The sequence below is a fragment of the Xanthobacter agilis genome (assembly GCF_021730435.1).
In the GTDB taxonomy this organism is placed as follows: domain Bacteria; phylum Pseudomonadota; class Alphaproteobacteria; order Rhizobiales; family Xanthobacteraceae; genus Xanthobacter; species Xanthobacter agilis.
In genome coordinates, this window is the sequence record NZ_JABWGX010000008.1 from 53708 (window position 1) to 166453 (window position 112746).

100 protein-coding genes, 1 tRNA gene and 3 pseudogenes (2 of these 104 only partly in view) are annotated in these 112746 nt (G+C 67.0%); 44 read left to right on the plus strand and 60 right to left on the minus strand.

All coding sequences use genetic code 11. The features are described 5' to 3' along the window. The 3 genes from HUW53_RS07710 to HUW53_RS07720 form a co-directional block, all read left to right on the plus strand. On the plus strand, positions 1-115 hold the end of the coding sequence (locus HUW53_RS07710) for an XdhC family protein (RefSeq protein WP_237345172.1). The gene continues 209 nt to the left of window position 1, outside the view; the window shows 115 of its 324 coding nt (coding positions 210-324); its start codon lies off the left edge, out of view; the stop codon is at positions 113-115. A 121-nt stretch (positions 116-236) separates the two neighbouring features. Next, positions 237-947, plus strand: coding sequence for an XdhC family protein (locus tag HUW53_RS07715; RefSeq protein WP_237345173.1), 711 nt, complete (start codon positions 237-239; stop codon positions 945-947). Continuing rightward, a complete protein-coding gene (locus tag HUW53_RS07720; RefSeq protein WP_237345174.1) occupies positions 944-2578 on the plus strand; it encodes an NTP transferase domain-containing protein in 1635 nt (544 codons plus the stop codon). The genes HUW53_RS07715 and HUW53_RS07720 overlap by 4 nt, the downstream gene beginning before the upstream one ends. 106 nt (positions 2579-2684) lie before the next feature. Here the strand turns inward: HUW53_RS07720 and HUW53_RS07725 are convergent, their stop codons facing one another. Both HUW53_RS07725 and HUW53_RS07730 read right to left on the minus strand, forming a co-directional pair. Further along, the gene (locus HUW53_RS07725) at positions 2685-4682 is read right to left on the minus strand and encodes a methyl-accepting chemotaxis protein (RefSeq protein ID WP_237345175.1); all 1998 of its coding nucleotides are present in this window, start codon (positions 4680-4682) and stop codon (positions 2685-2687) included. A gap of 106 nt (positions 4683-4788) precedes the next feature. Continuing rightward, positions 4789-5259 (minus strand): DUF488 domain-containing protein, encoded by a 471-nt coding sequence (locus tag HUW53_RS07730; protein WP_237345176.1) that lies wholly within the window; start codon positions 5257-5259, stop codon positions 4789-4791. Between the two features lie 237 nt (positions 5260-5496). On the opposite strand from HUW53_RS07730, the gene HUW53_RS07735 reads away from it, so the two are divergent. Beyond that, positions 5497-6627, plus strand: coding sequence for a zinc-binding metallopeptidase family protein (locus HUW53_RS07735; protein WP_237345177.1), 1131 nt, complete (start codon positions 5497-5499; stop codon positions 6625-6627). Between the two features lie 125 nt (positions 6628-6752). On the opposite strand, the gene topA is transcribed toward HUW53_RS07735, so the two are convergent. Beyond that, a complete protein-coding gene (gene topA, locus HUW53_RS07740; protein WP_237345178.1) occupies positions 6753-9470 on the minus strand; it encodes a type I DNA topoisomerase in 2718 nt (905 codons plus the stop codon). 378 nt (positions 9471-9848) lie between these two features. Here topA and HUW53_RS07745 point away from each other — a divergent pair, with 378 nt between their 5' ends. Continuing rightward, positions 9849-10094 (plus strand): hypothetical protein, encoded by a 246-nt coding sequence (locus tag HUW53_RS07745; RefSeq protein ID WP_237345179.1) that lies wholly within the window; start codon positions 9849-9851, stop codon positions 10092-10094. A gap of 14 nt (positions 10095-10108) precedes the next feature. On the opposite strand, the gene dprA is transcribed toward HUW53_RS07745, so the two are convergent. From dprA to HUW53_RS07765, 4 genes are read right to left on the minus strand one after another with little or no spacing between them, the layout of a single operon-like run. Beyond that, positions 10109-11290 (minus strand): DNA-processing protein DprA, encoded by a 1182-nt coding sequence (gene dprA, locus HUW53_RS07750; protein ID WP_237345180.1) that lies wholly within the window; start codon positions 11288-11290, stop codon positions 10109-10111. A 14-nt stretch (positions 11291-11304) separates the two neighbouring features. Beyond that, positions 11305-11913 carry a glycerol-3-phosphate 1-O-acyltransferase PlsY gene (gene plsY / locus HUW53_RS07755; RefSeq protein ID WP_237345181.1) on the minus strand — a complete coding sequence of 203 codons (609 nt, stop codon included), beginning with the start codon at positions 11911-11913 and terminating at the stop codon, positions 11305-11307. A 39-nt stretch (positions 11914-11952) separates the two neighbouring features. Beyond that, positions 11953-13269 (minus strand): dihydroorotase, encoded by a 1317-nt coding sequence (locus HUW53_RS07760; protein ID WP_237345182.1) that lies wholly within the window; start codon positions 13267-13269, stop codon positions 11953-11955. Beyond that, positions 13262-14209 carry an aspartate carbamoyltransferase catalytic subunit gene (locus HUW53_RS07765; protein WP_237345183.1) on the minus strand — a complete coding sequence of 316 codons (948 nt, stop codon included), beginning with the start codon at positions 14207-14209 and terminating at the stop codon, positions 13262-13264. Before HUW53_RS07765 ends, HUW53_RS07760 begins: the two co-directional genes overlap by 8 nt. A 221-nt stretch (positions 14210-14430) precedes the next feature. Here HUW53_RS07765 and HUW53_RS07770 point away from each other — a divergent pair, with 221 nt between their 5' ends. After that, a complete protein-coding gene (locus HUW53_RS07770) occupies positions 14431-14883 on the plus strand; it encodes a hypothetical protein (RefSeq protein ID WP_237345184.1) in 453 nt (150 codons plus the stop codon). A 78-nt stretch (positions 14884-14961) separates the two neighbouring features. On the opposite strand, the gene HUW53_RS07775 is transcribed toward HUW53_RS07770, so the two are convergent. Then, entirely contained in the window at positions 14962-15900 is a 939-nt protein-coding gene (locus tag HUW53_RS07775; protein WP_237345185.1) for an AEC family transporter, read from the minus strand. 279 nt (positions 15901-16179) lie between these two features. On the opposite strand from HUW53_RS07775, the gene HUW53_RS07780 reads away from it, so the two are divergent. After that, a complete protein-coding gene (locus tag HUW53_RS07780) occupies positions 16180-17658 on the plus strand; it encodes a methyl-accepting chemotaxis protein (RefSeq protein ID WP_237345186.1) in 1479 nt (492 codons plus the stop codon). 72 nt (positions 17659-17730) lie between these two features. Here HUW53_RS07780 and ruvX read toward each other — a convergent pair whose 3' ends face one another. Next, entirely contained in the window at positions 17731-18267 is a 537-nt protein-coding gene (gene ruvX / locus HUW53_RS07785; protein WP_237345187.1) for a Holliday junction resolvase RuvX, read from the minus strand. Positions 18268-18431: 164 nt separating this feature from the next. Here ruvX and HUW53_RS07790 point away from each other — a divergent pair, with 164 nt between their 5' ends. The 5 genes from HUW53_RS07790 (at position 18432) to HUW53_RS07810 (ending at position 23336) form a co-directional block, all read left to right on the plus strand. After that, the gene (locus tag HUW53_RS07790; protein ID WP_237345188.1) at positions 18432-19148 is read left to right on the plus strand and encodes a metal-dependent hydrolase; all 717 of its coding nucleotides are present in this window, start codon (positions 18432-18434) and stop codon (positions 19146-19148) included. A gap of 82 nt (positions 19149-19230) precedes the next feature. After that, on the plus strand, positions 19231-21075 hold the full coding sequence (gene recQ, locus HUW53_RS07795) for a DNA helicase RecQ (protein WP_237345189.1): 1845 nt from the start codon (positions 19231-19233) through the stop codon (positions 21073-21075). Between the two features lie 214 nt (positions 21076-21289). Next, entirely contained in the window at positions 21290-21577 is a 288-nt protein-coding gene (gene gatC, locus HUW53_RS07800) for an Asp-tRNA(Asn)/Glu-tRNA(Gln) amidotransferase subunit GatC (protein ID WP_237345190.1), read from the plus strand. Next, positions 21574-23058, plus strand: coding sequence for an Asp-tRNA(Asn)/Glu-tRNA(Gln) amidotransferase subunit GatA (gene gatA, locus HUW53_RS07805; protein ID WP_237345191.1), 1485 nt, complete (start codon positions 21574-21576; stop codon positions 23056-23058). The genes gatC and gatA overlap by 4 nt, the downstream gene beginning before the upstream one ends. Continuing rightward, positions 23046-23336, plus strand: a complete 291-nt coding sequence (locus HUW53_RS07810; protein ID WP_237345192.1) for a chorismate mutase — start codon at positions 23046-23048, stop codon at positions 23334-23336. The genes gatA and HUW53_RS07810 overlap by 13 nt, the downstream gene beginning before the upstream one ends. 401 nt (positions 23337-23737) lie before the next feature. On the opposite strand, the gene HUW53_RS07815 is transcribed toward HUW53_RS07810, so the two are convergent. The 12 genes from HUW53_RS07815 to HUW53_RS07870 form a co-directional block, all read right to left on the minus strand. Then, positions 23738-24685, minus strand: coding sequence for a YncE family protein (locus HUW53_RS07815; protein ID WP_237345193.1), 948 nt, complete (start codon positions 24683-24685; stop codon positions 23738-23740). Further along, complete coding sequence (locus HUW53_RS07820) at positions 24682-25254, minus strand: SRPBCC family protein (protein ID WP_237345194.1); 573 nt, start codon at positions 25252-25254, stop codon at positions 24682-24684. The genes HUW53_RS07815 and HUW53_RS07820 overlap by 4 nt, the downstream gene beginning before the upstream one ends. After that, entirely contained in the window at positions 25251-26249 is a 999-nt protein-coding gene (locus HUW53_RS07825; protein WP_237345195.1) for a VWA domain-containing protein, read from the minus strand. Before HUW53_RS07825 ends, HUW53_RS07820 begins: the two co-directional genes overlap by 4 nt. Next, positions 26246-26851 carry a hypothetical protein gene (locus HUW53_RS07830; RefSeq protein ID WP_237345196.1) on the minus strand — a complete coding sequence of 202 codons (606 nt, stop codon included), beginning with the start codon at positions 26849-26851 and terminating at the stop codon, positions 26246-26248. The genes HUW53_RS07825 and HUW53_RS07830 overlap by 4 nt, the downstream gene beginning before the upstream one ends. Further along, positions 26848-27915 (minus strand): vWA domain-containing protein, encoded by a 1068-nt coding sequence (locus HUW53_RS07835; RefSeq protein WP_237345197.1) that lies wholly within the window; start codon positions 27913-27915, stop codon positions 26848-26850. The genes HUW53_RS07830 and HUW53_RS07835 overlap by 4 nt, the downstream gene beginning before the upstream one ends. After that, positions 27912-28865 carry a nonribosomal peptide synthetase MxaA gene (locus HUW53_RS07840; protein WP_237345198.1) on the minus strand — a complete coding sequence of 318 codons (954 nt, stop codon included), beginning with the start codon at positions 28863-28865 and terminating at the stop codon, positions 27912-27914. Before HUW53_RS07840 ends, HUW53_RS07835 begins: the two co-directional genes overlap by 4 nt. Next, the gene (locus HUW53_RS07845; RefSeq protein WP_237345199.1) at positions 28834-29712 is read right to left on the minus strand and encodes a DUF58 domain-containing protein; all 879 of its coding nucleotides are present in this window, start codon (positions 29710-29712) and stop codon (positions 28834-28836) included. The genes HUW53_RS07840 and HUW53_RS07845 overlap by 32 nt, the downstream gene beginning before the upstream one ends. Then, a complete protein-coding gene (locus HUW53_RS07850) occupies positions 29709-30740 on the minus strand; it encodes an AAA family ATPase (protein WP_237345200.1) in 1032 nt (343 codons plus the stop codon). Before HUW53_RS07850 ends, HUW53_RS07845 begins: the two co-directional genes overlap by 4 nt. Before the next feature lie 181 nt (positions 30741-30921). Further along, the gene (locus HUW53_RS07855) at positions 30922-31227 is read right to left on the minus strand and encodes a methanol dehydrogenase [cytochrome c] subunit (protein WP_237345280.1); all 306 of its coding nucleotides are present in this window, start codon (positions 31225-31227) and stop codon (positions 30922-30924) included. Between the two features lie 14 nt (positions 31228-31241). Further along, positions 31242-31871: a cytochrome c(L), periplasmic gene (gene moxG, locus HUW53_RS07860; RefSeq protein ID WP_237345201.1), complete on the minus strand. Its 630-nt coding sequence runs from the start codon at positions 31869-31871 to the stop codon at positions 31242-31244. A gap of 44 nt (positions 31872-31915) precedes the next feature. Then, entirely contained in the window at positions 31916-32848 is a 933-nt protein-coding gene (gene moxJ, locus HUW53_RS07865; protein WP_237345202.1) for a methanol oxidation system protein MoxJ, read from the minus strand. A 116-nt stretch (positions 32849-32964) separates the two neighbouring features. Next, entirely contained in the window at positions 32965-34848 is a 1884-nt protein-coding gene (locus tag HUW53_RS07870) for a methanol/ethanol family PQQ-dependent dehydrogenase (protein ID WP_237345203.1), read from the minus strand. A 507-nt stretch (positions 34849-35355) separates the two neighbouring features. On the opposite strand from HUW53_RS07870, the gene HUW53_RS07875 reads away from it, so the two are divergent. From HUW53_RS07875 to cysG, 11 genes are all read left to right on the plus strand, one after another. Next, positions 35356-36909, plus strand: a complete 1554-nt coding sequence (locus HUW53_RS07875) for an ATP-binding protein (RefSeq protein WP_237345204.1) — start codon at positions 35356-35358, stop codon at positions 36907-36909. Then, positions 36906-37550, plus strand: coding sequence for a response regulator (locus tag HUW53_RS07880; RefSeq protein WP_237345205.1), 645 nt, complete (start codon positions 36906-36908; stop codon positions 37548-37550). Before HUW53_RS07875 ends, HUW53_RS07880 begins: the two co-directional genes overlap by 4 nt. A 214-nt stretch (positions 37551-37764) precedes the next feature. Continuing rightward, positions 37765-41847: a bifunctional nitrate reductase/sulfite reductase flavoprotein subunit alpha gene (locus tag HUW53_RS07885; RefSeq protein WP_237345206.1), complete on the plus strand. Its 4083-nt coding sequence runs from the start codon at positions 37765-37767 to the stop codon at positions 41845-41847. A 59-nt stretch (positions 41848-41906) separates the two neighbouring features. After that, the gene (locus HUW53_RS07890; RefSeq protein WP_237345207.1) at positions 41907-42497 is read left to right on the plus strand and encodes an ANTAR domain-containing response regulator; all 591 of its coding nucleotides are present in this window, start codon (positions 41907-41909) and stop codon (positions 42495-42497) included. A 2-nt stretch (positions 42498-42499) separates the two neighbouring features. Next, a complete protein-coding gene (locus HUW53_RS07895; protein WP_237345208.1) occupies positions 42500-43750 on the plus strand; it encodes a CmpA/NrtA family ABC transporter substrate-binding protein in 1251 nt (416 codons plus the stop codon). Positions 43751-44071: 321 nt separating this feature from the next. Then, positions 44072-45406, plus strand: coding sequence for a CmpA/NrtA family ABC transporter substrate-binding protein (locus tag HUW53_RS07900; RefSeq protein ID WP_237345281.1), 1335 nt, complete (start codon positions 44072-44074; stop codon positions 45404-45406). Positions 45407-45430: 24 nt separating this feature from the next. Next, positions 45431-46513 (plus strand): ABC transporter permease, encoded by a 1083-nt coding sequence (locus tag HUW53_RS07905; protein ID WP_237345209.1) that lies wholly within the window; start codon positions 45431-45433, stop codon positions 46511-46513. Positions 46514-46523: 10 nt separating this feature from the next. Further along, positions 46524-48299, plus strand: coding sequence for an ABC transporter ATP-binding protein (locus tag HUW53_RS07910; RefSeq protein WP_237345210.1), 1776 nt, complete (start codon positions 46524-46526; stop codon positions 48297-48299). A 5-nt stretch (positions 48300-48304) separates the two neighbouring features. Continuing rightward, the gene (gene nirB / locus HUW53_RS07915; protein ID WP_237345211.1) at positions 48305-50761 is read left to right on the plus strand and encodes a nitrite reductase large subunit NirB; all 2457 of its coding nucleotides are present in this window, start codon (positions 48305-48307) and stop codon (positions 50759-50761) included. Between the two features lie 10 nt (positions 50762-50771). Next, the gene (nirD, locus tag HUW53_RS07920) at positions 50772-51164 is read left to right on the plus strand and encodes a nitrite reductase small subunit NirD (protein WP_237345212.1); all 393 of its coding nucleotides are present in this window, start codon (positions 50772-50774) and stop codon (positions 51162-51164) included. A 9-nt stretch (positions 51165-51173) separates the two neighbouring features. Next, complete coding sequence (cysG, locus tag HUW53_RS07925) at positions 51174-52619, plus strand: siroheme synthase CysG (RefSeq protein WP_237345213.1); 1446 nt, start codon at positions 51174-51176, stop codon at positions 52617-52619. Here the strand turns inward: cysG and HUW53_RS07930 are convergent. The 10 genes from HUW53_RS07930 to HUW53_RS07975 all read right to left on the minus strand — a co-directional run bounded on the left by HUW53_RS07930 (position 52604) and on the right by HUW53_RS07975 (position 64254). Beyond that, entirely contained in the window at positions 52604-53650 is a 1047-nt protein-coding gene (locus HUW53_RS07930) for an aminotransferase class III-fold pyridoxal phosphate-dependent enzyme (RefSeq protein ID WP_237345214.1), read from the minus strand. The two genes, cysG and HUW53_RS07930, sit on opposite strands and share 16 nt — an antisense overlap. A gap of 137 nt (positions 53651-53787) precedes the next feature. Then, positions 53788-54846 carry a CobW family GTP-binding protein gene (locus HUW53_RS07935; protein WP_237345215.1) on the minus strand — a complete coding sequence of 353 codons (1059 nt, stop codon included), beginning with the start codon at positions 54844-54846 and terminating at the stop codon, positions 53788-53790. Between the two features lie 101 nt (positions 54847-54947). After that, positions 54948-55934, minus strand: a complete 987-nt coding sequence (locus HUW53_RS07940; protein ID WP_237345216.1) for a metal ABC transporter substrate-binding protein — start codon at positions 55932-55934, stop codon at positions 54948-54950. A 12-nt stretch (positions 55935-55946) separates the two neighbouring features. Next, the gene (locus HUW53_RS07945; RefSeq protein ID WP_237345217.1) at positions 55947-56819 is read right to left on the minus strand and encodes a metal ABC transporter permease; all 873 of its coding nucleotides are present in this window, start codon (positions 56817-56819) and stop codon (positions 55947-55949) included. Between the two features lie 160 nt (positions 56820-56979). Further along, the gene (locus HUW53_RS07950) at positions 56980-57720 is read right to left on the minus strand and encodes a metal ABC transporter ATP-binding protein (protein WP_237345218.1); all 741 of its coding nucleotides are present in this window, start codon (positions 57718-57720) and stop codon (positions 56980-56982) included. A 400-nt stretch (positions 57721-58120) separates the two neighbouring features. After that, positions 58121-58990, minus strand: coding sequence for a formyltetrahydrofolate deformylase (gene purU, locus HUW53_RS07955; protein ID WP_237345219.1), 870 nt, complete (start codon positions 58988-58990; stop codon positions 58121-58123). A 167-nt stretch (positions 58991-59157) separates the two neighbouring features. Beyond that, complete coding sequence (locus tag HUW53_RS07960; protein ID WP_237345220.1) at positions 59158-59766, minus strand: sarcosine oxidase subunit gamma; 609 nt, start codon at positions 59764-59766, stop codon at positions 59158-59160. Next, positions 59759-62719 carry a sarcosine oxidase subunit alpha family protein gene (locus HUW53_RS07965; RefSeq protein WP_237345221.1) on the minus strand — a complete coding sequence of 987 codons (2961 nt, stop codon included), beginning with the start codon at positions 62717-62719 and terminating at the stop codon, positions 59759-59761. Before HUW53_RS07965 ends, HUW53_RS07960 begins: the two co-directional genes overlap by 8 nt. Next, positions 62716-62994, minus strand: a complete 279-nt coding sequence (locus tag HUW53_RS07970) for a sarcosine oxidase subunit delta (RefSeq protein WP_237345222.1) — start codon at positions 62992-62994, stop codon at positions 62716-62718. The genes HUW53_RS07965 and HUW53_RS07970 overlap by 4 nt, the downstream gene beginning before the upstream one ends. Positions 62995-62997: 3 nt before the next feature. Beyond that, complete coding sequence (locus HUW53_RS07975; protein ID WP_237345223.1) at positions 62998-64254, minus strand: sarcosine oxidase subunit beta family protein; 1257 nt, start codon at positions 64252-64254, stop codon at positions 62998-63000. A 124-nt stretch (positions 64255-64378) separates the two neighbouring features. On the opposite strand from HUW53_RS07975, the gene HUW53_RS07980 reads away from it, so the two are divergent. Continuing rightward, positions 64379-65344: a LysR family transcriptional regulator gene (locus HUW53_RS07980; protein ID WP_237345282.1), complete on the plus strand. Its 966-nt coding sequence runs from the start codon at positions 64379-64381 to the stop codon at positions 65342-65344. 79 nt (positions 65345-65423) lie between these two features. Here HUW53_RS07980 and HUW53_RS07985 read toward each other — a convergent pair whose 3' ends face one another. The 7 genes from HUW53_RS07985 to HUW53_RS08015 form a co-directional block, all read right to left on the minus strand. Continuing rightward, positions 65424-65624, minus strand: a complete 201-nt coding sequence (locus HUW53_RS07985; RefSeq protein WP_237345224.1) for a hypothetical protein — start codon at positions 65622-65624, stop codon at positions 65424-65426. A gap of 114 nt (positions 65625-65738) precedes the next feature. Next, positions 65739-67217 (minus strand): ammonium transporter, encoded by a 1479-nt coding sequence (locus HUW53_RS07990; protein WP_237345225.1) that lies wholly within the window; start codon positions 67215-67217, stop codon positions 65739-65741. A gap of 473 nt (positions 67218-67690) precedes the next feature. Then, a complete protein-coding gene (glnT, locus tag HUW53_RS07995) occupies positions 67691-69052 on the minus strand; it encodes a type III glutamate--ammonia ligase (RefSeq protein WP_237345226.1) in 1362 nt (453 codons plus the stop codon). 146 nt (positions 69053-69198) lie between these two features. Beyond that, complete coding sequence (locus HUW53_RS08000; RefSeq protein WP_237345227.1) at positions 69199-70554, minus strand: FMN-binding glutamate synthase family protein; 1356 nt, start codon at positions 70552-70554, stop codon at positions 69199-69201. Positions 70555-70566: 12 nt separating this feature from the next. Beyond that, positions 70567-71277 (minus strand): protein glxC, encoded by a 711-nt coding sequence (locus HUW53_RS08005; protein ID WP_237345228.1) that lies wholly within the window; start codon positions 71275-71277, stop codon positions 70567-70569. After that, positions 71274-72173 (minus strand): class II glutamine amidotransferase, encoded by a 900-nt coding sequence (locus HUW53_RS08010; protein ID WP_237345229.1) that lies wholly within the window; start codon positions 72171-72173, stop codon positions 71274-71276. The genes HUW53_RS08005 and HUW53_RS08010 overlap by 4 nt, the downstream gene beginning before the upstream one ends. A 167-nt stretch (positions 72174-72340) precedes the next feature. Then, positions 72341-73000, minus strand: coding sequence for a helix-turn-helix domain-containing protein (locus HUW53_RS08015; protein WP_237345230.1), 660 nt, complete (start codon positions 72998-73000; stop codon positions 72341-72343). A 252-nt stretch (positions 73001-73252) separates the two neighbouring features. On the opposite strand from HUW53_RS08015, the gene HUW53_RS08020 reads away from it, so the two are divergent. Both HUW53_RS08020 and HUW53_RS08025 read left to right on the plus strand, forming a co-directional pair. Continuing rightward, a tRNA-Phe gene (locus HUW53_RS08020) sits at positions 73253-73328 on the plus strand. A 182-nt stretch (positions 73329-73510) separates the two neighbouring features. Then, on the plus strand, positions 73511-73747 hold the full coding sequence (locus HUW53_RS08025) for a hypothetical protein (RefSeq protein ID WP_237345231.1): 237 nt from the start codon (positions 73511-73513) through the stop codon (positions 73745-73747). A 187-nt stretch (positions 73748-73934) separates the two neighbouring features. On the opposite strand, the gene HUW53_RS08030 is transcribed toward HUW53_RS08025, so the two are convergent. Together HUW53_RS08030 and HUW53_RS08035 are read right to left on the minus strand one after the other, a co-directional pair. Then, positions 73935-74477 carry a hypothetical protein gene (locus HUW53_RS08030; protein ID WP_237345232.1) on the minus strand — a complete coding sequence of 181 codons (543 nt, stop codon included), beginning with the start codon at positions 74475-74477 and terminating at the stop codon, positions 73935-73937. Beyond that, positions 74450-74740, minus strand: a complete 291-nt coding sequence (locus HUW53_RS08035) for a hypothetical protein (protein WP_237345233.1) — start codon at positions 74738-74740, stop codon at positions 74450-74452. Before HUW53_RS08035 ends, HUW53_RS08030 begins: the two co-directional genes overlap by 28 nt. Before the next feature lie 201 nt (positions 74741-74941). Between HUW53_RS08035 and HUW53_RS08040 the strand changes: the two genes are divergently transcribed. After that, complete coding sequence (locus tag HUW53_RS08040) at positions 74942-75103, plus strand: hypothetical protein (RefSeq protein ID WP_237345234.1); 162 nt, start codon at positions 74942-74944, stop codon at positions 75101-75103. Between the two features lie 22 nt (positions 75104-75125). Here the strand turns inward: HUW53_RS08040 and HUW53_RS08045 are convergent, their stop codons facing one another. The 5 genes from HUW53_RS08045 to HUW53_RS08065 form a co-directional block, all read right to left on the minus strand. Further along, a complete protein-coding gene (locus HUW53_RS08045; protein WP_237345235.1) occupies positions 75126-75593 on the minus strand; it encodes a hypothetical protein in 468 nt (155 codons plus the stop codon). A 159-nt stretch (positions 75594-75752) separates the two neighbouring features. After that, positions 75753-75980 (minus strand): hypothetical protein, encoded by a 228-nt coding sequence (locus tag HUW53_RS08050; RefSeq protein ID WP_237345236.1) that lies wholly within the window; start codon positions 75978-75980, stop codon positions 75753-75755. A 68-nt stretch (positions 75981-76048) separates the two neighbouring features. Next, positions 76049-76837, minus strand: coding sequence for an ABC transporter ATP-binding protein (locus tag HUW53_RS08055; RefSeq protein WP_237345237.1), 789 nt, complete (start codon positions 76835-76837; stop codon positions 76049-76051). A gap of 29 nt (positions 76838-76866) precedes the next feature. Beyond that, positions 76867-77718, minus strand: a complete 852-nt coding sequence (locus HUW53_RS08060) for an ABC transporter permease (RefSeq protein WP_237345238.1) — start codon at positions 77716-77718, stop codon at positions 76867-76869. Positions 77719-77822: 104 nt separating this feature from the next. Then, the gene (locus tag HUW53_RS08065) at positions 77823-78899 is read right to left on the minus strand and encodes an ABC transporter substrate-binding protein (RefSeq protein WP_237345239.1); all 1077 of its coding nucleotides are present in this window, start codon (positions 78897-78899) and stop codon (positions 77823-77825) included. 209 nt (positions 78900-79108) lie between these two features. On the opposite strand from HUW53_RS08065, the gene HUW53_RS08070 reads away from it, so the two are divergent. After that, positions 79109-79981 (plus strand): transporter substrate-binding domain-containing protein, encoded by an 873-nt coding sequence (locus tag HUW53_RS08070; protein ID WP_237345240.1) that lies wholly within the window; start codon positions 79109-79111, stop codon positions 79979-79981. Then, on the plus strand, positions 79978-81090 hold the full coding sequence (locus HUW53_RS08075) for a cytochrome-c peroxidase (RefSeq protein WP_237345241.1): 1113 nt from the start codon (positions 79978-79980) through the stop codon (positions 81088-81090). The genes HUW53_RS08070 and HUW53_RS08075 overlap by 4 nt, the downstream gene beginning before the upstream one ends. A gap of 581 nt (positions 81091-81671) precedes the next feature. On the opposite strand, the gene HUW53_RS08080 is transcribed toward HUW53_RS08075, so the two are convergent. The 3 genes from HUW53_RS08080 to HUW53_RS08090 all read right to left on the minus strand — a co-directional run bounded on the left by HUW53_RS08080 (position 81672) and on the right by HUW53_RS08090 (position 82639). Then, the gene (locus HUW53_RS08080) at positions 81672-81878 is read right to left on the minus strand and encodes a hypothetical protein (RefSeq protein WP_237345242.1); all 207 of its coding nucleotides are present in this window, start codon (positions 81876-81878) and stop codon (positions 81672-81674) included. A 164-nt stretch (positions 81879-82042) separates the two neighbouring features. Continuing rightward, positions 82043-82252, minus strand: a complete 210-nt coding sequence (locus HUW53_RS08085) for a cold-shock protein (RefSeq protein WP_237345243.1) — start codon at positions 82250-82252, stop codon at positions 82043-82045. A gap of 180 nt (positions 82253-82432) precedes the next feature. Next, on the minus strand, positions 82433-82639 hold the full coding sequence (locus tag HUW53_RS08090; protein ID WP_237345287.1) for a hypothetical protein: 207 nt from the start codon (positions 82637-82639) through the stop codon (positions 82433-82435). A gap of 144 nt (positions 82640-82783) precedes the next feature. On the opposite strand from HUW53_RS08090, the gene HUW53_RS08095 reads away from it, so the two are divergent. Then, complete coding sequence (locus HUW53_RS08095; protein ID WP_237345244.1) at positions 82784-83155, plus strand: hypothetical protein; 372 nt, start codon at positions 82784-82786, stop codon at positions 83153-83155. Between the two features lie 54 nt (positions 83156-83209). Here the strand turns inward: HUW53_RS08095 and rpsU are convergent, their stop codons facing one another. After that, the gene (rpsU, locus tag HUW53_RS08100; protein ID WP_237345245.1) at positions 83210-83464 is read right to left on the minus strand and encodes a 30S ribosomal protein S21; all 255 of its coding nucleotides are present in this window, start codon (positions 83462-83464) and stop codon (positions 83210-83212) included. Between the two features lie 138 nt (positions 83465-83602). Beyond that, positions 83603-84409 carry a transglutaminase-like domain-containing protein gene (locus HUW53_RS08105; protein ID WP_237345246.1) on the minus strand — a complete coding sequence of 269 codons (807 nt, stop codon included), beginning with the start codon at positions 84407-84409 and terminating at the stop codon, positions 83603-83605. A 74-nt stretch (positions 84410-84483) separates the two neighbouring features. Here HUW53_RS08105 and HUW53_RS08110 point away from each other — a divergent pair, with 74 nt between their 5' ends. Both HUW53_RS08110 and HUW53_RS08115 read left to right on the plus strand, forming a co-directional pair. Beyond that, the gene (locus HUW53_RS08110) at positions 84484-85302 is read left to right on the plus strand and encodes an N-formylglutamate amidohydrolase (RefSeq protein WP_237345247.1); all 819 of its coding nucleotides are present in this window, start codon (positions 84484-84486) and stop codon (positions 85300-85302) included. A gap of 168 nt (positions 85303-85470) precedes the next feature. Beyond that, positions 85471-86832 (plus strand): O-linked N-acetylglucosamine transferase, SPINDLY family protein, encoded by a 1362-nt coding sequence (locus HUW53_RS08115; protein ID WP_237345248.1) that lies wholly within the window; start codon positions 85471-85473, stop codon positions 86830-86832. Positions 86833-86844: 12 nt separating this feature from the next. Here HUW53_RS08115 and HUW53_RS08120 read toward each other — a convergent pair whose 3' ends face one another. From HUW53_RS08120 to HUW53_RS08130, 3 genes are all read right to left on the minus strand, one after another. Next, on the minus strand, positions 86845-88224 hold the full coding sequence (locus tag HUW53_RS08120) for a tetratricopeptide repeat protein (RefSeq protein ID WP_237345249.1): 1380 nt from the start codon (positions 88222-88224) through the stop codon (positions 86845-86847). 25 nt (positions 88225-88249) lie between these two features. Continuing rightward, complete coding sequence (locus HUW53_RS08125; protein WP_237345250.1) at positions 88250-90076, minus strand: sulfotransferase family protein; 1827 nt, start codon at positions 90074-90076, stop codon at positions 88250-88252. A gap of 119 nt (positions 90077-90195) precedes the next feature. After that, positions 90196-97761 (minus strand): hypothetical protein, encoded by a 7566-nt coding sequence (locus HUW53_RS08130; RefSeq protein WP_237345251.1) that lies wholly within the window; start codon positions 97759-97761, stop codon positions 90196-90198. A 381-nt stretch (positions 97762-98142) separates the two neighbouring features. Between HUW53_RS08130 and HUW53_RS08135 the strand changes: the two genes are divergently transcribed. Together HUW53_RS08135 and HUW53_RS08140 are read left to right on the plus strand one after the other, a co-directional pair. Next, entirely contained in the window at positions 98143-100500 is a 2358-nt protein-coding gene (locus HUW53_RS08135; protein WP_237345252.1) for an Orn/Lys/Arg family decarboxylase, read from the plus strand. A gap of 20 nt (positions 100501-100520) precedes the next feature. Continuing rightward, positions 100521-101105, plus strand: a complete 585-nt coding sequence (locus tag HUW53_RS08140) for a GNAT family N-acetyltransferase (RefSeq protein WP_237345253.1) — start codon at positions 100521-100523, stop codon at positions 101103-101105. Between the two features lie 386 nt (positions 101106-101491). Here HUW53_RS08140 and HUW53_RS08145 read toward each other — a convergent pair whose 3' ends face one another. Beyond that, the gene (locus tag HUW53_RS08145) at positions 101492-101977 is read right to left on the minus strand and encodes an Rrf2 family transcriptional regulator (protein WP_237345254.1); all 486 of its coding nucleotides are present in this window, start codon (positions 101975-101977) and stop codon (positions 101492-101494) included. 103 nt (positions 101978-102080) lie between these two features. On the opposite strand from HUW53_RS08145, the gene HUW53_RS08150 reads away from it, so the two are divergent. The 7 genes and pseudogenes from HUW53_RS08150 (at position 102081) to HUW53_RS08175 (ending at position 105877) form a co-directional block, all read left to right on the plus strand. Then, complete coding sequence (locus tag HUW53_RS08150) at positions 102081-102548, plus strand: carboxymuconolactone decarboxylase family protein (protein ID WP_237345283.1); 468 nt, start codon at positions 102081-102083, stop codon at positions 102546-102548. Positions 102549-102608: 60 nt separating this feature from the next. Beyond that, a pseudogene (locus tag HUW53_RS22045) lies at positions 102609-102746 on the plus strand (MerR family DNA-binding transcriptional regulator); the annotation flags it as partial. Positions 102747-102791: 45 nt separating this feature from the next. Beyond that, positions 102792-103067, plus strand: coding sequence for a MerR family transcriptional regulator (locus tag HUW53_RS22050; protein ID WP_370877788.1), 276 nt, complete (start codon positions 102792-102794; stop codon positions 103065-103067). After that, the gene (locus tag HUW53_RS08160; protein WP_237345256.1) at positions 102991-104178 is read left to right on the plus strand and encodes an MFS transporter; all 1188 of its coding nucleotides are present in this window, start codon (positions 102991-102993) and stop codon (positions 104176-104178) included. Before HUW53_RS22050 ends, HUW53_RS08160 begins: the two co-directional genes overlap by 77 nt. A gap of 192 nt (positions 104179-104370) precedes the next feature. Continuing rightward, positions 104371-104970: a TetR/AcrR family transcriptional regulator gene (locus HUW53_RS08165; protein ID WP_237345257.1), complete on the plus strand. Its 600-nt coding sequence runs from the start codon at positions 104371-104373 to the stop codon at positions 104968-104970. Positions 104971-104980: 10 nt separating this feature from the next. Further along, positions 104981-105265, plus strand: a complete 285-nt coding sequence (locus HUW53_RS08170; RefSeq protein WP_237345258.1) for a YciI family protein — start codon at positions 104981-104983, stop codon at positions 105263-105265. A 3-nt stretch (positions 105266-105268) separates the two neighbouring features. After that, the gene (locus HUW53_RS08175) at positions 105269-105877 is read left to right on the plus strand and encodes a DNA-3-methyladenine glycosylase I (protein ID WP_237345259.1); all 609 of its coding nucleotides are present in this window, start codon (positions 105269-105271) and stop codon (positions 105875-105877) included. A 19-nt stretch (positions 105878-105896) separates the two neighbouring features. On the opposite strand, the gene HUW53_RS08180 is transcribed toward HUW53_RS08175, so the two are convergent. From HUW53_RS08180 to HUW53_RS08190, 3 genes are read right to left on the minus strand one after another with little or no spacing between them, the layout of a single operon-like run. Further along, positions 105897-106328 carry a ribbon-helix-helix domain-containing protein gene (locus HUW53_RS08180; RefSeq protein WP_237345260.1) on the minus strand — a complete coding sequence of 144 codons (432 nt, stop codon included), beginning with the start codon at positions 106326-106328 and terminating at the stop codon, positions 105897-105899. An 8-nt stretch (positions 106329-106336) separates the two neighbouring features. Continuing rightward, entirely contained in the window at positions 106337-106525 is a 189-nt protein-coding gene (locus tag HUW53_RS08185) for a hypothetical protein (RefSeq protein ID WP_237345261.1), read from the minus strand. 4 nt (positions 106526-106529) lie between these two features. Continuing rightward, complete coding sequence (locus tag HUW53_RS08190; protein ID WP_237345262.1) at positions 106530-107495, minus strand: SDR family NAD(P)-dependent oxidoreductase; 966 nt, start codon at positions 107493-107495, stop codon at positions 106530-106532. 122 nt (positions 107496-107617) lie between these two features. On the opposite strand from HUW53_RS08190, the gene HUW53_RS08195 reads away from it, so the two are divergent. Further along, positions 107618-108529 (plus strand): AraC family transcriptional regulator, encoded by a 912-nt coding sequence (locus HUW53_RS08195; RefSeq protein WP_237345263.1) that lies wholly within the window; start codon positions 107618-107620, stop codon positions 108527-108529. Positions 108530-108597: 68 nt separating this feature from the next. Here the strand turns inward: HUW53_RS08195 and gstA are convergent, their stop codons facing one another. Continuing rightward, positions 108598-109215 (minus strand): glutathione transferase GstA, encoded by a 618-nt coding sequence (gene gstA / locus HUW53_RS08200; RefSeq protein WP_237345284.1) that lies wholly within the window; start codon positions 109213-109215, stop codon positions 108598-108600. 101 nt (positions 109216-109316) lie between these two features. On the opposite strand from gstA, the gene HUW53_RS08205 reads away from it, so the two are divergent. Then, a complete protein-coding gene (locus HUW53_RS08205; protein WP_237345264.1) occupies positions 109317-110195 on the plus strand; it encodes a LysR family transcriptional regulator in 879 nt (292 codons plus the stop codon). 39 nt (positions 110196-110234) lie between these two features. On the opposite strand, the pseudogene HUW53_RS08210 reads toward HUW53_RS08205, so the two are convergent. Next, positions 110235-111416: pseudogene (locus tag HUW53_RS08210) on the minus strand (MFS transporter); the annotation flags it as partial. Positions 111417-111439: 23 nt separating this feature from the next. After that, positions 111440-112198, minus strand: a pseudogene (locus tag HUW53_RS08215) (IS5 family transposase). Between the two features lie 309 nt (positions 112199-112507). On the opposite strand from HUW53_RS08215, the gene HUW53_RS08225 reads away from it, so the two are divergent. Next, positions 112508-112746, plus strand: the 5' portion of a protein-coding gene (locus tag HUW53_RS08225; protein WP_237345266.1) for an Acg family FMN-binding oxidoreductase. It continues 853 nt past the right edge of the window; only the first 239 of its 1092 coding nucleotides appear in the window; its start codon is at positions 112508-112510; its stop codon lies off the right edge, out of view.

Genomic DNA, 112746 nt, shown 5'->3' on the forward strand with positions numbered 1-112746 from the left:
GATCGCCTCCGGCGTGCCGAAGCGGATCGACTTCGGTGTCGCCGACGCGGCGGCCTGGACGGTGGGGCTGTCCTGCGGCGGACGTATCTCTGTCTATGTGGAGCCCGTGGCTTGACAATCTGACGTTCCACATCCGCGATTAGCGTTATATCCCACGGGGAAGAAGACTCTTGCGGCGGCTCGGCCGCCGTGCGATCCAGATCCTCAGGCGGCGGCTGGCCGCGAAGGTTTTTGTGATGCGTCTCGATCTGCTTGCCGCCCTCAATGCCGAACGCGCCGCGCGCCGGGCTTGCGTGGTGGTGACGGATCTGGCGAGCGGCGCGCAGCGGTTGGTGCGCGCGGCGGAGCTGGACGCGGAACGGGCTCAGGACCCGCTGGCGCCGGCCATGCGGTCCGCGCTGGCCGAGGGGCGCAGCACGCTGGTGGCGGATGGCTCTTTCCTGGCCGTGGACGTGCCGCCGCCGCGTCTGCTGCTCATCGGCGCGGTGCATATTTCCCAGGCGCTGGCGCCCATGGCGCGGATCGCCGGCTTTGACACGACAATCCTGGACCCGCGCACCGCCTTCGCCACGCCGCAGCGCTTTCCCGATGTGCCGGTGATCGCCGAATGGCCGGACATCGCCCTGCCGTCCTATGGCCTTGATCCGTTCACGGCAGTCGCGGCGCTGACCCACGACCCCAAGGTGGACGACCCGGCGCTGGAAGCCGCGGTGGCCGCGGGCTGCTTCTATATCGGCGCGCTGGGTTCGCGGCGGACCCATGCGGCGCGGCTTGAGCGGCTGGCGGCGCGGGGCTTTTCGGCGGAAGCGCTGGCCGACATTCACGCGCCCATCGGGCTCGCCATCGGCGCGGCCAGCCCGCCTGAGATCGCGGTGGCGGTGCTGGCGGAGATCATCGCCGCTCTGCGCCGGCCCGCCCTGGCGCGGCTGAAGGGAGCGGCAGCGTGAAGTTCGGTTCCCTGCCCCTGGACGGCGCGGAAGGAGCCATCGCCGCCCATGCGGTCCGGCTCGAGGGGATGGTCATCAAGAAGGGCACGCGACTCGGCGCGGACGAGATCGCTGCGCTGCGCGCGGCGGGCTATCGCGATGTGGTGGCGGCGCAGCTGGAGGAGGGCGATCTGGTCGAGGACGCGGCGGCCATGATTCTCGCCGATGCCGTCGCCGGTGCCCAGGTACGGGTCGACCGGCCCTTCACCGGCCGCTCCAACCTCTACGCCGCATGCGCGGGCGTGCTGCGGGCGCCGCGCGCGGCCATCGATGCCTTCAACGGGGTGGACGAAGCCATCACCCTGGCGACGCCGCCGGATCTGCGGGCGGTGGCGGAAGGGGAGCTGATCGGCACGGTGAAGGTCATTCCCTATGCGGTGCCGGAGCATCTGGTGGCGAAGGCCGCGGCGCTGGCGCCGGGGCTCTTGTCGGTGACGCCATTCCGGCTGCGGCGGGTGGCGGTGGTGTTCACGCTGCTGCCGGGCCTGTCGGACAAGGTCACGGCCAAGACGCTGGCGGTGACGCAGGCCCGGCTCGTGCCCACCGGCGCGCAGATCTGCCACTCGGCCTCCTGCGCCCACGAGGTCGGTCCGCTGCGGAACCTGTTACGGGATGTGGTTGCGGAGGGCGCGGAGCTGGTCATCGTGTTCGGCGCGTCGGCCATCGTCGATCGGCGCGATGTGGTGCCCTCCGCATTGGTGGAGGCGGGGGGGCAGGTGATCCGGCTCGGCATGCCGGTGGACCCCGGCAATCTGCTGCTGCTCGGGCGGCTGGGCGATGTGCCGGTTCTGGGCGCTCCGGGCTGCGCCCGCAGCCCCAAGGAGAACGGCTTCGACTGGGTCTTGACGCGCCTTCTGGCCGGCATCGAGGTGACCTCGGCCGATATCGCCCGCCTCGGCGCTGGCGGGCTGCTGGCGGACATCCCCTCCCGGCCGTCTCCGCGTGGCGCAGCGGAAGGGGGGCGGGCCGGTGGCTTCGCTGCGGTGGTGCTGGCGGCCGGGCGCAGCTCTCGCATGGGCGGCGGCGTCAACAAGCTGCTGGCGCGGGTTGGAGGCGTGCCCGTCATCCGCCGGGTGGTGGAGGCGGTGCTGGGCTCGCGGGCGCGCCCGGTGCTGGTGGTGACCGGGCATGACAGCGACCGTGTGGCGGAGGCCCTGGAGGGGCTACCGGTGCAACTGGTGCACAATGCGGATTACGGAAGCGGCATGGCTTCATCGCTGGCGGCCGGCATTGCGGCGGTCCCGGAGGACGCAAGCGGCGCCCTGGTTGTGCTCGGTGACATGCCGCTGATGCGGGCAACCCTGCTCGATCGCATCCAGGACGCCTATGCGCCCGAGGAGGGACGCTTCGTCGTGCTCCCGGTGTCGGGGGCGGCGCGGGGCCATCCGGTGCTGTGGTCGCGGCGCTATTTTCCGGAACTGATGGCGCTCAAGGGCGACGTGGGCGCCCGTCACCTCTTGGTGCAACACCGTGAGGCGGTGGCGGAGATCGATGCCGACGGTGAAGGGGCGTTCCTGGACGTTGATACGCCTGAAGCGTTGGCGCGGGCGCTGGCCCTCGCCGCGCCACGCACGGAGGATGCCGGCGGCTAGAGCGAAAGCCGGTTGCACTGGCTCGCGTCGTCCACACTCCGTTAGGGGGTTTCGCATTTTCTTCAGCGAACCCGAATCCGCGTCGTTTGAAAAGGCTCTCGCGGCCTCAGGCGCTGCGGATGGCCGCGAGGAAATGCTCCACCCGCTGGCGCAGGTCCCGCGCTTCCCGCGACAGGTGGGACGCGGCCTCGAGCACCTGTCCGGCATCCCGGCCGGTGGCGGTGGCGCCCTGGCGCACATCCACGATATTGCCGCTGACCTCGGCCGTGCCGGCCGCCGCCTGCTGAACGCTGCGGGCGATCTCCTGGGTTGCGGCGCCCTGCTGGGTCACGGCGTCGGAAATGGCTCCGGAGATGGTGTTGATCTCCTCGATCACCGCGCCGATCTCATGAATTGCGCTCACCGCCGCCTTCGATGCCTCCTGGATCGCCCGGATCTGGGCCGAGATGTCCTCGGTGGCGCTGGCGGTTTGACCGGCGAGGGACTTTACCTCCTCCGCGACCACCGCGAACCCCTTGCCGGCTGTTCCGGCGCGCGCCGCCTCGATCGTCGCGTTGAGGGCCAGAAGGTTGGTCTGGTCGGCGATGGCGTTGATGAGGCTGACGATTTCCGAAATTCGTGAGCTCACTGCCACAAGGCTCTGAACCGTGCCGTCGGTGTCCCGCGCGGCGGTGGCGGCGCGCTCCGCGACCGCCCGCGAGGTGTTCATGCGGCTGGAAATCTCGCCGATGGAGGTGGCAAGCTGCTCGGATGCGGCGGCGACGCTGCGCACGTTGGCGGAGGCCTGTTCGGCCGCGGCAGCGGCCCCCTGGGCGTTGCGGGCGCCGGTATCGGCGGTGCCAGTCAGGGAGCGCGCCGTCGTCTCCAGCGTCTGGGCGGCGGTGGCGACGAGATCGAGCACACCGGTGATGTCGCGGTTGAAGGCCGCGACTAGGCCGTCGACGGTTTCGGCGCGCCGGCACTGGGCCTGCGCCGCCGCGTGTGCCTCGGCCTCCAGTTCCGCGCGGGCCGTGGCGTGTTGCTTGAAGACCTGCATGGCCTGCGCCATGGCGCCGATCTCGTCGCGCCGCGCGAGGTCGGGGACGGCGATGGACAGATCGCCTTGGGCGAGGCCGTTCATGGCCGTGGTCATGCGCGCCAGCGGGCGGCCGATGGCGCGATGCAGCAACTGGCTGAGCAGCACCGCACAGGCCAGAGCTGCCACCAGCGTGCCCGCGATCGCCACCATGCGCAGTTCATATAGGCCAGCGAAGGCTTTCTGCGGGTCGATCGCCACCGCCAGGTGCCAGTCAGCGCCCTCCAGCTCCTTCAGCGGCACGAAGGCGACCAGCATCTCGTGTCCCCCGATGCTGGCGCTGGTGATCTGGGTGGAGATGGGCGGCGCCTTGCCCGAGAACAGGTCGGAGAGGCTTTTGCCGACCCATTGATCCTGCGGATGCACTTGGATCGCGCCCTTGTCGTCCACCAGGAAAGCGAAGCCCATGCCGCCGAAATCCACAGCGGCGAGATGGGTTTGCAGGGCCGAGACGAAGAAATCGCCGCCGATGACGCCGACCAGGCCATCCTTGGTGCGCGCCGGTGTGGCGACGGTGATGACCAGCCGGCCGGTGGTGGCATCCTTGTAGGGCGGCGTCAGGACAACTTTGCCCGCGCGTTCGGCGGCCTGATACCAGGGGCGCGCGCGGGGGTCGTAGCCAGCCGGCATCGGCTCGGCCGGAACATGGAGGAACACCCCATCGGGGCGGCCGATGTACACCTCCTTGAACGCCCGCAGCAGCTCCCGATTGTCGATGAGGGAGGCGGCGGCGCCGGGATCGGCCGTGATCGCGTCCGCCACCTCCTCGATCAGCATCACCCGTGCCGCGAACCAGTTGGCGACCGAGGTCGCGGCCAGGGCGCCGGCGGTGTCGAGCTTGGCTTCCACCTCCCGGGTCAGCAGCGCCTGCTGGTGCCTGTCGATGAAGAAGGAGAAGGCGAAGAAGGCGAGCATTACGGCAAGGGAGACGGCCAGGATGATGCCGCGCAGCATCCGCTTGCCACCCGCTTCAGCCCCACTCCGCCGCTCACCCAAAGCCGTGATTGGGGAGATGGATAAAGCCGTCATGCTGGTCGCTTTCGTCGGCGTGGAAAATACGCTTCCACTGACCTATGACGCTACCTCGCAACCAAGACCGCCATGTGAAGCCGGCGGCGCCTTGCCGTCGGCGGGGCTAGAAGGGAGCCGCCACCAGATGGCGGGCGGGAAGGTCCAGCCGCTCGCACAGCCACTGGGCGAGGCGCAGGCGATGGCAGCCCTCCACATGGCGCTCGTAGCACAGCAGGCACAGCCGCCGCCCGCGCGCCAGGTCCGCCAGCTCCTCAAGGGCGGCCTGGGCCGGAGCGGTCGCAAGATGGGCGTCGTAGATGCGCATCAGCGTGTCGTGATCGCCGGAGCGGGCGGCCAGGCGACCGTCCTTCGGCGTGCCCAGAGCCTTGAGATGGACATAGGCGATGCCGTGCTCGGCGATGCCGGCGGCCAGCGCCGTCTTGGAAAACCCCGGCCGGCGTGAGGCCGCCACCGCGCGCACGTCCACCACCAGATCGACCCCGGCACCAGTCAGGGCGTCCTGGAAGGCGAAGGGCGTGGTCTGCTCATAGCCGATGGTGAAGAGCGCGGTGGGGGTGGTGGCGGGACGGGTCATCCGTGAATGATGGCGCCTTGCGGCCGCCCCGTCACCACAAATGCGGAGCGTGGTCCTGCCGCGTTGCACAAGAGTTGGAGCGTCGCCGTGTGAGATGTGGTGTGTGGGCGGTCCCTGAACAACGATGACGGGCGAGCCATGAAAGATGGTGTGCGGGCGCCTGTGGAATGGAATTTCAGATGCAAGTGGGCGATATTGGCGCAATCTTTGTTCCGGCGAAGGCGAAGGTGCAGGACGATGCGGCTGTTTCGATGCGAGGTCTGCGGCCAGCTTCTCTATTTCGAAAACCGGCGCTGCGAAAAGTGCGGCCATGCCCTCGGTTACCTGCCTGAACGTAACAACCTGATGGAGTTGGAGCCCGAGGGCGACGCCTTCCGCGCGGTGGGGGTCGAGAAGCGGCGCTTCCGTTTCTGCGCCAACGCCGCCTATGATGTCTGCAACTGGCTGGTGCCGGCCGAGCAGGAGGGCGAATACTGCCTCGCCTGCCGCCATAATCGCACCGTGCCGGACTTGACCCATCCACATTATTTGAAGAAGTGGCAGCGCATCGAGGTGGCCAAACACCGCCTTATCTATTCGCTGTTGCAGCTCAACCTGCCTCTGGAGAGCAATGAGGACCGCGAAGGGGGCCTGTGCTTCGATTTTCTCGCGGACCCGTCCGAGCAGGATGCGCCGAAGATCATGACAGGCCATGATGAAGGGCTCATCACCATAGCCCTGGCAGAGGCCGACGACGCGGAGCGGGAGCAGCGCCGCAATGATCTGGGCGAGCTGTATCGCACCCTGCTCGGGCACTTCCGGCACGAGGTGGGGCATTATTATTGGAACTGCTTGGTGCGGGATGCGGGGCGCGTTTCGGCGTTCCGCGCGGTGTTCGGTGACGAAAGCGCCGATTATGGGGAGGCCCTCAAAGCCTATTACAAGGCTGGTCCCTCTGCCGATTGGCAGGTTAACCACGTTTCGGCTTATGCCACCTCCCATCCGTGGGAGGACTTCGCCGAGACATTCAAGCACTACATCCACATCGTTGATACGCTGGAGATGGTCGGGGCGTTCGGCATGCGGGTGGCGCCGCGGCTCGATCGCAGCGGCGATCTCAAGTCTCAGGTGGATTTCAACCCGTACCGAGCCTACGACATTCAGGACATGGTGGGGGCGTGGCTACCCATCGCGTTCGCGCTCAACAGCCTCAACCGCTGCATGGGCATGGCGGATGCCTACCCCTTCATCCTGAGCCCCGGTGTGATCGTCAAGCTCGGCTTCGTGCACCATCTGGTGCACCGCGCCGCGCCCGCCGATCCGGTGCGCGCGGCGGTTGCAGAGCGCCGGGAGGCGGGAGCGCCGCCGACTGCCGCCGCTGTCGGGTGACGGCCCGCAACGGAAACCTCAACGGGCGGACCGTGGCGCGGCCGCCGCCCCGTTGGGACGTCCCTTGGGGAGCCTCCCTTGGGGAACCTCCCTTGGGGGACGCCCCTTTGGCGATGGTCGGGGCCTCAATCGGTGGCCGAGGCGCTTTTCGTCTTCTTCGCCGGGGCCTTGGCGGTGGTCGCCTTTTTCGTAGCGGGCTTCTTCGCGGCCGGCTTCTTGGCTGTCGACGTCTTGGTCGTCGCGCCGTCGAACGGAGCGGCCTCGCCGTCGTCCCCTGCCGATGCCTTGGCCTTGGCGCCCGCCTTCGCGGTGGTCTTGCGCGGGGCCTTGGCCGGCGTGGTCGCGGCCTTGGCGTCGATGAGCCCCACCGCGTCCGCGAGGGTCAGCGCTTCCGGGTCCATGGACTTGGGCAGGGTGGCGTTCACCTTGCCGTGGTTCACATAGGGGCCGAAGCGGCCGGCGCGCACGGTGATCGGCCCGCCCAGGGTGGGATGGTCGCCGAGACCGCGGCCGGCCGGGGTGGCGCCGCGCGGGCCGCGACCCTTGGTCTGCTTCTCGGCGATCAGCGTTACAGCGCGGTTGAGGCCGATGTTGAGCACATCGTCCCCGGTCTCCAGGTTCGCATAGGTGCGCCCGTGCTGCACATAAGGCCCATAGCGGCCGATGCCGGCCAGGATGGGGTCGCCGTCCTCCGGATGCTTGCCGACCTCGCGCGGCAGCGCCAGGAGCTTCAGGGCGGTGTCGAGATCCACATCGGCGGCCGCCAGGCCCTTGGGCAGCGACGAGCGCTTGGGCTTCTCGCCGTCCTTGCCCTCGCCGAGCTGGAGGTAGGTGCCGAAGCGGCCCGCGCGCACGGTCACTTCTTCCCCGCTCTCCGGGTCGAGCCCGATCACGCGCTTGCCGTCGCCCTCCGGGGAGCCGTCCCCGGTGAGGGGCTGGGTGTGGCGGCATTCAGGATAGTTCGAGCAGCCGATGAAGGCGCCGAACTTGCCCATCTTCAGCGACAGACGCCCGGCTCCGCAGGTGGGGCACAGGCGGGGATCCGAGCCGTCCGCCTTGGGCGGGAAGATGTGGGCGGTGAGCATCTCGTCGAGGGCATCGAGCACCTGCGAGACGCGCAGCTCCTTGGTGGCGCCGATGGCGGCGTGGAAATCCTTCCAGAAGTCACGCAGCACCTGCTTCCAGTCGAGCTGCGCCGCGGAGACCTCGTCCAGCTTTTCTTCCAGGTCGGCGGTGAAATCGTATTCCACATAGCGCTTGAAGAAGCTCTCGAGGAATGCGGTGACGAGCCGGCCCTTGTCCTCCGGCAGCAGCTTCTTCTTTTCGAGCTTCACATATTCGCGGTCGCGCAGCACCGCGAGCACGGCGGCGTAGGTGGAGGGGCGGCCGATGCCGAGCTCCTCCATGCGCTTCACGAGCGAGGCTTCCGAATAGCGCGGCGGCGGCTCGGTGAAGTGCTGGGCGGTTTCGATCCCGCGCTTGTCGAGGCCTTCGCCGGCGCTCATGGCGGGCAGGCGGCGGCCCTCCTCGTCCTCGTCGTCATCGTCCTTGCCCTCGCGATAGAGGGCCAGGAAGCCATCGAACTTCACCACCGTGCCGGTGGCGGACAGGTCGAGGGTGCGGCCTCCCGCTTTCGCCTCGATGTCGGCGGTGGTGCGCTCCAGCTCCGCCGATTCCATCTGGCTGGCGATGGTGCGGGTCCAGATGAGTTCGTAGAGCTTGGCCTGCTCGCCGTCGAGATGGCGCGCCGCCTCGCGGGGATGCCGGCCGGGATCGGTGGGGCGGATGGCCTCGTGGGCTTCCTGGGCGTTCTTGGCCTTCACCGTGTATTTGCGCGGCACGCCGGGCAGATAGCGGGCGCCGAACTGCTTGCCGATGGCGCCGCGGGTGGCGGCGATGGCTTCCGGCGCCATGTCCACGCCGTCGGTTCGCATATAGGTGATGAGACCCACTGTTTCGCCGCCCACGTCCACGCCCTCATAAAGGCGCTGGGCGATCTGCATGGTGCGCGCCGGGGCCAGGCCGAGCTTGCGGCTCGCCTCCTGCTGCAGGGTCGAGGTGGTGAAGGGGGGCTGCGGATGCCGTTTCACCGGCTTGGCTTCCACCGAGCGCACCCGGAACGCCGCGCTCTCCAGCGCCGTGCGGAAGGCCTGGGCCTCCTCGGCCGAGCCCACGGAGAGGCGGGTGATCTTCTTGCCGTCGGCACCGGCCAGGCGCGCCTCGAACTCCTCCGCGCGGGGCGTGGCGAGACGGGCGACGATGGACCAATACTCCCGCGCGACGAAGGTCTCGATCTCTCGTTCCCGCTCGCAGACCAGACGCAGCGCCACCGACTGCACCCGGCCGGCGGAACGGGCGCCGGGCAGCTTGCGCCACAGCACCGGCGAGAGCGTGAACCCCACCAGATAATCAAGGGCGCGACGGGCGAGGTAGGCATCCACCAGCGCGACGTCGATGGCGCGCGGCGCCTTCATGGCGTCGAGCACGGCCTGCTTGGTGATGGCGTTGAAGACGACGCGCTCCACCTTCTGGTGCTTCAGCGCTTTCTTTTGTCGCAGTACCTCCAGCACATGCCAGGAGATGGCCTCGCCCTCGCGATCCGGGTCGGTGGCGAGGATGAGCGCGTCCGCCCCCTTCACCGCGCTCGCGATCTCGTTGAGCCGTTTCTGCGCCTTGGGGTCCACTTCCCAAAGCATGTGGAAGTCGGCGTCGGGGTCCACGGACCCGTCCTTCGAGGGCAGGTCCCGCACATGGCCATAGGAGGCGATGACCTCATAGCCCGGACCCAGATATTTGTTGATCGTCTTCGCTTTGGCCGGCGATTCGACGATGACGACCTGCATGACCTAACGTCTCTCTCTGGTCCGTGGCCCCATTGCGCGGACCTTCGGAGAGCGCCGACGCGAGCCGTTCCCCCACGGGCGGCGGCCGATGCCGCAAGCCCGTCGCGGGTGTCGTCTCGTTGCGCCGGTAGCTCCCCCCAAGCTGGAACCCTCGGTCGACCGCGCTCGTTTCACAGCGGAAACGGCACCTTGGGCCGGCAAGGTTTCCAAAAGGCGGCTGCAAGATGGGCACGCCGGCGGCACCTGTCAAATGCCAAGGTCCGTGGCGCGCCCTCCGGCTTCCCTTGCAGAATACAACCGGTGGTATGTTTTAATATGAAAATCAATCTTTAAGACGTATTTGCCAACCATTTGAATGGTCGTCGACGGGATCGCTCCATGAACAAGACAGCAGGCGACAGGACCTCTGGGGATGTCATGTCCGGGCCACAGCCGCCCGAGCTGCAGATGGACGACCCCGCATCGGTGGCCGCCTATATTGCGGTGTTGAGCGAGGAGCTGTCGCGGCTGGCGCGCGGCAGCGGGCTTGTCACACTCTCTTATATCCTCGACATGGCGCGCCTCGAAGCCCGCGCCGTGGTCACGGTGAAGGCGGGGGGTGGGGATGGCGCGACGACGCCCTGAGCCGCCGGGGGCGCTCAGCGCAGCGCCACAAGCGCGGGGCCGGGCCGGTCGAGCCGTCCGGCGAGGTCGAGTTCCAGGAGCACGATCTGAACCTCCGCGACCGCGCAGCCCGATAGCCGCACCAGATCGTCGATGGCCGTCGGGGCGGGGCCGAGCAGCTCGATGATGCGGGCGCGGGCGTCGGCGGCGGGTTCGGCCGGCTCCGGGCCGTGGTCCGCCGGCGGCTGTTCCGCCTCCAGCCTGCTTTCGGGCGGGCGGCCGAGGAGGGGCGCCAGCACCTCGATGATGTCGGCGGCATCGGTGACCAGGGTCGCGCCCTGCTTCAGCAGGCGGTTGGTGCCGCCCGCCCGCGGATCCAGCGGAGAGCCGGGCACGGCGAACACCTCGCGCCCCTGCTCGGCGGCGAGGCGTGCGGTGATCAGGGAGCCGGAGCGCTCGGCCGCCTCCACCACCACCACGCCCAGCGCCATGCCCGAGACCAGGCGATTGCGGCGCGGAAAGTCGCGGGCGCGCGGTTCCCAGGTGAGGGGCATTTCGGAGACGATGGCGCCCTTGTCCGCCACGCTCTCGATGAGTTTCATGTTTTCCGGTGGATAGGGCCGGGCGAGGCCGCCGGCGAACACGCCGACCGTGCCGGTCTCAAGGCTCGCCTCATGGGCGGCGGCGTCGATGCCGCGCGCGAGGCCCGACACCACCACCCAGCCGTCGGCGCCCAGCTCGCGCGCGATCTTCTGGGCGAAGGTGCGCCCGGCGGCCGAGGCGTTGCGGGCGCCCACGATGCCCACCATGGGCCCGCGCAGCACCTCGCCCCGCCCGCGCACCGCGAGCAGGGGCGGAGCGTCGTCGAGGTTGCGCAGGGCAAACGGATAGTCCTGTTCCCCGAGCGCCACCAGGCGGGCCTTGCCACGGGCGAGCGCCGCCATCTCGGCTTCGGCCTCGGCACGGGTGGGGGTCTGGGGCGGCAGCAGGCGCCCGCCGCGCCGGGCGAGGGTGGGTAGCGCCTCCAGCGCCGCCGCTGCGCCGCCGAACTGGTTGATGAGGGTGCGGAAGGTGCGGGGGCCGACGTTTTCCGTGCGAATGAGGCGGAGCCAGTCGAGGCGCTGTTCCGGGCTCAGCAGCTCACCCTTGCCGGGGCCTGCCTTCTGCGGGCTTGCCGTGTTCTGGCCCTTGGTGCCTGTGGTGCGCTTGGCGGCCATGGTCGCGCCGCCCCTCAGCTCTTCGCGCCGATCTTGCCCTCGGTTCCGTTGGTCAGGCGCTGGATGTTCTGGCGATGCTTGATCCACAACAGCAAGGTCAGCACCCCGAGCAGCATCGCCATCTGGTCGTCGCCCTTCCACATCACGAGCAGCACGCTCGCCAGCGACGCGCAGAGCGCGGACAGGGACGAATAGCGGCTGAAATAGGCAACAATCAGCCAGACCAGCGCGAACACGGCGGCGATCGGCCAAGCGAGCCCCAGCGTGATTCCGAGAAAGGTCGCGACCCCCTTGCCGCCCCTGAACCTCAGCCACACCGGGAAGATATGGCCGAGGAACGCGCCCAGAGCCGCGGCGAGCGCGGCGGTTTCCCCACCCAGAGAATCGGCAACCATGACCGCCACCGTGCCCTTGAGGGCGTCGCCCAGCAGCGTGAGGACGGCGAGATCCTTGCGGCCGGTGCGCAGCACGTTGGTGGCGCCGATGTTGCCGGATCCGATGGTTCGGATGTCCTTGGTGCCCGCGCGGCGGGTCAGCAGCAGGCCGAAGGGGATGGACCCCAGGAGATAGCCGAACACCAGCGCCAGCGGGTGCAGGAGGGACGGCGGAAGATCAGCGAGCATGGCGGACCCGAAGGCGGGAGGTCAAATCAGTCGCGGCGGTTAAACGTATTCGTAGACCACCTCGCCGGCAACGATGGTGCGCTGGACCCGTCCGGTCAGCCGCGCCTCGTCGAACGGCGTGTTGCGCGAGCGCGACTTGAGCTGTCCCGGCTCCAGCACGAACGGCAGGTCGGGATCGAACACGATCACGTCGGCCGGGGCGCCCGGCTTCAGCGTGCCGGCGTCGAGGCCGAGGATCTGCGCCGGGCGCGTGGAGAGCGTCGCCAGCAGGCTCACGATGTCCACCGCATCGGAATGCACGAGGCGCAAGGCGGCCGGCAGCAGGGTCTCAAGGCCGATGGCGCCGGGCTCCGCCTCGGAGAACGGCAGGCGCTTGCCTTCCACGTCCTGGGGCACATGGTCGGACACCATCACGTCCACGAGGCCGGAGGACACGGCGCGAATGAGCGCCTGCCGGTCCTCCTCGGCGCGTAATGGCGGCTGCAGCCGGAAATAGGTGCGGTAGCCGGAGACGTCGAGCTCGTTGAAGGACAAATGGTTGATCGAGACCGAGGCGGTCACCGGCAGCCCGGCTTCCTTCGCCCGCTCCAGCACCTCCAGCGATTCGGCGCAGGTGAGGGCGGCGGCGTGGTAGCGCCCGCGCACCCCCGCCACGAGCCGCAGATCCCGTTCGAGGATGATGGTTTCTGCCGCCTTGGGAATGCCGGCGAGGCCGAGCCGGGACGCGAACTCCCCCTCGTTCATGGCGCCATTGGAAAGGGTGGCGTCCTCGGTGTGGTGGACGATGAGGGCGTCGAAGTCGCGGGCGTAGGTGAGGGCGCGCCGCAGTATCAGGGCGTTCATGATGGACTTGTGGGCATCGGTGAAGGCGACGGCCCCGGCGGCCTTCAGCAGGCCCACCTCCGTCATCTCCTCGCCCTTCAGGCCGCGGGTGATGGCGGCCATGGGATGCACGCGCACCACGGCCGTGTCACGGGCGCGGCGCAAGATGAAATCGACGATGGCCGGGTCGTCCACCACCGGGTCGGTGTCCGGCTGGCACACCAGGGTGGTGACGCCGCCCGCCGCCGCCGCATGGCTGGCGGACGCCAAGGTTTCCAGATGCTCGAAGCCGGGTTCGCCGACGAAGGCACGCATGTCCACCAGGCCGGGGGCGACCACGGAACCGGCGCAATCCACCACCTCCGCGCCCTCGGGAATGCCGGCGGCGGCGAGGCCGAACGCGGCGTCCTTGATGACACCCTCGGCGAGATAGAGGTCGCCCGTGAAGTCCGCCCCGCGGGACGGATCGATGATGCGGGCGTTGGCAAGGAGGAGCGGGCGCGGCTCACGCGCGAAGGAGCGGGCGTCACGCATTGGGAAGCTTCCGGGCCAGAGTGTCGAGCACCGCCATGCGCACGGCGACGCCCATCTCCACCTGCTCGCGGATCAGCGAGCGGGGGCTGTCGGCGACCGCCGAATCGATCTCGACGCCGCGGTTCATGGGGCCGGGGTGCATCACCAGCGCGTCCTTGGCGGCGATGCGCAGCTTGGCCTCGTCGAGGCCAAAATAGTGGAAGTATTCCCGCACCGATGGCACGAACGAGCCGCTCATGCGCTCGCGCTGGAGGCGCAGCATCATCACGATGTCCGCCCCTTCGAGCCCCGCTTCCATGGAGCGGTAGACCTCGACCCCGAACTGGTCGATGCCGGCCGGCAGCAAAGTGGAGGGCGCCACCACCCGCACCCGCGCTCCGAGGGTGGAGAGCAGGAGGATGTTGGAACGCGCCACCCGCGAGTGGAGTACGTCGCCGCAGATGGCGACGGTCAGCCCCTCGATCCGCCCCTTGTTGCGGCGGATGGTGAGGGCGTCCAGCAGGGCCTGGGTGGGATGCTCGTGGGCGCCGTCGCCGGCATTGACCACGCAGCAGTCCACTTTGCGGGCCAGCAGCGCCACCGCGCCCGAGGCGTGGTGCCGCACCACCAATATATCGGGGTGCATGGCGTTGAGCGTGATCGCGGTATCCACCAGCGTCTCGCCCTTTTTCACGGAGGACGAGCCCACCGACATGTTCATCACGTCCGCCCCGAGTCGCTTTCCGGCGATCTCGAAGGAGGACTGTGTGCGGGTGGAGGCCTCGAAGAACAGGTTGATCTGGGTACGCCCACGCAAGGTAGAGCGTTTCTTCTCGATCTGCCGGTTGAGTTCGACGAACTCCTCGGCAAGGTCGAGCAGGGACAGGATCTCGCTGGCGGTGAGGCCTTCGATGCCGAGCAGGTCTCGGCCGGAGAGGGTGAAGGCGGGAGCGGATGACATGGCAGGCGCGAGGCATATCCGCAGCAGGCCCGCCCGGCAAGCCGAAGCCGCATCTTTGCGCGGCTTTGGCGGGGGATTGGCGGATGTGGCGTCGCGCGATCTCGCGGCCGTGTAGATCGGGTGCAATGTTCCGGCCCTAAGGTGCGGGCCTGTGTCTTTGAGAATCGGCGGCGGCGTGAAGGCGCCGCCGGTTGCGCAGTTGGAGGCAACGGAGTTCTGTCATGACGTCCAGGATCGGAGCAGGGGGCCGGGCGGCGGCTCTGGCGTTGCTGGCCGGCGGGGTCCTTGCCCTCGCCCCGATGGCTTGCGCCACGGATCTCTACGGGGTGCAGCCGACGGTGAAGGCCCCGCCGGTGGCGCGCGTCCCCCCGCCTCCGCCTCCGCAGCAGCAGGGGGGCGGCTGGTATCAGGGATGCTGGAATTGCATGCCGCCCGCGCCCTCAACCGGTGCGCCGGGCGTGGCGCTCGGCATCGGCAATGCGCCGGTGGTGGTGGGTGCGGTGCCCCCGCCCATCTATTACGGCCAGCCGCCGCGGGTCTATCTCTACCCGGTGCCGGAGGTCTACGTGCAGGGGCCGGTGGGGCCGATTGCGGCGCCTGCGCCGGTCAATCCGCGCAGTTGCTGGGTCAGCACCGGTCCGGGCAGCGCTGGCTACTGGGTCTCTCCCTGCTGAAGGGGTGTTCCGCGGGCCGTTCGCGCCGCGACCCATTGGGCGCCACGGCGCGGCGGTTCCGGCGCGCCGCATCCGGCGTCAGCCCGCGAAGGCGGACGCCACCGCCACGACCAGGGGCAGGGTGAAGGCCGCGGCGATGATCTGCAGGGTGAGGATTTCCGCCAGCAGCGTCGCGTTGCCGCCCATCTGGCGCGCCAGCATGTAGCCCGCCGGCGCCGACGGAACCCCCGCGATCAGGGCCACGACCACCAGTTCCGCGCCTGAGAGCCCCACCAATAGGCCGATGCTGATGGCGATCGCCGGCTTCACCAGGAGCTTGGTCGCCAGCGAGGCCACCACCAGTGGTTTCAGGCGCGCCATGGTGTGGAGCGCCAGTCCGCCGCCCACCACCAGCAGGCCCACGGCGAGGGACGCCCGGCCCAGGATATCGCCGAATTCCAACACCACGCGCGGCACGGGAATGTGCAGCACGTTCAGCGCGGCGCCGACCAGGCAGGCGGAAATGTAAGGATTGCGCGCAAGCTGCCCGAGGATGTAGCGCCGCGTGGGTGGCTCGCGCCCGGAGAAGGCGGCCAGCACCAGGACCGCGCTCACGTTCACTACCGGGATCAGCGTGACCAGCGCCAGCGCCGCGATGGTGATGCCTTCGGCGCCGAACAGCCCACCCGCCACCGCGAGCACCACATAAGTGTTCCACCGCACCGCGCCTTGGTAGAACGAGGTGAAGTCCGGGCCATCCGCCGCGAATGCGCGCCGCACCGGCCGGTTCAGCGCGACCAGCAGCGCCGATAGCAGCAGCACCGTTGCGATCAATGTGCCCGCCACGGCGAAGATGTTGACCTTGGAGAGGTCCGCCTTGACGGCCGAAACCACCAGCAGCGCCGGAAACAGCACGAAATAGGTGAGCTTTTCCAGCGCCACCCAATGGACGGCGTCGGTCAGCAGGAGCCGGCGCAGCAGGACGCCGAGGGCGATGACGAGGAAGACGGGAACGAGCGCGCTGAGGATGGTCGCCATGATCACGCTGAAGGGTGATGAGCCCGCCCATCGTTACCTATGGTCACGTTGGCGGGTCGGGAAGGTCGTTGTTCACGGCACCCTTTCGCGGCCGCCACGCCCTCGCAAGCCATTTGTTGCATTCCCCAACGCTCATCATTCTGTCACGGCCATTGCTGCTCCAGCTTCAGACAAGCTCAACTTTTTAGCCTATGGGGAAAGGGGGAAACCGGAGAGGGCCTTAAGGCGCTTTCGTCTCGCCCGCGTTGGTATTTCGCGCCGTGCTGCGGAAGGGTTATCATGTCTGTCGTTGCATTCAGCCGAGCCGCGCGAAAAGACGCGGCCGCGCAGGCTACCCAGGTTCTCGACAATTTGCCGGTCGCGGTGCTCTTGTGCGATCCGGCCTCTTTCACCGTCATTTATGCCAATGCGCGGTCGCTGGAGCTGCTGGAGAGCCTCGCGCACCTGTTGCCGGTACCGCCGCGGAGCATCGTCGGCGCGCCCCTCGACATGCTGTTCGCGAATCATTCAGCTCGTCCGCGCGACCTCATGGCCGATCCGGCGAAGCTGCCGCTGCGCCTCGTCCTGCGGCTCGGCGACGAAACGATTGAGCTGAAGGCCAATGTCGTCCGCGATCGCAAGGGCAACTATGCTCAGACCGAGATCACCTGGGACGTGGTGAGCGAGGAGGCGCGCAACGCCCGGCGCACGGAGGTGCTCTTCCACATGCTGGAAGACGTGCCGATCAACGTGATGACCTGCTCGCTGGACGACTTCCGCATCGATTATGCCAACCGGGCCAGCCGCGAGACCCTGAAACGCCTGGAGCAACACCTGCCGGTGAAAGCGTCCGAGGTGATCGGCGCCTCCATCGACGTATTCCATAAGCAGCCGCACATGCAGCACCGGTTGCTGAAGGACTCCGCCAATCTGCCCCATTCGGCATTGATCCACATTGGCCCCGAGGTGCTCGACCTGCGCATGGCGGCGATCCACGGCGACGACGGGAGCTATCTCCGGCCGATGGTCACCTGGTCGGTTGCCACCGACCGGATCAAGCTGGCGGATCAGGTCACCGAAGTGGTCGGTGCCATGACCGCGTCGTCCAAGGAGATGGAGCACTCGTCCGACCGGCTGCTGGAGCTGACGGAAAACAGCGAGCGGACCTCGGCGTCGGTCTCGTCGGCGGCGGTGGAGATGTCGGCCTCCTTCGATGAAATCAGCCGCCAGATCAGCGACATGACCGGCCTCTCCGGCGACGTGGCGCAGATGGCGACGGGCGCCGACCACACCGTGGCGGGGCTGTCCGCGAGCATGGAGCGCATCGGCCAGGTCACGGCCCTGATCGAAAAGATCGCCGGGCAGACCAACCTGTTGGCGCTCAACGCCACCATTGAGGCGGCGCGGGTCGGCGAATATGGGCGCGGCTTCGCGGTGGTTGCCCAGGAAGTGAAGACCTTGGCCGTGCAGACCGCCAGCGCCATTCAGGATATTCGCCAGCTCGTGAGTTCCGTGCAGCAGGAAAGCCAGACCGCAGCGCGGGCGGTGTCGGACATTTCCGCCAAGGTGCGGCAGTTGAGCGAGGCGTTCGCGCTGATCTCAGCAGGCGTCGAGGAGCAGGCCACCACCAATCGCTCCGTGAGCCAGATGATCTCCGGCGTGTCGGATGCGGCGAGCGAGACGCGGGACGCCGCCATGGCGGTGCGCCGGGTGGCCGGAAGCTTGGGCGGCTTCGCGGAGACGCTCAATAATGAAGTGGCGTCCCTGCTGAAGAAATAAGCCAGCCCCTGTCCCGAAACGAGACGCGGGCTGGACAGGCGTGGAACAACCGGGGCACGGACGGTGTCCGAATCAGGCTTCTGGTGAAAATCCGCGTTCGTTCTCCGCATGCGACCGGCGATCGAGGAAATCGAGCGCCCCTTGCAGGATGAAGGCGGCGGCGTGCTGGTCCACCACCTGCGCCCGCTTGGCGCGGCTCACGTCGGCGGAGATCAGCGCCCGTTCGACGGCGGCGGTGGACAGGCGCTCATCCCAAAGGGCGATGGGCAGGCTGGTGAGCTTCGCGAAATTGCGGGCGAAGGCGCGGGTGGCCTGCGCGCGCGGGCCTTCCGTTCCATCCATGTTGAGCGGCAAGCCGAGCACGAAGGCGATCGCTCGCCGCTCGCCCGCGAGCGCGAGCACCCGCTGCGCATCCGCCGTGAACTTGGTGCGCCACACCGTCTCCACCACCGTGGCAAGGCGACGATCGGGATCGCAGGTGGCAACGCCGATGGTCTTGGTGCCGAGGTCGAGCCCGAGGATGGAGCCGCGGGGCGGCAGCCGATCGGCAAGGTCGGCCAGGGGACCGATGGGGGCGCTCGCGGCGGGGGAGGCGGAAGGTTCACTCATGGTCTCTGGCTAGCACGGGGCGGCGCGCGCAGCCATGGCGCCGGGGCGCGCGAGAGGGCCGTTGCGTGGGACCGAGCCTTCCCGGATACTCCCCGTCCATTCGTCATGGCCGGCGCGGCGCCGGCCCCATTTGTTCAAGAGGCGCAGCCAAAGGGCGCAATTCCATGAAGATCACCTGGTTCGGCCACGCGGCTTTCCGGCTCGATTTCGCGGGCAAGGGCGTGCTCATCGATCCCTTCTACACCGGCAATCCGAGCTTCAATTTCGGCGTGGAGAACGCCACGCGCGGGGCGACGCACATTCTGCTGACCCATGGTCATTCGGACCATATCGGCGACACCATTTCCATCGTCGAGGACGCGGCGGATGCCGGCACCGAGATCCCCGTGGTGACCAATCCCGAGGTGTGCGCCTTCCTCGCCGCCAACGGCTGCGGCGGCACCAACGTGATGATGAACACCGGCGGCACCGTGGACCTGGGCGGATTCACCGTAACCATGGCGCGGGCGGACCATTCCTCGGGCGGACCCGGATCGCCGTCCGAATATCTGGGCAATCCCACCGGCCTGATCGTGAAGGCGCCCGGCGAGCCCACCGTGTGGCACATGGGCGACACCGACATCTATTCGGACATGGCCCTGATGTGCGAGATCCATCAGCCGAAGGTGGTTATCCTGCCCATCGGCGACCGCTTCACCATGGGGCCGGAGGTCGCCGCGCTGGCGGTGAAGCGCTTCCTGCCGGGGGTCGAAGTGGTGGTGCCCTGCCATTACGGCACCTTCCCCATCCTGGTGCAGGACCCCTCGGCGTTCGTGGCGGCGCTGGAAAACCACCCGGTGAAGGTGGTGGTGCCGGCGAGCGGCGATACCTTCGAGGTCTGAGCGCGATCCGCCGGCCGTCCGTGAATGGAGGGCCGGCGCCCGCGCCCATTGCGCGACTCGGCGCGGGGCCTATAACTCGGCCATGGCCAAGTCTCAGAAGTCTTCGCCCGACGCGACGCCGCCCGAGCCGCTCCACGTCCTGCGTCAGGTGTTCGGCTACGACGCCTTTCGCGGACCCCAGCGGGAGATCGTGGAACACGTCGTGTCCGGTGGTGATGCGCTGGTGCTGATGCCCACCGGCGGCGGCAAATCCCTGTGCTATCAGGTGCCTGCGCTGGTGCGGCCGGGTACGGGCATCGTCGTTTCGCCCCTGATCGCGCTGATGCACGACCAGGTTCAGGCGTTGCGCCAGCTTGGCGTGAGGGCGGCGGCGCTCAACTCCACCCTTGCGCCCGCCGAGGCGCGGCAGGTGGAACGCGATCTGGCCAATGGCGAGCTGGACCTCGTCTATGTGGCGCCCGAGCGGCTCTTGACCGACTCGTTCCTGAACCTGTTGGCCGGCGCCCACATCGCGCTGTTCGCCATCGACGAGGCCCATTGCGTGTCCCAATGGGGGCACGATTTCCGGCCCGAATACCGGCAACTGACGGTTCTGCATGAGCGGTTTCCCGGCGTGCCGCGCGTTGCGCTCACCGCCACCGCCGATGTGCCGACCCGGCGGGAGATCGTGGAACGGCTGGCGCTGGAAGAGGGGCGGGTGTTCCTGTCCTCCTTCGACCGGCCGAACATTCGCTATCGCATCGTGCCCAAGAGCAATCCGAAGGCCCAGCTCCACACCTTCCTGAAGGAGCACGAGGGCGAGGCCGGTGTCATCTATTGCATGAGCCGCGCCAAGGTGGAGGCCACCGCCGAGATGCTGGCGACCCAGGGCCTCAACGCCTTGCCCTACCATGCGGGCCTCGACGCGGCCACGCGCGCCCGCCACCAGGATCGATTCCTCAAAGAGGAAGGCGTGGTGATGGTGGCCACGGTGGCGTTCGGCATGGGCATCGACAAGCCGGATGTGCGGTTCGTGGTGCATCTCGATCTGCCGAAAAGCATCGAGGCCTATTACCAGGAGACCGGCCGCGCCGGCCGCGACGGCCTGCCGTCCGAGGCGCTGCTGCTCTACGGCGTCGAGGATGTGGCCAAGCTCATTCAGTTCGTCTCGTCCTCCGATGCGCCCGAGGCGCGCAAGTTCGTGGAACGGCAGAAGCTCGACGCGCTGCTGGGCCTCGCGGAGACCGCGCAATGCCGGCGGCAGGTGCTGCTCGCCTATTTCGGGGAGACGCTGGCCGAGCCCTGCGGCAATTGCGACACCTGCCTTGATCCGCCCAAGACCTTCGACGGCACGCAGGCGGCGCAGAAGCTTCTCTCCTGCGTCTATCGCACCGGCGAGCGGTTCGGCGCGGGCCACGTCATCGATGTGCTGCTCGGTCAGGCGAATGAGAAGGTGCTGAAGTTCGGCCACGACCAGATCAGCACTTTCGGCATCGGCAAGGAATTCCCGCGCGACGAATGGCGGGCCATCGTGCGGCAGCTGGTGGCCATGGACCTTTTGGCGGTGGACGTGGAGGGGCACGGCGCCCTGACCCTCACCGGAAAATGCCGGCCGGTGCTGCGCGGTGCCGAACGGGTGGAGCTGAAGGCGGACGTGCGCGCCAAGGCGGCTCGCGCCGCCCGCGCCACCGCCGGACAACGTCCGCCGCGGGCGGCGCTGTCCGATCCCGGCGATGAAAGCCTGTTCCAGCGTCTGAAGACGCTGCGGCTGGAGCTGGCACGGGCCCAGGGGGTGCCGCCTTATGTCATTTTCCACGACACGACGCTGATGGAGATTGCCCGCGCGCGCCCCCATTCAATGGGGGATTTCGGCGCCATTTCCGGGGTCGGCGAGGCCAAGCTCTCGCGCTATGGCGCGCAATTCCTCCAGGTGGTGCGGGAGGGGTGAGATCATTCCGCCGACAGCCGTGAGGCGATGGGCGCTTTCGCGCGTGACGAGGGCTCCCAAGGCCTCGCGGACGAGGGCGGATGTCTCGTTTCAGGCCGGTCAGTGCCTGGGGATCATGCCGTAATGGACAGCCCGAATGGACGGCTCATGCGTAGAGTCGTTGCGTGTGCGCCGGCCCCCTTGCTATAGCGGCCTCAGCTTTTGGGAGCGTTACATGTCCGTCGATCAGGCGACCGTCCGCCGGGTGGCCCATCTTGCGCGCATCGCGGTGCGCGACGAGGAGCTTGGCCACCTTCAGAATGAACTCAACGCCATGCTTGATTTCGTGGAGCAACTGGCGGATCTCGACGTGTCCGGCGTGGAGCCGCTGACCGGCGTGGTGCCCATGCAACTCCCCATGCGCGAGGACGTGGTCACCGACGGCAATTGTCCCGACAAGGTGCTCGCCAACGCGCCCGATACCGAAGGCGGCTTCTTCACCGTGCCGAAGGTGGTGGAATGACCAATCTGACCCAGCTCACCCTGACCGAGGCCCGCGAAGGGCTGGCGGAGGGCGAATTCACCTCCGTCGAGCTGACCGAGGCCTATCTCCAGGCGATGGGCGAAGCCCGCCATCTCAACGCTTATGTGCTCGAGACGCCCGAGATCGCCCTCAAGATGGCCAAGGAGAGCGACGCGCGCATCGCCTCCGGCGATACCGGCCCGCTCGAAGGCATCCCGCTCGGCATCAAGGACATGTTCTGCACCGAGGGCGTGCGCACCACCGCGTGCTCCAAGATCCTCGAAAATTTCGTGCCGCAGTATGAGTCCACCGTCACCGCCAATCTCTGGCGCGACGGGGCGGTGATGCTGGGCAAGCTGAACAATGACGAGTTCGCCATGGGCTCGTCCAATGAAACCTCGGCCTTCGGCCCCGTGGTGTCGCCGTGGCGGCGCGACGGCGATCAGGCGCCGCTGGTGCCCGGCGGCTCGTCCGGCGGCTCGGCGGCGGCGGTGGCCGGCTTCCTGTGCGCGGGGGCGACCGGCACCGACACCGGCGGCTCCATCCGCCAGCCGGCGGCCTTCACCGGCACCGTGGGCATCAAGCCCACCTATGGGCGCTGCTCGCGCTGGGGCATCGTGGCCTTCGCCTCCTCGCTCGATCAGGCCGGCCCGTTCGCCCGATCGGTGAACGACGCGGCGCTGCTGCTGCGCTCCATGGCCGGCTACGACCCCAAGGATTCCACCAGCGTCGATCGTCCGGTGCCGGACTATCAGCAGGCGGTGGGCGCCTCGGTGAAGGGCAAGAAGATCGGCATTCCGCGCGAATACCGCATGGACGGCATGTCGGACGAGATCGACGCCCTGTGGCAGGAAGGTGCCCGGTGGCTGGAGGAGGCCGGCGCCGAGGTGGTCGACATCTCCCTGCCCCACACCAAATATGCGCTGCCGGCCTATTACATCGTGGCGCCGGCGGAAGCCTCCTCCAACCTCGCCCGCTATGACGGCGTGCGCTACGGCGTGCGCGTGCCCGGCAAGGACGTGGTGGAGATGTACGAGAATACCCGTGCCGCGGGCTTCGGCCCGGAGGTGCGGCGCCGCATCATGATCGGCACCTATGTGCTCTCGGCCGGCTATTACGACGCTTATTACCTGCGCGCGCAGAAGGTGCGGACCCTCATCAAGCGCGACTTCGACCTCGCGTTTGCGGCCGGCGTGGACGCGGTGCTCACCCCGGCGACGCCTTCGCCCGCCTTCGGCATCGGCGAGAAGCTGAAGGCCGATCCGGTGGAGATGTACCTGAACGACGTCTTCACCGTGACGGTGAACATGGCCGGCCTGCCGGGCATCTCCGTACCCGCCGGGCTCTCGGCGGATGGCCTGCCGTTGGGCCTCCAGCTCATCGGCCGCCCGTTCGAGGAGACCACTTTGTTCTCGCTCGCCGAAGTTATCGAGGAGGCGGCTGGCCGCTTCCCCGTGGAGGAGCTGTGGTGGCGGGGCTGAACGCGGCCCCGCCGGCCCTCAAGGCGGCGCGGGCGCGCATCGACGAGATCGATGCGCGCCTCATCGCGCTTCTGGTCGAGCGCTTCGGCGTGGTGGAGGGCGTGGTGGATATCAAGCGCGCCGCGGGCATTCCCGCGCTGCTCCAGGACCGGATCGACGAGGTGCTGGAGCGGGTGGAAAGCCTGGGCCGGGCGGAGGGCTTGCCTGAGGGGGTGGCGACCGCGCTCTGGCGGGTGCTGATCGCCGAAACCATCGAATACGAGAATCGCCACCTTTAGAGCCTGTTCAAGTGAATGGATTCCGGCCCGCGTGAAGAAAATACGTCCATGCAAAAGCTTGGCGCGGATGTCGTGAGCCGCGACGAACGGAAAACGTTCAAGAACCTTCTCAAGTCATGTGGCGCCCCATCGCATCGCGGGCGCACCCGGCCCTGAACCCCAGCGCTGGATATTACCACCTGGGCTTGCGTGCCGCGCGGAGAGGGGTGGCGATTTGTGCGCTGCAACATTGCGAATCCATCCTGTATCGTCCGTGCGCATGCATGTGGGCAAGCATCACGTGGACAAGCATCAGGACGGAGCGCGGCGGATGCAGACGGTGGTCACAATCATGCTGATCGGCGCCGTCATGATGGTGGCGATCGCGGCGCTCGACCGGCCACAGAGCTGACGACGACGCCTCAGGGCAGGAGAGTCAGGCTGCGGGGGCCTTTGCATACGCCGATCCGCGCCGCGACCTGCAGGGCGTCAAGGTCCACCACCAGCACCTGATCGGAGAACCAGTCGGCCACATAGGCGCGCGGGTGGGACGGATCGACGGCCACCCCTTCCGGCGAGCCCCCGACGCGCAGGGTGCGGATGGGGCGGGACGCGCCGGCGGCAACGAGGCTCAAGGTGCCCGATTGCTGGTTCGCCACCAGCACCTCCCCCGTCCTCGACAGGCTGGCCGCTCCATAGGGCATCTTGCCGACCGCAAGCCGGGTGACCGCGTGGCTGTCCTTGTCGATCTCCGCCAGATCACCGCTGCGCACGTTCACCACGCGCAGGGTGCGCCGATCGCCACTGGTGTCGAAACTATACGGGCCTTCGCCGACCGGCACCGTCGCCACGCGCGTGAAGGTCTCAAGGTCGATGATGCTGACGGCCCCCGCCTCCCGGTCGGCGCTGTAGAGTTCCCGCCGCGCCGGGTCGAGCGCGAGCCCGGCGGGCGACCGGCCCACGGCGACCGATCCGGTTTCAGCAAGCGAGGCGGCGTCGAGCCGGCGCACGCGGTCCGCACTCCAGTCCCCCACATAGAGCGTGCGGCCATCCGGGTCGGCCACGATGCCGAACGGCTGGCCGCCGATCGCGGCGGAGGTGATGAGGGCACTCCGCGCGAGGTCGACGCGGGTCAACAGCCCGGCGTCGGGATGGGTGATAAAGGCGCTTGCGCGGTCCGGGGAGAGAGCGAGGGCTGCGGGTGCCTTGGGCAGCTTGAGCTGGCGGGTCGTGGTGAAATGCTGGGTCTCCACCCCTCGCAGCTCGGCGCCGCTCTGGCACACCACCAGCAGCTCGGACGCGCTCGCCGCCCCGGCGGCGAGCATGAACAGGAGCGCCGTGACGATCCGCAACGCGCGGCGGCGTTTCATTGCCCCACCGGGGCCTTGCCGTCCACGGGCTGGCCTTCGGCCTTGGCCTTGAGGCCCTTCAGGCCATCCTCGAAGAATACGGTCATGGCTGAGGTGGCGGCCTCGTCATTGAGTTCGTCGGGCGGGAAATTGCCGGTGTCGCCACGATAGAGGCGGGCGGCCCACTCCACCTTGCTCTTGCCGCCGCCGGCGTCGTCGACCGTGATGGTGGCGGTGTAGAAACTCACCGGGAAGGCTTCGACATTTTCCTTCGACAGACGATAGGCCATGCGGTGGCCCGCCGGGTCGATCTCGTCGAGCCCGTCGGTGATCTCGCCTTTCTCCAGAACCAGCACGCGTTCGGCGCCCGGCCCGTTGCCGGTGGCCTGCGCCGACTTGACGTCCGGGTGCCAGCCGGCGATGGCGCCGAAATCCGCCACCAGCTTCCACACTGCCTCCGGCGGCGCCGCGATCACCACTTCGGCTTCCGCTTTCTGGGGCGTCGGGCCATGGGCCAGGGCCGGGCTGCTTGCGAGAGCGCAGGCGATGGCACCGCAGATCGCGAGGCGGCGAGAGAGGGGCAGGGTCATGGCGTGGCAATCCTCTTGTATCGGACCGAACGGATGAGTGGGGCGGCGTAGAGGCCGACGAGAAGCAGCAAGGCGAGCGCGGCCGGCACAGGGGCCGTATCCCGGTGGCCGGGCACCGGGCGGGGACGGGCGGCGGCGGCCACCGCGCCCTCCAGTGGTGTCGAAGTGAGCGCGGCGTAGGACAGGCCGGGACGGGCTGCCAGGGCTTCCAGGTGCTCGGTCCGGACGGCGCTCATATGCTCCTCGCCCCCGGAGAGTTCGGCCCCCCAGGGGGCATTGCGGGGATGCCAGCCTTCCCGTGCCTCGGCCCCTTCCGGCGGCGGTCCGCTCCGGTTTTCCTGAGGCACGTCGGTGGGGCCATAAAAGCCCACCTCGCGGCCGAAGGTGTCGAAGCGGGGGATGGGCACCGGCGTCGCGCCTCCCACCCCGACGATAAGCCCGCGTACCTTACCCATCTCGCCGGTAAAGGGCGGGATCCCGGAGCGGGGCAGGGGCGGGGCCTCCTGTCCGTCAGTGAGGAAGATGAGGTCGGCGTTAAGACCGGCCGCCAGATTGACGGCGGAATAGAGCCCTTGCGCCACATAGCTGTCCCCCTCCCAGGCCATGCGCCAGTCGAGGGCGGAGATGGCGCCGTCGAGGGGCGCGAAGTCGGCGCAGGTGTCGATGGGCTCGAACAAAAGGAAACTGCGGCGCTCGGTGAAGATGCCGAGCCCGAGCTGCGACCCGCACGGCAATTGTGCGGCGAGGGTGCGCAGGGCGGACTTGGCGGCCTCCAGACGCGAGAGCGGGCGGCCGCCGTGGTCATAATCGCGGACGTTCATGGAGCCGGTCACGTCCACGATCGCGAGTAGGCGATAGGCCTCGTTCCGGCTTTGCAGGCGCGGCGCGAGAATCGCCGCGATCGCAAGCACAAAGGCCATGGCCAGCACGACGGCGCGCGCGTCCGGACGATGGGGCAGGGTCCAACGTGCCATGGTCCAACGCGCCTTGGTCATGGCAGCCCCTTGGGCAGGCCGGGGAGATCGGTCCACACGCGCTTGGGCGCCTGCTTGGGGTCGTCCTTGGGGTCGCGGTCGATCTCGGGGAAGTCGCGCACCAGGCGCTGGGCGACGTCGAGATTGTATTTGGCGTTCCAGAATCCGGGCTCGCGGGTCAAGGCGGCGCGATAGGCCGCCTTGGCGAGCCGGACCTCGGGTACCGCCGGATCGATCTGGCTCCGCTCCAGATGGTCGATGGCGCGGGCGAGGCGGGCGTTGCCCATGTCGTACAGGCCGGCGACGGCGATGTCGGCGTCGCCCTTGCGCGCCAGCAGATCGACCAGGGGCTGGGCTTCGTCGAGCCGGTCCCGGACCATGAGGAAATGGGCGCGCGCCAGCAGCACGCGCGCCGGCGCGTCCGCCGTCACGGGGGCGTCGCGTCCGCCGGCGAGGGCGGCGATGGTGGCGTTGTCGCGCATGTGGGCGCCGATCCGCAGGCTCTCCACCATGAGGGCCGCCAGGGCGCCGAGGGTCACCAGCGCGAGCGCCAGGCGCAGAATGCGCCGGCCCAGCCAGCGCCTGCGTGCTGGGTCCAGCGATACAGAGGGGGGCAAGGTCATGCGGCCCTCCTGGTGACATCGGGAGAGCTTTCGGCTTGCTTCGTCCGGACCTGGGGCGGGCGCGCGTCGAGCTGGCGCTCGGCCCATTTGGCGGCGGTCAGCAGCGCGAGAGCGGCGGCGGCCAGGGCATAGCAGAGGCGATCGAGGTCGCGGCGGGCCACCCGCTCCGTGTAGAGCATGGGCGCGCGCTCCTGCCGGTCGATCTCGGCGATGGCCTGCGCCACCGCCTGCGGGCTGCCGGCCTCGAAGGCGCGATAGGGCACGCCGAGGCTCGACAGGAAGATGTTCAGATGCCGCTCCGGCATCACCTGGGGAATGTCGTCTCCGGGCGCCTCGGGCTTGTCGAAGATGCCGCGGGCGCCGGCGGTGCGCAGGAACAGCCAGTAGAGCCGCACCGGCCGTCGCTTCAGCCCGTCGCGCAGGGCCGCCTGCACCCGTGGATCGATGAGGGCGGCGCCGTCGGACACCAGCAGCACCGCGCCGCCGGCCGTGGCGGTGTCATTGTCGGTGTCGAACGCCTCCAGGGCCAAGGCGAGTCCGCGCCCCACGTCGGTGAGGGCGAGCCCGGGCCGGTCAATGGCCGCGACCGCGGCGGCGACCGCGTCGTGATGGTCGGTCAGCGGCAGGACCGGCATGGGCGAGGTGGAGAAAGCGGCCACGCCTATGCGGTCACGCGGGCGATGGGCGAGAAAATCCATCAGCAGGCGCTTGGCGGCGGCGGATTTGGATTCTTCCCCCTGTCCCGGCTGGCGGTTGGCGAAGGTGTTGTCCATGCTCGCGGAGCGGTCGAACAGCAGCATCAGATGGGCGCCGTTGCCCAGGCGGGCGACGCTCTGGGCCTGCAGATGGAGGCCGGCGAGACCGAGCACCAGCGCGTAGATGGCGAGCAGGCCGGCGATTTTCAGCCCGACGCTGAGCGCCATGGACAGGCCGTCGGCCGGCGCAAGGGCCAAGGCCGGCACGCCGGTGCCGCGCAGCGGGCTTGCCACGAGCGGCAGGAGGCCGAGCACCAGCAGCAGCAACACCAGGGGGTGATCGACGCTCAGGTCGGGTCCGGGGATCATGACGCCGCCTCTTCCAGAGCCGGCGCGGCGGCGGGGCCTCGATCGCGCGCCTCGGTCCGGGCAAGGCGGGCGGCGATGGCGACCACCTCCGCCGGTGGAAGCTGGACCATGGCCAACTCTGCTCCCGCTCCGAAGAACGCGGTGCGCGAGGCCGCGAAGAGGCGGGCGATGTCACTCTCCCGTTCCGCGAAGCGCGGGGACTGGCGCACGAAGGCGCCGATGTCCTCGGCCAGCAGCCGGCGGCCGGAGGTCGCGTCGAACCCACGGTGAAGGCTGAGGAGGGCCGCGCGATAGGCCTCGGGTGTTCCGGGATCGCCTTGGCGGCGCAGCGCGCGTGCCGCGGCCGCGAACGGCCGTGGATGGCGCGCGAACGGCCGCCATCCCGATGCGAGTGCGAACCCGAACGCGCCAAAGCCGGCCATGGCGGCGGCAAGCCCGGCGCGCCGCCATTCTCCGCCCAGGGGGAACGGGCGAGGCGCGATATCCGGCTGCAGTGCCATGGGGTTGCCGCCCTGGCTGGCCACCAGTTCACGCAGGGGGGTGGTGACGAATGCGAACGCGGGCACCGTCAGCGTGCGGCGGGCGTCGCCCTGGCGGATGGTCAGCGGCCATGCGGGGATTTCGAGGGTGCGCGGTTCGAGCGGGCTGAAGAAGGTTTGGTAGGTCAGGCTCAGCCGCAGGTGTCCGGCGGCGTCGGGCGTGAGCTCGGTCGCCACGAGGTTCAGCCAGCTCGACACCTTGCGCGGCTGCGGCAGGCTGGCGGGGTCGATCTGCGCGCCGGGGTCGAGGGTGATGACGGCTTCAAGGGTTAAAGTGTCGCCGATCACATAGCCGAAGGCGCGCGGCGCTTTGAGCGCGATGCTGTCGGCCCGCGCGACCGGCGACGCGAGGGCAAGAAGCGCAGCGAGCGCGGCGGCCTCAGCGGCGCGCGAGATGATCGAGCAGCGCATCGGCATCGAACCGGTCGGTGAGAAAGAAGGGGACGACGCCTCGGCTGGCGAAAACAGACTCGAGGGCGGACCGGCGGCGCTCCGCCTGGGCCAACCAGCGGGCGCGCAGGCGCGGTCGCATGAAGACCAGACGGCGGCGGCCGCTCTCCGCATCGATGACGTCGAGCAGGCCAAACCGGGGCAGGTCCCCCTCCGCGCGGCTGTCGCGTACCACCACGGGGATCACGTCGTGCCGGAAAAGGGCATCGAGCACGGCGGCGATGTCGTCTTCCGGCATCAGGAAATCGGAAACGAGGAAGACGAGGCCGCGTCCGCGCGGCATGTTTTCCGCCGCCGCGACGAGGCCACGGGCGCTGCGACCGGCGCAAGACGCATCCGTCAGCAGGTCGCGGATCTCACGCGGGAGCCCGCGCCGGCGGGTCGGGGGGATGAAGAGGTCGGGCCGCGGGGCTGCGTCCGCGGCGATCAGGCTGAAGGCGTCGGCGGTCGCGCCGGCGGCCGCGGCGATGGTCGCGGCGCATTGCGCCACTTCCGCTTTGAGGTCTCCAAAACCCATGGAGCCGGACAGATCCACCATGACCGTCACGGTGATGGAGCGGCGTGGCGCGAAGGTGCGCACATGCACGGCCTCGAAGGGGTCGCGGATGCTGGCGCGGATGTCGATGCGCCGTGGGTCCGGCGCCGATAGCAGGGGGGCGAGGGCTTGGAACGCGCCGTCGCCGCCGCGCCCGTCGGCGGGATGGGCGCCGGGCTTGTGACCCCGCGGCCGCCAGTGAAGGCCATAGGGCAGCACCGGAATCGGGCGCTCGTCCGGCTCCGGGGGAACGGCGCGGGCGTGCCCGCTCATGGTGCCGGCACCGTTTCAAACGCGGCGCGGCAGAGGGCGCCGGCGAGGGCGTCGCGCCGCATCTCATAGACCGGATCGAAGAAGATGCGGTGGGCCATCACCTCCGGGAAGACGGCGCGCAGATCCTCCGGCACGATCATGTCGCGCCCTTCGAGCCACGCCCTCACCCGCGCGGCGCGCACCAGGAAGGACAGGCCGCGCGGGCTGGCGCCGCCTTGCACCAGGCGATCCATGCGCACGTCGGGCAGGGTGATGCCGGCCTTGTGCGGCGCGCGCACCGCATCCCACAGGGCGATGGTGTAGTCGCTGATGGCCGGGCTTGCGTGGATGCGCTCCTGGATCAGTCGGGCAATGTCGGCGAGGCGCTGGTGATCGAAAAGCCCCTCGCGCACCGCGCCCACCAGCCGGTCCGTGTCGTGGAAGCGCGGATCGAAAATGAGGGCCCGGCGCGCCTCGCGATCGGCCGGGGTTGTCACCTGCACTTCCATGAAGAAGCGGTCGCGGGCGGCGGCGGGCAGCTCGAAGGTCTCTTCCCGCTCGATCCGGTTGCGATCGGCGAACACCTGGAGGTGAGGGAAATGCACCTCGCGGCCGAAGGCGGAAACCGTGCCTTCCGCCATCAGCCGCAGCAGCAGCGCATGCACCTGGGGACGTGCCCGATTGATCTCGTTGAAGAAAAAAATGGAGAGGTCGCCGCCCTGCTTCAGCAGCGGGCCGGGATCGATGCGCGGTCGGCCGTCGTCGGCGATGCGCGCGTCATAGACGAGATCGGTGGGCATCAGGTCGATGGTGCCCTCCACCCGCGCATAGGCGCCGCCGATGGCGCGGGCCATGGCCTTGAGCAGAGTGGTCTTGCCCACGCCGACGTCCCCTTCAAGCAGGACGTGGCCACGCGCGAACACGGCGATGGTGAGGAGACGGATCACCCGCTCCTGGCCCAGCACCACCTTGCCGACCTCGCGCTCGAAAGTGAGCGCTGCGTCGCGCCAGTCGGCAAGCGTGGCATCCGAGCTGGCGATCACATCCATGTCCGTCCTCGCGTGTTGGGGCAGGCGCGAAAAAAGGCGCAGCCAGCCGGGGCCAGGAAGCCCCGAACGGCCGCAAAGGCATCCCGGCGGCCGCGCCAGTTGGCCCACCATCCATCGGAGGATTGCCCGGCAGAAAATGTTCAGGCTTCTGCCCTGCTGGTGGGGTTGGGTGAGGCCATCGTCAATTCGTGGGGATCTTGCTCACGTCATAGACGAACTTGCCGGTCTTCTCGAAATACTCGACGCGCTTCTTGTTGCGGTCTTCCATCGCGGCGATGGACACGGACTGCTTGTTCACTTCGGTCGCGCTATGCTTCGGGTCGTATTTGGACCCCTCGACCTTGGCCGGATAGCCGGGCTTGGGTTCCCAGCAATTGCCGGGCGCGCGGCAATTGGTGCCGTCATAGGCGAAGGCGCCGCCGGCGGCGAGGAGCGCCGCACCTCCGGTCAGACCCGCGACGGCCGCGCGGGCGAGGACACGGCGCATGGACGAAAACTGGCTCATTGCTTGATTCCTCCCGTTTCTGAATTGAGGCTGGCCGCGGTGGAGGCGGTCGCCTGGCACACCGGCGCCTGTTCGACGGGCGGGGTGTGATCGTTATGTCCGTCGAAGGGCGTGAAGTTGGCGCGCTGGGCGGGCGTGAGCCAGACGGCCTCTTTCGGGTCGTCCTTGTAGAAATGGCGCACCCAGGCCATCACCAGCAGCATGTCGTCGAGGGTGAGGGCTCCATACATGGGCCCCATCTGCCCCTGCGCGCCGCCGAAGATGGTCTCGAACAGGCCCTGATCGGTCATGTTCTTGGGATAGGTCCAATAGGCGTCGTTGAGGCCGGGGCCGATCTTGCCCTCGCCATAATGGCCGTGGCAACCGGAGCACATGGACAAGAACAGATCCTTGCCCTTGGGCAGGCAGCTCACGTTTTCCACATAGATGTTCTTGCCAGAGGCGAGGAACACCTTGACCGCCTCGGTGTCCCGCCCATCGGGCGAGGCCTCGGAGAGGTCGAGGGGCTGGCCGGTGACGGTGTGGGTGAAATTGAGCGTCGCTTGGGCCGTCAGGGCGCAGCCAAGCACCGCGACGGTGGCGATGAGGCCGCGTGTGGCGAGCTTGATCCAGCAAAAATCGCGCATGTCTCAACAACCAGATCTGTGTGTGGAGTAAAACAAAGCCGAGATCATGAATTCGGCTTGAGCAGCGGAATGCCTTCCTCGATCAGGATGGCGTCGATCTCCGGCCGCGCCTTCACGAGCGCCGCGTCGATCTGTGTCATGAGGGCCTGGTCCCCTTTGCGGACGGCCACCGACTGGTCGTAGTGCAGCGGAATGGGGGTGCCGTCGAAGCGGGAAAGATCGCTGGTGGTCGCCGTCATGCGCAGCGGCACCGGGGACGACTTCACATAGCGGGCCACTTCGGGCGCGAACGCAAAGGCGATGTCGGCCTCACCCTTCGCGACTTCGCTCACCATGCGGTCGCCCGGCACTTCCACATACTGGTTCCGCGACGATCTGAAGTTCACGAGGCTGTAGAGATAGGCCGCATTGTCCTCATACTTGCCGAGCTTCTTCAGCATGGTCTCGCCCGGCGAGTAGAAACCGACGACGAAATGACCGAGAGCCTTGATCTGCGGGTCCTGCCAATCGCCGGTGGTGATGTTCCGGTCAGCCTTGGTCACGAACACATAGCTGGTGCGGTAATAGGGCTTGGACGAAAGCACGCGGGCATCGCCCGTATCGACGCCCATCACCACGTCGCAGAGATTTTTATCGAGCCCGTCGCGCACCTGATAGATGGCGGGCTTGGAGGACCATACGAACACCGCCTCGCGGTCCATGGCCTTGGCGAGCACCTTCGCGATGCGGTTCTCAAAGCCCTGCCCATCCTTCTGCGAAAAAGGCGCCTCCACCTCGGAGGCGCACACGCGCAGGGTTCCCGGCGCGGCGGCGGGCGTCGCCTGGGCTTGCGCGGGGGCCTGGGCTTGCGCGGGGGCGTTGGCGGATGCGTTTGGGGCGGGTGCGTTCTGGGCACCGGCGGAGCTGGTGGCGACAAGCGCGGTGCCGAACACGAAGGCGGCGAGCGCGGTGCCGGCGGAAGATGCGATACGGGGCATGGACGCCTCCTCGTGGGGGTCAGGCACGCCGGCAGCGGGCACGGCGCGGGGTCGGGTCGCATGAAAGGGGCCGGCCGCCGCCGAGGGCGAGAGCGGCGACCGGCATCGGCGCTGGATCAGCCGCCGGAGGCGTATTCACCCACGTTCGGGTTGTCGTAGGGACCCTTGCCGTCGAGCGAGAACACCATCACGCCGCCACCCATCTGGGTGTAGTGCTGGAGCTGCTTGAAGGCGCCCACCGAGCCAAGGCCGGCGGTCGGGTCGTTGAGGTCGAACACCAGGCCCACGCCCGGCCAGCCGCCGACGCCGTAATAGATGGCGACGTATTGCACACCGTTGTGGGTGTAGGTCATGGGGTGGCCGATGACGCCGGAAGGCAGCTTGAACTTCCAGAGCAGCTTGCCGGTGTCGCTGTCGCGCGCCTTGATGAAGCCGTCCAGGGTTCCGTAGAACATCACGCCGCCGGCGGTGGCGAGCGTGCCGCCCCAGGCCGCGAACCGCTCCATCACTTCCCACTTGTACTTGTGGTTGATGGCGTCATACGCCTTCACTTGGCCGAGGCCGAGGGCGTTCTGCCGGTCGCCCTTGGGGCCGGGATACATGTTCAGCGTCGCGCCGACGAAGAACTGGCCCGCCCGGTAGGGCAGCATGAAGGGCTCCCAATCCATGCAGATGTGATTGATGCCCATGAAGAAGGACTTGCGGTCCGGGTCGTAGCTGTCGTGGCCCTGGTTGTGGTAGCCCATGGCCGAGGGGCAGACGTCGCGGGCGACATGGTCCATGCGGGTGCCGTATTCCGGATCGCGCTCCGGAAGACCGGTCTTCATGTCCACTTTCTTCACCCAGTTGACCGTGTCGTCGATCTTGTCGGCGGAGATCAGGGTGCCGTCGGTGCGGTCGAGGGTGTAGACGATGCCGTTGCGGTCCGGATGGGTGAGAAGCTTGCGCATCTTGCCCGTCTGGTCCTTCTGCTCCGACAGCATCATCACGTTGACGCCGGCATAGTCCCATTCATCGTGGGGCGTCTTCTGATAGCCGAACTTGGCTTCGCCGGTGTCGATGTCCCGACCCCAGATGGTCATGGTCCACTTGTTGTCGCCGGGACGCATGGTCTCGTTCCACGGCGCCGGATTGCCGGAGCCGTAATAGATCATGTTGGTGCCGGGATCGAAGGCGTACCAGCCCCAGTTGGTGCCGCCGCCGATCTTCCAGGCGTCGCTTTCCCAGGTCTGGGTGCCAAGGCCCTTCTGGCCATATTGCGGGTTGGCCTTGTTGAAGTCGTCGGCGAGGCGCACGTCGGCGTCGGGGCCGGTGGCGTAGGCGCGCCATTTCTGGGCGCCGGTCTTCACGTCATAGGCGGTGACGTAGCCGCGCACACCGAGTTCGGCGCCCGATGAGCCCACCAGCACCGTATCCTTCACCACATAGGGGGCGATGGTGAGGGTGGAGCCGACCTTGATGTCGGAGTTTTCAAGCTTCCAGTATTCCTCGCCGGTGTCGGCCTTCAGCGCCACCACATTGCCGTCGAGCTGGGTCTTGATGATGAGAGGGCCAGTCTTGCCGTCGCCGGGCCAGTAGGCCAGGCCCCGGTTCACCACGTCGCAGCAGGCGACCGCGCGAGCGGTGGGGTTCTGCTTCGGCTTGTGCTGCCACAGGATGTGGCCGGGATCATCGAGGCCGAGGGCAAACGTGGTGTTGGGGAAGGGAGAGTGTACATACATCACCCCGTCCACCACCAGCGGCGTGCCTTCGTGACCCGACAGCACGCCCGTGGAGAAGGACCAGGCCGGACGCAGCTTCGTCACGTTGTCCTTATTGATCTGCTTCTGCGGGCTATAGTTGTTGGCGTCGTAGTTCTTGCCCGTCATGGGCCAGTTCTCGTCGCTCTTGGCGAGCTCCACGAGTTTGTCATTGGCGCGCGCGGCGGGGGCGGCGAGGCCTCCCGCGGCGAGGGCGAGGGTGACGGCAACGAGGGATGCTGACGACAATAATCTGCTCATCTGGCGTATCCTTGGGTTTCCTCGGTCGGCTTGTTGTCGCGCGTTTGCGCTTGGACGGTCCGCGTGCCAGGCGAACGTCTCTTGGTGCGACCGCGTGGCACGATCGCCTGTCGCGAATGAGTGCCGTGGCCGAAAATGGCCACGCCTCGCGCAGATTGGTTGAGTTTTGAGAGAACTGGCGCCCTCCGATCGCGTCCAGCTCTTGTGCGTTCTTATTCTTTTCTAATATTCATGTTTGGCGTGATGTGAGTTGAGATCTTTGCGGACCGCTTGTCTCGCGGTGTTTGTGCAATTGATATCGGGAAGTTTTGGCAATCACATCCGGGCAAAATGCCCATGTGTATGATTTAAAATAATAAAAGCGAAATTCCGAAGGGTTTTCCCCGGCCCCGTCTTTGCTGCTGAAGATGCAGGCGGGATGACGTATAATGTCGTTACGTGATCTCTCGATCGTATGTTTTGAAAATAATAATAAGCGTTTTATCAGAAGAATGGGGAGGAGCCCGTGTGTCAGTGGGCGCGTGGCAGGTGGAGTGTCCGGCCGGGACGTTCGGCGCCATGGCGGCCCGTGGCCTTGCCGGGGTGCTGCGCTGGACGGGGGGCGGGATGAGCCTTGTCGGGACGCTGCGGGCCGGCCTGCGCGCGCCGGCGCGGCCCGCCGGCGCGCGCATCGGGCGGGGCGTCACACTACGGGCGCAGGTGCTCGGCACGGTGCTTGTCATCAACGTCGTTGCGGCCTTCCTTGCCGGGTGGGTGGTGGTGCTGAACGCCCGCGCCGCGACCCGCAGTGAGATGGCCGCGGCGGTCGAGATGGCGGAACGGATGGTGCGCGAGGCGGCGGAGCGCATCGCGCTCGATCCCCAGGCCGGGGCGGGGGCGTTGCCTGTGCATTTGCGCCATCTGCGGCATGTGCGGCTCAGCCTCGCCGATCCAGCGGGGCAGCATCGTGGCCCGGCGTCGGAACCTCCGCGGCGCGGTGCGGCGGAAGCGCCGGCCTGGTTCGCACGGCTGGTGGGGGTGGACGGTCCGGTGCGGGAGGTTCCGATCACCTCCGGCGGCGCAACGGTGGCGCGCGTGGTGGTGGCGGGGGTGCCCGACGACGAGATCGCCGAGGTGTGGAACGACGTGACGGACTTTGCATCCGTGGCGATCGGCGTGAATGGCGCCATCCTTCTGGCCCTGTTCCTGGCGCTCGGCCGGGTGCGGCGGGAGCTGGCGCGGCTTCGCACCGCGCTGGGGGCGCTGGAGCATGATCGCCTCTGCCCGCCCCTCGCCCCGCCGCGCATCCGCGAGCTGGCGGAGGTGGCGGACGGTGTGAACGCCCTGGCGCGTGCCCTGGAGGCGGCGCGGGCGGAGAATGCGCGCCTCAATGCGCGGCTCGTGAGTCTTGAGGAAGACGAGCGCCGGCGAATCGCCAGCGAGCTGCACGATGAATTGGGGCCGCTCATGTTCGGCCTCAAGGCCGGCGCCGATTCGCTGGCGCGCATGGCCGTCCAGGTGCCGGGTCCGCTTCGGGAACGGGTGGCGGATCGGGCTGGAAACCTCGTGGACATCGTGGAGCGCATGCAGGGGGCCAACCGGCGCCTGCTGCGGCGGCTCCGGCCGGCGGCCCTTGGGCATGTGCCGTTGGCGGATGTGCTGGCGAGCCTCGTCGCCGATTTCCGGCAGCACGATCCCGAGCGCGTGTTCCGGCTGGAGCTGGGTGCGTTGGGCGCCGGCTACGGGGCCGCCCTGGAGGCGACGCTATACCGCTGTGTTCAGGAGGGCGTGACCAATGCCCTGAGGCATGGCGGCGCGCGCTCTGTGTCGGTGGCCGTGGGCGAGGGCGGCACTGGGGCGGGAAGCAAGTGGCTGCGCCTGGTGCTGCGCGATGACGGAAGGGGCCTGCCGTCGCACGTGGTGGACGGCCTGGGCCTTGCGGGCATGCGCGAGCGAGTGCGGGCGCTCGGCGGGCAGTGCGGCCTCACCCAGGCCGCGGGCGGGGGTGCGTGCCTGATGGTGGAGATCCCCTTGCCGGGGGCGGCGGCGCTTGCGCCGCGCGAGGAAGAGACCTTGAAATGACCCGTGTCTTGTTGATCGATGATCACCCCATCGTCGCCCAGGGGTGCCGCTATATCCTCGAAGATGCCGGGGTCTGCGAACTGATGGAGGCGAGCACGGCGCTCGCCGGCTATCGCCTGTTCCGGCGGCGGGCGCCGGATGTGGCGATCGTGGACCTCGCGCTCAGCGGCAGCGGCCTGGCGGGGCTTTCGCTGGTGCGGCGCCTGCGCGCCCAGGCCATGCGCATGCCGATTCTGGTGTTTTCCATGCACGCCGATCCGGTCATCGCCAGCCGCGCGCTGGAAGCGGGCGCCACCGGCTATCTGGTGAAGGATACATCCGCCGCCGATCTGCTGGAGGCGTTCGACAAGGTGCGGCGGGGCCAGCCCTACATCAGCCATCAACTGGCGTTGGAGGTGGCCATGATGAGCAGTCGCGGACGTCCCGGCACCATGGCCGATCTCACCCCCCGCGAGCTTCAGGCGCTGGCGCTTCTGGCCGAAGGCAAGGCTTATGGGCAGATCGCCGATGAGCTGGGGGTCAGCTACAAGACGGTGGCGAACACCTGTTCGCAGCTCAAGAGCAAGCTCGGCGCCGGCAATCTCGCCGAGCTGATTCACCGGGCTATCCGTTATGTGGCCACGGCGCCCGCGGGCCGATAGGGCCGGCGGGTTCCGATACGGCGCTGAACGAAGGGCGCTGAACGAAGGGGCTTGTGTTCGCGGATCGGTTCCGTTTTAGTGTGGGCATAGACATCGCCGCAGGGTCTCGCGTTGGGACACTGCGGCAGGGGATCACATCCTCCGTGGCAAAGCCGCCACCTGCGCTTCCGCATCGGGAAGCGCAGGTGGCGGCTTTTTTCGTTTTGGGGCGAGCATGAGCGGCGCGGAACAGGGGGTGAAGAGGGTCCGGAGCGTGTGCCCTTATTGCGGGGTCGGCTGCGGCATTGTGCTCGACGTGCGCGAGGGTGCGGTCGTGAAGGTCTCCGGGGACAAGGCGCATCCGGTGAATGCCGGGCGCCTGTGCACCAAGGGGGCGACCTGCGCGGAGCCTTTGGGGAAGGGGCGGCTGACGGGGGCCTTCGTGCGCGCCCAACGGGGCGACGACCAATGCCCCGCGCCCGTGGAGGTGGCGGTGGCCCATGTGGCGGAGCGCCTGACCGCGATCATCGATCGTGACGGACCGGACGCGTTCGCCTTCTACGTCTCCGGGCAGATGTCCATGGAGGCGCAATATCTCGCCAACAAGCTGGCCAAGGGCTTCATCCGCACGCGCCACATCGAGTCCAATTCCCGCCTGTGCATGGCGAGCGCCGGCAGTGGCTACAAGCTGTCGTTCGGCGCCGATGCGCCGCCGGGCTCCTATGACGATTTCGATGCCGCCGATCTGTTCCTGGTGATCGGCGCCAACATGGCCGATTGCCACCCGATCCTGTTCCTGCGCCTCATGGACCGGGTGAAGGCGGGCGCCCGCCTCATCGTGGTGGACCCGCGCCGCACCGCCACCGCCGAAAAGGCCGACCTGTTCCTGCAGATCCGTCCCGGCACTGATCTCGTGCTTCTCAACGGCCTGTTGCGCCTTCTGGTGGACGGTGGCCACCTCGACGCGGATTTCATCACGCGCCACACCTGCGGGTGGGAGGCGGTGGCCGCGCAGCTGGCGGATTATCCGCCGGAACGGGTGGCCGCGCTCACTGGTCTTGCGGAGGCGGATCTGCGCCGCGCCGCCGCCCTCATCGCGGCGGCCAAGGCCTTCACCACCTGTTGGACCATGGGCCTGAACCAGAGCAGCCACGGCACCGCCAACACCACCGCCGTCTGCAACCTGCACCTCGCCACCGGGCACATCTGCCGGCCCGGCGCCGGGCCGTTCTCGCTCACCGGCCAGCCCAATGCCATGGGGGGTAGGGACATGGGCTACATGGGTCCGGGCCTGCCGGGTCAGCGTGTGGTGACGTCGGCGGCCGATCGCGCTTTCACCGAAGCGCGCTGGGGCCTCGCGCCCGGCACCATCCGCGCCGAGGCGGCGTCCGGCACCATCGCCATGTTCGAGGAGATGAAGGCCGGGCGGATCAAGGCCTGCTGGATCATCTGCACCAATCCGGTGGCGTCGGTCGCCAGCCGGCAGGTGGTGATCGACGCTCTGCGGACCGCGGAACTGGTGATCGTACAAGATGCCTTCCTGGACACGGAAACGGCCGTCTATGCCGATGTGTTGTTGCCCGGCGCCCTGTGGGCCGAGGCCGATGGCGTGCTGGTCAATTCGGAGCGCACCCTGACGCTGGCGCCGGGTGCCGTCCCGCCGCCCGGCGCGGCGCGCGCGGACTGGCACCTCATCGCCGATGTGGCGCGGGCCATGGGGTTTCAGGACGCCTTCAGCTATGACAGCGCGGCGCAGGTGTTTGCCGAGATCACGGCCTTTTCCAATCCGCAGACCGGATATGATCTCAGTGGCGCCAGCCATGCGCGGCTGCGCGAGGGGCCGCTGCAATGGCCGGTGGCGGCCGAGGGGCCGGCGCGCAATCCCATCCGGTATCTCAACGACGGGCGCCACATGCCCCGACGCGCCGGGTCTGACGATCCGGCCCTGTGTTTTGCGACCACGGACGGGCGGGCGCGGTTCGTGCCCTCGCCCCATGTGCCGCCGGCGGAGCTGCCGGATGCTGAATATCCCGTGGCACTGAACACCGGGCGATTGCAACACCAGTGGCACACCCTGACCAAGACCGGCAAGGTGGCCACCCTGAACAAGCTCAACCCCGCGCCGTTCCTGGAAATTCATCCCGAGCGGGCGGCGCGGCTCGGCATCGCGGAAGGCGACCGGGTCGAGGTGCGTTCGCGCCGTGGGCGGGCGGTGTTGCCGGCGCGGGTGAGCGATCGGGTCGCGGCGGATGCCTGCTTCGCGCCCTTTCACTGGAACGACGTGTTCGGCGATGCCCTCGCCATCAACGCGGTGACGAGCGCGGCGGTCGATCCCGTGTCCCATCAACCGGAACTGAAGATCGCGGCGGTGGCCCTCTCCCGGGTCGGCCCCGCGCCTGAACGGGAGTCCGCGCCCATGATGAGCGCACCTCTGGCCCCGCCGGACGCGGACGGTTTCGCCATCGCGCGCATCCGTGGCGTGCTGGGCCTCACGCCCGGGCTTGACCTTGCGTTGACGGAGGCGGAGCGGCTCTATCTCAAGGGGTTCGTGAGCGGCCTTGCCGCGCAACCGGTGGCGGAGGGACGCGAAACGCCGATGCTGCCGCCCGCGGCGCCGCTGAGCGAGAGCGCGCGGCTGATGGTGAACGGCCTGCTGGCGGGCCTGTTCTCGCGGACGGCGCTGCGTGCTCCCGACGCGGAAGCGGGGGGCGGGGTGATCGTGGCCTTTGCCTCGCAGACCGGGCGGGCGGAAGCGGCCGCCGCGGCGCTGGGCGCGGCCTTGCGTGACGGCGGATGCGCGGTGCGGCTGACCGTCATGGATGATCTGGCCGCGGACGATCTGTCGAGCGCCAGCGCGGCCCTGTTCGTGGCCAGCACCTTCGGCGATGGCGACCCCCCCGACAATGGGGGCGCCTTCTGGGCGCACCTGAGCGGGCCGCAGGCGCCGCCCATGCAGGACCTGCGTTTCGGCGTCCTGGCGTTCGGCGACAGCAGCTATGCCCAGTTCTGCGGTTTCGGGCGCAAGCTCGATGCGCGGCTGGCCGAGCTCGGCGCCCGGCGCCTGTTGGAGCGCGCCGAGTGCGAGCCGGATGGTGAGGTCGTCGCTGACGCGTGGCAGCGGCGCGTTGCGCAATTGCTCTGCGCGGCGCCAGCCGTGGAGCCGCAGGCGCACGCGGGGGCCAAGCCGGCCAACGCGGCCAAGCCGGGTAAGCCGGCTTGGGACCGGCGACATCCGTTTACCGCGCGGCGCGTGCGCAACCGATGCCTCAACGCACCGGGCAGCGGCAAGGAGGTGCGCCAGATCGGCCTTGCCATCGGCGATCTGGCCTATGAGGCGGGGGACGCCCTGGGCGTTCTGCCGCGCAACGACCCGGTCCTCGTGGCCGAGATTGTGGATCTGCTGCATCTCGATCCGGAGGCCGAGGTGACCGTGGAGGGGGACGGGCAGATGCCTCTCGTCCGCGCGCTGGAGCGCCATTTCGAGATCGCCCGCCCCCATCCCGATGTGCTGCGCGGGTGGGCGGCGCTATCGGGCGATGGGGCGCTTGCCGCGCGGCTTGACGGACCCCGCGCGGAACTCGACCGGTGGCTGTGGGGGCGCCAGCTTGCCGACATTCTGCGCGATCATGCGCGCCCGGTAGCCGCCGGCGATTTCCTTTCCGTCCTCAAGCGTTTGCAGCCGCGCCTGTATTCCATCGCATCGAGCCCGCTGAAGGCGCCGGGCGAGGTGGATCTCACCCTCTCCACCGTGCGCTATGCCTGCGCCGGGCGGGCGCGGGGCGGGGTGGCGTCGACCTTCCTGGCGGACCGGGCGGAGGAGGTGCCGGTGTTCATCCAACCCTCGCCCCATTTCCGGGTGCCGGTGGCGGGGGATGTGCCGATCATCATGATCGGGCCGGGCACTGGCATTGCCCCGTTCCGCGCTTTTCTCCAGCAGCGGGAGCTGACCGGGGCCGGCGGGCGCAACTGGCTGTTCTTCGGGGAGCGGCACGCGGCCAGCGATTTCTACTACCGGGACGAATTGGAGGGCTGGCTGACGCGCGGCCATCTGACCCGCCTCGACACCGCTTTCTCCCGCGACCAGCCGCAAAAGGTCTATGTGCAGGACAAAATGACGGCGGCGGGCGCGGAGCTGTGGCGCTGGCTGGAGGCGGGCGCGCATCTATATGTCTGCGGCGATGCCGCCCGGATGGCGAAGGATGTGGACCGGACCCTGGTGGAGATCGCCGCCGCCCATGGCGGTTTCGGCGCGGACGCGGCGCGCGAGTATGTGGCTGAGATGGGGCGCGTGAAGCGTTATGTCCGGGATGTCTATTGATGCCGGCATCCCCGGCGTGCTTGGGTCGCGCGGGCGCGGTGCCCCGGCTGGACGGCGTGATGCGTGACGCGGATCTCTCCATTCTCGTGATCGATGAAAACGCCATCCGCGCGCAGATCATCGAGGAAGGGCTGCGCGCGGCCGGCCATGTCCGAGTGAGCGTTGTGCGCGAGATCCAGGGGGTGGCGCGCACCATCGAGCGCGTCTCGCCCGACGTGATCGTCATCGACCTGGAAAACCCCAATCGCGACATGCTCGAGAGCATGTTTCTGCTGTCGCGCTCGGTGCAGCGGCCGATTGCCATGTTCGTGGACCGCTCCGACCGCGCCGCCATCGAGGCGGCCGTGGAGGCGGGCGTCTCCGCTTATGTGGTGGACGGCCTGAAGCAGGAGCGGGTGAAGCCGATCCTCGACATGGCCATCAGCCGCTTCAACGCCTTCTCGCGCATGGCGCGGGAGCTGGAAGAGGCGCGCACCGAGCTGGAGAACCGCAAGACGGTCGACCGGGCCAAGGCCATCCTCATGAAATCGCGCGGGCTTTCGGAAGAGGCGGCCTATAGGCTCTTGCGCACCACCGCCATGAACCAGAACCGCAAGATCGCCGACATCGCCCAGAGCCTCGTGATGGCGGCTGGACTGCTGGAGGGCTAGCCATGTCCGAGGATGCCGATATCCGCGTGGGGTTCGTGCCGCTGCTCGACAGCGCCATTCTGGTGAGCGCGGTGGTGAAAGGCTTTGCCCGCGAGGAGGGGCTCGTGGTGGCGCTGCGCCGGGAGCCGTCCTGGAGCAGCATCCGCGACCGGCTCGCGGTGGGCGCTCTCGACGCGGCCCACATCCTGGCGCCCATGCCGATCGCCGCCAATCTCGGCCTGTTTCCCTTGTCGCCGTCGCTCATCGCGCCCTTCGCCATGGGGCTCGGGGGCAATGCGGTGACGGTCTCCAACGGGGTGGCCCACGAACTGGAGCAGGCGGGCGCGGTGGAGACGCTGGATGCGGGCGTCGTGGGCCGGGCCTTGAAGGCGGTTGTCGTGGCGCGGCGGGGGCGGGGGCTGCCGGCGCTGCGGTTCGGCGTCGTCTATTCCTTCTCCGGGCACAATTTCGAGCTGCGTTTCTGGCTTGCCGCCTGTGGCATCGACCCGGACCGGGACGTGGAAATCGTGGTGCTGCCGCCGCCGCAGATGCCGGCGGCCCTCGCCGACGGCCAGATCGACGGCTTTTGCGCCGGAGAACCCTGGAACACCGCGGCCGTGCGCTGGGGCGCGGGCCGGCTTGCCACCGTGAAGGCGCGCATCTGGCGGTCCAGTCCGGAAAAGGTTCTGGGCGTGTCGCGGCCGTGGGCGGAGGACAATCCCGCCGCCCTCGACGCCTTCGTGCGCGCGCTCTATCGGGCGGCCCTGTGGTGCGCGGACAAGGGCAACCATGCCGAGCTCGCCCGCATTCTCGCCGCCCCGCGCTTCCTCGATGTGGACCCGCAATTGCTGATGACCGGCCTGACCGGAGCCATGGAGGTGGCGCCGGGGCGCATCATCACCGTGGACGACTTTTTCCTCACCGCCGCCAAGGCCGCAACCTTTCCGTGGCAGAGCCATGCCCTGTGGTTTTACAGCCAGATGGTGCGCTGGGGCTATTGCAGCCATTCGCCCCACAACACCCTGATCGCGCGCGATTCCTACCGGCCGGATCTCTATCGGCGGGCCTTGCGCGGCCTCGGCGCGCCCTTGCCCGGCGCCAATCTGAAGGTGGAGGGCGCGCTGCTGGCACCGACCCCGGTCGGCGCCGCCAATTCCAGCCTGGTGCTGGGGCCGGACGGATTCTTCGATGGCCATATCTTCGATCCCGACCGGATCGACGATTATATCCGTGAGCAGATGGCGGCGCGGGTGCCGGATGTGCGCGGCGGGTGAGCGCGGCCTGTCCATTTTTCGAGCATGCGCACCAAATGAAGGGCAAATGCCGCATCGCACCCTCATAGCTGTTGCAGACTGAGAATAAGCATGGTTGAGTAGCTCATCCCAATATTTGGTGCCCAACGACGGGCATCCTGGCAAAGCCGCCAAACCGCACAAGTCCCATTCGGGGCCTGGAGCCGGTTTTGCGGCTTTTTGCTTTTTCGCTCCCGCGTTCGCGGGCCACCGCCTCCACCGGGGCATCCCCTAAGTTCGAGATGGGTACCGATGACCGATGCCGTAACGAAGCGCTTCTTCCTTCTCTCCTCGCTGGCGGTGATGGTGAGCTTCGCCGCGCCGGCGGTCGCCGGTTCGCTGCCGGTGGAGAAGGACGAGCTGAAGCTGGGCTTCATCAAGCTCACCGACATGGCGCCGCTGGCCATCGCCAAGGAAAAGGGCTTCTTCGAGGACGAGGGGCTTTATGTGACCCTGGAGCCCCAGGCCAATTGGAAGGTTTTGCTCGACCGTGTCATCACCGGCGAGCTGGACGGGGCGCACATGCTGGCGGGCCAGCCTCTGGCGGCCACCATCGGCTTCGGCACCAAGGCCGACATCGTCACCCCCTTTTCCATGGATCTGAACGGCAACGCCATCACCGTCTCCAATGCGGTGTGGAACGAGATGAAACCGAAAATCCCGGTGGGGCCGGACGGCAAGCCGCAGCACCCCATCAAGGCCGACGCGCTCAAGCCGGTGGTGGAGCGGTACAAGGCGGAGGGCAAGCCGTTCAATCTCGGCATGGTGTTCCCGGTCTCCACCCATAATTACGAACTGCGCTATTGGCTCGCGGCAGGCGGCATCAGCCCCGGCTATTACTCGCCTACCGACGTCTCCGGGCAGATCAAGGCGGACGCTCTTCTGTCCGTGACGCCGCCGCCACAGATGCCGGCGACGCTGGAGGCGGGCACCATCGTCGGTTATTGCGTCGGCGAGCCCTGGAACCAGGCGGCCGTCTTCAAGGGCATCGGCGTGCCGGTGGTGACCGATGACGAAATCTGGAAAAACAATCCGGAAAAAGTCTTCGGCCTGACCAAGGCGTTCACGCAGAAATATCCGAACACCACGCTGGCCCTCACGAAGGCCCTCATTCGCGCCGCCCGGTGGCTGGATGAGAACAACAACGCCAACCGCGCGGAGGCGGTGCAGATCCTCTCCAAGCCTGAATATGTGGGTGCCGATCCGAAGGTTATCGCCAATTCCATGACCGGAACCTTCGAATACGAGAAGGGGGACAAGCGCCCGGTGCCCGATTTCAACGTCTTCTTCCGCTACAACGCGACCTATCCCTTTTATTCAGATGCCGTCTGGTCTCTCACCCAGATGCGCCGCTGGGGCCAGATCCCGGAGCAGAAGCCGGACGCCTGGTATGCCCAGACCGCGAAGGATGTCTACAAACCCGAAATCTACATGAAGGCTGCCGAGAGTCTCGTTGAAGAAGGCAAGGCGAAGAAAGATGAGTTTCCATTCGGCACGGACGGATACAAGCCCGCGACCTCAGAATTCATCGATGGCGTCAGTTATGACGGCAAAAAGCCAAATGCCTACATCGACTCCCTGCCCATTGGCCTGAAGGGCAACCAGAAGGTCGAAGGCAATCAGATCACCGGCGGCTGAGCGCGCAAGGCGAGGAGGCAACCCATGTCCCATGTTTCCGACACCTTCAAGGGCGCTCGCGCCAAGGCGGCGCGCCGGGAGAAGGTCTTTCAGGTCATCAATCGCGCGTCGGGCTGGCTCAGTGTGCTGGGGCTCGGCTTTGTGGTGCCGCTCGTGAAGATCGCGGCCGGCGACAATGTTTCCGAGCAGCTCGGTGCGTTGAAGCGGGTGCTGCTGGTGCCGCTGGCTGGCATCCTGGTGTTCCTGGCGGTGTGGGCGGTCCTGGCGCCCAAGGTTCAGACCTCGCTCGGCGCCATTCCCGGCCCGGTGGCGGTGCTGGACCAGGCCCGCGCGCTCTTTGCCGACCATGTGGCCGAGCGCCGGAAGGCGGCGGATTTCTACGCCCGGCAGGACGCCCGCAACGCGGCCCTGATCGCCCAGGGCAAGGGCGATCAGGTGAAGGTGCGCGCCTATACGGGCCGGCCGACCTATGTGGACCAGATCTTCACATCGCTCATCACGGTGGGGCTGGGCTTCTTCATCGGCACCCTCATCGCCATTCCAGTCGGCATTGCCTGCGGCCTGTCGCAGACTTTCAACGGAGCCATCAATCCGCTCATCCAGATCTTCAAGCCGGTGTCGCCGCTGGCCTGGCTGCCGATCGTCACCATGGTGGTGTCGGCGGTGTATCTCAATCCGTCGGATCTGTTGCCGAAGTCCATGGTGATCTCGGCGGTCACGGTGACGCTGTGCTCCCTGTGGCCGACCATCATCAACACGGCGCTGGGCGTCGCCTCCATCGACAAGGATCTGGTGAACGTCGGGAAGGTGCTCCAGTTGTCCACCTTCACCACCATCCGCAAGCTGGTGCTCCCCTCGGCCCTGCCGCTGATCTTCACCGGGCTGCGGCTGTCGCTGGGGGTGGGCTGGATGGTGCTGATCGCCGCCGAGATGCTGGCGCAGAACCCCGGCCTTGGAAAGTTCGTGTGGGATGAGTTCCAGAACGGCTCTTCCTCCTCGCTGGCGCGCATCATGGTGGCGGTGTTCACCATCGGCATCATCGGCTTCGCGCTCGACCGGCTGATGTACGCGTTGCAGTCCGCCTTCACCTTCTCCTCGAACCGTTGAGGGCCGGAACATGACGCAGTTCCAGGCGCGCCCGGATGCTCCCGTGCTCGAAGCCCGCGGGCTCGCCAAGGGCTATGGGGTGGGCGAGGCCCGCAATGCGGTGCTGGCCGGGATCGACCTTCAGGTGCACGAGGGTGAGTTCATCGCCATCGTGGGCTTCTCCGGCTCGGGCAAGTCCACGCTCATCTCGCTGCTGAGCGGTCTGGCCTCGCCGGATGCCGGAGAGGTGCGCTTCAAGGGCCTGCCGGTGAGCGGTCCGTCACCGGCGCGGGGCGTTGTGTTCCAGAACTACGCGCTGATGCCGTGGCTCTCGGTGGAGGCCAACGTGGCCCTGGCCGTGGAGGCCGTGCACAAGGCGCTGCCCAAGGCGGAGCGGCGGGAGATCGCCGCGCGTTATATCGACATGGTGGGCCTTGCCCATGCCAGGGACAGGAAGCCCGCGGAGCTTTCGGGCGGCATGCGCCAGCGCGTATCGGTGGCGCGCGCGCTCGCCATGCGTCCGGACGTGCTGCTGCTCGACGAGCCGCTCTCGGCCCTCGATGCGCTCACCCGTGCCAAGCTCCAGGACGAATTTGCCGCCATCTGCGAGCGGGAGAAGAAAACAATCGTCCTCATCACCAACGATGTGGACGAGGCGATCCTGCTGGCGGATCGCATCCTGCCGTTGACCCCCGGTCCCGAAGCCACCCTCGGGCGCTCCTTCCCGGTGAACATGCCGCGTCCGCGCGCGCGCAGCGCCATGAATTCGGACGCCGATTTCATCCGCATCCGGGCCGAGGTGACGGCGTACCTGCTCGACCTCGGTGCCCGGCGCGGGGGGGATGGGCGCAGCCCGATCACGCTTCCGAAAGTGGTGCCCATCACCCAAAAGGCGCAGGCGGAGAAGCTGCCGGCGGCCTATGCCAAGCGCGCCACCTCGCCCATCGAGAAGCGCTATGTCGAGTTCTTCGAGCTTCGCAAGGTTTATCCGACGCCCAAGGGGCCGCTGACCGTGGTCGATGGTTTCGACCTGAAGATCAACAAGGGCGAGTTCATTTCCATCATTGGCCATTCGGGCTGCGGCAAGTCCACGGTTCTGTCCATGGCGGCGGGGCTGAATGAGATCTCTTCCGGCGGCATCGTGCTCGACGGGCGCGAGGTGTCGGGGGCAGGGCCAGACCGGGCGGTGGTGTTCCAGGCCCCCTCCCTCATGCCGTGGCTGACGGCACGGGAGAATGTGGCGCTGGGGGTGAACAAGGTCTATCCGGACGCAACGCCGGCCGAGCGCTGCGACATCGTCGAATATTATCTCCAGCGCGTGGGTCTGGGCGAGGCCATGCATCGGCTGGCGGCCGATCTTTCCAACGGCATGAAGCAACGGGTGGGCATCGCCCGGGCCTTCGCTTTGTCGCCCAAGCTGCTGCTGCTCGACGAGCCGTTCGGCATGCTGGACAGCCTGACCCGCTGGGAACTTCAGGATGTGCTGATGGAGGTGTGGGCGCGCACCAAGGTCACCGCCATTTGCGTCACCCACGATGTGGACGAAGCCATTCTGCTCGCCGACCGGGTGGTGATGATGTCCAACGGGCCGAAGGCGAAGATCGGCAACATCATGAAGGTGGATCTGCCGCGCCCGCGCAGCCGCAAGGCGCTCCTCTCCCACCCCGATTACTACGCCTATCGCGAAGAGCTGCTCGACTTCCTGGAAGCCTACGAGGGCGGCGCGAACCCGGCGCCCGAGCAGCTTGAGGCGATCCAGGACAAGCGGGCGGCGCGCATCGCCCGGCAATCCCGCGCCGCGGAGTGAGATCCATGACCCAGAAGCTCGTCATCATCGGCAACGGCATGGCCCCCGGCCGGATGCTGGAAGAGTTGCTCGAAAAGGCCCCAGGTCTTTACGACGTCACCATTTTCAACGCCGAGCCGCGTGTCAATTACGACCGCATCATGCTTTCCCCCGTGCTCTCCGGCGAGAAGGACTACGCGGACATCATCATCCACGACGAGGGCTGGTACGCCTATCACGGCATCACCCTTCACAAGGGCGCGCGGGTGACGCGCATTGACCGCGCCGCCAAGACCGTGACGGCGGCCAACGGCGTCACCGCCGCCTACGACAAGCTGGTGATCGCCACCGGCTCGGCGCCGGTCATTCTCCCGGTGCCGGGTGCGGACCTGCCCGGCGTCGTTGCCTATCGCGACCTGGATGATGTCTTGCGCATGCTCGAAATCGCCAAGCAGGGCGGGCGGGCGGTGGTGATCGGCGGCGGGCTCCTGGGGCTGGAGGCGGCCTATGGGCTGCGGCGCCGGGGCATGGCGGTGAGCGTGGTGCACCTCATGCCGACCATCATGGAGCGCCAGCTTGATCCGGCGGCGGCCTATCTCCTGGAAAAGGCGCTCACGGAGCGCGACATCTCCATCCTGACCCAGGCCAACACCAAGGCCATCCTGGGTCAGGGGAAGGCGGAGGGCGTGGCGCTCGCGGATGGGCGGGTGCTGCCCGCCGATCTGGTGGTGATGGCGGTGGGTATCCGTCCCTCGGCGCGCCTCGCGAAGGAAGCGGGCCTCACCGTCAACCGTGGCGTGGTGGTGGATGATGGCATGCGGACGTCGGACCCGGCGATCTTTGCGCTGGGCGAATGTGCCGAGCATCGCGGCCAGTGCTACGGCCTCGTGGCCCCCCTCTACGAAAGCGCCAAGGTGCTGGCCGACAGGCTGTCGGGCGGGCAGGGAGAATATCAGGGCTCGGTGACCTCCACCAAGCTCAAGGTTACCGGCGTGAACCTCTTTTCCGCCGGCGATTTCGCGGACGGTCCAGGTCGCGAGGAGGTGGTTCTGCGCGATGCCGCGGCCGGCGTCTACAAGCGTCTGGTGCTGAACGAGAACCGCATCATCGGCGCGGTGATGTATGGGGACGTCGCCGATGGCCCCTGGTATTTCGACATGCTGAAGCGGGGCCTTGATGTCTCGCATCTGCGTGACACGCTCATCTTTGGCCAGGCGGTGCAGGGCGCGCTTGCGGGCGGGTGCGGGGTCCAGGCGCCGGGCGCAGCGGTGGCGGCGCTCGCGGACGATGCGGAAATCTGCGGCTGCAACGGCATCTCCAAGGGCAGGATCGTTGCCGCCATCACCGCCAAGGGATTGACCACGCTGGCGGAGGTGCGCGCCCACACCAAGGCCTCCGCCTCCTGCGGCTCGTGCACCGGCCTCGTGGAGCAGGTGATGGCCCTGACCCTGGGCGAGGCCTACCGCCCGGCGGCGGTGGAGGCAGTGTGTGGCTGCACCGATCTCGGACACGATGATGTGCGCCGCCTGATCCGGGCCAAGGGGCTGAAATCCATTCCGGAGGTGATGCAGGAACTGGAGTGGAAGACCTCCTGCGGCTGCGCCAAGTGCCGGCCGGCGCTCAATTACTATCTCGTGTGTGAATATCCGGACGATTATGCGGACGATTACCAGTCCCGCTTCGTCAATGAGCGCCTGCACGCCAACATCCAGAAGGACGGCACCTATTCGGTGGTGCCGCGGATGTGGGGCGGGGTGACCTCCGCCCACGAGCTGCGCGCCATCGCCGATGTGGTGGACAAGTTCGCCATTCCCATGGTGAAGGTCACCGGTGGCCAGCGCATCGACCTCCTGGGCATCGTGAAGGAGGACCTGCCGGCGGTCTGGGCCGATCTGGGCAAGGCGGGCTTCGTCTCGGGCCAAGCCTATGCCAAGGGGCTGCGCACGGTGAAGACCTGCGTGGGGTCGCAATGGTGTCGGTTCGGCACCCAGGATTCCACCGGGCTCGGCATTCGCCTTGAAAAGTTCATGTGGGGCTCGTGGACGCCGGCGAAGGTGAAGCTCGCGGTGTCCGGCTGCCCGCGCAATTGCGCGGAATCCACCTGCAAGGACATCGGCATCATCTGCGTGGAGTCGGGCTACGAGATCCATTTCGCGGGGGCCGCCGGCCTGGAGATCAAGGGCACGGAAATCCTCGGTACCGTGAAGACCGAGGACGAGGCGCTCGAGCATGTGGTGGCGCTTACCCAGATGTACCGTGAGCAGGCCCGGTATTTGGAGCGCATCTACAAATGGGCGAAGCGTATCGGCACCGAAACGATCCGCGCCCAGATCATGGACGATGCCGAAAAGCGCCAGGGTTATTTCGAGCGCTTCGTGTTCAGCCAGGCATTCGCCCAGGTCGATCCGTGGTCGGAACGGGTGTCCGGCAAGGACAAGCACGAGTTCAAGCCCATGGCGGTCATCGCCGAGGCAGCGGAATAGGGGGCGCAAGATGACCGATACGACTTGGACCGATACGACCTGTGCAGACATGACCTGCACAGACGTGATTTGGATCGCCATCGGCCACATCGACGATATCCCACGCCGGGGGGCGCGCTGCGTCACCACCCCGAAGGGACGGATCGCGGTGTTCCGCACCGCGGATGACGCCGTGTTCGCCCTGGAGGACCGCTGCCCGCACAAGGGTGGGCCGCTCTCAGTGGGCATCGTCCATGGCCATTTTGTCACCTGTCCGCTCCACAATTGGAACATTGGCCTGGACAGCGGCCTCGCGCAGGGGGCCGACGAGGGGCAGGCCCGCGCCATGCCGGTGCGCAACGAGGGGGGCGCCTTGTTCCTCGCCCTTGATGCCCCGCCACAGCCAGCCGTCGCGGCGGAATAGGAGGGTGCCATGGTCCATGCCACCGCGGCCAACGATGGTGCCGCCACCACTCTTCATCCCGCGCGGGTGGAGCCGCTCGCGGTTCTTCCCGTCTTTCTCCGCCTGAACGGGAAAAGCGCGCTGGTCGCCGGCGGCTCCGACGCGGCGGCCTGGAAGGCGGAACTGCTCCACGCGGCGGGTGCCCGTGTCGAGGTTCACGCCGCCATATTGAGCGAGGCCATGGCGGCCCTGGTGGCGGAGGGGCGGGCGGTTCGTGCCGGCGCCTCGTGGCGGGATGCGACGCTCGGCGCCTTCGCCGTGGCGGTGGCGGACCTCGACCCGCCGGAGGCGGAGGCGTTCGCTGCCGCCGCGCGGCGCGCGGGCGTGGCCGCCAATGTCATCGATCAGCCGGCCCTGTGCGCCTTCCAGTTCGGCTCCATCGTCAACCGCTCTCCGGTGGTGGTGGGCATTTCCACCGATGGCGCCGCGCCGGTGCTGGGGCAGGCCATCCGCCGCCGGATCGAGACCCTGCTGCCGCGCCATCTGGCCGCGTGGGGCGCGCTTGCGGGGCGCATCCGCCAACGCGTGGCAGCCCTTCGGCCATCCGCCGCCGAACGACGGCGCTTTTGGGAGACGTTCGCCGAGCGCGCCTTCACGGCTACCGGTGGTCCGGAGGAAGGCGCCTGGCCGGACGCGCGGCCGGGAACGGAAGGGGGTTCCGTGACGCTCGTGGGCGCCGGGCCCGGTGATCCGGAATACCTCACCTTGAAGGGCATGCGCGCGCTCCAGTCGGCGGACGTGATCCTGTTCGACGATTTGGTGTCGCCGGAGCTTCTGGAGCTCGCGCGGCGCGAGGCGAAGCGCATGCTGGTGGGCAAGCGCGGTGGCCGCGAGAGTTGTCGGCAGGAGGAGATCAACGCGCTCATGCTGCGCTTCGCGCGGCAGGGCAAGCGGGTGGTGCGGCTCAAGGCCGGCGACCCGTCCGTGTTCGGGCGGGCCGGCGAGGAGATCGCGGCGCTGGAGGCGGCCGGCATTCCGGTGCGCGTGGTGCCCGGCATCACCACCGCCAGCGCCTTGGCCGCCGGCCTCAACACCTCGCTCACCCATCGCGACGCGGCGCAGGCGGTGCGCTTCGTCACCGGCCATTCGCGCCAGGGGGTGCTGCCGGACACCATCGATTGGCGGTCCGTGGCCGACCCTGCCACCACCACCGTGTTCTACATGGGTGGCCGCACCGCGCCCGAGATCGCCACGCGTCTGCTGGGCGCGGGCATGGCGCCGACGACTCCGGTGGTGATCGCCGCCAATGTCAGCCGCGCCAACGAGCGCAGATGGAGCGGACCTCTGGCCGAACTGGCGGATGGGATGGCCGCCATCGGCCACGACGATCCGGTCCTCATCGGCATCGGGCGCGTCTTCGCGCCACGGGCGGTCGCCGCACCGGTGGTGCCCTGCCCGGCCTATGCCGCCGGTTGACCCTCCTCTTCGGCGATCCGGGTCAGGATGGCCGTGGCCGCATCGATCTCCGCCTCGGTCACGGTCAGTGACGGGAACAGGCCGAGCACCGACCCCATGGGGCGGGTCAGAAGCCCGGCGTCGGCCGCGCGCCGGGCGAGCGGCGCGGCATCAGACGCACAGACAAGCCCCTGTGCCAGGCCTTGGCCGACCACGGCGGTGAAGATCGCCCGATGCCGATGGGAAAGCGCGGCCAAGCGATCTTCCAACATCCAGGAGCGGCTTTGGACCTCGGGCGCGAAGTCCGGCGCGAGCAGGCGATCCGCCCGCGCGTGGGCAAGAGCCAGCGATGCCGCATCCACCGCGTCGGGCCGGGCGGCGCCACGCGCCACCTTTTCGGTGGTGAGCACGGCCGCGAGGGGCGCGGCGCCCGCAAGACCGGAGCCGACGATCATCAGGTCGGGCGTCACGCCGGTCCATTCATAGGCCCAGATCATGCCGGTACGGCATAGGCCGCTCGCGGTTTCGTCGAAGGCGAGCACGATGCCGTAATCGTCCGTGGTCTCGCGCAGCACCGCCAGCAGCCCGCGCGAGGGGATCTCCATGGTCGGGGTGGTGCGCAGCGGCGCGATCAGGATGCCCGCCGTCTTGGGCGTGATGGCGGCAAGGATGGTGCCGGGATCATCGGTGGCGAGGATGTCGAGTGCGTCATCACCGGCGAAGCCCTCGGGCAGGGGCGCGCTTTCCGGTCCGGCGCAATAGATCAGCCGCTTGCGCTTGGCCCGGCCCATGGCCTGCTGCGCCCCGCGGATGGTCTGGAGGACGAACCGGCCGGCGGAGCGGGCATCCGGCAGCAGAAAGCCGCGATCGGCGAACGAGACCGGGAGGAGCTTCTGAACCAATGCGTCGGCGCCAAGATCCCCCGCGGGAGCATCGTCGCTCTCGTCGTCATCATCGCAGGCGAGATCGAAGGGGCCGGAAAAGTCGAGAATCTGGGCCTCGACCGCATGGTCGTGCGCCCGCTCCAAGGGGGCGAGTACAGGGTCGGACATGGGGCCTCCTTCCGGGCTCGGGTCGGGCCACGCGAGCGCACGCGCCGTTCACCCAAGGGTGCGCTTAAAGGTGCGCTCCCGTGCGGCAGACCGCAATATGGACGGTCCGCCGCACCTGGATAAGGTATAACCCTACGTCATGCCTCGCAGGAGAGGAAGCCGTTCTTCAGCCATTCCGCATCGAGCTTGCGGCCGATGAAGACAATGCGGCTCGCCCGCGTCTCGTCGGCCTTCCAGGGCCGCTGGTGGTCGCCGTCGAGGATCATGTGGACGCCCTGGAACACGAACCGGTCCGGGTCGTCCTTGAACGACAAAATACCCTTGGAGCGCAGGATGTTGGGGCCTTCGGTGGCCACCAGCTGCTGCACCCAGGGGAAAAACTTCTCCGGGTTGAGCGGCTTGTCGGTGGAAAACGACACCGACTGCATCTCGCTGTCGTGCACGGCGTGGAGGCCGTGGTGGTGCTCATGGTCGTGATCGTGCCCGCAGCCGCAATCGGGCCCGTGCTCATGGTCGTGGTGATGGTGGTCGTGCTCGTCCTCTTCCAGGAAGGCGGGCTCGATCTCCAGGATGCGGTCGAGGTCGAAGGCGCCCTGGTTCAGCACCTTGGCGATGTCGATCTCTGATTTCTGGGTGCGGTAGAGCTTGGCATAGGGGTTGATGCCGCGAATGCGGGCCTCCACCTCATTCAGCTCGGCGGGGGTCACGAGATCGGTCTTGTTGAGCAGGATCACGTCGGCGAAGGCCACCTGGTTCTTCGCCTCGGGCGCATCCTTCAGCCGGTCCGAGAGCCATTTGGCGTCGGCCACCGTCACCACCGCGTCAAGGCGGGTCTTGGCCTGCACTTCCTCGTCCACGAAAAAGGTCTGGGCCACGGGAGCGGGGTCGGCAAGGCCCGTGGTCTCGATGATGATGCCGTCGAAGTCACCCTTGCGCCGCAGCAGCCCGTCGATGACGCGGATCAGGTCGCCGCGCACGGTGCAGCAGATGCAGCCGTTGTTCATCTCGAACACTTCCTCGTCGGCGCCCACCACGAGGTCGTTGTCGATGCCGATCTCGCCGAACTCGTTGACGATCACGGCAAATTTCTTGCCGTGGGGCTGCGAGAGGATGCGGTTGAGCAAGGTTGTCTTGCCCGCGCCGAGATAGCCGGTGAGGACGGTCACGGGGATCTTGTCGGACTGCGTGTCTGCCATGGCTCACACCTGAATGAGCGGACGCCCGGCTGAGACCGGGCGTCGCGGGAGTGTCGCGGAAAGGCTCCGCGTGGTGAAATCTCTTTGGTCCGCCCCTCAGCTCAGCTCGACAGGGCCGAGGAGAGCGTCCGCAGGTTGGACTGGATCATCAGGATGTAGGTGGTCGCGGGGCCTTTGTCATCGGAGAGCGCGTCGGTATAGAGCTCGCCGCCGATCTTGGCGCCGCTTTCCTTGGCGATGCGCTCCACGAGGCGGGGGTCGGTCACGTTCTCCAGGAACACGGCCGGGATCTTCTGCGCCTTGATCTGCCGGATGATGCGCGCCACGTCCTTGGCAGAGGCTTCGCTCTCGGTGGAAACGCCCTCGGGTGCGATCAGGGTGACGCCATAGGCATCACCGAAATAGCCGAACGCATCATGGGACGTGATGATGCGCCGCTGAGCCGGCGGAATCGCCGCCATGGCGGCCTTGGCCTCGCCTTCGAGGGCGTCGAGCTTGGCGGTGTAGGCGGCGGCGTTGGCGGTATAGGTGTCCTTGCCGGCCGGATCAGCGGCGATCAGGCCGTCGCGGATGTTGTCCACATAGACCTTGGCATTGGAGATGGACTGCCAAGCGTGCGGATCGATCGGGCCGTGGTCGTGAGCGTGCGCGTCCTTATGGCCCTTGTCGTGGCCTTTGCCGTGCTCGTCCTCGTCTTCCTGGGGCTCGGTGGCGGTGCGGGTGCGCGGGGTGATGCCATTGGTGGCCACCACGACCGCGGCCTTGGTGCCGGAAGCCTTGATGAGGCGGTCCATCCAGCCTTCAAAGCCGAGACCGTTGACGAAGACGACCTTGGCCGCCGCGAGCTTCTTCGCGTCGGCCGGGGTCGGCTGGTAGACGTGGCTGTCGCCGTTGGGGCCGACGATGGTGGTCAGCGCGATGCGGTCGCCACCCACCTGCTTCACGAAATCACCGAGGATGGAGAAGGAGGCGACCACCGGCAGTTTGGCGGCGCCGGCATCGCTCTGGGCGAAGGCGGGGGCGCTGGCGGCGAATGCGCCGAGAGCGGAGGCCAGAGTGGCCGCGAGGACAAGACGTCTGGAGAGCATCGAGGCTTCCTTTCAGGCTTCAAGATGGCGTCCGGGCAGAAGGCGCGACAGCACCCCGCCCGCCGGGCCGAACACCACCGCGCAGCCGTAGGCCGCGCCCGCCACCAGGATGATGGACGGACCGGAGGGCGTGCCGAGGTGGTAGGAGACGAGCAGGCCCACGAGCCCGCTCAGGAACGCGATGAGGGTGGACAGCGCCACCAGCGCGCTGAGATCGCGCACGAAGAAACGGGCGGTGGCGGCGGGCAGCATCATGAGCCCCACCGCCAGCAGCGTGCCGAGGGCATGGAAGCCACCTACGAGGTTCAGCACCACCAGCGCCAGGAAGGCGATGTGGCTGACCCCGCCGGAACGGCTCACGGACGCCAGGAAGGTGGGGTCCACGCAATCCATCACCAGCGGCCGCCAGATGACGGCCAGGGTGAAGAGGGTCGCCGTGGTGATGCCGGCGATGAGGAGCAGGGTTGCGTCGTCGATGCCGAGCACGGTGCCGAACAGCACATGCAGCAGGTCCACGTTCGATCCACGCAGCGAGACGATGAGCACGCCCAGCGCCAGCGAGATGAGGTAGAAGGCGGCGAGCGAGGCGTCTTCCTTCAGCTCCGTGGCGCGCGCCACCACGCCGGCCCCCACCGCCACCAGCAGCCCGGCCACCATGCCGCCGAGGCTCATGGCATAAAGGTTCAGCCCCGCCAGCAGAAAGCCGATGGCGGCCCCCGGCAGGATCGCATGGGCCATGGCATCGCCGGTGAGCGACATACGCCGCAGCATCAGAAAGGTGCCCAGCGGGCCGGCCCCCAGCGCCAGCGCGAACACGCCCACGACGGCCCGGCGCATGAATTCGAACTCCACGAAGGGAGCGATCAGGGCGTCGTAGGGGGTCATGCCGCACCTGTGGGCTGGTGGCCGGTGGGGGCCGGGGAGCTTTCGCGCAAGGGCTTGATCCTTAAAGCTCGTTTCATTGGGCGCGGGCCACCGGCCGGGGCCGTGATGGTCCCGTCTGGCAAACCCCGTGTGTCTTATCGCTCGGACCTGGAGCGGCGCCTCAGGCCGCCACGGGGCAGGTGGCGGCATCGGCCTGCCACGCCTCGCCCATGTGGCGGGCCTTCAAGAGATTCTCGGCCTTCAGGGCCTCGGCCGTCGGCCCCCAGGCCACCGGCTGGCGCGCCAGCAGCAGGGTGTCCGGGAAGGCGGCGCGCACCAGGTCGAAATCGTGCAGCACGGCGAGCACGGTCCGCCGTTCCCCATGCCAGCGGCCCACCAGATCCACGAGGTCGGCCGTGGTCTTGGCGTCGAGGGCGGTGAAGGGTTCGTCGAGCAGGATGACGCGCGCATCCTGAAGCAGCAGGCGCGCGAACAGGGTGCGCTGCATCTGGCCGCCGGAGAGGGAGCCGATGGGCCGGCTCTCGAACCCGTCGAGGCCTACGGCGGCGATGGCTTCCTCGATGCGCACCCGTTCGCGGCGGCCGATGCCGCCGAACAGGCCGGCGCGGCGCCACAGGCCCATGGAGACGAGGTCATAGACGCTGATCGGGAAGGAGCGGTCGATCTCGGCGCCCTGCGGCAGATAGGCGATGTCGCGCGGCGAGACACCGTGCAAGTCCACCGACCCGCCCTGCGGGCGCAAGGCGCCGCAGATGCCCTTGAGCAGGGTGGACTTGCCGGCTCCGTTCGGCCCGCAAATGGCGAGTAGCGCGCCTTCGGCCACCTCGCCCGACAGGTGGTGAACGGCCGGGTGCCGTTCATAGCCGAGGGTCAGGTCGCGGAAGGAAATCTGTGCCGTCATGCTTATTCTCCGGCGGTCCATCCCACCACCAGCGCAACCGCGACCCACAGGGGCACGAGCAGCGCCGCGGCGAGGGCGAGGCGCGCGGCCAGCGACAGGCGAAGCACCGACGGACCGACCCGCGTCCCCCGCGGTGTGCGCCGGGCAGGGTGAGCGTGCCCGCCCTGCCCAGACGCGTGCGGGTGGCCGTCGGTGCCCGCCGCAGCAGAATCCGGTCGCGCTTTCGCGTGTTCCGAAGTCTGCGGCAGAAGAGTTTCGACGGACATGTTCACCTCGATTGGGTGATCTTGATATAGTGTATCAAAAGCCCTGTCCAGGGCCTTTCGTCCCTTCCCAAACGCAAAGGCCGGCCCCGAGGGACCGGCCTTCACCGTTGCCGAAACGTGAGTTTTTGCGGTGTTCAGTCGCGGAACACGACGGTGCGACCGCCGGCCAGCAGCACCCGGTCCTGAAGGTGCCAGGAGAGGGCGCGCGCCAGCACGCGGCGCTCGATGTCGCGGCCCTTGCGCACCATGTCGTCAGCCGAATCCTGGTGGGAGATGCGCTCCACGTCCTGCTCGATGATCGGGCCTTCATCGAGATCGCTGGTCACATAGTGGGCGGTGGCGCCCATGAGCTTCACGCCACGGGCGTGGGCCTGGTGGTAGGGCTTGGCGCCCTTGAAGCCGGGCAGGAACGAGTGGTGGATGTTGATGCACTTGCCCGAGACCTTGGCCGACAGGTCATCGGACAACACCTGCATGTAGCGCGCGAGCACCGCAAGCTCGGTGTTGGTGGACTGGAAAATCTCCCAGATCTTCGCTTCCTGCGCCATCTTGCTGTCCTTGGTCACCGGCAGGTGGTGGAAGGGCACGCCGTCGAAGTCCAAGTGGGCATAGGTTTCGCGCGGATGGTTGGAGATGATGCCCGTCACCTCCATGGGGATCTCGCCGATGCGCCAGCGATAGAGCAGGTCCGCCAGGCAGTGGTCGAACTTGGAGGCCAGCAGCAGCACCCGGCGCTTCTCGGCCTTGGAACGCAGGGTCCAGGTGAAGGAGAATGTGTCCGCGATGGCGGCGAAGCCGGCGCGGATCGCTTCGATGGTCGCCTGCCCCTGCACCACGTTGAACACGATGCGGGTGAAGAAGCGGCCGCTCTCCTGGTCGTCGTACTGCTGGGCCTCGAGGATGTTGCAGCCCTTCTCGAACAGGAAGGTGGAGACCGCGGCCACGATTCCAGGGCGGTTGGGGCAGGAGAGGGCGAGGATGAAGTGTTCGGCGGGATCGGACATGAGAAGACCTCGGGAAGGTGACGCGCCTCTTGCCGTGCCGCGTGGCGGATCACGGACGGTGAGGCGCTGCTTGGACGAACGACGGGAACTTGGGGTCGGGAGAAGGTTGGGGCCGGGATAGCCTGGGGCGGGGAGAAGTTGGGGCGGGGGCGCGCCCCGCGCCCCCTTCAACCTCGGCCGGTGCCGGAAAGGGCGATGCCGAACTCGGCCGCGCTCGCGGTGAGCCAGCGCAGGAAGGCGGGCGCGAACGAACGGGCCACCATGAAGCGGTAGGCGGGCGCCGCATCGCTCTGCCAGAAGGTGACGCCGACGTGGGACACCACCGTGGTGGCCGCATCGCCTGCCCCGAAGGCGCTCGGGTGCAGGTCCACGGCTACACCCTTGGCGAGTGTGGCGCGCGCGTCCGGACCCGTGACCTCGACAATGAGGTTGGCGTCGCTCTGGTCGGTCAGCGTGGCATCGGCGCCGGCGAGGGATCCGAGATGGGCGAGGAGCGCCGTCCCGGTCATGCCCTCGGCAAGGATCAGCCAGCGCCCCGGCCCGGTGCCGATGGTGGTGAACGCCATGGTGGAGACCGCCTTCGGCGCGTCCACCAGCGGGAGGCCGGCGGCGCAGAGGCGCCGCGCGAGATCCGCCGCCTTGCCTTTGCGCGCGGTCAGTGTCGCCACCGCAAGGCCGAGCACCTGGCGGGCGCGCACGCCCGCCTTGCCTTCGGGACCATAGCTGCCCTCGGGCACCAGACGCGTATGGGGGACGTGTGCGAGAAGGTCAGACACGCTGCTTCTCCCCTTCTGGATCGACGAACGCGGGAGAGCACACCTCGACCAGGATGTCACTGCCGCGCACCGGGTCATAGGCGCGCACCTGTTCTCCAATGCGCTCCAGGCCCCGCTTCAGGAACCCGAGGCCGATGAAATGGCCAAGGGTGGGCGAATAGGCGACGGAGGTCACATAGCCTTCGTCGTTGTGGGTTGTGGCTTGCGCGCCCACCGTCAGCAGATGGGCGCCGGCGCGCAGGCGCTGGGCCTTGTCCACGGGCTTGAAGCCCACGAAGATCGGCCGCGCCGGGTCCTGGAACGCCGGCCGCTGCGACAGCACACGGCCGATGTAGTCCTTCTTGGTGGACGCCATGCGCCCGAGGCCTAGGTCGCGGGCCGTCGTCTGCCCGTTCAGCTCGCTGCCGGAGACATGCCCCTTCTCGATGCGCAGCACGCCCAGCGTCTCGGTGCCGTAGGGGGTGATGCCGAACGGTCGGCCCGCCTCCATGATGGTTTCCATCAGCCGTTCGCCCTGGCGCGCCGGCACCGCGATTTCGTAGCCCAGCTCACCCGAGAACGAGAGGCGGAAGATGCGCGCCTCAATGCCGCCCAGCACCGTCGTCTGGGCGACGCCCATGAAGGGCAGGCCGGCGTTGGAGACGTCATGGCCATCCACCAGCTTGGCCAGCACCTCGCGAGAGCGGGGACCGGACACCGCGATCTGCGCCCATTGCTCGGAGATGGAGGCAAGCTGCACGTCCAGTTCCGGCCACAGCACCTGCAGGCAGAATTCCAGATGCTGGAAGACCTTGCCGGCATTGGCCGTGGTCGTGGTCATCACATAGTGGGTGTCGGCGAGGCGGGCGGTCGTGCCGTCGTCCATGACGAGGCCGTCCTCGCGCAGCATCACGCCATAGCGCGCCTTGCCCACCTGGAGCGTCGAGAACATGTTGATGTAGACACGATCGAGGAAGGTGCCCACATCCGGCCCCTGAAGATCGATCTTGCCGAAGGTGGAGACGTCGATGACGCCGACGCTCTCGCGGGTCGCCTTCACCTCGCGGTTGACGCTCTCCAGCCAGTCCTTTTCGCCGGGCTTGGGGAAATAGGCCGCGCGCAGCCAGAAGCCGGTTTCCACGAACACGGCGCCCTGGCCTTCCGCCCAGGCGTGGGTCGGGGTGGGGCGGGTGGGGCGGAAGTCCTTTTCCCGGTGATGGCCGGCGAGCACGCCAAGGGCCACCGGCGTGTAGGGCGGGCGGAACACGGTGGTGCCGGTGGCGGCGATGCCCTGGCCGGTCAGCTCCGCCATGAGCGCAAGACCCGCCATGTTGGAGTTCTTGCCCTGGTCGGTGGCCATGCCCATGGTGGTGTAGCGCTTCAACAGCTCCACCGCGCGGAAGCCCTCCTTGTGGGCGATGCCCACATCCTTGGCGCTCACGTCGTTCTGGAGGTCCACGAAGGCCAGGTCCCCCTTCGCCTTCACCTGCCAGAAGGCGCGGATGCCGGTGGGCGTCTCTTCCGCCTTGGGCGCCGGCGCTGCGGCGCGGGCAAATCCGGCGTCCGCCGCCGCTGCCGCGCCCTGCTCGGTGCCGGCGTTCAGGCAGTCGCTCAGGGAGAACTGGCCGGCGACGGCGCCGGCGCAGCTCATGCCCGGAGGCACCGCGCCCGGCACGAAGGCCGCGATGTCCTCGCGATAGACCGGCTTGCCGCCCAGATGGCAGGTGAGGTTGAGATTCGGCGTCGCGCCGCCGGAGATGCCGAGAGCCTCCACGGCGAGGGTCTGGGTGCCGGACTTGGTGCGCACCGTGATGGCCGACAGGCGCTTGCCCTTGGTGGCGATGACCTCGCCGCCGGTGATGACGCGCACGCCCAGCGCCTTCGCCTTCGCCGCGAGCGGGGAGGGCAGGGCGTCGCGCACGTCGATGACAGCTTCAAGAGTCAGGCCCGCGTTGGCGGCGGCGAGGGCCGCCGCGACGCCGGCATCGTTGTTGGTGAACACCGCGGCGTTCGCCCCCGCGCCCACGCCGAACCGCTGGGCATAGGTGGCAAGCGCCTGGGCCGTCATGACGCCGGGCCGGTCATTGCCGGGAAACACGATGGGCCGGTCGAACGCGCCGGTGGCGAGGATCGCCCGCTTGGCGATGATGCGCCACAGGCGTTGGCGCGGCTGGAACGCCGCCGGCACCGCCACATGGTCGCTCACCCGTTCCACGCAGGCATATTCACTGCCGTCATAGGCACCGAACACGGTGGTGCGCGGCATCAGCCGTACATTCGGCAGGCTCGAAAGCTCGGCTTCCGCGCGGGCCACGAAATCGCGGGCCGGGGCGCCGTCGATGGCCACATTCTCCGTGAGCAGGCGTCCGCCCAGGCGGAAGTCCTCGTCCGCCAGGATCACCCGGGCGCCGGAGCGCGCCGCCGCGAGCGCCGCCGCAAGGCCGGTCGCGCCCGAACCGATGACCAGCACGTCGCAGAAGGCGAATGCCTTCTCATAGGTATCCGGATCGACCAGCTCGGAGGCAGCACCAAGCCCTGCCGCGCGGCGGATGGTCGGCTCGTAGACCTTTTCCCAGAACGAGGCCGGCCACATGAAGGTCTTGTAGTAGAAGCCCGCGCCCAGGAACGGCGTGAGCCACTGGTTGACGCTCAGCGCGTCGTGCTCCAGCGAGGGCCAGCGGTTCTGGCTTTGCGCTACGAGGCCGTCGAACAGCTCCACGGTGGTGGCGCGGGTGTTCGGCTCCTTGCGGGCGCCGGTGCGCAGCTCCACCAGGGCGTTGGGCTCCTCCGAACCGCAGGTGAAAATTCCGCGCGGCCGGTGATACTTGAACGACCGGCCCACCAGCCGCACGCCATTGGCGAGCAAGGCGGAGGCTAGGGTGTCGCCGGGGTGGCCGGTGTAGGCGACGCCGTCGAAGGTGAAGGACAGCGTGCGGCTGCGATCGATGAGGCCGCCGGTGGAAAGACGGGTCATGCCGGCACCTCGTCCGTGCTCGGGCGGGCGAATGCCACGCCGAGGATCTCATGGGTCCTGGTGTTGCGGGTCACCACCAGCCAGCGGCGGCAGCCATTGGCGTGGTACCAGTATTCGCGATGTGCCCCTTCCGGGTTCTCGCGCAGATAGGCATAGGCGTGGAACGCCTCGGCCGCGTCGGAGGCCGCCGGATCGGGGCGGGTCAGGGTCGCGTCGCCGAGATAGGCGAACTCGTGGGCGTCGCGAGACCCGCAATAGGGGCAAGGAATGCGCATGGCTCAGTGCAGGTTCGGCTGCGCGCCGACCCCCTTCTCATCAATGATGTGGCCGGAGCGGAAGCGGTCGAGGCGGAAGGCCGCGTTGAAGTCGTGGGCGCGATCCTGGGCGATGGTGTAGGCGAAGCACCAGCCCGAGGCCGGCGTGGCCTTGAAGCCACCGTAGTTCCAACCGGTGTTGAGGTAGAGGCCGGGCAGGGGGCCCACGTCGATGATGGGCGAGCCGTCCATGGACATGTCCACGAGACCGCCCCAGGACCGCAGCAGGCGCAGACGGCCGATCATCGGCATCAGCGCCATGCCGCCTTCCAGCACGTCCTCCACCACCGGCATGTTGCCGCGCTGGGCGTAGGAATTGTAGCCGTCGATGTCGCCGCCGAAGACCAGGCCGCCCTTGTCCGACTGGCTGACGTAGAAATGCCCCATGCCAAAGGTGATGACGCCCGGAATGAGCGGCTTCAGCCCCTCCGACACGAACGCCTGGAGCACATGGCTTTCCAGCGGCATACGCAGATCCAGATGCCGGGTGAGGCGCGAGGTGGAGCCGGCTACCGCCAGCGCCACCTTGCCGCCGCGAATGGCGCCGCGCGTGGTTTCCACCCCCACCACCGCGCCCTTGTCGCGGATGAAGCCGGTGACCTCGCAATTCTGGATGATGTCCACGCCCAGCCGGTCGGCGGCGCGGGCATAGCCCCACACCACCGCGTCATGACGGGCGGTGCCGGCGCGCGGCTGCATCAGGCCGCCCTTGATGGGGAAGCGGGCGTTGTCGAAGTTGAGGAACGGGCACATCTTGCGCACCGTCTCCGCGTCCAGCAGCTCGGAGCCCGCGCCGGCCAGCCGCATGGCATTGCCACGCCGGGCATAGGCGTCGCGCTGGGCATCGGAGTGGATGAGATTGATAATGCCGCGCTGGGAGACCATGGCATTGTAGTTGAGGTCCTGTTCCAGGCCCTCCCACAGCTTCATGGACCACTCGTAAAAGGGTTCGTTTCCCGGCAGCAAATAGTTCGAGCGGATGATAGTGGTATTGCGCCCGGCGTTTCCGGAGCCGATATGCCCCTTCTCCAGCACCGCCACGTTGCGGATGCCGTGTTCCTTGGCAAGATAATAGGCGGTCGCAAGACCATGGCCGCCGCCGCCGACGATGATGACGTCATAGGCGGGCTTGGGAGGCGCATTCCGCCACGCCGGACGCCAGCCGGTCTGGCCGTTCAGCGCGTTGGAGATGAGGCTGAGAAACGAATAGCGCGCGGACATGAGGCACTCGCTGCATCGGTCCCGAGAGGCCGGAAAGGGGGCTGATCACCCGTTCGATAACTCTATAGCTCGCCAGGAATGAACGGATGATATAAATGATACTTATAGTATCCGGAGGCAGATGATGGCGGCGCGCGAGGCCCTTCCGTTCGATCTCAGGGCGCTGGAGATCTTCCTGGCGGTCTGCGAGGAGGGGGCCATGGCCGGCGCCGCGCGGCGGCTGGGGCTGACGCAACCGGCCGTGTCGCAGGCGGTGGCGGATCTGGAGGGGCGCATCGGCCTTGCGGTGTTCGATCGCTCGGTGCGGCCGCTGGGCCTCACGGCGGCGGGCGGGGTGCTGCGGCAGAAGGCGAGCGCGCTCATTTCCGAGGCCCGCCAGATCGCGCCTGCCTTGCGCGAGACGGAACATGGCCGCTTCCCGCTGCTGCGGGCGGGGTTGGTCGATTCCCTGGCGCGGGCCCTGGCGGCGCCTCTCGGCGGCTATCTGGCCACCTTGGCGGAAGAGGTCTCCGTGTTGTCGGGGCTCACGGCGGCCCACGCGAGCGCGCTTCTTTCGCGGCAGATGGATTTCCTGGTGGGGCTCGACGAACTGGAGGACGTGGAGGGCCTGGAGCGCTTTGCCCTCGTCACGGAACCCTATGTGCTGCTGCTGCCGGCCGGGGTGGCGCCACCGGTGCGGGTGGACGACCTGCGGCAGATGGCGTTGCCGCTGGTGCGATTCTCGGCCCGCTCGAAGACGGGCATCGAGGTGGAGCGCCATCTGCGCCGCCTCAAGGTGGAACTGCCGCGCCGGCTGGAGTTCGACACGCCGCAGGGGGTGGCGGCGACGGTGGCGGCCGGCGAGGGCTTCGCCGTCACCACCCCCCTGTGCATCCATGAAGGGGCTGTGGATCTGGCGCGGGTGCGGTGCGCGCCGCTGCCGGGTCCGGCCTTCCAGCGCCGGCTGACCCTGATCGCGCGCCGCCAGGAACTGGGCCGTCTGCCGCGTGAGATCGCGGACTTCTGCCGGAGCCGGCTGGCAGCCGACGTGCTTCCGGCGCTGGATGCGGCCATGCCGTGGCTGGCGGGAACGCTGCGGATCGAGGGGTAGGGCATTCCCAAGCAAAAGGCCCGGCGCCGCGATGGCGTGGGCCGGGCCTCTCGTCGGGTCCGCCGGTTGGCGGCAGCCGTCACTCGGCGGGGGTGGCGACGGCCTCGGCGGTGTGGTCGATCATTTCCTCATGCTGCGCCCTGTCCATGGAAATCTGCTTGGCGATGAAAGCGATGAAGAAGATGAGCGCGATCACCGAGAACAAGGGCTCGTAACCGGCGAATGGATAGACCTCGGCCAGGCTCGGGAGGCTGGCGAGAGACGTCACACCCGTGTGCATGGAAAATCTCCTCTGCTGCGGTCCGGCGCGGGGCAAAGCCCGGCCGGCGATGAAGGGAAGGCCCGCCCTGGGCCCCAGGGAAGGGCGCGGCGCCGATGGCGCCGGCCGCCGACGTCAGAACTTCGCCTCGTTGCGCTGGATGTCCTCAAAGGCCGCTTCCATGCCCGAATGGTGGGGGTAGGTGGCGGGCACGTGCTTTCCGTCCAGGCCCATGATCTCCGTGGCGGCGGGCACGCGCAGCATGCCGAACTTGGCCAGCAGCTTGGAGATGACGTAGCCGGGGACGAAGCCGAAGCCGATGGCGAACACCAGCGAGCCGATGATGTTGCCCATGGGGGTGATGACCGGCAGGCCCTCGGCATTCACGCCGAACCAGCCAACGCCCTCACCCAGCGCGATGACCGCGCCTTCCGAGGGCAGCACCGCCGGATAGCCCCACAGCGCGAAGCCCGCCACGATGCCGCCGAACAGGCCGCAATAGCCGTGCACCGCGACCGCCCCCACGGCATCGTCGATCTTGAACTTCCGTTCCACCCAATAGTGGAGCTTGTAGGCCATGAGGGTGCCGGCCACCGCGATCACGAGCGCGATGATGGGGTGGTAGAAGTCGTTGCCGGCGCTGGCCGAGATGAGGCCGGTGAGGCCGCCCGAATAGGTCCAGTAGGCATTGCCGTTGGAGATCATGTAGGCGGCGACCATGCCGCCGAACAGGGCGAGCAGGAAGTTCATGGTGACGCCCGAAAGGGTGATCGGAACGCCATAGATGTTGGTGGCGGTGAAGTAGGGCGCAGCTTCCGTGCCGACGTTCACGATCGGGATGTGGCAGGCGGCGTAGAAGCCCCAGAAGCCCACATAGATCATGAACAGGCCGATGGTGACGAGCCAGGGATTGTGGGCCGGGATCTCGCGCGGGGTGCCGTCCGGCGCGAACTTGCCGATGCGCGGGCCGACGTTCATCAGCACGCCCAAGGTGGCGAAGCCGGCGACCGAATGCAGGATGGCCGAGCAATATTGGTCGTGGAAACCGAGATACTGCGCCATCCAGCCGTTTCCGGCCCAGGCCCAGGCCGCCGGGATCACCCAGGCGATGGCGCCCACATAGATGGCGATCAGGAAGAAGCCCGAAGTCTTGGTGCGCTCGATGAGGGCGCCCGAGACGATGGAGGCCGCCGTCATGCCGAATAGCGCGAATGCCGCCCAGAACACGCCCGAGATGCGGTCCGTCAGGTTGGGTGCGATCTTGGTGGACCACGGCTCGAAGCCGGTGGTGAAGCTGAGCGAGCTGGTCGAGACCGGCCAGCCCTGGAAGGCGATGTAGATCCACATGCCGAACAGGAAGAAGGCAAGACCCACCAGCGGGATCGCCATGGTGTTCTTGAGCAAAGTGTGTTGCACGTTCTTCACGCGCGCCGCACCCACTTCGTACATGCAGAATCCCACATGGATGAAGAACATGAGGACGACCGTCAGGAAATAATAGAATTCCGTGAATATGGTCGTCAGGGCAGACAATTGATCCGTCATGCTGGTCCCCGAACTTAATTGCTCGTTGGCCATGACACCCGGACAGGAGCCCCCCGCCAGCATCGTCATGGGCGGTTCACTCAGGAGCAACAAATATGCCACACAGGCACAAATCGTATGCGGCGCGGTGCGCGTGATGCCGCCGCGCCGGTGGGGAAGCGGGGCGCGTGTTAGCAAAATCTGAATTTTCAACACGTTCCGTCGAAATGCAGCGAAGCATCCGCCGGCTCAAAGAAAACAAATCCAAGGCCGGGGTATCCCCTCTTATGGGCGCAAGACTGGGCCGCACAGGGTTGAGCTGCCGGCCATTGACGGGGTTGCATCGAAAGCAGGCGGTGCCGCTGGGTACCCGACCGCAGAGGGGGGAAAACTCTGCGGCATTGCCTAAGGGAACATCACTTTAGGTCAGTTGACGCAACGAAAACAGGCAGAGGCATGGAGAGACGCGGCCGGGACACGAAAAAAGGGGCCCTGGCGGATCGCCAAGGCCCCTCGGAGGTCGCCTTCAGAAGGCGAACCATATGATCTTTGCGCGGACGGGCTCAGATGTCGAGCGTGCGATCGCGCTCCCACTGGGTGAGGTGGCGCGAGAAGTCGTTCCACTCCTGCTGCTTCAACTTCAAATAGCCGGACACGAACGCGTCGCCGAGCCGGTCGCCGAGCACCTTGGACTTCTCCAGGGCCCGCATGGCGTCCAGCATGTTGAGGGGCAGCTTCTTGGCGCCCTTCACCTTGTGGCCGTCCGTGTACATGTTGATGTCGAGGCGCTTGCCGGGATCACGCTCGTTGACGATGCCGTCGAGGCCCGCCGCCGCTAGGCCCGCCTGCAGCAGGTAGGGGTTGGCGGCGCCGTCGGCGAGGCGGAATTCCAGCCGTCCGGCATCGGGAATGCGGATCATGTGGGTGCGGTTGTTACCGGTGTAGGTCACCGTGTTCGGCGCCCAGGTGGCGCCCGAGATGGTGCGCGGGGCGTTGATGCGCTTGTAGGAATTCACCGTGGGATTGGTGATGGCGCACAGGGCATCCGCATTGTGGATGAGGCCGCCGATGAACTGGTAGGCCAGCTTCGACATGCCGAGTTCGTCCTTGGCATCGGCGAACGCGTTCTTGCCCTTGTTCCACAGCGAGACGTGGGCATGGCAGCCCGAGCCGGTCAGGTTGATGAACGGCTTCGGCATGAAGGTTGCGCGCAGGCCATGCATCTCGGCGATGGACTTCACCATGTATTTGAAGAACACATGGCGGTCGGCGGTGAGGAGCGCATGGTCGTAGTTCCAGTTCATCTCGAACTGGCCGTTGGCATCCTCGTGGTCGTTCTGGTAGGCGCCCCAGCCGAGCTTCAGCATGGCATCGCAGATGTCCTTGATAACATCATAGCGACGCATGAGCGCGGACTGGTCATAGCAGGGCTTGTCGGCGGTGTCGGCGTCATCGGAAATGGACTTTCCGTCAGCCGAGATGAGGAAATACTCGCATTCCACGCCGGTCTTGATCGTATAGCCAAGGTCTGCGGCGTCGGCGAGCTGCTTCTTCAGCACGGTGCGCGGGGCCTGGGCCACTTCCTTCCCGCCCATCACGAGATCGGAGGCGAGCCAGCCGATTTCTTCTTTCCAGGGCAGCTGGATCAGGCTGGAGGGGTCGGGAACCGCGAACAGGTCGGGATCGGACGGCGACATGTCGAGCCAGGTGGCAAAACCGGCGAAGCCGGCGCCATTGCGCTGCATCTCGGCGATGGCGGAAGCCGGAACCAGCTTGGCGCGCAGGCCGCCGAACAGATCGACATAAGAGATGAGGAAATACTTGATGCCGCGTTCCTTGGCGGCCTTGGTCAGGTCGGCGGCCGCCTCGGCGGCGACCGAGGAATGCCCTTCCGCCGCGCGGGCGATGTCGGCGATACGTCTCATGTTCGGTCCTCGGGAAGGTCGTTTTATGACGGGAAACGACAGCCCCGGCGGCGCGAGGCGAATGGGCGCGCGCACGTCGGGACCGGTGTCTCAACGGTGCCGTGCCCCGGGCCCGAAGGTCCGGGGCAGGAAGAGAGGGAGAGGGCTCAGTAGCCGCCGGTCTTGCCGGGGATCCACTGGGTGCCGGCCAGCGGCACGCCGGCCATGGCCGCCGCTTCCACGGTGAGGGCCACGAGGTCCTCGGGCTCCAGATTGTGGAGGTGGCTCTTGCCGCAGGCGCGGGCGATGGTCTGCGCCTCCAGGGTCATCACCGAAAGGTAGTTGGCGAGGCGGCGGCCCGCCTTCACCGGATCGAGGCGCGCGGCCAGCTCCGGATCCTGGGTGGTGATGCCGGCCGGATCGCGGCCCTCGTGCCAGTCGTCATAGGCGCCGGCCGTGGTGCCGAGGGCCTCGTATTCCGCCTGCCAATGGGGGTCGTTGTCGCCCAGAGCCACCAAGGCGGCGGTGCCGATGGCCACCGCGTCGGCGCCCAGCGCCAGCGCCTTGGCCACATCGGCGCCGGTGCGGATGCCGCCCGACACGATGAGCTGCACCTTGCGGTGCATGCCGAGGTCCTGGAGCGCCTGCACCGCCGGGCGGATCGCCGACAGGATCGGAATGCCCACCTGCTCGATGAACACTTCCTGCGTGGCGGCGGTGCCGCCCTGCATGCCGTCGAGCACCACCACATCGGCACCGGCCTTCACCGCCAGCGCGATGTCGTAATAGGGACGGCAGGCGCCGACCTTCACATAGATCGGCTTCTCCCAATCGGTGATCTCGCGCAGCTCCTGGATCTTGATTTCCAGGTCGTCGGGGCCGGTCCAGTCGGGATGGCGGCACGCCGAGCGCTGGTCGATGCCCTTGGGCAGGTTGCGCATGGCGGCGACGCGATCGGAGATCTTCTGGCCAAGCAGCATGCCGCCGCCGCCGGGCTTGGCACCCTGGCCGATCACCACCTCGATGGCGTCCGCCTTGCGCAGGTCCACCGGGTTCATGCCATAACGCGAGGGCAGGTACTGGTAGACGAGGGTCTGCGACTGACCGCGCTCTTCCGGGGTCATGCCGCCGTCACCGGTGGTGGTGGAGGTGCCGACGATGGAGGCGCCGCGGCCGAGGGCTTCCTTGGCCTGCGCCGAGAGCGCGCCGAAGCTCATGCCGGCGATGGTGACGGGAGTCTTCAGGTAAATCGGCTTCTTGGCGAAACGGTTGCCCAGCACCACTTCGGTGCCGCACTTCTCGCGGTAGCCTTCCAGCGGATAGCGCGACATGGAGGCGCCGAGGAAGAGCAGATCGTCGAAGTGGGGCAGCTTGCGCTTGGTGCCGCCGCCACGGATGTCGTAAATGCCGGTCGCCGCCGCCCGCCGGATCTCTGACAGGGTGTGGGGATCGAAGGTGGCGGAAAAGCGCGGCAGGGTCTGGGGCAAAGCGTGTGCCGGGCCCTTGGAGTCGTGCGCGGTCATTGTCTTTATCCCTCAGTACGCGTCGGCGTTGTCAACGTGGAAATTGTAGAGCTTGCGCGCCGAGCCGTAGCGCTTGAACTCCGAGAGATCGACGCTGCCCGGCGCGACGCCGGCCGCTTCGAGCTTCTGCGCCAGCAGCGCCTTGTGCTCGTCGCGCAGCTCCTTGGCGATGCAGTCCGCGCCGAGCGACTTGACGGTGCCGCGCACGAACAGCTTGGCCTCATAAAGGCTGTCGCCCAGGGCCTCGCCCGCATCGCCGAACACGATCAGCGAGCCGGACTGGCCCATGAACGCGCTCATGTGGCCGATGGAGCCCTTCACGACGATGTCGATGCCCTTCATGGAGATGCCGCAACGGGCGGAGGCATTGCCATCCACCACCAGCAGGCCGCCATGGCCGGTGGCGCCGGCGGACTGGCTGGCATCGCCGCACACCCGCACGAAGCCGCTCATCATGTTCTCGGCGACACCCTGGCCGGCATTGCCGTGGATGATGACCGAGGCATTCTGGTTCATGCCGGCGCAGTAATAGCCCACGTTGCCGTCGATCTCGACGGTGACGGGAGCGTCGATGCCCACCGCCACCGCGTGGCGGCCTTCCGGGTTCAGCACCCGCCAGCGGCGGGCATTGCTCTCGCCGCTGGTCTTGTGGAGCGCCTCGTTGAGGTCGCGCAGGGGGGAGGTGGCGAGGTCGAAGGTGATGTCGGGGGAGAAGGCGTTCACTGGGCGCGCTCCCAGAAATAGACGGTGGCGGGTTCCGGCTCGAACACCCGAGCTTTCTCGATGCCGGGCAGGTCCACGAGAGCACGATATTCGGAGCCGAAGGCGACATACTGATCGGTTTCGGCCATCACGGCGGGCTTGCAGGCGACCGGATCGCGGAGCACGCCGAAGCCGTTCTCGGTGCCCACCACGAAGGTATAGAAACCGTCGAGATCCTTGAGGCCCGCTTCCAGCGCTTCGCCCAGGGTCGCCCCCTGCTTCAGGCGCCAGGTGAGATAGCCGGCGGCCACTTCGCTGTCGTTCTCGGTCTCGAAGGTGATGCCTTCGCGCTTGAGCTGGCGGCGGAGCTGGTTGTGGTTGGAGAGCGAACCGTTGTGCACCAGGCACTGGTCGGCGCCGGTGGAGAACGGGTGCGCACCGGCGGTCGTGACCGCGCTTTCGGTGGCCATGCGGGTGTGGCCGATGCCGTGGGTGCCGCTCATCTTGGCGAGGCCGAAGGTGTCGGCGACGGTGGCGGGCAGGCCCACTTCCTTGAATATCTCCATGCGGGCGCCGGTGCCCACCACGGCCACTTCCGGGTGGCGGGCGGCAAGGAAGGCGCGCACGTCGGCCTCGCGGGCCGCGGGAACCTCGATGATCGCGTGGGTGGAGCGCACCGCGAGCGGCGGCAGGCCGTCGGCGGGGATCGAAAGGCCGGCGGCAAGGGCCGAGAAGTCATACCCCGCGGCGGCGCGCAGCGAGAGCTTCACCTTATCCTTGGCGCCTGCGCCGTAGACCGCGAAACCGGCGCTGTCCGGGCCGCGATCCGTCATCACGCAGAGCATGGATGCGAGCATGGATCCAAGCTCCCCCTCAAGGGCGGGATCCTTCAAAAATATACCGACGATGCCGCACATGGCGCTGTCACTGGCTCCATTCCCCGGCCGCTGATGCGACCTTGAGGTCAGTGGTACGCCGCCGTCGGGATTGCGTCAATATCAAAGAATAAAAGTTTCCTAGAAAGAAAACGCCGTCGGCGCAAAGGGCTGGCGGCACCGGACCGCATGGCGCGCCGCCGCCGCGATCAGTGGCGGTCACGCCCGTAGACGATGATGGACAGGTAGCTCATGGGCGTGACGATCAGTTCCTCGGGACCGTGGGAGGCGCCCGAATCGAACATGAGCGCGTCGCCGGCGCGCAGGTGATAGGTGCGGTCGGCGTGGCGATAGAGGACCTCGCCGGACAGCATGTAGAGAAATTCGACGCCCGCATGGCGGAAGCCGGTGAAGGGCACGGCCTCTTCGGACAAGGAGATGAGATAGGGCTCCACCACGATGTCGCCACCGAGGCCGTGGCCGAGCAATTGGTATTGGTGGCCAACCTTAGTGCCGCGCCGCTCGATGATGACGCCTTGAGCCGCCCGCACGAACGAGCAGTCGCGCCGCTCTTCGAAGGCGGAGAAGAGCGTTGTGATGGGCACGTTGAGGGCCTTGGAGATGGACTGGAGCGTGGCCAGGGAGGGCGAGATCTGGCCGTTCTCGATCTTGGACAGCATGCCGACCGAGATGCCGGCGGCGCCGGCGAGGTCGGAGACGGTAAGGTCAAGCTCGCGGCGGATGGAGCGCACCTGAACGCCGAGGGCTTGTTCGAGGGTGGCGGCGGCTGCGGCAGGTGCGCCCGATCCCGTGGTGAATTCGGAGGGCTCGATGACGTCCTGTGCCCCTTGCGCCTTGCGTTCGGCCACCTTTTTCCCCTTCGTTCCGTTCTCGCCTGCAATTTGGCATGAACCGGCACCTTGCCAGTTTCCGCACAAGAAAACACCTCAAATCCTCTGCCGCGTCAAAATGCTGGCGCCGATGGCGGCCTGTGCCGGCCGCCCGGCGGCGGGGGGAATTGTCCACAGGAGAGGCGATGTCGCGATCGGGGGGTACTGGACAGCCAAATCGGGGAACACTATACACAGCCTCCTCGTCAGGGCGCTGCGGCCCCAGGCGACGCCCAGGTAGCTCAGTTGGTAGAGCATGCGACTGAAAATCGCAGTGTCGGTGGTTCGATTCCGCCCCTGGGCACCATTGCTTCCTTGGAGGCCTTTTCCGACAATAACTTAGTGTTACCATTCGTCCCACTTTCGGCCACGGCCGAAATCGGTGGGACATTCTCGTTCGTGGACATCTTGCGCCGCGCGGCCGTTGCGAGCCGCTTCTGGCTTGCCGAGCGGGTGTAGCGATCAACCTCCTTCGATGTGCGGTGACCTGTGAACGCCATGATCTCACGGTCGCTGGCGCCCTTCTCCGCGACGGTGGCCGAGAAGTACTTCCTGCTCGGCCGCCACCGCGCGGAACTGCGCCGGGTCGTCATGGACGCCGACGGAGATGGCGCGGGCGACGATGGCCGGCCGTGCGGCCGGGCGAAGGCGAAGCGCATCGAGCGCGGCGGCGCGCGCTTCGCCTTCGCTGGCACTGCGATCAATGAGGCCGTTGGCCCAATCTGAACCAAGATCGAAGGCGGTGGCAAGCGCGCGAATCTCGCCGTTCACGGCCGCCCGGGTCTCGGTCCCCGGCACCATGAGCGCCGGGGTGAGCGGGCGGCTAAGACGTGAAAGCAGTCGTCCCAGATGTCGCCGGGCCTGTCCTGAGGCGGCCCCTGGCGCAGCAAGCGGAACAACCACTTCAGCATGGCTAGAGCTTTTCGACGGACTTGAACCGGAAAATGAACTCCGGGCCGGTCATTGAGCCACGCATGGTCATGCTCTGCTCGCGGAAGCAGTCCGTGGGCTCCCGGATGAAGCTCCCGGAGAAGCGAACCGTGTCGCCCTCCTTGAGGGTCCCCATGGCGTTGAACAGGCTGCTGCCCGGTGCGATCAGCGTGTTGTCGGCGATGTCGGAGAGCGAGTTGTTCCACGTCATGACGGCGGTGTCCTTGGCGATGGTGATGCCGAGCACCCCTTTGCCTTCGCCATTGGTCGTGAGGGTTGTCACCTTGCCGACCCAATTGCGGACGGCAGGCGAGCCCACCGCTTTGCAGATGGCGGAGGCCCGCGTCGGCCGCGCCGCGCCCTTCTGGAAGTCGGTCTGGCCAGCGCTATAGACGGACCTGCCTGCCTCGACGGCGGCGATGAAGGCCGCCTCGACGGCGGGAAGGGGCGTGTTCGGGGCGACATTGGCGGGTTCGGCCGAGCCGCTCACCATCTGCTTCAGAAGGGACTGGCGCGCGGGCTCCACGGGGGGGGCTGCGGGGCAATCGCGGCGACGCCGACGGCTTGGGCCGGCTGCTCCGCTCCGGTGGCGGTCGCGAGCTTCGCCGCAGGGGGCGTCCGGGCCGCGGCGAAGCCGATCATGATCAGCGAGAGAAGGGTGAGCAGTGCTGCCTGCCGGCGCGTGCGAATTCGCAGGAACCGCAGCGGATAGATGATCGAGATCAGGCTGACGAAGCCAACCACGACGGCCAGCAGCCCGACCAATGCCCAAGCGGTATGTGCGTCCACCTTGTCCTCCTACCAGAGCATGCAGCGCGGCCATCGACGCGCTCAGGTTGCCGACGCGAAGACAGTATCAACGTTGCCGTTGGGCGAGCCTGATTGGGGGGAGACTGCAGGTGGAGCAATACCGCGATTTTTTCCCGAAAGCCACAGCAATGGGATCATGGGCCTTCTGAAGGAGGTCTTGGCCCGGCCGAGGTGAAGCGGGTGGCTCCGAACGTGAACCTGTTTTTGTACCGGCCCGCCTGGGCGAACCCGCCCATGTGCTCGGTCATGGAGTGTGAGCGGGCGACCCTCCGGCAGCTTCTCGACATGCACGAACTGCTGGATCTGCGGGCCGCGATCGCGGAGCGGGCGGCGGCGAAATGATCGCGCCACCCTTTGACGGTATCTATTTGCAATGCCACATGGTTCCCCCTGATATTCCATCCTTGATGGCGTTACAACCTTTCGAGATTTCTGTACCGTCAATATATAGCTTTACAAATCCGGTCAATTTCTGAGACCCGTCTCGGAGTAGGGCCACTTCTTTGACCGTTACGCCGTTTTTCTTTTCAAACTCACTGCGAATGTCCTGCTTTATGTAATTTATTTCTCTATCGGAGAACAATGGTACGTATATATAAGCTCGATAAATGATGAGACCGAAAAGTGCGAGAATGCCGGCTCCGATGACCTTTGTAGACACCGCAGTGGTCTTGTCGAGCAGGCAGATCAGAGCAAGATGAAGAATCGCCAGCGGCGGTAGAATTGCTCCATACAGAAACCAATTGAAGGCTGAACGACCTAGGGCATACCGGGCGATCGCGCCCACTACCCCGCCAATGAGCAGTGCGACGACTATGTACCAAAAAGACATGCGGGCGCCCCCATAGATTGAGCGGAGAAACCTACCACCAGCCGGGGGCTGCGTGGAGTCCCGGCCCGTCATGAAGAGGGGCGGTTACCGCCGCGAATATCAAGAGCGGCTCGATGCGGACGAAAGGGGTGGGTACACTATGCCCACCCCCTCGGGCGATCAGGCCGCCGGCCAGAACGACTTGATGATGAGGAGGAGTACGCCGAAGCCGACACCGCCGATGAGCCATTGAACGAGGGCGATCTGAGCCTTGACGATGGCGGTGGACGGGTCCGTGCCGTAGGTGAAGGGGATGAGCAGGGCGAGGGCGCGCTCGTAATCGCCCGAATAGATCGCGGCGCGGCTTTCGGAGAGGTCGGGCAGGTCGGTGGAGGGGGCCGTGTCCATGGCCGCCGCCGGACCCGCCCCCGCAAGCATGAGGCAAAGCCCCAGCCCGCCGAGCCATCGGGTGGCCCTCATGCCGCGCGGGGCGACGCCGGGCGGCGCTCGTCCTCTCCCATGGCGGCGAGGATCCGGCGCTTGAGGGCGATGAAGTCCACATGGGCGCGGTCGCGCGGGAACGGCAGGTCGACGGCGACATCCTCGACGATGCGGCCGGGGTTGGCACTCATGACCACCACCCGGTTGGAGAGGAACACCGCCTCCTCCACATCGTGGGTGACCAGGATCATGGTGACTCCCTCGGCCTCCCAGATGCGTTGTATCTCGGCCTGAAGGTGCACGCGGGTGAGGGCGTCGAGGGCGCCCAGCGGCTCGTCCAGCAGCAGGATCTCGGGCCGGTTGGCGAGACCGCGGGCAATGGCCGCGCGCTGCGCCATGCCGCCGGAGAGCTCATGCGGATAGGCCTTTTCGAACCCGCTCAGCCCCACGAGGCCGATGTGGTCCCGAATGGCAGACGCCTTCTCCTTCGCGCTCCAGCCGGAGTTTTCCAGGCTGAGGCCGATGTTCTGCTGCAGGGTGAGCCAAGGCAGCAGCCGGTGGTCCTGGAACACGATGCCGCGCGAGAGCGCGGTGCCGACGATGCGGCGACCATTGAGCAGAATGTCGCCGCGATAATCGTCATCGAGCCCGATGATGAGGCGCAGCAGCGTGGACTTGCCGCAACCGGACGGCCCGACGATGGTGACGAAAGCGCCAGGATCCACGTCGAAGCCGACGTGGGAGAGCACGTTCACCAACGGCCGGCCGGGGAGCGCGTAGGTCTTGGAGACGTTGCGGATTTCAAGATGTCCTGGAGTCGCCATCGGGGCATTCCTTGGGTTTGAGGATGGCGTCAGCCGTCGTAGCCCTGCTTCCATTTCAGGACGCGTTTCTGGGCGACATACATGGAGCGGTCGATGGCGAAGCCCACGAGGCCGATGATGACCATGCAGACCAGCAACTGATCCGTGAGCAGCAGGCCCTGGGCACGGAAGATGAGGAAGCCCAGGCCCTCGAGGCCCGACAGGCCCTCCGCCACCACCACCAGCGCCCAGGCGAGGCCCGCCGCATAGCGCAGCGACACCATGATGGAGGGCATGGCCGCCGGCAGGATCACCTTGCGGACGAGCTGCCAGCGGGTCAGCGTCAGCACCTTGGCGAGCTCGATATAATTCTTCTCCACGCTGCGGATGCCCTGCAACGTGTTGAGAAACACCGGGAAGAATACTGACTTGGCAATGACCAGCACCTTCGCCGGCGCGCCGATGCCGAGCCACAGCACGATCAGCGGCAGCCAGGCGATGCCGGGAATGTGGCGGATGGTGTCGAAGGTGGGGCCGAAGAACTGCTCCACCTTGCGCGACAGGCCAGCGGCGATGCCGAGCGCCACAGCCACCACCGAGCCATAGATGAACGCCTGCCCGACGATGGTGATGGAGGCGACGAAGTCGCGGGCGAGATGCTGCTTGGTCGCCATCTTCCAGAAGGCGGTGACCACGGTGAGAGGCGCCGGCAGGAACACCGGATCGACCCAGGCCCTGGCCGCCGCGATCTGCCAGAGGCTGAGGATCAGGAACGGCAGGATGAAGCCGATGAGGTTCGGCGCCCGGCCCACCCGGCCGAAACCGAAGCGGCGGGGTGTGGGCCGGTCAACGGTGCCGGCCTCGACGGCGGCGCCTTCGATGGTGTCCGAGGTATTGGCCATGTGCTGCGCTTCGTGCTGTGCTTTGCGTTGGGCCGGCGACCGCAGGGGTGCCCCGCCGCGACGAATATGAGCCGCAGGAGCACGAGGCCCCCGGCGGCGTGTCCTCAGTTGTAGATGGAGTATTGGCCGCCGACGAAGAAGCGTCCGTCCACGAAGGCGTCGATCTGCGGCTCGGTCAGGCCGCGCTCGCCGAGGATGTCGTCACCATTCGCCACATACCAGGCCTGGAACGTCTTGATGGCGGCACGGGCGCGGTCGGCATTGGGCTCGCCGGCCATGAACTCCCACTCGCCGGCATGGGTGATCTGGAACTTGGCCACTTCGAGCGGCACGCGGGTCTTGTCGGCGACGATCTCGGCGGCCTCGTCTACATGGTCGAGGGTCCATTCGCGGGTCTTCTCGCGGGCGGCCAGGAAGGCTTTGACCACCTGGGGATACTTGTTCACGAAATCGCGGCGGGCAAAGTAGGTCACGCGGCCGGCGTTATTCACATAAATGCCGTCGTCGGGCGAGCGGTCCACCACCTTGAGCTTGCCGGACAGCCAGGCGCCGGTGAAGGCCCCGGCGGCAAGGTGCGCGGTGGTCGCGTCGGTGGCGCCGGAGAGCACCGAGGAGATGGCCACCGCCGCATTGTCGATGGAGGTGTAGCGGATGCGCCCCTGCTTCTCTCGGGAATCGAATGGCAGCCCCGCCTTGGTGGTGACCTCGAAGGGTGACGACCAGTAGCAGGAGATGCGGGAGGAGCCAAACTTCTTGCCGTCGAGGTCGGCCACCGAATTGATTTTGTCGTTGTCGGCGCGGGCCAGGATGGGCGCGCGATAGCGGTTGGACGGCTCGGAGGTCCAGATGATGACGCCGTCGAGCCCGTTGGCGCGGTGCACCGTGGCCGGGTAGATCATGCGCTGGGCGATGGCGATGGCCCCTCCGTTCACGGCCGCAGCTTCCGCGCCCAGGAGGTCGGCGGCGCCGGAGGCGATCAGGTTCACCTTGGTGGTGCCGATCTTGTCGAACTCCTGTTTGAAGATGCCCTTCTCCTGGGCGATCACGGTCCAGGGGGTGAGCTGAAGGTTGATGGAGGGCAGCACCTCCTCCGCGCGGGCCGGCGCGAAGGCGAGCAGACCGAACGCTAGCGCCAGCAGGCCGGATGCGCGGCGCGCGGGTTGGGACATTCCGTGGGGCATCAGGATCTCCTGAACGGATGGGATAAGCGGGGCTCGACCGCGAACGGTCTTTAAGTTAATTTAATCAATGGATTTTATATAAAAATAACACGGTAGCGCAACAGCTTTTCCGGCGCGCCGTGGGCGGATGTGCCGCCGGCGACGCGGACAGGCGGGGGGTGGGCGGTCGTCAACCGCTTGTTTTCCCGCCGAAAATGATGGGCCCGACCATGTCTTTGCCGCCCCGATGCAAGGGTTTCGTTCCGCTCGCGGCCTGCGGTCTCGCGCTGCTCCTGGCGACGGTGCTCGCCGGGTTGCCGCTTGGCGTCGCCCTTCCCCTGGAGCCACGGGCCCTCGCGGCGGCATTCGCGGGCGGGGAGGCTAATTTTGCTGGGCGTTCCCTGATCGTTGGCGTCCCCTGGTTGCCGCCGCCTGAAACGCCGGACGGCCGGCTCTACATGGAGGAGGGATTCGAGATCGATCTCGCCACCGAGCTGGCCGCCAGGCTTTCCGCCGAACTGCGGCTGGTGCGGGTGGCGCCCGACGCCGCGCGTGAGGCCCTCGACGCGGGACGGGTGGATCTTGTCTTGGCCCGGGTCGGCGCCGACGATCCGCTCAGGACCCACGCCGTGGTGCGGGAGAGCGGGTTCGCCTCGGGCCTCAGCGTGGCCATGCGGACAGACCGTCCGCTCGCCTCCTGGGAGGCTTTGAAGGGCCGTGTGGTGTGCGTCTCCGAGGCCAACCTGTCCGGGCAGCGGCTGGCCGCGCGGCTGGGTGCGCAGGTGCAGCTCTGGCGGGCGCCGGCGGTGGCGCTCATGCACATGCGCACCGGCGATTGCGACGCCGCGCTCCACGACCGCGCGCTGCTCGACCCCCTGCTTGGCAGGCGCTCATGGGAGAAGTTCTCGGCCACCCTGCCGCCGGTCGAATCGTCGACCCTGGTCATCGCCACGGCGCCCGGACGGGGCGATCTGGCCCGCGCCGTGCAGCGCGCGATGGCCGCTCTCGGAACCTCCGATCGCTGGCTGCAGCGGCGGGAGAAATGGGCCTCCATCGTGTCGTTCGAGGTCTACCGCGATCAGGTGGCGGCGGATTGCCATTGACCCGGCGGCTGCACTGGATCGGCTGGGCGCTGGCGCTCGGCGTGGTCGCGGGGGCCGGGTTCGGCGGGGCGGCCGAGGCGGCCGAGGCGCCGGTGCCGATCGATGCCGCGGGCCTGCGGGCGGCCTATGCTGGTCCGCCGTCGAGCTGGCCCGCGCCCGACATCGATTCGGACGTCGCGTTCGTGGAGTTGGGGGCCGCCTCGCCCTCGCCCGCCACGTCGCCCATGGAGGCGGACCGGGTCGCGCTCGGGGCTCGGCTGTTTCAGGATAGCGGACTGTCCGCCGATGGCCGCGTCTCCTGCGCGTCCTGCCACGCGCCGGAGCAGGGCTTCAGCGTGGCGACGCCGGTGGCGCGCGGGGTGGGCGGCATCGTCGGGCGGCGCAACCCGCCGGCGCTCTTCACAGTCTCGCTGCAGGCGGTCTTTGATTGGGACGGGCGCGGCTCCGATCTCGCTCAGCGCGCGCTTGCGCCGCTGACGGCACCAGATGAAATGGGCAATGGCACTCTCGATGTGGTGCTGGCGCGCCTCGCGGCCGCGGCGGACGCGGTGGCTTTCGAGCGTCTGTTTCCGGGGGAGGGCGTGTCGGCGCGCAGCCTTGGCGCGGCGCTTGTCGCCTTTCTCTCCACCCTCGATCAGGACAGCCGGTTCGACCGTTTCGCGCGCGGCGATGGCGCGGCCCTCTCCGATCCGGAGATCGAGGGACTGCATCTGTTCCGTACCAAGGCGCGCTGCGCCAATTGCCATTTCGGCCCGCGCCTGAGCGACGGCCTGTTCTACAATCTGCGCCTGTCCTTCTTCGGCGAGAAGGCCGCGGACGTTGGTCGGTACGCAGTCACAGGCCGGACGGAGGACGTCGGCCAGTTCCGCACCGCGAGCCTGCGGCACATTTGCGCCAGCGCGCCCTACATGCGCAACGGGCTGTTCCCGACCCTCGACGGCGTCGTCAATTTCTATGATCGCGGCGGCGGCGAGGTCTGGGCGCGCAATGCCCGCGAGGCCGCCCACCCGCTCTATCGCCACGCTGCGCGCGCCTCGGCGCATCTGCGTCCGCTCGGCCTCGCGCCCCAGGAGAAGGCGGCCCTCGTCGCCTTCCTGCGGAGCCTGTGAGGCCCGGAACATGATGGCCCGAGATGGATGATGACGAGAGCATGAGGCGAGGGCCGCCCCCTTAGGATGGGGGAGGGGCGCCGTAGCATGGACAGGCTGCGGCGTGGGCAAACACGCGCGATGTCGTCGTGCTGGCGACCGTGGCGCCGGCGGTGCGTGCTATTCCCATTGAGATCCACGCCGCCACCAAGCCCAATCTACATCCCGGTACTTGCTGGCCAGGATGGCACTCTGGATTGAGACTGCTTCCGGCGGCCGGTTCGGCTTCAGCGGAAAGCAGGGCGTGGGCGGTCGGCAAGGGGCGCGGGATGGGGCGCGGGATGGGGCGCGGGACGGGGAGGAGAAATGCGGGGCTTCCAGGCGGGGCTTCCAGATGCCGCTTGGCGACTTCGGAAGACAGGCTTGAACGAAGCAATTGACCGGAGCGCCTGGGCGCTGTCGTCCCATTCGGTCAGATTGGGAGCATGATTTGAAAGCCGTCTTCGGGACCGCCTCAGAATTGAGTATGCGCGAGGGACAGTTTTTCCGTCCCTTTGCCGGCCGGCTCCAGAGCTTTCACGAGAGGTTATGCAACTCGATTGTCACGAGACGCGCGCTGACTTGCGTGATTGTTTCAAGGGAATTGCTACTTCGCGTGCTTCGCGCTCGGCGCGCAGTCGCGACGTCTTCTCCCGCACGGCTTCGAAGTCGCTTCGGTAGCGCTCCATGGCATGGGCGGTGGATTCCTCAAGCTGGCGTCGCCGCTCGGAACTTGAGAGTTGAGTTTGATGTGTCGTGATCGGTGTCATGAAATATACTACCACAAATACATGGTGTTGTGGCGTATTCTTTCGCGATCATCGCCGACCTCAAAAACAAAAAGCCCCGCCTCACAGAGACGGAGCCTTCCGCTGTCATCTTCAGGTGGATCCTAAGCCATTGCCAGTACATCCGTGGTCAACGGCTTGGAATATCACGCTGCCTGAAGATTTCCTGCCGAGCTCTTGCCCGACTTGTTGTCGCGAACGATGTCGAACTGCAGCTTCTGCCCTTCGGCAAGAGTCTGCATGCCGGCGCGCTCAACGGCGGAGATGTGAACGAACACGTCCGTGCCGCCGTCGTCGGGCTGAATGAAGCCAAAGCCCTTGGTGGCGTTGAACCACTTAACGGTACCGATATTCATGACGATTTCCTTTCAATCGTGCAGAGTGGATCCGCCTGAAAGGTTCAGGCGAAACAAGAGTTAGATATTGAAGGGAGTTATCGTCGTCCGCAGCGTGTGTGCGTCAGAAAGATCAGCCGTCAAAATCAGACAAAACGTAGATAGCGGGCGATTGTGTCGATGGCAAGGCATGAAAGATATTTAATCCAGCGAGCCTGCCTTCGCTCCAAAGCGACGTAGCTCGGATTCCCGCGCCACGCGCTCAAACGCCTCGTTTTCGCCTTTGACCCGATAGCTCGGCTCGCCCTTATCGGGCGGCAGTTCCCGGACGATCCGAAATCGCCCAGCCGGCGAACGGAAGCCCATGACGAACTCCACCCAGCCATCGACCTTGAATTTTGCATTCATTGTATTTTCTTAGCACATTTTTCCTTCGGTGTGCGCGGAATCACCATGGCGATCGCTTTTTTCTGTCCCATTTCCTTGACGACCGCACCGCTCCCCCCGTGTTAGCTTGTTCGCGGCTTCCGCACGGAAGCCCAAGGAGCTGTGATGAAAATTCTGGGCGTGCTGATCTGCCTTCTCTGTGGGGGCGCCTCGTCCGCTTTCGCGCTTTCCCCGGACATGACGCTCGACTTCACATGGATCGGCACCGCCTTGTGCGCGCCAACCCCCGGCAGCCCGGAGTTCCAGGTTGAGAACATGCCCGCGCGAACGGCGGTCCTGCGGTTTGTGCTGATCGGTCCGAACGGGGCGGAGCTTGGCGGGGCCGACGTGCCGCGGCCGGTCCATGGCACCGTGCCGCGCGGGACCATTTCGTTTCGCGCCCCGTGCGTCGGGGGCATGTACACCTGGACCGTCGAGGCCGTGGACGCCCAGGGCAAGCCGCTCGGAAAGGCGAAGCTCACGCGTCCGTTCTACTGAGCGGGCTGCGGACGCCGGGCCAGGAACGATCGTCCCCTGTCCCGGCATCAGCCGTCAGCGGCTTGCGGACGTCGCCGGCTTCTTCACGCGGCGCTTGGGCGCGGCGATCAATCCTTCCCACTGGGCCTTCTTGCGGGCGGCCTTGCGGTGGCGCCGAATGGCCTCGTCGTGCTCGCGGACGCGCCGCTCGGAGGGCTTCTCGTAAGCCCGGCGCTGCTTCATCTCACGGAAAACGCCCTCGCGCTGCATGCGCTTCTTGAGGACCTTGAGTGCCTGCTCGATATTGTTGTCTCTAACGAGGACCTGCAAAAGATATCCAATCTGAAGGTCGTCACGAATCCCCGGCCACCATGTGACCGTTCGCTCGGATGGGCCGGCGGACCGCCGGCGGGCGGCATAATAGATGGGATGGCCTCACAAAGCGATGGCTTACGGCCATTGCGTTGTTCAGGCGGTTTCGGCGGTCACCACCTTGAAGCTGCTGAGCGTCGACAGCCCGAAGGAGGTCACGATGGCGACATCGGTGGCGTCGCGGCCGCGGGCCATGAGGATGCGGCCGATGCGGGGGCTGTTGTGCCGGGCATCGAACGTATACCAACGACCGCCCAGATAGGCCTCGAACCAGGCGCTGAAGTCCATCGGCGCCGGGTCGGGCGGCACCCCGATGTCGCCGAGATAGCCGGTGCAATAACGGGCCGGGATGTTCATGCAGCGGCAGAGCGTGACGGCGAGGTGGGCGAAATCCCGGCAGACCCCCCGTCGTTGGGTGTAGGCGTCGAAGGCGGTCTTCAGCGGGCTCGCGTGCGCGTAATTGAAGGTGATGTGATTGTGAACGAAGTCGCAAATGGCCTGGACTCGCGGCCAGCCCTTGGGCGTATGGCCGAACAGCGACCAGGCGATGTTGCTCAGCCGGTCCGTTTCGCAATAGCGGCTGCCCAGGAGGAACATCAGCACGTCCACCGGCAGTTCGTCGAGTTCATGCTGTGGCGCATCGGGCGCCAGCGGGTCGGGCTGGCCGCTGTCGCGGATGACGAAATCGGTGTGCATGGTGAGCCGGCCGGCCGGCGCCTTGATGACGTGGCAGAAATTGCCGAAGCTGTCGTGATAGGTGTTGGCCGCAAGCGGCGGATCGAACTGCACGCGGTCGAGGCTCACCAGATCGTTGATTCTTGAGGGGTGCACGCTCAAGGTCAGGATCATGGGCGTCGGCTGGGGGCACGCATAGGAAATCTCGTACCCGGCGTGGATGAGCATGTGAAACCTCATGGCTGTGCGGACGCGGCCCGCGGATGTCGGCTATGTTGCGTGCAACTCGAAACGTCGCGTCGGTGGCGCGGCCGGTGCCGGAGGGGCCTTCTGACGTGACGGCGACTTTTTCCTTGCTGGCGGCGGGCGACATGCCCCCGGTCGAGGTATTCAACGCCGATGGGGAATCCGCGCTCCTCATCGTCGCGGACCATGCGGGCAATGCCTTTCCCCGGTCGGTGGGCAACCTTGGCCTTGATGCGGTGGACCGAGGGCGTCACATCGCGTGGGATCTCGGCATCGCCGGGGTCTGCCGGATCGTGTCAGACCTACTCCATGCCACGCTCATACAACAGCACTATTCCCGCCTCGTCATCGACTGCAACCGGCCGCCGGGCACCGCGCAGTCTATTCCCGAAGTGAGCGACGGCACCCTCGTGCCCGGTAATCGGGCACTTCAGGGCGCGGCGCGGCTGGCGCGCGAGGGCGAGATTTTCCGCCCCTATCACGCTCGGATCGCGGCTGAGCTCGATCGGCGGCAGGCGGCGGGGCGCGCGCTGGCCCTGATCGCCATGCACAGCTTCACGCCGGTCTTCGATCGCGTGAAACGACCATGGGATATCGGTGTGCTCCACCACCGGGACAGCCGGCTCGCCCACGCGCTGCTTGCCGTGCTGCGCCGGCAGGGCGACCTGATCGTCGGCGACAACGAGCCTTACGATGTCAGCGACGCGACTGACTGGACCATTCCCCTCCATGGCGAGCGACGCGGGATCCTTCATGTCGGCATCGAGATCCGGCAGGACCTCATTGCCGGGCCGGACGAGCAGGCGGCCTGGGGCGCGCGGATCGCGGCCTTGCTGCCGCTCGCCCTCGCGGAGTGCGCGGAGGTCGCCGCATAGATCCGGCGCGGCCGGTTTTCCGCATCTGCGCCCCGTTTCAGGCTCGTTTCTTGCTTCGTTGTTTGCTGTCTGAACTTCGAGATTGCGGTGTCGATCCCGCCCGCTCGGCGCGACAGATGCCTTCCGCGATATCGCCGGGGGCCGCGAGCGTGACGGGGAAGGGCGGCCATGGACAGTTTCGGACGCAAGCGGGGCATGTGCGAGTGGAGCGACCTGGTGGCCGACGATCTCGCGCTCGGAGCGGCCCTCGCGGATGGCATTGGCCATCGCCTTTCGCCGTTCCATCTGCTTTCGGTGCCGGGCATGACCCCGCATCAGCAGCGCGCATGTTCTGAACTGTGGACACGGGACCGCCGCTCGGCCGCCCGCGCGGCGCGCAGCGCCCTCGATTTTTCCTTTCCGGAGCGCGGATCGCGCAAGATTCGCCTCGGTTATCTCTCCAACGACTTTCAGGAGCACGCCACCGCGCATCTTCTCATCGAAGTGCTGGAGGCCCACGCGCGCGATGATTTCGAGGTTTTTGCCTATTCTTTCGGCGCTGACGACGGATTGCCCATGCGGCGCCGGCTGGCGGCGGCGTGCGACCGCTTCGTGGACATTTCCGACCTGAGCGACAGCGCGGCGGCCGAACTCATTCATGCCGATGGCGTGGATATCCTCTTGGATCTCAAGGGGTTCACGGCCCGCGCGCGCACCGGCATCGTCCTGCTGCGGCCGGCGCCGGTCATCGTGAACTATCTCGGCTATCCCGGCACCATGGGCGCGGACATCTGCGACTACCTGGTCACCGACCGTTTCCTGACACCGGCCGATCGCGCGCAGGATTATGCCGAAGCGCTGGCCTACATGCCACACACCTACCATCCCCACGGCCGCGGCACGCCGCTCGGAAGGCGGCCGGCGCGGCATGCGGTGGGGCTGCCGGATCGGGGCTTTGTGTTTTGCTGCTTCAACCAGCCCTACAAGATCTCACCAGAGGTTTTCGACATCTGGTGCCGGCTGCTGGCCGTGGTGCCCGACAGCGTGCTGTGGCTTCTCGATCACCCCGAGGCCACGGGGAACCTGCGGGGCGAGGCCATCCGTCGGGGCGTTGACGCGCGCCGTCTTGTTTTCGGGGCGAACCTGCCCCAGGTCGAGCACCTCGCACGGCTCCAGCTCGCCGATCTGATGCTCGACACCTCGCCGTTCAATGCCCACACGACCGCGAGCGACGCGCTGTGGGCGGGGGTGCCGCTGGTCACCTGTCCGGGCGAGACCTTCCCCTCGCGGGTCGCGGGCTCGATCCTGAATGCCATCGGCCTTGGTGATCTGGTGGCTGAAAATCTCGATGGCTATTTCGAGCTGGCCTATGGCCTTGCGACCGATGAGGAGAGGTTGGCCGACGTCAAGACGCGGCTGTCGGCCAATCGGCTCGCGACGCCCTTGTTCGATTCCGCCGCTTATACGCTCGATCTGGAGAGCCTTTACCGCACCATGGCCGTTCGCCACCGCTCAGACCTGCCCCCCGACATGATCGGGGTGTGCGAATAGGCTGGACGGTCTTCAAGGGAGGCGCGCCACCTGCGCGCAGACGCGGCGGACCGGCTCCGCCCAGTCTCCCGGTGCCGGCTGGCGGAACAGGCGCGCCGTGGGGTACCAGGGGCTATCGTCGCGATCCCGCATCCAGCGCCAATCGGGAGCAAACGGCAGGAGCACGGACACGGGGCGCCCCATGGCCCCCGCCAGATGCACGATGGAGGTATCCACGGCCACCACATGATCCAGCAGATGGAGAATGGCCATGGTGTCCGTGAAGTCGGCGATTTCCGCGCCCAGGTTCATGAGCGGAGCGGGGCCGTAATGGTGCGCCACCTGCGCCATCGCCGCGCCCATCTGGAGCGAGATCAGCGCAACCCCTTCCATCTCGCCAAGGGGCGTGAGTGCCTCCAGGGGCATGGAACGGTTGAGGTCATTGCCATGGGTCGGACGCCCCGCCCAGACGATGCCGACGCGCTTCATCCCGCGCGGTACGAGGCCATCGAGGCGGGCCGCCCAGGGCCCGACCTTGGCCGGTGGCGGCGCCACATACGGCACCGGTGCGGGAACGGAGGGGAGGTCCGTGCCGAACACGCGCGGCAGGCCGGAGAGGGGGCAATAGGCGTCGAAGGCCGGCGCCTGCTCCCAGCGATCGAAGCAGAACGCGAGACCGGACTGTTGTCGAATGATGGGTTGCAGCTCGATGCTACAGGCCACGACCACGCGGGCGCAGCGCCGCGCCACCTGCGGGATGTAGCGGCAGAACTGGATGGAATCGCCGAAGCCCTGATCGGCGATCAGCAGCACGGTTCCGCCGGGCAGTGGTGCGCCATCCCATTGGGGCCGATCGGTCTGGGGCAGTGGCGGGGCGACGTTCGGCAGGCGAAAACGCCATTCGTACTCCTCCCAGCCTTCGGCGAACCGCCCGTTCAGCAACAGCCCTTCCGCCAACTCGAAATGGGCGCCGGCCATGCCGGGGTCGAGGGCAATGGCGCGGCGGGCCAGCCTGATCGCCTCTTCGATCTCCATCCGGTCGGAGTGGACCACGCACAGATTGTAGGCCGCGCCAGGATCATGAGGCGCCAGCGCCACCGCGGTGCGGCCGTGGTGAAGCGCTGAGTCCAGTTCGCCGCGCGCGCGCTGGATCTCGCAAAGGTTGCGATGGAAGAGCGGTGTTCCCGGGGCCGCCGCGATCGCGCGTTCAAGCCGCGAGACGGCCTCGCGCCGCCGCATCCTGGCGAATGACACCAGTGCGGCTTGATGCAGGGCATCGGGGTGGTCCGGCGCCTCCATGAGCACGGCGGACAGAATGTCTTCCGCCGCCTCCAGATCGCCGGCGGCTTCGCGGGCCGCGGCTGCCGCCAGGCGCGCGGCGAGGGGGCCGGCTTGATCGCCGGCGCGTGGCATAGGAGCGGGCGCCATCGGCGACAGGCTAGGCATGGATGGAATATCCGAGCCGGAGGATGGCCGGTTCCAGGATCGGGATCACCGGGGCGAGGTGCTTGAGATACGGGATGTAGCGGAAGCGCGAGCGGTCATAGAGCGGTTCCGCCACTTGGGCATAGCTCGCGGTGCGCGCATAGCGCCGGTTTTCGTGAAAGCTCAGGCAACGCGCGTCAAAGGGCAAATCGGCAAAGGCCAGCATGCGGCGCAGATGTTTCTCCTGATCGGCCACGATGTCCTCATAGCGCACGGGGAGATATTTCAATGTCATCTCGCGCCGGTAATGCTCCACAAGATCGAGCATCAGAACATAATGTTGCGCGATGGTCTCCAGTGCATTGGAACAGTAGAACCCATGGGTGAGGTGATTGGAATAGACCGAGAGCACCACATCCAGCGGGTGGCGCAAGACGTGGATCAGGGGTGCATCCGGGAATATCAGGGCGATAAGGCCCATGTGCATTTCATTCAGCGGCATCTTGTCTGTGAAATGCGTGGCCCCCGGCTTCATGAATCCCAATTGGCGGATGCGTTGCAGGTAGTAGTCGCGCAGATTGTCGAGGCCCTCATGCTGGTCGCCCATCCACAGGTCGGCCAGCGCTTCCGGATAGGCGAGGGGGCTGTTGAGCATGCGGGGCAGCATGTTGGCGACGTCGTGCACGAGCGGCAGCTCGTCGCCGGCGGACACCTGCGGGTGGGCGGACAACATCTGCTCCACCATGGTGGTGCCGGAACGTGGAAAGCCCAGGATGAACATGGCGCGCGGGCCGCTCCCGATCGGCTTGGCGCGGGGCACGATGCGCAGCCGCCCGGAGGTGAAGAAGGCCTTCAGGCGGGCCGTCATCTGCGCCGCCTCGTCCGCCAGATAGAGGGCGCCGCTCTGCTCGACATGCTTGCGCTTGCCGGCGGCGAAGGCAGCGAAGGCCTCGTCATGGCGGCCGATCTTGTCCAGCAGCCGGCCCTTTTCCAGCAACTCGTTGGTTCCCAGCCCCTCACCCGCGCTATGCTGCTCGATGCGGTCGAGGATCGCGAGGGCGGCGGCATAGTCCTTGGTGCGGCCGCGCACGACGGCGCGATGCAGCAGGACGCTGGGATGCGCCGGAGCAAGCGCTTCGGCTTGGTCGAGCAGGGCGTCGGCGCGGGCGAAATCGCGGTCGGTCTCCTCCATGCGCGCCCAGCCGAGAAGGGTCTGGACCACGGCCGGCGCGTGCGCCACCGATTCCTCATAAAGCGCGCGGGCCTCGGCGATGCGGCCCTGGTTTTTCAGGTTCCAGGCGAGATTGGCGAGCAGGATCGCGGGCCGGTCGCCAAGCAGCTCCAGCGCCCGTCGATAATGGAACTCGCCCACCTGTGGGCGATTGGCCTCGGTGAGGATCATGCCCATGAGATTGTGCGATTGCGGGTCCACGGGTGCGATGCGCACCCCGTTGCGGGCATGGATCTCTGCTTCCCCGAGATCGCCGGAGCTGAACAGCAGCAGCGCCAGCTCCTGGGTCGCCCATACATTGTTGGGGTCGATCAGAACCAGGCGGCGCACCAGCGCTTCGGCGGCGGAGGCCGCGCCCTGCGCCTTGCGGATCTGATACAGGACGGCGAGGGCGCCACCCTGGCCCGGCGCCAGCTCCAGCACCTCCAGGCACAGGCGCTCGGCCTCCGCAACGGCGCCGCGGGCGTGGCAGGCGATCGCTTCGTCCACCACCGGCAGCAGATGGCGGCTCCCGGACGCCGGCCCAAGCGTATTCAGGTCCAATTGGCAGCAGCCCACGGCGCGCAGCCCGCTGCCGCAGGCACAAGGACCGGAGGAAAACACGCTCATGGCCGAAACGTCCTGAAAGCTGCTGGAGTGTCAGCGCATTTTCCGCCCGCGCGGGTTCAAGGCAACTCCCCCGGCGGCCTTCGGGCGTGCCTTTCCACGCGCAAAGGGGCCGCCGGCGGCTAGAAGTTCCACGAGAAATGCCCGGTGGCGGCATTGTCCTGGAGGCTGCCGGACAGGGTGCCCTGATAGGCGATGCCGAGCCGCGCCCGGTCCGTGATCCGCAGATCGAGCCCCAGCGCCACCAGCGCCGCGTCGCTTGCCAGCGGGGCGCCGGTGACGCTGAACCCGGCCCCCGTGGTGCTGAAATAGACGCTGGTGGCGGGGTCGAGGTCGCCGAACGCGTGCTGCCACGCGATCATCAAGCCGGGTATCAGGGCGGCGTCGCCCCCCAGCGCCCAGGTGGTGCCGGCCCGCAGGCCGAGGGTGGAGGTGGTGAGGTCCGCGCTCGAACCGGACACGGTCAACCCCGCGACCCCCCCCATTTCGCGTGCCATGCCGGTGTCGAGATGGACATAGGCCAGGCCGGCGAACGGCTCCAAGGCGACACCTTGCCAGTTTGCGCCATAGCCGATTTCGCCGAACACCTGAGCGGTATTGGCGGAATAGCTGCTGCTGAGGGTATTGGCGAAGCCGGGGAACACCACCTGCCGGCTCATGTCCACCGTGCTCCAGCCGTAGGCGGCACCCAGCCGCACGTCGAGCGGGCCGAACGCGTGCCCGCCATAGGCGCCGAGCGTGTAGGTGTCGGCGCTGGCGGAGCTCGCAAGGTCAGAGACGTCGATGGACGTGCTGGTGGTGCCGAAAGCGAGGCCTGCGCGTCCGTCCTCGCCGATGCGGGCATCGAGCCCGGTCAGGAAGCCGGAGCTGTTCTGGCTCACGGCCGCCGTGTTGCTGGTGGCGTCGATCTGCCCCCAATTGCCGAAGGCCTGGGCCCAGCCCGAGACACGCGAGCCCCCGGCATCGGAGCGTGCGCTTCCCGGAGCCGGTGTTTCATAGGCGAGCGCATCGGCCCACGGGGAAGATGGCGTGCCGCTGGTGGTGAAACCGAGGGCGGAGAAGGTGCCGCCCGCGTCGCCATAGCTCTGCTGCCGCAGCCGGCCGAGCAGGGTCTGCGGCACCGCGCGGCTGTTGTCGAGCAGGACCGAATTGACGCTGGCAAAGGCCTCTCCGGAAAGCTGGGTGAAGGCGGTTCTGGCTCCCGCCGCGGTCTGCAGGGCAACCGCCTGGTACAGCTCGGAAGAGGGGCCGCCGGCCTGCACTGCGGTCGCGGCTGCGGCCGCGTTCGGCGTGGTGGCCACGCTGGCGAACGAGACGGCGTTGGAATAGAGCGTCAGCGCCACATTTCCGGCATCGTAGCTCAGCACCGGGTAGAGGAAGGCGTAGTCGCTTTCGACCGTCGAGAACGCGCCGGTCAGCGCCGCGCTGGACAGGATCGTGTAGGTGGTGGCGGCCTTGTAGGTTCCGCTGCCCGCCAGCACCGACAGGGTTCCGTCGAGGGTAGCGGTGCCGGATACCACCAGTTGCGAGCTCTGGCCGGCGGCATTGGCCGCGATCTGCAAGGTGCCGGTGGCGGTCTGCACGAAATTGCCGGTGATCTTGAGGGCGCTGCCGGCCGCGCCCGGCTGGAGCGTGCCGGAGTTGGTGACCGTCGCCATGGTCCAGCTTCCGGAGGCGGTCCAGGCGGCCCCCTTCGCCACGTTGAGCGCGCTGCCCGCGCCGAAGTTCGTGATGGTGTTGGCCAGTGTCCCCGTCCCGGTGAGGGCGATGCGGCCCGCGCCGCCGCCACCGTCGATGCGGCCGTCGAGCACCGCGCCGGTGGCGAGGGTCAGGCTGTTCACGCCGCCGTCGAACTGCACGGCGATGCCCTGTGAGCCCGAGATGGTGCCGCTGTTGGTGGCGCTGGCGCCGGTTCCGGTGAAGGCGAGGCCGACGTTGCCGATGATGGTGCCGCTATTGGTGAGGGTGGCGTTGCTGCCCAGCGCCACGCCCACGCCTGCGGTCGCGAAAATGAGGCCGGAATTGGTGACGGTGCCGCCGCTTCCCACGCGAACGCCATAGGCCGCGCCCTGGATGACGCCGGAGCTGAAATTGGAGAGCCACCCGCCGTCTTCCATCACGACACCGGAATCCGCGATGCCGACAATGGTGCCGGAATTGGTGACGCTGCCGCCGGCATTGGTCTGCACGCCGGTCGTTCCACCCTGGATGACGCCGGTGTTGGTGTTGGTAAGCGAGCCACCGCTTTCCACCACGGCGCCGGTGTCCGTGACGCCGACGATGGTACCGGAATTGGTGACGCTGCCACCGGAATTGGTCTGCACGCCGGTCGTTCCACCCTGGACGGTGCCGGAATTGGTGACGGAACCGCCGGTGTCCACCACGACGCCCGTCTGCGCGCCGCCGACGATGGTGCCGGTGTTGGTGACCGAGCCGCTGGTGTTCGTGCCGGTGGTGGCGCCGGAGACCACGCCGGTGTTGGTGAACGTGCCCGTATTCGTCATGTCGCCGGCCCCGGAGATGGTGCCGGAATTGGTCATGGATCCGGAGTTGGACACGGTGTTGGTGTTCACCAGCGTACCGGAATTGGTGAAGGTTCCGCTGTTGGCGATCGTGCCGGTGTTGGTGAGCGAGCTGGAATTGTTAAGGGTTCCGCTCGTTTCGATGGAACCGCTGTTGGTGGACGTCGAGCTGGTGGTGATCGTGCCCGAGTTCTTGATCGTCGATCCCGCCCCTATGTTGACGGTTCCGTCGAGGGTGCCGGCGTTGCTGAGGGTGCCGGCCACGATCACAGGATTTGTGATGCTGGAGCTCGAGTCGATGGTCTGGGTGGCATTCAGGAACACCACATAGCGGAAGCCGACGGCAGTTACAGTCTTGAGCTGCGCCGTGTCGTAGACGGCCAGGGTATTCACCCCCAGGGTTCCATCTGCGCGGCCGCTGAGCGTGCTGCCGTTCTCCAATACGAGCAGATTGGTGCCGCCGGCGAACTTCACGGCGGTCCCGCCGGCACCCGACAGGGTGCCGAAATTGTCCACGGTGCCGCTTCCCCCCGTGAACAGCACGCCGACGCCCGATGCCCCGGTGGCGGCGATGGTGCCGGTATTGGTGATGAGGGCCGAGCCGCCGGAAACCGTGATACCGGCATCCACGCCCGCGATCATACCCGAGTTGGTGACGATGCCGCCCGACGCCAGCAGCAGGCCCGCGCCCGATGCGGCGGCGATGGTGCCGGCATTGCGCAGGGTGCCATCATTCTGCGCCATCACGCCGTTGACCGCACCCGTGATAACGCCGCTCTGGGCATTGACCAGGACGCCGCCGACGCCCTGCACCGCAGCCTGAGACGTGCCGGCGATGGTGCCCGCATTGACCACGACGCCACTGGCGGCGCCGTCCGCGAACACGATACCCTGGGCGCCGCGGATGGTGCCGGCGCGGCCATTGTTCACGGTGCCGCCGGAGGCCAGGGAAACGCCGACGCCACCGCCTTCGACAAGGCCCGAATTGGCGAGGATGCCGGACCCTTCGATCGGCCAGGGCAGGGGGCCCATCGTCGTTTCGGAGCCGCCGCTGCCGGCCAGCAGAATCCCGGTGCCCGAGGCGCCCGTCGCCGAAATGGTCCCGCTGTTGTTGACGAAGCCGAAGCCGTCCGCAACGCTGACCCCCGCCGCGCCCGCTTCGATAAGCCCCCGGTTGGCGACAAGACCGCCCTGACCCAGCGAAATGCCGGCACCCGTGGTGGCGGTGAGGGTGCCGAAATTGGTGATGGTCCCGGCGGACACAAGGACGACGGCGCTTTCAACGCCGCTGACCACGCCGGTGCGGGCGTTGAGGAGGCTTCCGCTCACCGCCCGCACGCCGGAAGAGGCGGTGCCGGCGACTGTGCCTTCATTCACCACCCGGCTGTCGCCCGTCGTGATCGCGATGCCGGAGGCGCCGCGAATGAGCGCGTCGGCGCCCAGATTGGCGATGGTGGCGCCGCCCGCCGCGGCGATGCCGATGCCGGAGGCCGCGATGGTGCCTCTGTTGCTCAAGGTGCCGGTGGCACCGTCGGCCCAGGTGACGCCGTTGGTGTCGCTGGTGATGGTGCCGCCAGCGGTATTGGAGAGCGTGCCGGTGGCCGCGAGAACCACGGCCGCATCGATCTCGCCCGCATTGGTGAGGGTGCCGGCGGTCAGCACCCTCCCGCCCGAGGCGATGGCGCCGGACGCGGTGATCGTCCACACCGCTCCGTCGGTCACGTGCACGGTCTCGAAACCGCTGAAGACGCTGTCGATGGTGCCCGAGCTTCCGCTGGTGCCGGCCGCCAGCACCAGCCGGTCGATGCCTTTCCCACCGACGACGGCGCCGACAATGGTGGAAGTGGGGCCCAGGATCAGGCGGTCGTCGCCTACGCCGAAGCGGATGGCGGTGCCGCCGGTGCCGATGATGGTTCCCGTGTTCGCAACCGTGTTGCTGGAGGTGCCGGAATTGAAGGCGATGCCGACGTCGCCGTCGATGGTGCCGGCATTGGCGAGCGTCCCCGCGCCGCCGCTGACCCGCACGCCATATTGGGCTCCATGGAGGCTCGCGCGGGAGCCCACGTTGGCAAGGCGCCCTCCCGTTTTTAACTCCACGCCGGCATCTTGCGTTCCGCTGATGGTGCCGGAATTGACGAGGGTGCCGCCTCCCGTTCCGTCGCCGAACAGCACGCCGGTGGCGCCGGAGATGGTGCCTGCGTTGGTGAGGTCCGCGAGGCCGCCGGAGATCGCCACGCCGTAGCGCGCGCCGGAAATGTGCGCGCGCGTGCCCGTGTTGCTCACCGATCCACCGGCCCGGAGCCACGCCCCGGCGCCTTTCGCGCCACGAATGGTGCCGGTGTTCGTGAGCGTGCCGTCTTCCGTGTCCTCGCCGAAGAGCACGCCGGTGCCGCCGGCGATGGTCCCTGCGTTGGACACCTCCGCCGTGCCGCCTTGGATCGCGACGCCGATCCTGGCTCCCTCGATGCGGGCCGTGGTGCCGGTGTTGGCGAGGCTTCCGCCGGCGTCCATCTGGACGCCGCTTTTCTCCGCGCCGCGAATGGTACCCGCATTGACCAGGGTGGCGCCCAGGGTCTCGGCGCCGAAGAGCACGCCGGTGTCGCCGCCGATGACGCCGGAATTATAGAGACCTGCCGGCCCGCTGTTGAATACGACGCCGAATTGGGCGCCGGTGATGCGCGCGGCGGAGCCCGTGTTGCTGACGGAGCCGCCGGCCTGCACCTGCACGCCGCTACCGGACGAGCCTCTGATGGTGCCGGAATTGACGAGGGTGCCGCCTCCCGTTCCGTCGCCGAACAGCACGCCGGTGGCGCCGTCGATGGTGCCCGCGTTGGTGAGGTCCGCGAGGCCGCCCGAGATCGCCACGCCGTAGCGCGCGCCGGAAATGTGCGCGCGCGTGCCCGTGTTGCTCACCGACCCACCGGCCCGGAGCCACGCCCCGGCGCCTTTCGCGCCACGAATGGTGCCGGTGTTCGTGAGTGTGCCGTCTTCCGTGTCCTCGCCGAAGAGCACGCCGGTGGCGCCGGCGATGGTGCCCGCGTTGGACACGTCCGCCGTGCCGCCTTGGATCGCGACGCCGATCCTGGCTCCCTCGATGCGGGCCGTGGTGCCGGTGTTGGCGAGGCTTCCGCCGGCGTCCATCTGGACGCCGCTTTTCTCCGCGCCGCGAATGGTACCCGCATTGACCAGGGTGGCGCCCAGGGTCTCGGCACCGAAGAGCACGCCGGTGTCGCCGCCGATGACGCCGGAATTATAGAGACCTGCCGGCCCGCTGTTGAATACGACGCCGAATTGGGCGCCGGTGATGCGCGCGGCGGAGCCCGTGTTGCTGACGGAGCCGCCGGCCTGCATCCGCACGCCGCTGGTCTTTGCGCCCACGATGGTCCCGGAATTGGCAAGCGTGCCGCCTGCCGTTCCCGCGCCGAATTGCACCCCGGCTGATCCCCGGATGGATCCGGAATTGGTGATCTGGGCCGCGCCGCCGCGGACGAGGACGCCATAGGCGCCGCCGGAGATCAGCGCCCGCGTGCCGGTGTTGGTGACGGCGCCACCCGCCTGAAGGCGCACGCCCGCCGTCTGCGTGCCGACGATGGTTCCTTCATTGGCGACCGTTCCCGCCGCCCCGCGCACATCGACGCCGATCTTGCCGCCGGAAATCCGCGAGGTGATGCCCGTGCTCGTGAGCGATCCGCCGGCATCCATCCGAACACCGATGCCATCGGAGCCGCCGAGAATGGAGCCGGTGTTCTGGATGGTGCCAAGCCCGTCCTGGGTCCAGATGCCGACGCCCTTGGCCAGGGTGGCGGCGACGGTGCCGGCATTCGAAATATCCACCGACATCACGTTCGCGAGGGTGCCGTTGGAAATGACGATGCCCGCCAGCCCGCCGCTGATGCGTGCGTCCGCGCCGAAATTAACGATCGTCCCGTTGGTGTACTGGTTGATGCCGTAACGTGCGATGCCGCTGATGGTGCCTTCGTTGCGCACCAGGGACCCGGCATAGATCAGCTGAAGCCCGAAATCGCGGCCGACGATGAGGGAGCTGGTGCCGATGTTCGTAATGGTATCGGTGGCGAAGGAATAGACGCCCGTTCCCCCGCTGCCGGTGGCCGCGATGGTGCCCTTGTTGACCACCGTTCCACCGAAACCCTTGAACCCGTTTAAGACTCCCACGACCCGGCCGGATGCGCCGTTGACGACGATGTTGCCCGCGCCCGAGGAATTGATGCCGATGGCGTCGGTGCCGATGATGGTGCCGGAATTGGTGAGGGTCCCGGTGCTCAGGAGCACGCCGGAATAGCCGGTGATGGTGCCGGTCCTGGTGTTGGTGACGATGCCCATGTCGACGCCAACGCCATAATGGCTCGTGCCGTTGATGAGGCCCGCATTCGCCACGGTGGCGACGGCCCCGCTGGTGAAAGAGAACCGCACGCCGTCGGTCGCGCCCGAAATGGTTCCGGTCGCGGCATTGGTGACAGATCCGGTGCCGTAGCTGACCGTCACGCCGCCCTGGGACGTGCCCAGGATGGTGCCGGAGTTGGCGACGGTGCCGGTGGCATAGGTGGTGCTGGAGCCATTGCGGCCCATGGACACGCCGTATTGCCCGATGATGGACGCCGCCGTGCCGATGTTGCGGACGGTGGCGCCACGCGCCGCATAGGCTCCGTGGCTGTCGCCGGTGATGGTTCCATAATTGGAAAGGGTCGCCCCCGCCGCGTTGGCGGAGGTGCCAAAGCTGACACCGGCGGCGCTGCCGCCTTGGATCTGCGCGCCGGTGATCTGGCTGCCGCCATTCACGATGGTGCCGTTGCCGGCAAGCGAAATGCCGATGCTCGACGGGCCGGACACCAGGCCCTGATTGTTGAGCGTCCAGGTGCTGGACGCGCTGCCGGTGATCGCGTTGCCGGGACCTGAAATGGTGGTGCCGGGGTTGACGATAAAACCGGTGGCGGGTGCGTAGCTGTCGAGACTGATGCCGCTGGTGGTGGAGGGCAGGGCGATGGTCTGTGCCGCTGCCGGCAGGCCGATGCCGAGGGAGCCGACAAGCGGAGCGAGCATGAGCGCGCCGGTGGCGCAGCTCGACAGCAGGGTCTGCGCGCGCGCCGCCCCTTGGGGGCGTGACGCAACGGCCGGCAGGGGAGGGGCGGGCGTGAGGGGCTCAGCCATGGCGTGGGGTACCCGTTCCCGAGCAAGATCCCTCTGCGGTGCACATGACGCGGCGGCCGCTTGCGCGGTGCACACTGGAACCCTCGACTGGCATCGCCACCCCCGTCGCCTTCCGCAACGCACCGGTGCCGTCGGCACCACATTTGCGGCAGGCCTGCCAGAAAACATCTACTGTGTGCACCGTAGGGAATCCCGGCGACTCGAAGAACGTCACTTTTTGATCGAATGCCAATTTTAGCAAAGGTTTGCCGCCTCGACTGCATGACCCGTCGGCGGCCTTGCCGGTGTGGCCGGAACGGTATCGGGAGCCGCGTTCAGGTCATGTCGTGGCAATGTCATGGAACCGAACGACACCACTCCCCGGATCAGCGCGGGTGCCCCATGGATTATTTCAGACGCTTCACGTTCCTGTTCGCCACCCCCTCCTTCGATGCGGAGGATCTGGAGGGCGTCCGCTTCAATCAGATCGTCGCGGAAATCGAGCGCTCGGGCTTCGAGGTGGTGCGCGCGCGCAACCTCGAGGACGCCGAAATGGCGGTGCAGACCGATGCCGCCATCGGCTGCATGATGGTGGATTGGGGCAAGAAGGGCCTGGAGGGCAAAACCGCCTCGCTCATCAACCTGATGCGCCGGCGCGGCCTCGATTTTCCCATCCTGCTGCTGATCCGCAGGAAGCGCCTGGAAGACGTGCCGGTGGAGGTGCTCGACTTCATCGACGGCTATGTGTTCCTTTCGGAAGAGACCCCGGCCTTCATCGCCAAGAACCTCATCAGCCGCCTGAAGCAATATGCAGAGACGCTGAAGACGCCCTTCTTCGGCGCCCTGGTGGATTATGCGGAGGAGGGCAACCAGCTTTGGACCTGCCCCGGACACAATGGCGGCATGTTCTACAGCCGCAGCCCCATCGGCCGCGTGTTCATGGAACATTTGGGCGAGGCGGTGTTCCGCGACGACCTCGACAATTCGGTGCTCGACCTCGGCGATCTGCTCACCCATGAGGGGCCGGCCCTGGCGGCGCAGAAGGAGGCGGCCAAGATCTTCGGGGCCGAAAAGACCTATTTCGTGCTGAACGGCACCTCCACCTCGAACAAGGTGGCCCTGTCCGCCCTGGTGACGGATGGCGATCTCGTCCTGTTCGACCGCAACAATCACAAGGCCGCCCACCACGGGGCGTTGATGATCTCGGGGGGCATTCCGGTCTATGTGCCCACTTTGCGCAACGCCCATGGCCTCATCGGCCCGATGGATTTCTCGGCGCTGGACGAGGACGCCCTGCGCGCGCGCATCCGCGCCCATCCGCTGGTGAAGGACCCGGAAGCGTGGAAGAAACCCCGCCCGTTCCGCGTCGCGGTGGTGGAGCAGTGCACCTATGACGGCACCATCCACAATGCGCAGATGATCCTGAACAAGATCGGCCACCTGTGCGACTATATCCTCTTCGACGAGGCCTGGGCCGGCTTCATGAAGTTCCATCCGCTCTATGCGGGGCGCTTCGCCATGGGGCTTTCCGGTCTCGGCCCGGACTCGCCCGGCATCATCGCCACCCAGTCCACGCATAAGCAGCTCGCGAGCTTCTCGCAGGCCTCGCAGATCCACATGAAGGACCGGCACATTTCCGGCCAGAGGCGCCGCGTGGAGCACCGGCGCTTCAATGAAAGCTTCATGCAGCACGCCTCGACCTCACCGTTCTACCCGCTGTTCGCCTCCCTGGATGTGGGCGCCCAGATGATGAAGGGCCGTTCCGGCGAAGTGTTGTGGGACGACACCATCCGCCTGGGCATCGAACTCCGGAAGAAGATCCGCGCGGTGCGGCGCGAGTTCGAAGAGAAAGAACAGCGCGCGGAGCGGCAATGGTTCTTCGAGCCGTTCGTGCCGGACCGGGTGCAGATTCCAGACGCCGCGCGGCCCGGCGCCGTGCACGATGTGCCCTGGGAAAGCGTCTCGACCGACCTTCTGGCCACCAATCCCGCGTTCTGGCACCTCTCGCCCGGAGCGGGCTGGCACGGCTTTTCCGGTCTTGAGCCGGGCTTTGCCATGACCGACCCCAACAAGCTGACCCTGCTCACCCCCGGTTTCGATCCTCGCACCGGTGCCTATGCCGAGCATGGCATTCCGGCCCCGATCGTCGCGCAATATCTGCGCGAGAACCGCATCGTCGCGGAGAAGAACGACCTCAATTCTTTGCTCTTCCTGTTGACGCCGGGGGTGGAGGCCTCGAAGGCGGGAACCCTCATTTCGGGCCTTGTCGCCTTCAAGAAGCTGCATGATGACAATGCGCTGCTGGAAGACGTGATTCCGGCCTTCTTCCGCCGCCGGGCGACGCGCTACGCCGGGGTTCGGCTGCGCGATCTGTGCGGGCAGATGCACCGCTTCTTCCGGGCGGCCAATGTCAGCGCGCTCCAGGCCCAGCAGTTCGCGCCGGACCACCTGCCGGACATCGCCATGTCGCCCCACGACGCCGCCCGGTGCCTGGTGCGCAACGATGTGGACTATTTGCCGATCGGGGAGATATCCGGCCGCATCGCCACGACGCCGTTCGTGGTCTATCCACCGGGAATAGCCACCATCGTGCCGGGCGAGCGGCTGAACGAGCGGGCACAGCCCATGATTGATTATCTCAGGATGTTCGAAGCCTGCTTCAACACCTTTCCCGGCTTTGACGTGGAGATCCAGGGCGTTTATCGCGAGGTGGACGGGTCGGGCCGGGTGCGGCTCTATACCTATGTGGTCGCGCAATAACGGGAAGGTCGGGTTTGGTCATGGAGCAGGGGCAGGCTCGGGACGCGCTCCAGGGGAGCGCGATCACCATTCGGCCGACGCGGGACAGCGATCTGGACGCCATGCTGGCGATCTACCGTCGCCACATCCGCCGCGGCGTGGAGGAGGGCGTGGCCGACGAGGGCACGCCGGAGCCCGATGATCTGCGCGACCGGCGCAAGAACCTGAAAAGCCGCCGCTTTCCCCACATCGTCGCGACCTGCGGCGACAAGGTGGTGGGCTATGCCTATGTGGTGCTGTTCCGCAAGCGGCCCGCCTATCGCTACACCGTGAAGCACTCCATCTATGTGCATCACGAGCATGTCGGGCAAGGGGTGGGCGGCCGGCTCATGCGGGCGCTGATCGACGCCTGCGCCGCGGCCGGTTTCCGGCAGATGATCGGCTATATCGACGCCGATAATTCGGCGTCCCTCGGCTTGCACGAGCGGTTCGGTTTCGTGCGGGTCGGGCTGCTGCCGGGCGTCGCCTACCGCTATGGACGGTGGGCGGACAGCGTGATGGTGCAGCGCTCGCTCGGCGAGGGCACCACAACCCCGCCGCCCCCCCTGCCGCTCTCCACGCGGTAGATGCTGCGTGTTTAATCCCGGCCTTTGATGGCGCAGTCTCTTCGCAAGAATGGGAGGGTGCGCCATGGCCCAGGTTGTGCGTGGATGCGCCAGGACGACAAAGGCGGTCCGCCGGGCGATCCAGCATGGTCAAAGAGCATGAGGGCGCTGGCCAAGCGCCGTGCGCAGCATCCGCGCGCCGCGCGCAAGCCCTTCGGAATTGTGGTGCGAAGCCGCCATTCGATCCCCGATCTCGCTGGGGAGAAGTCAGACGATCCCCAGACGGGGTCGATTAAAAGAGCCGGGAATTGGGCTTATTCAACAAGGTTCTGGCGCCATGCGGTCCTGGCGAAGAAAAGGCGGTAATCGGCGGGATTGGATATTCGCTACGGGCCAATTGATCTCGCTCAGCGCTGTGCCTTCTTAACGTAGGTCGCCACCGCCTTCTTGTTGTGTGCGTCGATCAATTGGGCTCCGTCGGCAACGAGATCGGCAAGGGTCTGTTGTTGCAGGGCAGTCCGCCAAGCCTCCTCGGCGGCGATCATGCGGGTCTTGATGAAGCAATCGGCCTTGTAGACGCACGGGTCTTTCGCCTTGCCCGGACCGCGCCGGCGGATTTCGCGGCAGACGAAGGCGGGCTCCCGCCCGTCGATCGCTTCGACGATGTCGAGCAACGTGATGCGCTCCGGGTTGCGCGCCAGCCGATAGCCACCGCGCGGCCCCGGCACGGCATCGATGACGGAAGCCGCAGCGAGCGCCCGCAGGTGCTTCAGAAGATAGGTTTCCGAGACGCCGTGCAATTCGGCGAGGCTCTTGCCAGGAAGCACTTTGCCCTCCGGCAATCCGGCCAGCACCAGAGCGCAATGCAGCGCCGCCTCCACCCCGTCACTCATGCGCCGCATCGTCGTCTCCCGCTCCGCTCTTGGATTACGCCATAATCATGGATATATATTATCCATGATTCTCAGCCAACCCCTCTCGCGATTGGAGGCCTCCATGCACCCCAGACTGAACATCGCCGCGCTGGCACCCGAACTCTATCAGGCTGTCCGCACCCTCGACGGCGCCGTGGCCAAGTCGGGCCTCGACAAGCGCACGCTTCATCTCGTCAAGCTGCGCGCCTCGCAGATCAACGGTTGCGCCTACTGCGTCGACCTGCATGTGAAGGACGCTCTGGCGGACGGGATGGACGCCCAATTGCTGCATCTCGTCGCCGTCTGGCGCGAGTCCCCGTTCTTCGACGCGCGCGACCGGGCAATTCTCGAATGGACCGAGAGCGTGACGCTCGCCGCCGAGACGGGCATTCCCGACGCTGCTTTTGAAACCGTCCGCGCCATCTTCTCGGAGACCGACATCGCCAAACTGACGATCGCCATCGGAACCATCAACATCTGGAATCGCATCGCGGTCAGTTCCCGCATGCAGCACCCGGTCGGCACGGAAAAGAACGCGGTTGCTCCTTGATCGATTTGCCCTTGACCCTGACATTGATGTCAGGGGTTACGAGATGCAGCAGGAGGGCGGATGAAGATCGGAGGCGTTGCAAAAAGGACGGGGGCGAGCGTGCGCTCCGTCCGTCATTACGAGAAGGTCGGCCTGATCCGCGCCACCCGCGACGAGAATGGCTATCGCGATTTCGACGAAACCGATGTGCTTCTGGTGCGCCGCATCGGCCGGATGATCCGGCTCGGCTTCACCACCGAGGAAATCGCGACCTTTCTCAATTGCATAGTCGACGATCCCGCCACGGTCACCGCCTGTCCGAAGGTGGCCGCTGCACATCGGTTGAAGCTTGCGGCGATCGAACGGCAGATGGCCGATCTCGAAACCCGTCGCCAGAAGCTTCTCATCACCCTGAAAGCTGCCTCCGGTCAGGACGACACCAGCGTACCGGAGACACCTGTCCATGCCGAAACCAGCCCCATCTCCCTCGCTCATCCTCACAACGCTGGCGCTCGCCGTCTATTTCGTCGGCGCGGTTGAGTTCATGCTTGCGCCGATGCTGACGCCACTGGCGTCGGCCTTCACGGCGAAACCCGCCGATATCGCTTGGCTCGTATCGGCCTATGCGGTGTCCTACGCCGTGCTCGCCCCGCTCATCGGCCTCCTCAGCGACCGGATCGGCCGGCGGCGCCTGCTTCTCCCAGCATTAGCGCTCTTTGCCGCCGACGCGCTGGCTGTAGCCTTCGCGCCGTCGCTCACCTTCGCGATCATCGCCCGCATTCTCGGCGGCGCGGCGGGTGCGGCCCTGACGCCAACCGCCTTCGCCTTGATCGCCGAGACCGTTCCCGAAGACCGCCAAGCCGGCGCCATGGGCCTCGTCCTCTTCGGCCTGACCCTCGGCATCGCCACCGGGCCGACCTTCGCGGGGCTCCTCACCGAGGTCTTCGATTGGCAGGCGCCGTTCGTGACCGTTGCTTGTGGCTGCCTCGCCGTTCTCGTGCTGGCCGCGCGCATTCTGCCTCCCTCTGTTGCGCGGCAAGGCCGACCGCTCAAAGCCTCGACAGCCCGCCTGCTCGATGGCGCGATCCTCCGGCCCAACCTCTCCAAGGGCTTCTGGCTCGGCGCGACGATCGCCGGGTTTCTGATCTCCGGCGAGGTACTGCGCAGCCGCTATGGTCTTTCCACCAGCATGGTCGGGCTCTCGGTCACCGCGTTCGGGGTCGGTCTTGCGGCAGGTAATCTCACCATCGGGCGCCTCGCCGCCTGGGCCGGACGGCCAGAGACCGTCCTCATTTTCGCTATCGCGCTCATCTGCGTAACGCAGAGCGCCTTCTTCGCGACCGAACCGAGCCTCGGTTTGGCGATCGGTCTTCTGGCTCTCTGGGGCTTTGCCTCGGGCCTAGCCGCGCCCGCCAACACCGCCATTCAGGCGAGCCGAGCCGGCTCGGACGCCGGCTTCGTGCTGGCGTCGTCGGAATCGATGAACAACGGCGCGCTGCTCGTGCTGGCACCGATCGTCGCGAGCTGGGTCGGACGGGGTGACACCGTCAGCACCGCCGTCCTGCTCGGCGTCTGCACGCTTGCAGCGCTCGGCGTCAATCTCATCGATCGACAGTACCGACCAACAGCCCTCCCATGCGGGGCGGGTTAGGCGATGATCACTTCGTGCGCCACGCCGGCATCTGTGCGCGTCGTGCAGGCGCTTCGGAACTGAGATGCGAAGCCGCTATTCGATCCCCGCGCTTGACCACGTAGGACGCTTGCCCTAGATGTTTCTAGGTCAAACGTCCTACGGCGCGATTGTCGGCTTTGTCCCTCCGCGCCATGATCGTGGAGGCCAGATATGGGCGCGAACGAAACACGCCAACAGATCGTGGATGTCGCCGATCGGCTCTTCTATGAGCACGGGTTCGAAGCGACCTCCTTTGCCGACATCGCCAAGGATGTCGGGCTGTCGCGTGGCAATTTCTACTATCACTTCAAAACCAAGGACGAGATTCTCGATGCCGTGATCGAGCGGCGCATGGCAAACACCCGAGCCATGCTGGGAGCCTGGGAGCAGGATACGGAGTCTCCGACAGATCGCATCCGCAGCTTTGTCCATATTCTCATCGCGAACCGGATGAAGATCATGGCGCATGGCTGCCCGGTCGGCACGCTGTGCAACGAACTGGCCAAACTCGATCATACGGCCAAGGGCGATGCCGCTCGGCTGTTCTCGCTGTTTCGCGACTGGCTCGCCCGACAGTTCATAGCCCTCGGCCGCGCCGCAAATGCCGATGCGCTGGCCCTCCACATTCTGATGCGCAGCCAAGGCGTCGCGACGCTAGCCACCGCCCTTCGCGACGAGGACTTCATCCGCCGCGAGGTCGCAGACATGGAAGCTTGGCTGCTGGCCCAATGCCCGGCGGCCTCACTCACACACCCCCGCCAATTATCCTGAAGGAGCCACCATGTTCGTCATCACCCTCCGCTTCGCCGACAAGACGAAAGCCCCGCCATTGATGGACGGCCACAATGCCTGGATCAAACGCGGTTTCGACGATGGCGTCTTCCTGCTGGTAGGTAGCCTCCAGCCGAATGCGGGCGGTGCGATTCTCGCGCACAACGCATCGCGCTCGGAAATCGACGTACGTGTGCAGGACGATCCCTTCGTCGCCCAAGGTGTGGTCAGCGCTGAAATTCTCGACGTGACGCCGGGGCGTACCGATGACCGGCTTGCCTTTCTGAAAGCCTGAGCCATGAGCACGACTATTCCAGGCCCTGACGGCCGCCCGCGCTGCCGCTGGTGCGCGGCGGCGCCCGAATTTCTCGCCTATCACGACACCGAATGGGGATTCCCGGTCGATGACGATCGCCGCCTGTTCGAGAAGCTGTGCCTCGAAGGTTTTCAGTCGGGCTTGAGCTGGCGCACTATACTCACCAAGCGGGAGAATTTCCGCGCTGCGTTTCATGGCTTCGACTTCGACCGCATCGCCGATTTCACCGATGTGGATGTCGAACGGCTGCTGAAGGATCAAGGCATCGTCCGCCATCACGGCAAAATCACCGCCGTCGTCAACAACGCGAAACGCGCCCAGGAAATGGTGAAGCAGGAAGGCTCACTCGCCGCCTATATCTGGCGTTTCGAGCCGGCGATCCAGGACCAGGCCGCGCCACAATCTGCCTCGACATCGGCGGCGTCCATTGCCCTGTCGAAAGACCTGAAGAAGCGCGGTTGGGCCTTCGTCGGGCCGACGACGGTCTATGCCTTCATGCAGGCGATGGGCCTCATCAACGATCATGTCGAAGGGTGCGTGGTCCGAGAGCAGGTCGCCGCCGCGCGCATCGACTTTCCACCGCCGCAATAATCCGACGTGGCGTAGTAGGCTATTCGATATGCTTGTTCCGGTTCGCGTCCACGTCCCGCGACAGGTCTTTCAGGAACCGATCCCCGGTTGCGAGTCTCCGCCCCAGCGATTGCAGGAAGCCCTCGAACCGCTCTGCGCCTTTCGCCCTCGCCGAGGCCTGCGCGCTATCGGGCAACGGCGGTGTGATGGTCAGCCAGAAGCGAATGAACAGCGAGAGCGTCTCTCCGAGGATGGCGAGGTCTTCATCGAGCCCGTCGATCTGGCGGCCTATGCGATCCATGCGGCGGGCGAACGCGGCCTCAAGTCGCTCGGACGCATCCGCCGACAGGAAGGAGGCGACGGCGGCTTCGATCACGGCGGATTTGGAGATGTTGCGACGGAGCGCCAGGGCCTCGACCTTCTTTAGGAGGTCAGGATCGAAATAGACATTCATGCGGGTCTTGGTCTGCATGGCGATCCTCACAAGTCGAGGCCATCGGCCGGGTCCATCGTCGCCTGCCGGGCATTCGATGTGACCTGCTGGCGCAAACGGCTTGCCCGACCGGCATCCACATCGGGATCGTCATCGAGAACATCGAACTCACTGAGGGGCGATCGCTCGGCTGCGTCTTCGCTCCTGTCACGCTTTTTGGCACCGCCCACCCGCATGGCATCACCTCGATGCATCGAAGGCATCGATGCCGGTGAGTTCGGCCGAGAGTGTCCAGAGCCGCTCGGCCTCATCGGGATCGGCGGCGTAATCTCGAACCCCGACGAACGGTTCATTTGCAGTCTCGGCGCGCACGGCAATATCGCAATCCTCGCAATAGAGACCGACAAGACCGTCGAGCATCGGCGAGGTCGCGGCCCACACTTGCGTCGCTGCGCCTTGGGCTGGCGTCTTGAAGGTCGGGTCGGCTGGCGCACCGCTCGCGTCGAGCCAGCCCTCGGCGATCATCTCCGCCTGCGCCAGATGCCGCTGGAGCGGCGTGAAGATCTTTCCGGGATGAAGCGAGAAGGCCTGCACGCTGGCCTCGCGCCCTAGCCGGCCGAGATGGACAGCGAATAGCGCATTCGCCGTCTTCGACTGGCCGTAGGCGCGCCATTTGTCGTAGCCGCCAACAAAATGAAGGTCGTCCCAACGGATTGGCGAATTGTGGTGGCCGGCCGAAGAGACCGAGATGACACGTGCACCACCTTCGAGCCGCGGCCAAAGCGCGTTTGTCAGCGTGAAATGCCCGAGGTGATTGGTGGCGAACTGCGCCTCCCAGCCTGGTCCTACCCTCTCCTCCGGGCAGGCCATGATGCCGGCGTTGTTGATCAGAATATCGATGTGTTGGCCACCGGTGAGGATGTGCTCGGCGAAGGCGCGCACGCTGTCGAGGTGCGACAGGTCCAACGGCTCGACCGTCACGCCGACGATGTCCTTCGTGGCTACGGCCGCTGCCGCTGGATTGCGTGCGGCGACGATGACCTGGGCTCCAGAAGCGGCAAGCGCCCTCGTCGTTTCCAAGCCGAGCCCCGAATGGCCTCCGGTGACGATCGCGCGCTTACCGGTGAGATCGATATCGGCGAGAACATCCGTCGCGGTGCTTCTTGCCCCAAAGCTGGACCCGAGCGGTTTCTGATGGTCGATCATGGTGTCTCTCCGAGAGGTGCGGTTTCGCCCGCATGTTTGCTCTCAGGAATGATGACCCGTGGCACTCGCACGATCCATGTCGTATAGTCTGTCTTTCCTTCTCGATCGTCTGGATTTTTGCCTTGGACCCATTGTCCGATGTTCTGTCGCTTCTGCAGCCGAAAAGTGCGATCAGCGCGGGCCTTGACGCCGGTGGTGAGTGGGCGATCCGATTTCCCCCGCATGAAGGCATCAAGTTCAACGCCGTCATGCGCGGCGCCTGTTGGGTCCAGGTCGATGGGGAGCCTGATCCGCGACGCATCGAAGCCGGCGACTGCTTCCTGCTCACGCGCGGCCGTCCGTTCCTCTTCGCGACGGACCTCGCATTGCCCCCGATCGAATCTCCCACCATCTATGATCAGGCTGTCGACGGCATCGCGACCTGCAACGACGGCGGCGACTTCTTCCTGATCGGCGGCCGCTTTTCTTTCGAGGGCGATCATGCCGGAATGTTGTTCGGGTCCTTGCCGGCAATCGTTCATGTGCGTGACGCCTCGAACCAGGCTGCCGTTCTGCGCTGGTCGCTGGAGCAACTGGCTGCGGAACTGAAAGATCGGCCTCCAGGTGGCATGCTGATGGCGGAGCACCTCGCCCAGATCATGCTCTTGCAAGTCTTGCGGCTCTGGCTCGCCTCCGCGACGGACAAACCCGCCGGATGGTTGTCGGCGCTGTCCAATCCCCGGTTGACGAGAGTGCTCGGCGCGATGCACGCCGAGCCCGCTCGCCACTGGACGCTTGCGGAACTGGGAGCCATCGCCGGCATGTCGCGCAGCACGTTCGCTGCGCGCTTCCGAGAAGCGGTTGGACAACCACCCCTGGACTATCTCATCCGCTGGCGCATGGTGCTCGCGGCTGAGCGGCTCAAGCGAACGAACGACAGTGTCGGGGCGATCGGCTTTTCCATCGGCTATGAATCCGAAGCGGCCTTCAGCACAACCTTCCGGCGGGTCGTCGGCTGTGCACCGGGAAGGTTCCGACGAGACGACGCGCCCTGAATCTTCTCTGCCGCGCGCCGCGACTACCGACCGCTCTCCGATCAACGGGTCGAAGCCGAACTTGCACGTCATTCCACCGGAGGAATCTCCGTCTCCCGTGCCAAAGCAGATTGGACGGACGCCCGCGCGCCGATCCGCTGCATGTAGCGCGCGGTCGCCGGCCAACGGTCGAGATCGATCGAAAAGCCCTTCATCCAGCCGAGCACGGTGAAGAGGTAGGCGTCGGCGACCGTGAAGCCGTCGCCCACCAGATAATCCCGAGATGCGAGGTTTACCTCGATGAAGTCGAGACGCCGGAACAGCCGGTCCCGGAAGATCGCCAACACCTCCTCCGGCAAGGCTCGATTGAACAACGGGCTCGATCCGGCATGAACCTCGCTGGTGATGAAGTTGAGCCACTCCTGCAGCCGAACCCGCGCCAGCGTACCGGCGGCCGGCACCAATCCCACCTCCGGCTTCAGGTCGGCCAGATACTGAACGATGGCCGGTCCTTCGGTCAGAACCTCGCCAGTATTGAGTTTGAGCGCCGCGACATAGCCCTTCGGATTGATGGCGAGGAAGTCCTCTCCCGTGGATGTGCGTTTCGTTCGATTGTTCACGCGGACGAGCTCGTAGGGCAGTCCGAGCTCCTGAAGCACGATGTGCGGCGAGAGCGAACAGGTGTCGGGGGCGAAATAGAGCTTCATCGTCGGGGCCTCGCTGAGGGGATAGATCGCCACCCACATTGGCAGGTCCCGTGATATAATGAAAATTACTCCCATAATTTCTTGCTATAAGCTCAGCTACTATGAACCTGACCCAACTCCAGAGCCTGATCGCCGTTGCCGAGGCCGGCAGCTTCACCGCAGCCGCGGACAAGCTGGGCGTCACCCAATCGGGGATGAGCCAAGCCCTGGCCGCGCTCGAAGAGAGCCTCGGTGTGAAGCTGCTCGTCCGGCAACCGCGGGGCGTCGAGTTGACCGCCTTCGGAGAGCGCGCGCTCGACCATGCGCGAACAGCCCTTTCGCATCTGGAGGCGATCGAAAGGGAGGCAATGGCACTGATCGGCGAGGAGACCGGCGCCATCCGTCTGGCGGGGTTTCCAAGTGTCTTCGCCACGGTCCTTCCGCCCTTGCTTCGGCGTTTTCGTACGCTCCATCCGGGCATCGACCTCGTGCCGCTCGAAACCGATGACATGGAAGTGGAGGCTTGGCTCGCGGCGGGATCGATCGACCTGGGCGTCGTTCTTAACCCGTCTCCGGCCAGAAAAGCCGTCCCACTCGGACGGGATGTCTGGGTTCCGATCCTGCCGGCGGCGCATCCCCTGTCACGGCGTACTTCGGTCTCGTTGGCCGAACTGGTGGCAGCGCCCTTCGTTCTCGCCACCGGCGGGTGCCATACGAACGCCCGCTCGCTCGCCGACGCGGCCGGATTGACGCTCCAGAACATTGAGATCGAGGTGCGCGATTGGTCGAGCGCGATTGCCCTTGTTCGGGAGGGCGCGGGTGTCAGCCTCGTGCCGGAATCCACATTGCCGGAACAGCACCGCGGCTTTCGGGTTTCGACGCTCACTTCACCGCTGCATCGCGAGTTCGGACTCGTTGCCTCGCCAGTGCGGCCGCTCTCGCGGGCCGGAAGTCTGTTCGTCGAGATGGCACGTCGCTCGAACGGGCCGACCTCGGCATAGCGCAAGACACTCGGACGGGCCGGCCGTCTGGCTCCAACCTCATGACGCGCCATCGACATCTTTCCTCCTCCCGAAGGTGAAGAAGCTGAGTGCGGCCAGCACCCAGACACCAATGGCGCCGTAGAGCATCACCTCACCGAAGCCGCCGGCCAGTGCGGCAGGACCGAGCACCTTCGACACTCCCGGAGCGGCTTGATCGAGAGCACCGACGTTTCCGGCGGCGATCTGTTCGGCGACGTGCCGAAGCTGCGTGGCGTCGAACGATCCGGACACCGCACTCAGGCGCTCCTGAACGCCCTCGAGCAAGACGAAGCCCATCAGCGCGATGTTGATGGCGAGCGAGATCATCCGAGCGCTCATGTCGATGCCGGAGGCCATGCCGGCCCTGTCGCTCGACACCGATCCGGTCGTGGTGTTGGTGACCGGCGTGTTGGTCGCCCCGAGGCCGATCCCGGCCAGCAACGCGCCAACCAACGTCGTCGCCAAGGCCAGCGAGCCGCCGCCTGCTCCAATCTTCATAATGAAAAAGCCGAGACCGATCACGAACAGTCCCGCCGGGATGACGGTGCCGGCGCCAAAGCGTAGCGAAAGGCGTTCGGCAAATGGCGGGACGACTAACGTCGGCAGGGTGTAGGCGAGAAGTGCCAAGCCGGAGACCAGACCATCGAGTCCGAGCCCCGCTTGAAACCAGATCGGTAGATAGATCATGAACGGCCAGAAGCTGAAATTCATGCCTATCGAGCCGAACAGCGCCCCGGAAAAGGGCCGGATGCGGAAAACCGAGAAATCAAACATCGGGTGCGGCACGATCTGCTCGACAATGACGAAGGCGATCAGGCTGAGGGCAGCTGTGGCGACGATCGCCAGCGCGATCGGGCTGGTGAAACCGAGTTCGCTGCCCTGAGTAATGACGTAGGCGACGCAAAAGACGGCCAGTGACAGGGTCGCGATGCCGCCGAGATCCAAGCGCCGAGCGGCTGGATCCTTCGATTCCCGAACACCGCGCCAAGCCAGGATGACGGTCAGCACGGCGATGAAACCGTGGATCAGAAACACCCAGGCCCAGCCCATCGGGGCTGCGATCCCGCTGCCGATCACCGGACCGAAGCCGAGACCGAACCCAGTAACGATGCCCCACCAGCCGAAAGCCCGGGCTCGATCGGCCGCCGTGCTGAACTGATGCGAGAGCACTGCGATCCCACAAATCAGCATGGCGCCGCCCCTAGGCCGTAGTGACGATTTAACTATCTGAGCCAGATGGCGATTGCGGCGAGTTTGACGAACCCCATGAAGTTGACGAGCAACTTGTCGTATCGCGTGGCGACGCGCCTGAACTGTTTGAGCTTGTTGAAGAAGCGCTCGATCTTGTTGCGCTCCTTGTAGAGGTCGGTGTCATAGGCGCGCTGAATCTTGCGATCCCGCTTCGGCGGAATGACGACTTCGGCTCCCCGTTCTTCTATGGCATCAACGAGATGGTTTGCGTCATAGCCCTTGTCAGCCAGCAGGGCGGCCGCATCCATGTCTTCGATGAGGTCGTGGGCAAGGGCGATGTCATTGCGCTGCCCCGGCGTCCCCATCAGGCGGACTGGGAGCCCGAGGGCATCGGCGGCGGCGTGGATCTTGGTGCTCAGGCCGCCGCGAGACCGGCCCAGGCCCTGGGCATCCGCCCCCCTTTTGCGGCGCGGGCGCCGGCCGCATGCTGGTGCGCCCGCACGATGGTGCTGTCGATCATCAGCCATTCCAGATCGGCTTCGCGCGCCAGCACCGCCAGCATCTCATCGAGAACGCCCATCTCGATCCAGCGGTAATAGCGCCGTTTCACAGAGCGATAGTCGCCCAGCCGCTCGGGCAGATCACGCCAACGACCGCCCGAGCGCGCCATCCACAACAGCGCATCCAGAAACTTGATTGTCGGTGCGCGGCCCGCGCTTGCCCTTCGTGCCGCCGGGCACGAAGCTTTTGATCCGCTCCCACTGATCATCCCGAAGAGCATCGCAGTCCATCGCCGATCCTCCAAAATCAGCGTTGAATCCGATTTGCGACCACTTGGGAATCCCAAATCCTTAAATCGTCACTACGGCCTAGGCCGGAGGAGAAAAGGGTCTCAGGTCAGATGTGACTGAGTTGCTGACTATCAAGCGACCGCTCCGCTCGCGCCATTGAAGGGCATATTCCTGAGCGGGAATCGTCATCTGGGGGCAATGCAGGCCGATGAGGGCATCGATGGCAGCGTACGCCGCGCGTCGGTCTTTTGACCGAGGTCAACCGCATGTCGCACCACCCCGCGTAAAATGGCAGTGAAGGGAGCCGGCATGAGACGACGAGACATGCTTATCGGCGCAGGTGGCGCGCTTGTGCTGGCTGGCGGGGGCGCTATCGGTTGGCGGTCGGCGGTTGGTTCGATGGGCGAATTCGATGCCTATGCAGGCACTCTTCGCGCTCCGATCCGTGTCGACGCGGGCATGACCGACATCATTCGATACGCAACACTTGCCGCCAATGGCCACAATACCCAACCTTGGCGGTTTCACGTTGAGGGAAACGCGATCGA

Excerpts from the sequence above, each read along its gene's own strand:
- gstA (WP_237345284.1), bottom strand. The coding sequence starts at position 109,215 with ATGAAGCTCTATTTCGCCCCCGACACCTGTTCGCTCTCGCCGCACATC.
- HUW53_RS07970 (WP_237345222.1), bottom strand. The coding sequence starts at position 62,994 with ATGCGCATTCCTTGCCCCTATTGCGGGTCTCGCGACGCCCACGAGTTC.
- gatA (WP_237345191.1), top strand. The coding sequence starts at position 21,574 with ATGACCAATCTGACCCAGCTCACCCTGACCGAGGCCCGCGAAGGGCTG.
- moxJ (WP_237345202.1), bottom strand. The coding sequence starts at position 32,848 with ATGCCCCGTATCGCATCTTCCGCCGGCACCGCGCTCGCCGCCTTCGTG.
- plsY (WP_237345181.1), bottom strand. The coding sequence starts at position 11,913 with ATGCTCGCTGATCTTCCGCCGTCCCTCCTGCACCCGCTGGCGCTGGTG.
- HUW53_RS07815 (WP_237345193.1), bottom strand. The coding sequence starts at position 24,685 with ATGAAACGCCGCCGCGCGTTGCGGATCGTCACGGCGCTCCTGTTCATG.
- HUW53_RS07940 (WP_237345216.1), bottom strand. The coding sequence starts at position 55,934 with ATGCTCTCCAGACGTCTTGTCCTCGCGGCCACTCTGGCCTCCGCTCTC.
- HUW53_RS07870 (WP_237345203.1), bottom strand. The coding sequence starts at position 34,848 with ATGAGCAGATTATTGTCGTCAGCATCCCTCGTTGCCGTCACCCTCGCC.
- HUW53_RS07760 (WP_237345182.1), bottom strand. The coding sequence starts at position 13,269 with ATGCGTGACGCCCGCTCCTTCGCGCGTGAGCCGCGCCCGCTCCTCCTT.
- HUW53_RS07730 (WP_237345176.1), bottom strand. The coding sequence starts at position 5,259 with ATGACCCGTCCCGCCACCACCCCCACCGCGCTCTTCACCATCGGCTAT.
- HUW53_RS07790 (WP_237345188.1), top strand. The coding sequence starts at position 18,432 with ATGAAGATCACCTGGTTCGGCCACGCGGCTTTCCGGCTCGATTTCGCG.
- nirB (WP_237345211.1), top strand. The coding sequence starts at position 48,305 with ATGACCCAGAAGCTCGTCATCATCGGCAACGGCATGGCCCCCGGCCGG.
- HUW53_RS07905 (WP_237345209.1), top strand. The coding sequence starts at position 45,431 with ATGTCCCATGTTTCCGACACCTTCAAGGGCGCTCGCGCCAAGGCGGCG.
- HUW53_RS08010 (WP_237345229.1), bottom strand. The coding sequence starts at position 72,173 with ATGTGCGGCATCGTCGGTATATTTTTGAAGGATCCCGCCCTTGAGGGG.
- HUW53_RS07900 (WP_237345281.1), top strand. The coding sequence starts at position 44,072 with ATGGTGAGCTTCGCCGCGCCGGCGGTCGCCGGTTCGCTGCCGGTGGAG.
- HUW53_RS07855 (WP_237345280.1), bottom strand. The coding sequence starts at position 31,227 with ATGCGCCGTGTCCTCGCCCGCGCGGCCGTCGCGGGTCTGACCGGAGGT.
- HUW53_RS07895 (WP_237345208.1), top strand. The coding sequence starts at position 42,500 with ATGTCCGAGGATGCCGATATCCGCGTGGGGTTCGTGCCGCTGCTCGAC.
- HUW53_RS08165 (WP_237345257.1), top strand. The coding sequence starts at position 104,371 with ATGGGCGCGAACGAAACACGCCAACAGATCGTGGATGTCGCCGATCGG.
- HUW53_RS08050 (WP_237345236.1), bottom strand. The coding sequence starts at position 75,980 with ATGGACACGGCCCCCTCCACCGACCTGCCCGACCTCTCCGAAAGCCGC.
- HUW53_RS08130 (WP_237345251.1), bottom strand. The coding sequence starts at position 97,761 with ATGGCTGAGCCCCTCACGCCCGCCCCTCCCCTGCCGGCCGTTGCGTCA.
- HUW53_RS08080 (WP_237345242.1), bottom strand. The coding sequence starts at position 81,878 with ATGACACCGATCACGACACATCAAACTCAACTCTCAAGTTCCGAGCGG.
- HUW53_RS08175 (WP_237345259.1), top strand. The coding sequence starts at position 105,269 with ATGAGCACGACTATTCCAGGCCCTGACGGCCGCCCGCGCTGCCGCTGG.
- HUW53_RS08125 (WP_237345250.1), bottom strand. The coding sequence starts at position 90,076 with ATGAGCGTGTTTTCCTCCGGTCCTTGTGCCTGCGGCAGCGGGCTGCGC.
- HUW53_RS08150 (WP_237345283.1), top strand. The coding sequence starts at position 102,081 with ATGCACCCCAGACTGAACATCGCCGCGCTGGCACCCGAACTCTATCAG.
- dprA (WP_237345180.1), bottom strand. The coding sequence starts at position 11,290 with ATGGCCGCCAAGCGCACCACAGGCACCAAGGGCCAGAACACGGCAAGC.
- HUW53_RS08105 (WP_237345246.1), bottom strand. The coding sequence starts at position 84,409 with ATGCTCATCCACGCCGGGTACGAGATTTCCTATGCGTGCCCCCAGCCG.
- HUW53_RS08185 (WP_237345261.1), bottom strand. The coding sequence starts at position 106,525 with ATGCGGGTGGGCGGTGCCAAAAAGCGTGACAGGAGCGAAGACGCAGCC.
- HUW53_RS08090 (WP_237345287.1), bottom strand. The coding sequence starts at position 82,639 with ATGAATGCAAAATTCAAGGTCGATGGCTGGGTGGAGTTCGTCATGGGC.
- HUW53_RS07845 (WP_237345199.1), bottom strand. The coding sequence starts at position 29,712 with ATGAGCGGGCACGCCCGCGCCGTTCCCCCGGAGCCGGACGAGCGCCCG.
- HUW53_RS07830 (WP_237345196.1), bottom strand. The coding sequence starts at position 26,851 with ATGACCTTGCCCCCCTCTGTATCGCTGGACCCAGCACGCAGGCGCTGG.
- HUW53_RS07890 (WP_237345207.1), top strand. The coding sequence starts at position 41,907 with ATGCGTGACGCGGATCTCTCCATTCTCGTGATCGATGAAAACGCCATC.
- HUW53_RS08045 (WP_237345235.1), bottom strand. The coding sequence starts at position 75,593 with ATGTCTTTTTGGTACATAGTCGTCGCACTGCTCATTGGCGGGGTAGTG.
- HUW53_RS07950 (WP_237345218.1), bottom strand. The coding sequence starts at position 57,720 with ATGACGGCACAGATTTCCTTCCGCGACCTGACCCTCGGCTATGAACGG.
- HUW53_RS07715 (WP_237345173.1), top strand. The coding sequence starts at position 237 with ATGCGTCTCGATCTGCTTGCCGCCCTCAATGCCGAACGCGCCGCGCGC.
- glnT (WP_237345226.1), bottom strand. The coding sequence starts at position 69,052 with ATGAGACGTATCGCCGACATCGCCCGCGCGGCGGAAGGGCATTCCTCG.
- HUW53_RS07935 (WP_237345215.1), bottom strand. The coding sequence starts at position 54,846 with ATGGCAGACACGCAGTCCGACAAGATCCCCGTGACCGTCCTCACCGGC.
- HUW53_RS08000 (WP_237345227.1), bottom strand. The coding sequence starts at position 70,554 with ATGACCGCGCACGACTCCAAGGGCCCGGCACACGCTTTGCCCCAGACC.
- HUW53_RS08095 (WP_237345244.1), top strand. The coding sequence starts at position 82,784 with ATGAAAATTCTGGGCGTGCTGATCTGCCTTCTCTGTGGGGGCGCCTCG.
- HUW53_RS07975 (WP_237345223.1), bottom strand. The coding sequence starts at position 64,254 with ATGTCCGCGCGCTATTCGTTTCTCAGCCTCATCTCCAACGCGCTGAAC.
- HUW53_RS08120 (WP_237345249.1), bottom strand. The coding sequence starts at position 88,224 with ATGCCACGCGCCGGCGATCAAGCCGGCCCCCTCGCCGCGCGCCTGGCG.
- HUW53_RS08190 (WP_237345262.1), bottom strand. The coding sequence starts at position 107,495 with ATGATCGACCATCAGAAACCGCTCGGGTCCAGCTTTGGGGCAAGAAGC.
- HUW53_RS07770 (WP_237345184.1), top strand. The coding sequence starts at position 14,431 with ATGACGTCCAGGATCGGAGCAGGGGGCCGGGCGGCGGCTCTGGCGTTG.
- HUW53_RS08160 (WP_237345256.1), top strand. The coding sequence starts at position 102,991 with ATGCCGAAACCAGCCCCATCTCCCTCGCTCATCCTCACAACGCTGGCG.
- HUW53_RS07780 (WP_237345186.1), top strand. The coding sequence starts at position 16,180 with ATGTCTGTCGTTGCATTCAGCCGAGCCGCGCGAAAAGACGCGGCCGCG.
- cysG (WP_237345213.1), top strand. The coding sequence starts at position 51,174 with ATGGTCCATGCCACCGCGGCCAACGATGGTGCCGCCACCACTCTTCAT.
- HUW53_RS08115 (WP_237345248.1), top strand. The coding sequence starts at position 85,471 with ATGGACAGTTTCGGACGCAAGCGGGGCATGTGCGAGTGGAGCGACCTG.
- HUW53_RS07725 (WP_237345175.1), bottom strand. The coding sequence starts at position 4,682 with ATGACGGCTTTATCCATCTCCCCAATCACGGCTTTGGGTGAGCGGCGG.
- HUW53_RS08170 (WP_237345258.1), top strand. The coding sequence starts at position 104,981 with ATGTTCGTCATCACCCTCCGCTTCGCCGACAAGACGAAAGCCCCGCCA.
- HUW53_RS08060 (WP_237345238.1), bottom strand. The coding sequence starts at position 77,718 with ATGGCCAATACCTCGGACACCATCGAAGGCGCCGCCGTCGAGGCCGGC.
- HUW53_RS07775 (WP_237345185.1), bottom strand. The coding sequence starts at position 15,900 with ATGGCGACCATCCTCAGCGCGCTCGTTCCCGTCTTCCTCGTCATCGCC.
- HUW53_RS08135 (WP_237345252.1), top strand. The coding sequence starts at position 98,143 with ATGGATTATTTCAGACGCTTCACGTTCCTGTTCGCCACCCCCTCCTTC.
- recQ (WP_237345189.1), top strand. The coding sequence starts at position 19,231 with ATGGCCAAGTCTCAGAAGTCTTCGCCCGACGCGACGCCGCCCGAGCCG.
- gatC (WP_237345190.1), top strand. The coding sequence starts at position 21,290 with ATGTCCGTCGATCAGGCGACCGTCCGCCGGGTGGCCCATCTTGCGCGC.
- HUW53_RS07745 (WP_237345179.1), top strand. The coding sequence starts at position 9,849 with ATGAACAAGACAGCAGGCGACAGGACCTCTGGGGATGTCATGTCCGGG.
- HUW53_RS07820 (WP_237345194.1), bottom strand. The coding sequence starts at position 25,254 with ATGACCCTGCCCCTCTCTCGCCGCCTCGCGATCTGCGGTGCCATCGCC.
- HUW53_RS07850 (WP_237345200.1), bottom strand. The coding sequence starts at position 30,740 with ATGGATGTGATCGCCAGCTCGGATGCCACGCTTGCCGACTGGCGCGAC.
- nirD (WP_237345212.1), top strand. The coding sequence starts at position 50,772 with ATGACCGATACGACTTGGACCGATACGACCTGTGCAGACATGACCTGC.
- HUW53_RS07835 (WP_237345197.1), bottom strand. The coding sequence starts at position 27,915 with ATGATCCCCGGACCCGACCTGAGCGTCGATCACCCCCTGGTGTTGCTG.
- HUW53_RS07765 (WP_237345183.1), bottom strand. The coding sequence starts at position 14,209 with ATGTCATCCGCTCCCGCCTTCACCCTCTCCGGCCGAGACCTGCTCGGC.
- HUW53_RS07945 (WP_237345217.1), bottom strand. The coding sequence starts at position 56,819 with ATGACCCCCTACGACGCCCTGATCGCTCCCTTCGTGGAGTTCGAATTC.
- HUW53_RS07880 (WP_237345205.1), top strand. The coding sequence starts at position 36,906 with ATGACCCGTGTCTTGTTGATCGATGATCACCCCATCGTCGCCCAGGGG.
- HUW53_RS08065 (WP_237345239.1), bottom strand. The coding sequence starts at position 78,899 with ATGCCCCACGGAATGTCCCAACCCGCGCGCCGCGCATCCGGCCTGCTG.
- HUW53_RS07885 (WP_237345206.1), top strand. The coding sequence starts at position 37,765 with ATGAGCGGCGCGGAACAGGGGGTGAAGAGGGTCCGGAGCGTGTGCCCT.
- purU (WP_237345219.1), bottom strand. The coding sequence starts at position 58,990 with ATGTCCGATCCCGCCGAACACTTCATCCTCGCCCTCTCCTGCCCCAAC.
- HUW53_RS08070 (WP_237345240.1), top strand. The coding sequence starts at position 79,109 with ATGTCTTTGCCGCCCCGATGCAAGGGTTTCGTTCCGCTCGCGGCCTGC.
- HUW53_RS07930 (WP_237345214.1), bottom strand. The coding sequence starts at position 53,650 with ATGTCCGACCCTGTACTCGCCCCCTTGGAGCGGGCGCACGACCATGCG.
- HUW53_RS07735 (WP_237345177.1), top strand. The coding sequence starts at position 5,497 with ATGCGGCTGTTTCGATGCGAGGTCTGCGGCCAGCTTCTCTATTTCGAA.
- moxG (WP_237345201.1), bottom strand. The coding sequence starts at position 31,871 with ATGCGCGATTTTTGCTGGATCAAGCTCGCCACACGCGGCCTCATCGCC.
- HUW53_RS07840 (WP_237345198.1), bottom strand. The coding sequence starts at position 28,865 with ATGCGCTGCTCGATCATCTCGCGCGCCGCTGAGGCCGCCGCGCTCGCT.
- HUW53_RS07985 (WP_237345224.1), bottom strand. The coding sequence starts at position 65,624 with ATGCACACGGGTGTGACGTCTCTCGCCAGCCTCCCGAGCCTGGCCGAG.
- HUW53_RS08085 (WP_237345243.1), bottom strand. The coding sequence starts at position 82,252 with ATGAATATCGGTACCGTTAAGTGGTTCAACGCCACCAAGGGCTTTGGC.
- HUW53_RS08055 (WP_237345237.1), bottom strand. The coding sequence starts at position 76,837 with ATGGCGACTCCAGGACATCTTGAAATCCGCAACGTCTCCAAGACCTAC.
- HUW53_RS07825 (WP_237345195.1), bottom strand. The coding sequence starts at position 26,249 with ATGACCAAGGCGCGTTGGACCATGGCACGTTGGACCCTGCCCCATCGT.
- HUW53_RS08205 (WP_237345264.1), top strand. The coding sequence starts at position 109,317 with ATGAACCTGACCCAACTCCAGAGCCTGATCGCCGTTGCCGAGGCCGGC.
- topA (WP_237345178.1), bottom strand. The coding sequence starts at position 9,470 with ATGCAGGTCGTCATCGTCGAATCGCCGGCCAAAGCGAAGACGATCAAC.
- HUW53_RS08140 (WP_237345253.1), top strand. The coding sequence starts at position 100,521 with ATGGAGCAGGGGCAGGCTCGGGACGCGCTCCAGGGGAGCGCGATCACC.
- HUW53_RS07965 (WP_237345221.1), bottom strand. The coding sequence starts at position 62,719 with ATGACCCGTCTTTCCACCGGCGGCCTCATCGATCGCAGCCGCACGCTG.
- HUW53_RS07990 (WP_237345225.1), bottom strand. The coding sequence starts at position 67,217 with ATGACGATGCTGGCGGGGGGCTCCTGTCCGGGTGTCATGGCCAACGAG.
- HUW53_RS08180 (WP_237345260.1), bottom strand. The coding sequence starts at position 106,328 with ATGCAGACCAAGACCCGCATGAATGTCTATTTCGATCCTGACCTCCTA.
- ruvX (WP_237345187.1), bottom strand. The coding sequence starts at position 18,267 with ATGAGTGAACCTTCCGCCTCCCCCGCCGCGAGCGCCCCCATCGGTCCC.
- HUW53_RS07980 (WP_237345282.1), top strand. The coding sequence starts at position 64,379 with ATGGCGGCGCGCGAGGCCCTTCCGTTCGATCTCAGGGCGCTGGAGATC.
- HUW53_RS08145 (WP_237345254.1), bottom strand. The coding sequence starts at position 101,977 with ATGAGTGACGGGGTGGAGGCGGCGCTGCATTGCGCTCTGGTGCTGGCC.
- HUW53_RS07910 (WP_237345210.1), top strand. The coding sequence starts at position 46,524 with ATGACGCAGTTCCAGGCGCGCCCGGATGCTCCCGTGCTCGAAGCCCGC.